General features: G+C 71.1%; 108 protein-coding genes, 3 tRNA genes and 2 pseudogenes (1 of these 113 only partly in view). 48 read left to right on the top strand and 65 right to left on the bottom strand.

The annotated features are described in order from the left end of the window. Window positions 1-34 precede the first annotated feature (34 nt). From ABD808_RS09065 to ABD808_RS09055, 3 genes are all read left to right on the top strand, one after another. On the top strand, window positions 35-841 hold the full coding sequence (locus tag ABD808_RS09065; RefSeq protein WP_344892732.1) for an IclR family transcriptional regulator domain-containing protein: 807 nt from the start codon (window positions 35-37) through the stop codon (window positions 839-841). A 75-nt stretch (window positions 842-916) separates the two neighbouring features. Further along, window positions 917-1,810 (top strand): intradiol ring-cleavage dioxygenase, encoded by an 894-nt coding sequence (locus tag ABD808_RS09060; protein ID WP_344892729.1) that lies wholly within the window; start codon window positions 917-919, stop codon window positions 1,808-1,810. 2 nt (window positions 1,811-1,812) lie between these two features. Then, window positions 1,813-2,919, top strand: a complete 1,107-nt coding sequence (locus tag ABD808_RS09055) for a maleylacetate reductase (protein WP_344892726.1) — start codon at window positions 1,813-1,815, stop codon at window positions 2,917-2,919. Between the two features lie 5 nt (window positions 2,920-2,924). Here ABD808_RS09055 and ABD808_RS09050 read toward each other — a convergent pair whose 3' ends face one another. From ABD808_RS09050 to ABD808_RS09005, 10 genes are read right to left on the bottom strand one after another with little or no spacing between them, the layout of a single operon-like run. After that, a complete protein-coding gene (locus ABD808_RS09050) occupies window positions 2,925-3,710 on the bottom strand; it encodes an enoyl-CoA hydratase-related protein (protein WP_344892723.1) in 786 nt (261 codons plus the stop codon). A 28-nt stretch (window positions 3,711-3,738) separates the two neighbouring features. Next, window positions 3,739-5,148 (bottom strand): amidase family protein, encoded by a 1,410-nt coding sequence (locus ABD808_RS09045; protein WP_344892720.1) that lies wholly within the window; start codon window positions 5,146-5,148, stop codon window positions 3,739-3,741. 11 nt (window positions 5,149-5,159) lie between these two features. After that, window positions 5,160-5,798, bottom strand: a complete 639-nt coding sequence (locus ABD808_RS09040) for an NADPH-dependent F420 reductase (RefSeq protein ID WP_344892717.1) — start codon at window positions 5,796-5,798, stop codon at window positions 5,160-5,162. Then, window positions 5,795-6,871: an ABC transporter substrate-binding protein gene (locus ABD808_RS09035; protein WP_344892714.1), complete on the bottom strand. Its 1,077-nt coding sequence runs from the start codon at window positions 6,869-6,871 to the stop codon at window positions 5,795-5,797. Before ABD808_RS09035 ends, ABD808_RS09040 begins: the two co-directional genes overlap by 4 nt. A 20-nt stretch (window positions 6,872-6,891) precedes the next feature. Then, entirely contained in the window at window positions 6,892-7,803 is a 912-nt protein-coding gene (locus tag ABD808_RS09030) for an ABC transporter permease (RefSeq protein ID WP_344892711.1), read from the bottom strand. A gap of 5 nt (window positions 7,804-7,808) precedes the next feature. Then, window positions 7,809-8,612 (bottom strand): ABC transporter ATP-binding protein, encoded by an 804-nt coding sequence (locus ABD808_RS09025; RefSeq protein WP_344892708.1) that lies wholly within the window; start codon window positions 8,610-8,612, stop codon window positions 7,809-7,811. Window positions 8,613-8,633: 21 nt separating this feature from the next. Beyond that, a complete protein-coding gene (paaK, locus tag ABD808_RS09020) occupies window positions 8,634-9,899 on the bottom strand; it encodes a phenylacetate--CoA ligase PaaK (RefSeq protein ID WP_344892705.1) in 1,266 nt (421 codons plus the stop codon). Between the two features lie 20 nt (window positions 9,900-9,919). After that, window positions 9,920-10,888: an aldo/keto reductase gene (locus ABD808_RS09015; protein WP_344892702.1), complete on the bottom strand. Its 969-nt coding sequence runs from the start codon at window positions 10,886-10,888 to the stop codon at window positions 9,920-9,922. A gap of 40 nt (window positions 10,889-10,928) precedes the next feature. Further along, entirely contained in the window at window positions 10,929-11,759 is an 831-nt protein-coding gene (locus tag ABD808_RS09010) for an inositol monophosphatase family protein (RefSeq protein ID WP_344892698.1), read from the bottom strand. Beyond that, window positions 11,740-13,203 carry an amidase gene (locus ABD808_RS09005; RefSeq protein WP_344892696.1) on the bottom strand — a complete coding sequence of 488 codons (1,464 nt, stop codon included), beginning with the start codon at window positions 13,201-13,203 and terminating at the stop codon, window positions 11,740-11,742. Before ABD808_RS09005 ends, ABD808_RS09010 begins: the two co-directional genes overlap by 20 nt. A gap of 93 nt (window positions 13,204-13,296) precedes the next feature. On the opposite strand from ABD808_RS09005, the gene ABD808_RS09000 reads away from it, so the two are divergent. Further along, entirely contained in the window at window positions 13,297-14,217 is a 921-nt protein-coding gene (locus ABD808_RS09000; RefSeq protein WP_344892694.1) for a LysR family transcriptional regulator, read from the top strand. Here the strand turns inward: ABD808_RS09000 and paaE are convergent. From paaE to paaZ, 6 genes are read right to left on the bottom strand one after another with little or no spacing between them, the layout of a single operon-like run. Beyond that, window positions 14,205-15,257, bottom strand: coding sequence for a 1,2-phenylacetyl-CoA epoxidase subunit PaaE (gene paaE, locus ABD808_RS08995; RefSeq protein WP_344892691.1), 1,053 nt, complete (start codon window positions 15,255-15,257; stop codon window positions 14,205-14,207). The two genes, ABD808_RS09000 and paaE, sit on opposite strands and share 13 nt — an antisense overlap. A 2-nt stretch (window positions 15,258-15,259) precedes the next feature. Continuing rightward, a complete protein-coding gene (paaD, locus tag ABD808_RS08990; RefSeq protein ID WP_344892688.1) occupies window positions 15,260-15,748 on the bottom strand; it encodes a 1,2-phenylacetyl-CoA epoxidase subunit PaaD in 489 nt (162 codons plus the stop codon). After that, a complete protein-coding gene (paaC, locus tag ABD808_RS08985) occupies window positions 15,742-16,689 on the bottom strand; it encodes a 1,2-phenylacetyl-CoA epoxidase subunit PaaC (protein ID WP_344892685.1) in 948 nt (315 codons plus the stop codon). The genes paaD and paaC overlap by 7 nt, the downstream gene beginning before the upstream one ends. 7 nt (window positions 16,690-16,696) lie before the next feature. Further along, window positions 16,697-16,990, bottom strand: a complete 294-nt coding sequence (gene paaB / locus ABD808_RS08980) for a 1,2-phenylacetyl-CoA epoxidase subunit PaaB (protein WP_344892682.1) — start codon at window positions 16,988-16,990, stop codon at window positions 16,697-16,699. Beyond that, a complete protein-coding gene (gene paaA / locus ABD808_RS08975) occupies window positions 16,990-17,943 on the bottom strand; it encodes a 1,2-phenylacetyl-CoA epoxidase subunit PaaA (RefSeq protein ID WP_344892679.1) in 954 nt (317 codons plus the stop codon). The genes paaB and paaA overlap by 1 nt, the downstream gene beginning before the upstream one ends. Before the next feature lies 1 nt (window position 17,944). Next, window positions 17,945-19,984, bottom strand: a complete 2,040-nt coding sequence (gene paaZ / locus ABD808_RS08970; RefSeq protein WP_344892676.1) for a phenylacetic acid degradation bifunctional protein PaaZ — start codon at window positions 19,982-19,984, stop codon at window positions 17,945-17,947. Window positions 19,985-20,372: 388 nt separating this feature from the next. Here paaZ and ABD808_RS08965 point away from each other — a divergent pair, with 388 nt between their 5' ends. Next, window positions 20,373-21,410, top strand: a complete 1,038-nt coding sequence (locus ABD808_RS08965; protein WP_344892673.1) for a hypothetical protein — start codon at window positions 20,373-20,375, stop codon at window positions 21,408-21,410. A 30-nt stretch (window positions 21,411-21,440) separates the two neighbouring features. Here ABD808_RS08965 and ABD808_RS08960 read toward each other — a convergent pair whose 3' ends face one another. Together ABD808_RS08960 and ABD808_RS08955 are read right to left on the bottom strand one after the other, a co-directional pair. Further along, window positions 21,441-22,442 carry a bile acid:sodium symporter family protein gene (locus ABD808_RS08960; protein ID WP_344892670.1) on the bottom strand — a complete coding sequence of 334 codons (1,002 nt, stop codon included), beginning with the start codon at window positions 22,440-22,442 and terminating at the stop codon, window positions 21,441-21,443. 49 nt (window positions 22,443-22,491) lie between these two features. After that, window positions 22,492-23,364 (bottom strand): isocitrate lyase/PEP mutase family protein, encoded by an 873-nt coding sequence (locus ABD808_RS08955; RefSeq protein WP_344892667.1) that lies wholly within the window; start codon window positions 23,362-23,364, stop codon window positions 22,492-22,494. A 296-nt stretch (window positions 23,365-23,660) separates the two neighbouring features. On the opposite strand from ABD808_RS08955, the gene ABD808_RS08950 reads away from it, so the two are divergent. The 13 genes and pseudogenes from ABD808_RS08950 (at window position 23,661) to ABD808_RS08895 (ending at window position 34,263) form a co-directional block, all read left to right on the top strand. After that, window positions 23,661-24,650, top strand: coding sequence for a zinc-binding dehydrogenase (locus ABD808_RS08950; protein WP_344892664.1), 990 nt, complete (start codon window positions 23,661-23,663; stop codon window positions 24,648-24,650). A gap of 135 nt (window positions 24,651-24,785) precedes the next feature. Continuing rightward, the gene (locus ABD808_RS08945; RefSeq protein WP_344892661.1) at window positions 24,786-24,914 is read left to right on the top strand and encodes a putative leader peptide; all 129 of its coding nucleotides are present in this window, start codon (window positions 24,786-24,788) and stop codon (window positions 24,912-24,914) included. Window positions 24,915-25,032: 118 nt separating this feature from the next. Next, a complete protein-coding gene (locus tag ABD808_RS08940; RefSeq protein ID WP_344892659.1) occupies window positions 25,033-26,115 on the top strand; it encodes an ABC transporter substrate-binding protein in 1,083 nt (360 codons plus the stop codon). Beyond that, window positions 26,112-26,939 (top strand): ABC transporter permease, encoded by an 828-nt coding sequence (locus ABD808_RS08935; RefSeq protein ID WP_344892656.1) that lies wholly within the window; start codon window positions 26,112-26,114, stop codon window positions 26,937-26,939. Before ABD808_RS08940 ends, ABD808_RS08935 begins: the two co-directional genes overlap by 4 nt. Further along, window positions 26,915-27,679: an ABC transporter ATP-binding protein gene (locus tag ABD808_RS08930; RefSeq protein ID WP_344892653.1), complete on the top strand. Its 765-nt coding sequence runs from the start codon at window positions 26,915-26,917 to the stop codon at window positions 27,677-27,679. Before ABD808_RS08935 ends, ABD808_RS08930 begins: the two co-directional genes overlap by 25 nt. Beyond that, a complete protein-coding gene (locus ABD808_RS08925; protein ID WP_344892650.1) occupies window positions 27,676-29,025 on the top strand; it encodes an LLM class flavin-dependent oxidoreductase in 1,350 nt (449 codons plus the stop codon). Before ABD808_RS08930 ends, ABD808_RS08925 begins: the two co-directional genes overlap by 4 nt. 14 nt (window positions 29,026-29,039) lie before the next feature. Continuing rightward, window positions 29,040-29,552, top strand: a complete 513-nt coding sequence (locus tag ABD808_RS08920; protein ID WP_344892647.1) for a flavin reductase family protein — start codon at window positions 29,040-29,042, stop codon at window positions 29,550-29,552. Window positions 29,553-29,561: 9 nt separating this feature from the next. Then, the gene (locus ABD808_RS08915) at window positions 29,562-30,074 is read left to right on the top strand and encodes an NADPH-dependent FMN reductase (RefSeq protein ID WP_344892643.1); all 513 of its coding nucleotides are present in this window, start codon (window positions 29,562-29,564) and stop codon (window positions 30,072-30,074) included. A 21-nt stretch (window positions 30,075-30,095) separates the two neighbouring features. Beyond that, window positions 30,096-31,424, top strand: a complete 1,329-nt coding sequence (locus ABD808_RS08910) for an NtaA/DmoA family FMN-dependent monooxygenase (protein WP_344892640.1) — start codon at window positions 30,096-30,098, stop codon at window positions 31,422-31,424. Then, window positions 31,421-32,518 (top strand): LLM class flavin-dependent oxidoreductase, encoded by a 1,098-nt coding sequence (locus ABD808_RS08905; protein WP_344892637.1) that lies wholly within the window; start codon window positions 31,421-31,423, stop codon window positions 32,516-32,518. Before ABD808_RS08910 ends, ABD808_RS08905 begins: the two co-directional genes overlap by 4 nt. Then, window positions 32,515-33,780 carry an LLM class flavin-dependent oxidoreductase gene (locus tag ABD808_RS08900; protein ID WP_344892634.1) on the top strand — a complete coding sequence of 422 codons (1,266 nt, stop codon included), beginning with the start codon at window positions 32,515-32,517 and terminating at the stop codon, window positions 33,778-33,780. Before ABD808_RS08905 ends, ABD808_RS08900 begins: the two co-directional genes overlap by 4 nt. A gap of 44 nt (window positions 33,781-33,824) precedes the next feature. Continuing rightward, window positions 33,825-34,064: pseudogene (locus ABD808_RS38480) on the top strand (amidohydrolase family protein); the annotation flags it as partial. 31 nt (window positions 34,065-34,095) lie between these two features. After that, window positions 34,096-34,263 (top strand): hypothetical protein, encoded by a 168-nt coding sequence (locus tag ABD808_RS08895; RefSeq protein ID WP_344892631.1) that lies wholly within the window; start codon window positions 34,096-34,098, stop codon window positions 34,261-34,263. A 1,227-nt stretch (window positions 34,264-35,490) separates the two neighbouring features. On the opposite strand, the gene ABD808_RS08890 is transcribed toward ABD808_RS08895, so the two are convergent. Together ABD808_RS08890 and sigK are read right to left on the bottom strand one after the other, a co-directional pair. Next, a complete protein-coding gene (locus ABD808_RS08890; RefSeq protein ID WP_344892628.1) occupies window positions 35,491-36,201 on the bottom strand; it encodes an anti-sigma factor in 711 nt (236 codons plus the stop codon). Continuing rightward, window positions 36,198-36,779 (bottom strand): ECF RNA polymerase sigma factor SigK, encoded by a 582-nt coding sequence (gene sigK / locus ABD808_RS08885; protein WP_344892623.1) that lies wholly within the window; start codon window positions 36,777-36,779, stop codon window positions 36,198-36,200. Before sigK ends, ABD808_RS08890 begins: the two co-directional genes overlap by 4 nt. Window positions 36,780-36,878: 99 nt before the next feature. Here sigK and ABD808_RS08880 point away from each other — a divergent pair, with 99 nt between their 5' ends. The 3 genes from ABD808_RS08880 (at window position 36,879) to ABD808_RS08870 (ending at window position 40,232) form a co-directional block, all read left to right on the top strand. Continuing rightward, the gene (locus ABD808_RS08880; RefSeq protein ID WP_344892620.1) at window positions 36,879-38,567 is read left to right on the top strand and encodes a molybdopterin-dependent oxidoreductase; all 1,689 of its coding nucleotides are present in this window, start codon (window positions 36,879-36,881) and stop codon (window positions 38,565-38,567) included. A gap of 51 nt (window positions 38,568-38,618) precedes the next feature. Next, window positions 38,619-39,248 carry a fasciclin domain-containing protein gene (locus tag ABD808_RS08875; RefSeq protein ID WP_344892617.1) on the top strand — a complete coding sequence of 210 codons (630 nt, stop codon included), beginning with the start codon at window positions 38,619-38,621 and terminating at the stop codon, window positions 39,246-39,248. Between the two features lie 288 nt (window positions 39,249-39,536). After that, entirely contained in the window at window positions 39,537-40,232 is a 696-nt protein-coding gene (locus tag ABD808_RS08870) for a hypothetical protein (RefSeq protein ID WP_344892614.1), read from the top strand. Window positions 40,233-40,605: 373 nt separating this feature from the next. On the opposite strand, the gene ABD808_RS08865 is transcribed toward ABD808_RS08870, so the two are convergent. The 4 genes from ABD808_RS08865 to ABD808_RS08850 form a co-directional block, all read right to left on the bottom strand. Next, window positions 40,606-41,394 (bottom strand): class F sortase, encoded by a 789-nt coding sequence (locus ABD808_RS08865; protein ID WP_344892611.1) that lies wholly within the window; start codon window positions 41,392-41,394, stop codon window positions 40,606-40,608. After that, a complete protein-coding gene (locus ABD808_RS08860) occupies window positions 41,391-42,950 on the bottom strand; it encodes a DUF4331 domain-containing protein (protein WP_344892608.1) in 1,560 nt (519 codons plus the stop codon). The genes ABD808_RS08865 and ABD808_RS08860 overlap by 4 nt, the downstream gene beginning before the upstream one ends. A gap of 300 nt (window positions 42,951-43,250) precedes the next feature. Beyond that, entirely contained in the window at window positions 43,251-44,885 is a 1,635-nt protein-coding gene (locus ABD808_RS08855; protein WP_344892604.1) for a HoxN/HupN/NixA family nickel/cobalt transporter, read from the bottom strand. Then, window positions 44,882-46,210 carry a tetratricopeptide repeat protein gene (locus tag ABD808_RS08850; RefSeq protein ID WP_344892601.1) on the bottom strand — a complete coding sequence of 443 codons (1,329 nt, stop codon included), beginning with the start codon at window positions 46,208-46,210 and terminating at the stop codon, window positions 44,882-44,884. The genes ABD808_RS08855 and ABD808_RS08850 overlap by 4 nt, the downstream gene beginning before the upstream one ends. 609 nt (window positions 46,211-46,819) lie before the next feature. On the opposite strand from ABD808_RS08850, the gene ABD808_RS08845 reads away from it, so the two are divergent. From ABD808_RS08845 to ABD808_RS08830, 4 genes are all read left to right on the top strand, one after another. Further along, window positions 46,820-47,566 (top strand): GAF and ANTAR domain-containing protein, encoded by a 747-nt coding sequence (locus ABD808_RS08845; RefSeq protein WP_344892598.1) that lies wholly within the window; start codon window positions 46,820-46,822, stop codon window positions 47,564-47,566. Window positions 47,567-47,642: 76 nt separating this feature from the next. After that, on the top strand, window positions 47,643-48,395 hold the full coding sequence (locus tag ABD808_RS08840; RefSeq protein ID WP_344892595.1) for an ANTAR domain-containing protein: 753 nt from the start codon (window positions 47,643-47,645) through the stop codon (window positions 48,393-48,395). A 288-nt stretch (window positions 48,396-48,683) separates the two neighbouring features. Beyond that, complete coding sequence (locus ABD808_RS08835; protein ID WP_344892592.1) at window positions 48,684-49,298, top strand: STAS domain-containing protein; 615 nt, start codon at window positions 48,684-48,686, stop codon at window positions 49,296-49,298. After that, the gene (locus ABD808_RS08830) at window positions 49,295-49,792 is read left to right on the top strand and encodes a sigma-70 family RNA polymerase sigma factor (RefSeq protein ID WP_344892589.1); all 498 of its coding nucleotides are present in this window, start codon (window positions 49,295-49,297) and stop codon (window positions 49,790-49,792) included. The genes ABD808_RS08835 and ABD808_RS08830 overlap by 4 nt, the downstream gene beginning before the upstream one ends. A gap of 99 nt (window positions 49,793-49,891) precedes the next feature. Here ABD808_RS08830 and ABD808_RS08825 read toward each other — a convergent pair whose 3' ends face one another. The 14 genes from ABD808_RS08825 to ABD808_RS08760 all read right to left on the bottom strand — a co-directional run bounded on the left by ABD808_RS08825 (window position 49,892) and on the right by ABD808_RS08760 (window position 65,161). After that, complete coding sequence (locus ABD808_RS08825; protein ID WP_344892586.1) at window positions 49,892-51,355, bottom strand: hypothetical protein; 1,464 nt, start codon at window positions 51,353-51,355, stop codon at window positions 49,892-49,894. Further along, window positions 51,316-51,978 carry a class I SAM-dependent methyltransferase gene (locus ABD808_RS08820; protein WP_344892583.1) on the bottom strand — a complete coding sequence of 221 codons (663 nt, stop codon included), beginning with the start codon at window positions 51,976-51,978 and terminating at the stop codon, window positions 51,316-51,318. Before ABD808_RS08820 ends, ABD808_RS08825 begins: the two co-directional genes overlap by 40 nt. Further along, entirely contained in the window at window positions 51,975-52,646 is a 672-nt protein-coding gene (locus ABD808_RS08815; protein WP_344892580.1) for a TIGR04282 family arsenosugar biosynthesis glycosyltransferase, read from the bottom strand. The genes ABD808_RS08820 and ABD808_RS08815 overlap by 4 nt, the downstream gene beginning before the upstream one ends. Beyond that, entirely contained in the window at window positions 52,643-53,353 is a 711-nt protein-coding gene (locus tag ABD808_RS08810) for a glycosyltransferase family 2 protein (protein WP_344892577.1), read from the bottom strand. Before ABD808_RS08810 ends, ABD808_RS08815 begins: the two co-directional genes overlap by 4 nt. A gap of 563 nt (window positions 53,354-53,916) precedes the next feature. Further along, the gene (locus tag ABD808_RS08805) at window positions 53,917-54,960 is read right to left on the bottom strand and encodes an NAD-dependent epimerase/dehydratase family protein (protein WP_344892574.1); all 1,044 of its coding nucleotides are present in this window, start codon (window positions 54,958-54,960) and stop codon (window positions 53,917-53,919) included. A 146-nt stretch (window positions 54,961-55,106) separates the two neighbouring features. Continuing rightward, window positions 55,107-55,799 carry a class F sortase gene (locus tag ABD808_RS08800; RefSeq protein ID WP_344892571.1) on the bottom strand — a complete coding sequence of 231 codons (693 nt, stop codon included), beginning with the start codon at window positions 55,797-55,799 and terminating at the stop codon, window positions 55,107-55,109. A 31-nt stretch (window positions 55,800-55,830) separates the two neighbouring features. Continuing rightward, window positions 55,831-56,643, bottom strand: a complete 813-nt coding sequence (locus ABD808_RS08795) for a hypothetical protein (RefSeq protein ID WP_344892568.1) — start codon at window positions 56,641-56,643, stop codon at window positions 55,831-55,833. 706 nt (window positions 56,644-57,349) lie between these two features. After that, complete coding sequence (locus tag ABD808_RS08790; RefSeq protein ID WP_344892565.1) at window positions 57,350-57,853, bottom strand: hypothetical protein; 504 nt, start codon at window positions 57,851-57,853, stop codon at window positions 57,350-57,352. Window position 57,854: 1 nt separating this feature from the next. After that, window positions 57,855-59,039, bottom strand: a complete 1,185-nt coding sequence (locus tag ABD808_RS08785; protein WP_344892562.1) for a molybdopterin-dependent oxidoreductase — start codon at window positions 59,037-59,039, stop codon at window positions 57,855-57,857. A 606-nt stretch (window positions 59,040-59,645) separates the two neighbouring features. After that, entirely contained in the window at window positions 59,646-60,497 is an 852-nt protein-coding gene (locus ABD808_RS08780; RefSeq protein WP_344892559.1) for a DUF1295 domain-containing protein, read from the bottom strand. Next, window positions 60,494-61,807, bottom strand: coding sequence for a class I SAM-dependent methyltransferase (locus ABD808_RS08775; protein WP_344892556.1), 1,314 nt, complete (start codon window positions 61,805-61,807; stop codon window positions 60,494-60,496). The genes ABD808_RS08780 and ABD808_RS08775 overlap by 4 nt, the downstream gene beginning before the upstream one ends. Continuing rightward, complete coding sequence (locus tag ABD808_RS08770) at window positions 61,804-63,090, bottom strand: class I SAM-dependent methyltransferase (RefSeq protein ID WP_344892553.1); 1,287 nt, start codon at window positions 63,088-63,090, stop codon at window positions 61,804-61,806. Before ABD808_RS08770 ends, ABD808_RS08775 begins: the two co-directional genes overlap by 4 nt. Then, entirely contained in the window at window positions 63,087-63,893 is an 807-nt protein-coding gene (locus ABD808_RS08765; protein ID WP_344892913.1) for a DUF1365 domain-containing protein, read from the bottom strand. The genes ABD808_RS08770 and ABD808_RS08765 overlap by 4 nt, the downstream gene beginning before the upstream one ends. 5 nt (window positions 63,894-63,898) lie before the next feature. Continuing rightward, window positions 63,899-65,161, bottom strand: coding sequence for an NAD(P)/FAD-dependent oxidoreductase (locus ABD808_RS08760; RefSeq protein ID WP_344892550.1), 1,263 nt, complete (start codon window positions 65,159-65,161; stop codon window positions 63,899-63,901). A gap of 245 nt (window positions 65,162-65,406) precedes the next feature. On the opposite strand from ABD808_RS08760, the gene ABD808_RS08755 reads away from it, so the two are divergent. Beyond that, window positions 65,407-65,697, top strand: a complete 291-nt coding sequence (locus ABD808_RS08755; protein ID WP_344892547.1) for a hypothetical protein — start codon at window positions 65,407-65,409, stop codon at window positions 65,695-65,697. Between the two features lie 96 nt (window positions 65,698-65,793). Further along, window positions 65,794-67,113 carry a cation:proton antiporter gene (locus tag ABD808_RS08750; RefSeq protein WP_344892545.1) on the top strand — a complete coding sequence of 440 codons (1,320 nt, stop codon included), beginning with the start codon at window positions 65,794-65,796 and terminating at the stop codon, window positions 67,111-67,113. Between the two features lie 77 nt (window positions 67,114-67,190). Here ABD808_RS08750 and ABD808_RS08745 read toward each other — a convergent pair. Together ABD808_RS08745 and ABD808_RS08740 are read right to left on the bottom strand one after the other, a co-directional pair. Next, window positions 67,191-67,367 (bottom strand): annotated as a pseudogene (locus ABD808_RS08745) (helix-turn-helix domain-containing protein); the annotation flags it as partial. 14 nt (window positions 67,368-67,381) lie between these two features. Continuing rightward, entirely contained in the window at window positions 67,382-67,750 is a 369-nt protein-coding gene (locus ABD808_RS08740; protein WP_344892542.1) for a hypothetical protein, read from the bottom strand. Between ABD808_RS08740 and ABD808_RS38475 the strand changes: the two genes are divergently transcribed. Then, a complete protein-coding gene (locus tag ABD808_RS38475; RefSeq protein WP_425548904.1) occupies window positions 67,695-68,138 on the top strand; it encodes a transposase in 444 nt (147 codons plus the stop codon). The two genes, ABD808_RS08740 and ABD808_RS38475, sit on opposite strands and share 56 nt — an antisense overlap. Here ABD808_RS38475 and ABD808_RS08735 read toward each other — a convergent pair. The 5 genes from ABD808_RS08735 to ABD808_RS08715 form a co-directional block, all read right to left on the bottom strand. Further along, window positions 68,089-68,163, bottom strand: a tRNA-Val gene (locus ABD808_RS08735). The genes ABD808_RS38475 and ABD808_RS08735 overlap by 50 nt on opposite strands. A gap of 5 nt (window positions 68,164-68,168) precedes the next feature. Next, a tRNA-Cys gene (locus ABD808_RS08730) sits at window positions 68,169-68,239 on the bottom strand. Window positions 68,240-68,271: 32 nt separating this feature from the next. After that, window positions 68,272-68,344, bottom strand: a tRNA-Gly gene (locus tag ABD808_RS08725). 16 nt (window positions 68,345-68,360) lie between these two features. Then, window positions 68,361-69,335 (bottom strand): CHAP domain-containing protein, encoded by a 975-nt coding sequence (locus ABD808_RS08720; protein WP_344892539.1) that lies wholly within the window; start codon window positions 69,333-69,335, stop codon window positions 68,361-68,363. Window positions 69,336-69,482: 147 nt separating this feature from the next. Then, window positions 69,483-70,295: a universal stress protein gene (locus tag ABD808_RS08715; RefSeq protein WP_344892536.1), complete on the bottom strand. Its 813-nt coding sequence runs from the start codon at window positions 70,293-70,295 to the stop codon at window positions 69,483-69,485. A 118-nt stretch (window positions 70,296-70,413) separates the two neighbouring features. Between ABD808_RS08715 and ABD808_RS08710 the strand changes: the two genes are divergently transcribed. The 7 genes from ABD808_RS08710 (at window position 70,414) to ABD808_RS08680 (ending at window position 77,345) form a co-directional block, all read left to right on the top strand. Further along, on the top strand, window positions 70,414-71,493 hold the full coding sequence (locus ABD808_RS08710) for an LLM class flavin-dependent oxidoreductase (RefSeq protein ID WP_344892532.1): 1,080 nt from the start codon (window positions 70,414-70,416) through the stop codon (window positions 71,491-71,493). Then, a complete protein-coding gene (locus ABD808_RS08705) occupies window positions 71,490-72,092 on the top strand; it encodes an FMN reductase (protein WP_344892529.1) in 603 nt (200 codons plus the stop codon). The genes ABD808_RS08710 and ABD808_RS08705 overlap by 4 nt, the downstream gene beginning before the upstream one ends. A 42-nt stretch (window positions 72,093-72,134) precedes the next feature. Next, window positions 72,135-72,500, top strand: coding sequence for an ArsR/SmtB family transcription factor (locus ABD808_RS08700; protein WP_344892526.1), 366 nt, complete (start codon window positions 72,135-72,137; stop codon window positions 72,498-72,500). Beyond that, a complete protein-coding gene (locus ABD808_RS08695; RefSeq protein WP_344892523.1) occupies window positions 72,497-73,126 on the top strand; it encodes an SRPBCC family protein in 630 nt (209 codons plus the stop codon). Before ABD808_RS08700 ends, ABD808_RS08695 begins: the two co-directional genes overlap by 4 nt. Before the next feature lie 54 nt (window positions 73,127-73,180). Continuing rightward, a complete protein-coding gene (hypF, locus tag ABD808_RS08690; RefSeq protein WP_344892520.1) occupies window positions 73,181-75,394 on the top strand; it encodes a carbamoyltransferase HypF in 2,214 nt (737 codons plus the stop codon). Window positions 75,395-75,434: 40 nt separating this feature from the next. Beyond that, entirely contained in the window at window positions 75,435-76,574 is a 1,140-nt protein-coding gene (locus tag ABD808_RS08685; RefSeq protein ID WP_344892517.1) for a hypothetical protein, read from the top strand. A 168-nt stretch (window positions 76,575-76,742) separates the two neighbouring features. Continuing rightward, complete coding sequence (locus ABD808_RS08680) at window positions 76,743-77,345, top strand: YbhB/YbcL family Raf kinase inhibitor-like protein (protein WP_344892514.1); 603 nt, start codon at window positions 76,743-76,745, stop codon at window positions 77,343-77,345. A gap of 38 nt (window positions 77,346-77,383) precedes the next feature. On the opposite strand, the gene ABD808_RS08675 is transcribed toward ABD808_RS08680, so the two are convergent. Then, on the bottom strand, window positions 77,384-78,511 hold the full coding sequence (locus ABD808_RS08675) for a DUF2637 domain-containing protein (protein WP_344892511.1): 1,128 nt from the start codon (window positions 78,509-78,511) through the stop codon (window positions 77,384-77,386). Between the two features lie 240 nt (window positions 78,512-78,751). Next, window positions 78,752-79,393: a dioxygenase family protein gene (locus ABD808_RS08670; protein WP_344892508.1), complete on the bottom strand. Its 642-nt coding sequence runs from the start codon at window positions 79,391-79,393 to the stop codon at window positions 78,752-78,754. A 258-nt stretch (window positions 79,394-79,651) separates the two neighbouring features. On the opposite strand from ABD808_RS08670, the gene ABD808_RS08665 reads away from it, so the two are divergent. The 4 genes from ABD808_RS08665 (at window position 79,652) to ABD808_RS08650 (ending at window position 83,003) form a co-directional block, all read left to right on the top strand. After that, a complete protein-coding gene (locus ABD808_RS08665) occupies window positions 79,652-80,626 on the top strand; it encodes an AraC-like ligand-binding domain-containing protein (protein ID WP_344892505.1) in 975 nt (324 codons plus the stop codon). Window positions 80,627-80,763: 137 nt separating this feature from the next. Continuing rightward, a complete protein-coding gene (locus ABD808_RS08660) occupies window positions 80,764-81,552 on the top strand; it encodes a DUF427 domain-containing protein (RefSeq protein WP_344892502.1) in 789 nt (262 codons plus the stop codon). A 117-nt stretch (window positions 81,553-81,669) separates the two neighbouring features. After that, complete coding sequence (locus tag ABD808_RS08655) at window positions 81,670-82,374, top strand: Crp/Fnr family transcriptional regulator (RefSeq protein ID WP_344892499.1); 705 nt, start codon at window positions 81,670-81,672, stop codon at window positions 82,372-82,374. Between the two features lie 68 nt (window positions 82,375-82,442). After that, on the top strand, window positions 82,443-83,003 hold the full coding sequence (locus ABD808_RS08650; RefSeq protein WP_344892496.1) for a TetR/AcrR family transcriptional regulator: 561 nt from the start codon (window positions 82,443-82,445) through the stop codon (window positions 83,001-83,003). Window positions 83,004-83,014: 11 nt separating this feature from the next. Here ABD808_RS08650 and qcrB read toward each other — a convergent pair whose 3' ends face one another. From qcrB to ABD808_RS08625, 5 genes are all read right to left on the bottom strand, one after another. Further along, window positions 83,015-84,694, bottom strand: coding sequence for a cytochrome bc1 complex cytochrome b subunit (qcrB, locus tag ABD808_RS08645; RefSeq protein ID WP_344892493.1), 1,680 nt, complete (start codon window positions 84,692-84,694; stop codon window positions 83,015-83,017). 158 nt (window positions 84,695-84,852) lie between these two features. Further along, window positions 84,853-85,491: a hypothetical protein gene (locus ABD808_RS08640; protein WP_344892490.1), complete on the bottom strand. Its 639-nt coding sequence runs from the start codon at window positions 85,489-85,491 to the stop codon at window positions 84,853-84,855. 146 nt (window positions 85,492-85,637) lie between these two features. Then, window positions 85,638-86,597 carry an NrfD/PsrC family molybdoenzyme membrane anchor subunit gene (nrfD, locus tag ABD808_RS08635; protein ID WP_344892487.1) on the bottom strand — a complete coding sequence of 320 codons (960 nt, stop codon included), beginning with the start codon at window positions 86,595-86,597 and terminating at the stop codon, window positions 85,638-85,640. After that, entirely contained in the window at window positions 86,594-87,385 is a 792-nt protein-coding gene (locus ABD808_RS08630; RefSeq protein ID WP_344892910.1) for a 4Fe-4S dicluster domain-containing protein, read from the bottom strand. The genes nrfD and ABD808_RS08630 overlap by 4 nt, the downstream gene beginning before the upstream one ends. 149 nt (window positions 87,386-87,534) lie before the next feature. Then, entirely contained in the window at window positions 87,535-88,671 is a 1,137-nt protein-coding gene (locus ABD808_RS08625; RefSeq protein WP_344892484.1) for an acyl-CoA dehydrogenase family protein, read from the bottom strand. A 71-nt stretch (window positions 88,672-88,742) separates the two neighbouring features. Here ABD808_RS08625 and ABD808_RS08620 point away from each other — a divergent pair, with 71 nt between their 5' ends. Then, the gene (locus tag ABD808_RS08620; RefSeq protein WP_344892481.1) at window positions 88,743-89,348 is read left to right on the top strand and encodes a TetR/AcrR family transcriptional regulator; all 606 of its coding nucleotides are present in this window, start codon (window positions 88,743-88,745) and stop codon (window positions 89,346-89,348) included. 6 nt (window positions 89,349-89,354) lie between these two features. Here ABD808_RS08620 and ABD808_RS08615 read toward each other — a convergent pair whose 3' ends face one another. The 4 genes from ABD808_RS08615 to ABD808_RS08600 all read right to left on the bottom strand — a co-directional run bounded on the left by ABD808_RS08615 (window position 89,355) and on the right by ABD808_RS08600 (window position 93,384). Next, a complete protein-coding gene (locus ABD808_RS08615) occupies window positions 89,355-89,924 on the bottom strand; it encodes a GTP-binding protein (RefSeq protein ID WP_344892907.1) in 570 nt (189 codons plus the stop codon). An 88-nt stretch (window positions 89,925-90,012) separates the two neighbouring features. Then, complete coding sequence (locus tag ABD808_RS08610; RefSeq protein ID WP_344892478.1) at window positions 90,013-90,384, bottom strand: DUF742 domain-containing protein; 372 nt, start codon at window positions 90,382-90,384, stop codon at window positions 90,013-90,015. 7 nt (window positions 90,385-90,391) lie between these two features. Beyond that, the gene (locus tag ABD808_RS08605; protein WP_344892476.1) at window positions 90,392-90,835 is read right to left on the bottom strand and encodes a roadblock/LC7 domain-containing protein; all 444 of its coding nucleotides are present in this window, start codon (window positions 90,833-90,835) and stop codon (window positions 90,392-90,394) included. Continuing rightward, entirely contained in the window at window positions 90,835-93,384 is a 2,550-nt protein-coding gene (locus ABD808_RS08600) for a sensor histidine kinase (protein WP_344892472.1), read from the bottom strand. The genes ABD808_RS08605 and ABD808_RS08600 overlap by 1 nt, the downstream gene beginning before the upstream one ends. A 256-nt stretch (window positions 93,385-93,640) precedes the next feature. Here ABD808_RS08600 and ABD808_RS08595 point away from each other — a divergent pair, with 256 nt between their 5' ends. Beyond that, the gene (locus tag ABD808_RS08595) at window positions 93,641-95,152 is read left to right on the top strand and encodes a M20/M25/M40 family metallo-hydrolase (RefSeq protein ID WP_344892469.1); all 1,512 of its coding nucleotides are present in this window, start codon (window positions 93,641-93,643) and stop codon (window positions 95,150-95,152) included. A gap of 78 nt (window positions 95,153-95,230) precedes the next feature. Here the strand turns inward: ABD808_RS08595 and ABD808_RS08590 are convergent, their stop codons facing one another. After that, window positions 95,231-95,617 carry an LLM class oxidoreductase gene (locus tag ABD808_RS08590; RefSeq protein WP_344892466.1) on the bottom strand — a complete coding sequence of 129 codons (387 nt, stop codon included), beginning with the start codon at window positions 95,615-95,617 and terminating at the stop codon, window positions 95,231-95,233. 55 nt (window positions 95,618-95,672) lie between these two features. Between ABD808_RS08590 and polA the strand changes: the two genes are divergently transcribed. Next, window positions 95,673-98,315, top strand: coding sequence for a DNA polymerase I (polA, locus tag ABD808_RS08585; RefSeq protein WP_425548898.1), 2,643 nt, complete (start codon window positions 95,673-95,675; stop codon window positions 98,313-98,315). Between the two features lie 44 nt (window positions 98,316-98,359). Then, window positions 98,360-98,842 (top strand): inorganic diphosphatase, encoded by a 483-nt coding sequence (locus ABD808_RS08580; RefSeq protein ID WP_344892460.1) that lies wholly within the window; start codon window positions 98,360-98,362, stop codon window positions 98,840-98,842. On the opposite strand, the gene ABD808_RS08575 is transcribed toward ABD808_RS08580, so the two are convergent. Genes ABD808_RS08575 through ABD808_RS08555 form a run of 5 tightly spaced genes read right to left on the bottom strand, consistent with a single transcriptional unit; the run spans window position 98,808 to window position 102,769 of the window. Continuing rightward, the gene (locus ABD808_RS08575; protein WP_344892457.1) at window positions 98,808-99,128 is read right to left on the bottom strand and encodes a hypothetical protein; all 321 of its coding nucleotides are present in this window, start codon (window positions 99,126-99,128) and stop codon (window positions 98,808-98,810) included. The two genes, ABD808_RS08580 and ABD808_RS08575, sit on opposite strands and share 35 nt — an antisense overlap. Next, window positions 99,125-100,429: a DUF58 domain-containing protein gene (locus tag ABD808_RS08570; protein ID WP_344892454.1), complete on the bottom strand. Its 1,305-nt coding sequence runs from the start codon at window positions 100,427-100,429 to the stop codon at window positions 99,125-99,127. Before ABD808_RS08570 ends, ABD808_RS08575 begins: the two co-directional genes overlap by 4 nt. Next, entirely contained in the window at window positions 100,426-101,415 is a 990-nt protein-coding gene (locus ABD808_RS08565) for an AAA family ATPase (protein WP_344892451.1), read from the bottom strand. Before ABD808_RS08565 ends, ABD808_RS08570 begins: the two co-directional genes overlap by 4 nt. Beyond that, window positions 101,400-101,912, bottom strand: a complete 513-nt coding sequence (locus ABD808_RS08560) for a hypothetical protein (protein WP_344892449.1) — start codon at window positions 101,910-101,912, stop codon at window positions 101,400-101,402. Before ABD808_RS08560 ends, ABD808_RS08565 begins: the two co-directional genes overlap by 16 nt. Beyond that, window positions 101,909-102,769, bottom strand: coding sequence for a DUF4129 domain-containing protein (locus ABD808_RS08555; RefSeq protein ID WP_344892446.1), 861 nt, complete (start codon window positions 102,767-102,769; stop codon window positions 101,909-101,911). The genes ABD808_RS08560 and ABD808_RS08555 overlap by 4 nt, the downstream gene beginning before the upstream one ends. A gap of 87 nt (window positions 102,770-102,856) precedes the next feature. Here ABD808_RS08555 and ABD808_RS08550 point away from each other — a divergent pair, with 87 nt between their 5' ends. After that, window positions 102,857-104,389: an FAD-dependent monooxygenase gene (locus ABD808_RS08550; RefSeq protein WP_344892443.1), complete on the top strand. Its 1,533-nt coding sequence runs from the start codon at window positions 102,857-102,859 to the stop codon at window positions 104,387-104,389. A 174-nt stretch (window positions 104,390-104,563) separates the two neighbouring features. Here the strand turns inward: ABD808_RS08550 and ABD808_RS08545 are convergent, their stop codons facing one another. Both ABD808_RS08545 and ABD808_RS08540 read right to left on the bottom strand, forming a co-directional pair. Beyond that, window positions 104,564-106,117 (bottom strand): ArnT family glycosyltransferase, encoded by a 1,554-nt coding sequence (locus ABD808_RS08545; RefSeq protein WP_344892440.1) that lies wholly within the window; start codon window positions 106,115-106,117, stop codon window positions 104,564-104,566. A 31-nt stretch (window positions 106,118-106,148) separates the two neighbouring features. Beyond that, complete coding sequence (locus ABD808_RS08540) at window positions 106,149-107,810, bottom strand: alkaline phosphatase family protein (protein ID WP_344892436.1); 1,662 nt, start codon at window positions 107,808-107,810, stop codon at window positions 106,149-106,151. 193 nt (window positions 107,811-108,003) lie between these two features. On the opposite strand from ABD808_RS08540, the gene ABD808_RS08535 reads away from it, so the two are divergent. The 3 genes from ABD808_RS08535 (at window position 108,004) to ABD808_RS08525 (ending at window position 110,756) form a co-directional block, all read left to right on the top strand. After that, on the top strand, window positions 108,004-108,624 hold the full coding sequence (locus ABD808_RS08535; RefSeq protein ID WP_344892433.1) for a dihydrofolate reductase family protein: 621 nt from the start codon (window positions 108,004-108,006) through the stop codon (window positions 108,622-108,624). A 74-nt stretch (window positions 108,625-108,698) separates the two neighbouring features. Then, entirely contained in the window at window positions 108,699-109,586 is an 888-nt protein-coding gene (locus ABD808_RS08530; protein ID WP_344892430.1) for a class I SAM-dependent methyltransferase, read from the top strand. Between the two features lie 9 nt (window positions 109,587-109,595). Then, on the top strand, window positions 109,596-110,756 hold the full coding sequence (locus ABD808_RS08525) for a CoA transferase (protein ID WP_344892427.1): 1,161 nt from the start codon (window positions 109,596-109,598) through the stop codon (window positions 110,754-110,756). A 96-nt stretch (window positions 110,757-110,852) separates the two neighbouring features. Here the strand turns inward: ABD808_RS08525 and ABD808_RS08520 are convergent, their stop codons facing one another. After that, a complete protein-coding gene (locus tag ABD808_RS08520; RefSeq protein WP_344892424.1) occupies window positions 110,853-111,761 on the bottom strand; it encodes a TauD/TfdA dioxygenase family protein in 909 nt (302 codons plus the stop codon). A 168-nt stretch (window positions 111,762-111,929) separates the two neighbouring features. Here ABD808_RS08520 and ABD808_RS38470 point away from each other — a divergent pair, with 168 nt between their 5' ends. Continuing rightward, window positions 111,930-112,012, top strand: partial view of a putative leader peptide gene (locus tag ABD808_RS38470; RefSeq protein WP_425548897.1) — the 5' portion only. It continues 10 nt past the right edge of the window; the window shows 83 of its 93 coding nt (coding positions 1-83); it begins with the start codon at window positions 111,930-111,932; its stop codon lies off the right edge, out of view.

Genomic DNA, 112,012 nt, shown 5'->3' with positions numbered 1-112,012 from the left:
TGCCGGGGAGAGGCGTCCGAGGAAAGGGAGCGACATGCCGCGCGAAGACACCGGCCCGGACTTCATCGAGGCCCTGGCCCGCGGTCTCGACGTGCTCAGATGCTTCGGCACGCATCCCGTGCCGATGTCCCTGACCGAGATCGCGACCGCGACCGGGCTGGCCCGGCCGACCGCCCGCCGCATCGTGCTCACGCTCGAACACCTCGGCTACGTACGGACGGGGCCGGACGGCGTCGTCCTCACCCCGCGCGTGCTGGAGCTGGGCGTGGCCTACACCTTGTCGACCGGCCTGTGGGACGTCGCGCTGCCCCACCTGCGCGACCTCGTCGAGAAGACCGGGCAGGCCGCGTCCGTCGCCGAGCTGGACGGCTCCGACATCATCTACGTCGCCCGCGTCGAGGTGCCCAAGGTGGTCGCGGTCAACGTCAAGGTCGGCATGCGGCTCCCGGCCGCGAGCACCGCGCTCGGCAAGGTCCTGCTGGCGTCCCTGGACGCCGAGGCCCTGCGCGCCGCGCTGGGGACGCCACCCCGGTCCCCAGTGAGGGCGCACCGGACCAAGCCGGACGGCGAGGTCGATGCCGAGCTGCGGGAGGTGCGCGCTCGCGGCTGGGCGTCCACCGAAGGGGAGGTCGCGCCCGGGATCCGCTCGGTCGCCGCGCCACTGCGCGACGGCGACGGCCGGACGCTCGCGGCGGTCAACGTCACCGCGATCGCCGCCGAGGTCGGCCGCGACGAGCTGATCGACGAGCTGCTGCCACTACTGCTCCAGACGACGGGCGCCATCGGCCGCGACTACGAACTGATCCACGCCGCCCCCCAGCGAGCCGTCCCCCACCCCTGACCACCGTCCTCCAGCCCCCGCCCACCACCGATCAATCGACGAGCTTCGCTCGACCCATTCCCACGGGAGATGATCATGACCGATGCCGCCGAGCTGTTCAGCGAGGAGCGGTCGGCCGAGGTGGTCGCGGCCAGTTTCGCCGCGACCCCGGACCCCCGGCTGCGCCGCGTCCTGACCTCCCTCGTCCGGCACCTGCACGACTTCGTCAAGGACGTCGAGCTGACGGAGGCGGAATGGGCGGCGGCGATCGACTTCCTCACCGCGACCGGGAAGATGTGCACCGACACCCGGCAGGAGTTCATCCTGCTGTCCGACGTCCTCGGCGCGTCGATGCTGGTCGAGACGATCAACAACCGGGCGGTCGGCGGGCTCACCGAGTCCACGGTGGAGGGGCCGTTCCACATGGTCGCGTCCCCGCCCCGCGACCTCGGCGCCGACATCGCCGAGGACGGCAAGGGCGCCCCGTGCCTGGTCACCGGCAGCGTGACCGGCTCGGACGGCGCGCCGGTGGCGAACGCGACGATCGACGTGTGGCAGGCCAACGACGAGGGCTACTACGACGTGCAGCAGCCCGGCGTTCAGCCCCCGCTGAACCTGCGCGGGCTGTTCACCGCCGACGCCGACGGGACGTTCTGGTTCCGCACCATCGTCCCCCGCTACTACCCGATCCCGCAGGACGGCCCGGTCGGACGGCTGCTGACCGCGACCGCCCGGCACCCGAACCGTCCCGCGCACATCCACTTCGAGGTGTCCGCCCCCGGGTACCGGACCGTGACCACCCACCTGTTCGTCGCCGGGACCCCGTACATCGACTCCGACGCCGTGTTCGGCGTCAAGCCCAGCCTCGTGCGCGAGTTCCCCGAGGTCGACGACCCGGGCCGCGCGGCGGAGGTCGGCCTGCCCAACCCGTTCCGCACGGTGAACTTCGACGTCGTCCTCCGTCCCGACACGGTCGACCGGGAAGCGTGACCATGACCCAGACCTCCTTCTCCTACGACGCCCTCCCGATGCGGGTGCGGTTCGGCGCCGGTTCGGTCGCCTCGCTGCCGGACGAGATCACCCGGCTCGGGGCGCGCCGCGCCCTGGTGCTCTGCTCGCCCGAGCAGCACGCGACCGGGGAGGCCGTGTCCGCCACGCTCGGCGAGCGGTCCGCCGGGGTGCTCGCCGAGGCGCGCATGCACGTCCCGGTCGAGGTGGCCCGGCGCGCCCGCGCCCGCGCCGCCGAGGTCGGCGCCGACTGCTGCGTGGCCGTCGGCGGGGGATCGGCCATCGGGCTGGGCAAGGCCATCGCGCTGGAGCACGGGCTGCCGGTCGTCGCCGTCCCAACCACCTACGCGGGCTCGGAGATGACCACCGTCTGGGGCCTCACCGAGAACGGCCGCAAACGCACCGGCAAGGACCCCCGGGTGCTGCCCGCGAGCGTCCTCTACGACCCGGACCTCACCCTGGGCCTCCCGGTCGCCATGTCCGTGACCAGCGGATTCAACGCCGTCGCGCACGCGGTCGAGGCGCTCTACGCGCCCGACCGCTCGCCGGTCATCTCGCTGATGGCCGAGGAGGGCGTCCGCGCGATGGCCGGGGCGCTCCCGGCCGTCGTCGCGGACGGCGGGGACCCCGACGCCCGCGCGCGGGCGCTGTACGGGTCGTGGCTGTGCGGCGCCTGCCTCGGCGCGACGACCATGTCCCTGCACCACAAGCTGTGCCACGCGCTCGGCGGGACGCTCGACCTCCCGCACGCCGCCACCCACACCGTCGTGCTGCCGCACGCGCTCGCGTTCAACCAGCCCGCCGCCCCCGAGGCGACCGAGGCCCTGACACGAGCGCTGAACACGGGGTCACGAGCGCTGAACACGGGGTCCCGCGTCCTGGACGCGGCCGACCCCGCCCGCCGCCTCTGGGACCTCGCGGGCACCCTGGACGCGCCACGCTCCCTACGCGACCTCGGCATGGCCGAAAGCGACATCGAGCCGATCGCCGACCAGGCGGTGAGCGCCCCGTACGCCAACCCCGCGCCCGTCACCCGCGACGGCGTGACGCGCCTGCTCCGCGCCGCCTGGAACGGCGAGCCGCCGGGCTGACCGTCTCACCGGCCCGTGTACACCGGCTCGCGCCCCTCCTTCTGCGCGGCGAGACGTTCCGCGAAGTCGGCCGTGCCCAGCAGCCAGTACAGCGTCGGAACCAGGTCGGCGAAGACCTGCTGGGCCTGGGCGTCCCGGGCGCGGCGGCCGAGGTCGAGTGTCGCGCGGACCGCGAGCGGCGGGTGCGCGGCGATGGCCTCCGCGAGCCGCACGGCCCGTGTCAACTGCTCCCCGTCCGGCACGACCTCCTGGACGAGCCCGAGCCGGAGGGCCTCGTCGGCGTCCCAGCTCTCGCCGGTGAGGAGCCAGCGCATCGCGTTGCCCCAGCCCGCCTCGGCCACCATCCGCTGCGCCCCGCCGCCCGCCGGGGTGCTGCCCCGGCTGACCTCACCCTGCCCGAACCGCGTGCCCGCCGCCGCGACCCGGATGTCGGCGGCGAGCATCAACTCGTGCGCCATGGCGCCCACAGTTCCCTGAACGGCGACGACGAGAGGTTTCGACAAGCGGGTGGTCGTCCCGAACGGGTTGATCCGGCCGGGCCCGTCCGTGCTGAACGTGTGGGCTTTCAGGACGGGCAGGAAACTCGCGGGGTCGAGTCCCACGGAGAAGTCGGGGCCCTCCGCGTACAGGACGACGGCGACGGCCTCCCCGTCGTTGTCGGCCCGGTGGTAGGCGGCGGCGAGCGCGTCCAGGGTGGGCGGGTCGATGGCGTTGGACGTCCCCGGCCGGTGCAGCCGGATCAGCGCCAGCTTCCCCTCGCGCTCGTAGAACACCGTTTCTTTCTCGTTCATCGTGCGGTCTCAGCTCCTGGTGGTGGGTTCAGAGGGACGGGCGCGGCAGCGGCGGCAGCGCGTCCTCGACGGCCTGCCCGATCGCCAGCAGCCGGGCGTCGCCGGAGTCGGGCCCGACCAGTTCGAGACCGATCGGCAGCCCGTCGCCGGACATCCCCGACGGGATCGACAGGCACGGAAGCCCGGCGGTGCTCGGGGCGTCGGTGTTGCGGATGTAGGTCGTGAAGCCGTCGACCGCGACGCCGTTCAGGTCGACGGTCCGGTCGACCCCGGGGGTCCGGTGCGGCCGTGCGGGCAGCGGCGTCGTCGGCACGACCACCGCGCTCACGTCATGGTCGGCGAAGTACCGCGCGTAGGCGGCGCGCAGCGCGGGCCGGTGGACGGTGAGCGCCTCCCGGTAGGCGGCGGCCGAGAACAGATCCTGATCCACGAGCGATTCGAGGGTCTCCCGAACCTGCGGAATCGCGACCTGACCCACCAGTTCGCGCAACGCCACCGGCGCGTCATGCTGATAGAGGTAGGCCGACAGTTCTCGTCCCGCCTCATAAAGGACGATGACGAAACTGGCCGCCTCATTGAGCCGCACCAGATCGGGAATGTCGCGTTCGATTAGCACGGCACCCCGCGCGGCCAACGCCGACAACGCCGTCTCCGTCGCGGTGGCGACGTTGGGGTCCAGGTCGTCGTAGAAGAACCCGCGCGGCACCCCCAGCCGCAACCCCGCCAGCTCAACGGAGGCGTCGGGGTCGGCCCCCGCAGGCGCGCACACGGCGTCGACGAACCGCACATCGGCCACCGACCGCGCCAGCGGGCCGGGCGTGTCCCGCGTACTGGAGATCGGAATGACCCCGCGCCCGTCATAACGCCCATGCGTCGGCCGGAACCCGACACACCCGCACAACGCCGCCGGGATACGGCACGACCCACCGGTGTCGGCACCGATGGCCACCGGCACCAGCCCGGCGGCGACACCGGCGGCGGTGCCCCCGCTGCTGCCACCCGGAATGTGGTCGGTGCCGTAGGGGTTGCGGACAGTTCCGAACGCGGGGTTGTTGCCGGTCATCCCGAACGACAACTCACCCAGGGCCTGCTTGCCCATCAGCGTGCCGCCCGCGTCCCGCAACGTCCGGGCGATCGGCGCGTCGTGTCCGGGCCGCCAGTGCCGCAGTGCCGGGGTGGCCGCCGTGGTGGGCAGGTCGGCGGTGTCGATGATGTCCTTCAACGCGAACGGCAACCCGTGCAGCGGCCCAGGACGGTCGCCGCCCCCGGCCAGCGACCGCCGGACGAGGTCGGGCTCGTGGCTGATGTAGGTGTTCAGCCGCGACAGCCGCTCCGTCCGTTCGATGAGCGCCTCGACGTACTCGTCGAGCTTGAGCGTCCCCTCGCGCAGCCGCCGCGCGGCCTCCACCGCCGACAGCCAGTGCAGTTCCTCGGCCATCGTGTCCGGCCTCAGCGGGCGACGGTCAGGGCGAACGGGATCATCCCGTGGTTGCGGAAGATCGACGGCACGATCAGCATGATCGCCTCCGGCGCCCGCGCGGTGGCGACGCCGCCGAGGTCCTCGACCTGGTCGGCGGGCCAGCCGAGGTCGCCCAGCAGTTCCCGGACCGTCGCCTTCGCGTCCGCGTCGTCGCCGGACAGGAACGCGGTCGGGGTCGACTTGAGGCTGTTCGGGTCGACCATGACGGTGAAGACCATGGTGTTGAGCGTCTTGACGACCCGGGTGTCCGGCAGGGCCTCCTGGAGGTGCTCGGCAAGGCTGCTTCCGGGGTAGACCAGGCCGCCCGGCATCCCGTCCGGCCCGTGTTCGGTGGCGTTGGCGACGTCCACGAGGATCTTCCCGGCCAGGGCGTCGCGCAGGGCACCGAGCCGGACGACGGAGCTGTCGCCGGGCGTCGCGTTCACGACGACCTGGGCGGACGCGATGGCGGCGGCGGGCTCCGCGACCGCGACCGGCTTGCCGTCCCAGGCGGCCGAGGCGGCGGCGACGTCCCTGCTGCCGAGGGTGACCGCGTGGCCGGCCGCGGCGAACGCGGCGGCCAGCGCGCCGCCGACACGTCCGGACCCGAGGATGGCGATGTTCGTCACGATGTGCTCCCTTGTTTGGTCAGCCATGCGTCGGCCTTGGCGAGTGCCGCCTGATGGTCGAAATCGTTGATCTTCTGGAGGAGGTCGGGGACGAGGAACTCGTCGAGGTTCACCGAGCCGTCGATCACCCCGGACTCGCGGAGGAGTTTCTGCGCGTTGTTCCAGCGTTCCGGCTTGATCTCGCCGAAGTTCCGTCCGTCGAACGGGGTGAGGGTCTTGGACAGGGCGGCGAGCAGTCCCCGGGACTGGTCGGCGTCCTCCCACTGTTCCGGCGCGACCTGCCGCGTGGCGGCCTCCGCCGCCTTCGGGCGTTGCAGGCCGACGTACGTGCCCATCGCGAGCGCCCGGAAGAACCTCACCAGCACGTCGTTCTTCTTCAGCGTGCCCGCCCGCACGACGTAACCGCCGACCGGGATGGCTTCGAGGCCCTTTGGCGTGATGTCCCTGACCGGCAGGCCCGCCTCGTCGAAGGCGAAGAAGTCGTTGAGCGTCCCGGCGTAGGCGACGATCCGGCCGGACTCCAGCGTCTGCGCGACCGACGCGCCGCCCGGCCCGACCATCGTCGTCTTGACGTCGTCGATGCTCAGGCCGGCCTTCTTCAGCGCGGCGGTGAGGTAGGCGCGGTCCTGGTCGGGTGAGGCCAGGCCGATGTTCTTGCCCTTGAGGTCGTTGACCGTGGTGATGGGGCTCTTCTCCGGGACGACGAGCCCGATGAGGAAGCCGTTGCCGCCGGTCCGCTCGTCGTAGGCCATGCGCAGGTCGTCCGACTTGAGCGCGGCCGAGATCGCGTCGGTGGCGGAGACGAGGCCGATGTCGGCCTTGCCGCCCTGCACCAGCCCGGCGATCGGGATGTTGTCGGTCACCGGCGCGAGCTTCACCGTGATGCCCTGGTCCTTGAAGAACCCGAGCTTGTCGGCGAGGACCTCGTTGAAGGTGAACAGCGAGTTGGGCGCCGGGGTGGCGAGCTTGAGCGTGCCGTCCGCGCCGTCCGACGTCTTGCCCGCGCTGCCGCACGCGGACGCCCCCATGGCCAGCAGCGGCGCCAGCAGCGCGGCCGCGACCAGTCGTGTCAAGGGTCTTGATGATCTTGTTCTCATGGCACCCGCTCCTCAGCGGCCGATGGGTTCGGGGACGGTGAGGCGGGGGTGTTCTCAGGGCGTTGGGTCTTGGCGAGGCGTCGTTGGACGCTCTTCTCGCGGCTCCTGGTCTTGGCCGCCAGGCGGGAGGCGTGCCGCCAGAAGACGACGGTGCGGTCCGCGAAGCCGATGGCGCCGTACAGGAGCAGGCCCATGGCGGTGAGGACGAGGACCACGGCGAAGGCGTCGTCCTGGTTCAGCTGGGAGCTGTACCGCTGGACGAGGAAGCCGAGCCCCTTCTGCGAGGACACGATCTCGGCGACGACCGCGCCCGCGAGCGCCAGCGTCAGCCCGATCCGCAGCCCAGCGAAGATCATCGGCGCGGCGGTGGGCAGCAGCAGGCTCAGGAACGTCCGCTTCTTGCCGACGCGCAGCGAGCGGAACAGCTCCTCGGTGTCGGGGTCGGGGGCGAGCAGGCCCGTCAGCGCGTTCACGAAGATCGGAAAGAACGCGATCATCCCGGCGATGACGATCTTCGAGGTGTAGCCGAAGCCGAACGCGGAGATCAGGATCGGCGCGATCGACAGCATCGGGAGCACCTGCAACGTCACCGCGTACGGGTAGATCATCTGCCGGACCGGCCGGGACGATCCGGCAGCGAGGGCCGCGCCGATCCCGAGCACCGCGGCGGCGGAGAAGCCCGCGAGCGTCTCGTAGAAGGTGGCGAGGAAGTGCTTCCAGACGATCCCGGTGGAGAACAGGTCGTAGGTCGCGACGACGACGTCCCAGGGGCGCGGCAGGATGAGGTCGCTGACCCAGCCCTGGGTGTTCGCCAGGTCCCAGACGACGATGATGACGGCGAACAGGGCCGCCGGGGCGACGATCCGGCCGCGTCCCGACGTCCGCGCGGTCTTCCGCTGACGGGTCACCGCGCTCATCTCCCCTCGGTCTGGAGGTGGAGCCCGTCGCGCACCTCGCGGGCGAGTTCCTGGAACCGCGTCGTATAGGCCATCTCGGGGGAGCGGGGCCGGGGCAGCGACACCGTCACCTCTGCCGCGACCGTGCCGGGCCGGGGCGCCATCACGACGATCCGGTCGGACAGCAGGACGGCCTCGGCGATGCTGTGCGTGATGAAGATCGTGGCCGACGCCGTCCGCTCGTGGATCTTCAGCAGTTCGAGGTTGAGGAGCTCCCTGGTCAGCTCGTCGACCGCGCCGAACGGCTCGTCCAGCAGCCGGACGCGGGCGCCCGTCATCATCAGCCGGGCCAGCGCGACCCGCTGCCGCATGCCGCCGGACAGCTGCTCGGGGAAGTGGTGCTCGAACCCTTCGAGGTTGAAGAGGGCGAGCAGCCGCATGGCCTCGCGCAGGTCGTCGTCGCTCACCCTGCGGTGCACGCGGACGGGCAGCAGGACGTTCTCCAGCGACGTCTTCCACGCCAGCAGCGCGGGCCGCTGGAACATCATGCCGACGTCCCGCCGGGGCGCCGTGACCGTCTTCCCGTGGACCTCGACCGAGCCGCCGGTGCACGGCGTCAACCCGGCGATGATGCGCAGCAGCGTCGACTTCCCGCAGCCGCTCGACCCGACGATCGACACGAACTCCTCGGGGCCCACGGAAAGGTCGAGGTCCTTGATCGCGTCGACGCCGCCGTCGAACCGCTTGCCGACGCCGCGCAGCCCGACGGCGACGCCGGTGTGGGGCCGTGCCGATCCGTTCCGGTCAGGTTTCGTGCTCACTGTCCCCTCCTCTCGCGAACCTCAGCGCCGTGGACGTTCGTCGACGACGCGCCGCACCTTCCCGGCGGAGCGCTCGATGCCGCCGGGCGCGACGATCTCGACGTCGACGCTGACCCCGATCGTGTTCTTGATCCGCGCCCTGACCTGGAGCGCCGCCTCGTCCGCCGCCGGGGCGGCGACGGTCTCGCGCCGTTCCACCCGGACCGTCAGGCCGTCGAGCGCGCCCCGCCGCGTCAGCACGCACTGGAAGTGCGGCGCCAGTTCCGCCGTGCCGAGCAGCAGTTCCTCGATCTGGGTGGGGAACAGGTTCACCCCGCGCAGAATGATCATGTCGTCGGTACGGCCGGAGATCCGCGCGATCCGCCGGGTCGGCCCGGCCGTCCCCGGCAGCAGCCGGGTCAGGTCGCGGGTGCGGTACCGCAGCACCGGTATCGCCTGCCTGGTCAGCGTCGTGAGGACCAGCTCGCCGTGCTCGCCGTCCGGCAGCACCTCGCCGGTCACCGGGTCGACGATCTCGGGGTAGAAATGGTCCTCCCACAGGTGCGGGCCGTCCTTGGTCTCGGCGTGCTCCTGCGCCACCCCCGGGCCGACGATCTCCGACAGGCCGTAGATGTCGACCGCGTCGATGGCGAGGCGTTCCTCGACCTCCCGCCGCAGCTCCTCCGTCCACGGCTCGGCTCCGCAGATCGCGACGCGCAGGGACGTCGAGCGCGGGTCGACGCCCTGCCGCTCCATCTCCTCGGCCAGCGCGAGCAGGTACGACGGCGTGACCGTGATGATGTCCGGCCGCAGATCCTGGATCAGCCTGACCTGCCGTTCGGTCATCCCGCCGGACGCCGGGATCACGGTGCAGCCGAGCCGTTCGGCACCCGCGTGCAGGCCGAGGCCGCCGGTGAACAGGCCGTAGCCGTAGGCGTTGTGCAGCCGGTCGCCGGGCCGTCCGCCCGCCGCGCGGATGCTGCGGGCGACGACGTCCGCCCACATGCCCAGGTCGTCGCGCGTGTACCCGACGATCGTGGGCCGCCCGGTGGTGCCCGAGGAGGCGTGGATGCGCGCCACCTGGTCGGACGGGACGGCGAACATGCCGTACGGGTAGTTCGCGCGCAGGTCGTCCTTCGTGGTGAACGGCAGCGCGGACAGGTCGGAGAGGTCCCGGATGTGGTCCGGGTGCGTCCCGGCGTCGTCCAGAGCCTTGCGGTAGTGGGGGACGTTCTCGTAGGCGTGCCGCACCGTCCAGCGCAGCCGGTCGAGCTGCACGGCGCGGAGCTCGTCCACGCTCCCCGTCATCGGAACCGCCGTCGGAACCGTCATTGGAAGATGTCCGAGACGCGGGCGTGGTCCTTGTCGTCCAGCCGGACCTTCAGGGCCTCCCGGACGGCGTCCCACTGCGCGGACGTGCGGGGCGCGACGATCGGCGCGGTGACCGCCGGATGGTCGCGCAGCCACGCGAGGGCCAGCCCGGACACCGACAGCGACAGCTCCCGCGCGATCTCGCGGAGCGCGGCGACCTTCTCCAGGTTCTCGGGGGAGTAGAACCCCTTGTAGTACAGGTCGCCCGCGACGGCGATGCGGCTGCCCGCCTCCGGCGGCGCCCCGTCCAGGTACCGCTCCGACAGCACGCCGCCCGCGAGCGGCGAGAACGGCGTGTACCCGAGCCGCTCGGCCCGCACGAGGGGGAGGAGCCCGGCCTCGTCGGTGCGGTCGAGGAGGTTCAGCCGGTTCTCTACGGCGATCGGCCGGTGCAGTCCCCGCTCGTCGGCCGTGCGGAGGATCGTCTCCAGCTGCGCCAGGTCGACGTTGCTGACGCCGTACGACCCGATCGACCCGGAGTCCTGCGCGGCGGAGAACGCCTCAAGCGTCTCCTCGATCGGGGTGTCCGGATCCTGGACGTGCGACAGGAACAGGTCGACATGCCCGAGCCGCTCGATGCTCCGCGCCAACCGCCGCTGGATGTGCCCGGCCGACAGGTCGCGGCCACGGGAGCCGTCCGGCCTGCTGATCAGGCCGACCTTGGTGGAGACGACCACGCCCTCGGGCCGCCGGTCGTGCAGCCACCGGCCCACGACCTTCTCGCTCTCGCCACCGCCGTAGGAGTCGGACGTGTCGATGACGTTGATGCCGAGTTCCCACGCCTCGTCGAGCCGCTCGAACCCCTGCGCGGCGTCCAGGCCGAACCCGCGGGTGCTCGTGGACGTGCCGATTCCGCCGATCGAACCGGCGCCGAAGACGAACTCGCTGATCTCGATGCCGGACGCACCGAGCGGGACCTTACGCATGGCCGGAGCCCTTTCGTAGTCGGGTTTCAAGCGCGGGTTTTCAAGCGATCGTCGAGAGTGTCTGGACGGCCGCCGCGTGCAGGTGCGGGGTGGCGGCGAGGAAGTCCTCGCTGTCCAGGCCCCACGGCCGACCGCGCGTGTCGGTGACGACGCCGCCCGCCTCCGCGACGAGCAGCGCGCCCGCGAGCAGGCCGGAGCGGACCTGGCTGAACTGCCAGAACACGTCCATCCGGCCCGCCGCGACCTGGATCAGCTGGAGGGTCGCGGGCACCGACACCCGGATCACCATCGCCGCGTTCAGCATCGCCGTGACCGACGCGCCGATCCGGATGAACGTCTCCACCGACTCGCCGGGCTTGGCCTGCCCGGTCCCGACGAGCGCGCCGTCGATCGCGGACTTGGGGGACGGGCGCAGCGGCGTCCCGTTGAGGAGCGCGCCACCCGACCGGACGGCCGTGTAGGTGTCGTCGGCGAGCGGCAGGTGCACGGCGGTGACGACGGGAATGTTGTCGCGGACCAGGGTCGCCGTGACGCCCCAGTCGGTCATGCCGTGAACGTGGTTGATGTTGCCCTCGACCGGGTCGGTCACCCACCATTCACCGTCGGGCAGGACGCCGCTCTCCAGCTCGTCGTCCACCCAGCCCGCGCCGGGGCGCAGCCGGGTCAGCGCCGGTTTCAGGATCTCCAGCGACGCGGCGTCGTTGGCGTAGATCCCGGCGACGACCTCGTCCCGTCCGGCCAGGCGCGGCATGGTGGCGAACCGTCGCGCCATGCGCGCCCCGGCCGCCCGCACCGCGGCGGCGACGCCCGCCACGAGCGCCTGGTCATCGGTCAGGGACGGGTTGGCGCGCTCATCCGAGTGCAAGGACATCGCTGCTCTTTCCGTGGGAGGACGGGTCGACGGGGGTGGTGATCCCGGAGCGGGCCTCGATCACCTCGGCGGCCGTGAACACGGCGTCCTCGGCGAAGGGCCGTCCGATCACCTGGACGCCGATCGGCGCCGCGCCCGGTTTCGCCGTCGCGGGCAGCCCGAGCGCCGGGAACCCGAGGACGGGCACGGACATCAGCGGCCACTGGCGTCCCATCAGCTCGGCGGTGCGCTCCACCGACTCGGCGTCGGCGCCCATCGCGAACGGCGCCTCGCCGGACACGGGCGTGAGGATCAGGGGGTAGCGGTCCGCGAACTCCGACAGCTGCCTGCGGAGCATGCCGCGCCGGGCCCATCCGGCGGCGAACCCGGTGAGGTCGACGTCGCCGAACTCGTCCCGGTACACGGCGAACATGAGGTCGAAGAACGTGCGGAAGCCCGGGTCGCCGACCCGTTCGACCTCCGCCGTCATGCCGAGCCCGAACTCGGTGAGGGCCAGCAGCCACCACAGCCGCGCGGCCTCGCCGAACAGCGGCTGCTCGACCTCCTCGACCTGGTATCCGGCGTCGGCCAGCCAGGACGCGGCCGTCCGCGTCGCCGCCACGGCCTCCGCCGTCGACGACCCCCGCAGACCGGGCCCGCCCGGGTCGGTGACGACGGCGACCCGTGCGCGTTCGGAGGACGCGGGGATCCGGCCGGTCAGCGCGACCGCGCGGGGGTCCCTGGCGTCGTAGGCCTCCATCGCCCGGAGCCCGAGCCGCACGTCGGCGACCGTCCGGGCGAGCGGCCCCTGCTCCACGAACGCCTGCACCGCCATCGGCGGGTCGTGGGACGGCGACCCCGCCCACGCCGGGACGCGGCCGGGCGTCGGCCGCAGACCGGCGACCCCGCAGCACGCCGCCGGATACCGGATCGAGCCGCCGATGTCGCTGCCCTGCGCGAGCGCGCCCATCCCGAGCGCCACGGCCGCTGCCGCCCCACCGCTGGACCCGCCCGGAGTCACCGCCGGGTCCCACGGGTTGACGGTCGCGCCGTAGAAGTCGCCCTCCGTGGTCCACCGGGTGGCGAACGGCGGGCAGTTCGTCCGGCCGACGAGGACCGCCCCGGCGGCCAGCCAGCTCGCCGCCTGCGGATCGGTCTCGGTCGCGACGCGCCCGACGTAGGCGGCGACGCCCTCGGTCGTCGGGAGGCCCGCCACGTTCGTGTTCACCTTGAAGGTCACCGGGACGCCGTGCAGCGGACCGGCGGGACGGCCGTGCCGCAGCCGCGCGTCCGCCTTCGCCGCCGCGTCGAGCGCCTCGTCCTCGCGCACCTCCACCAGCGCGTTCGCCGCCGGGTTGACGTCCCCGATCCGGTCGATCACCGCCCGGGTGACCTCGAACGACGAGACGGCCCTGGTGCGGATCAGACGCGCCACCTCGGCGGCGGACATTTCCCAGATCTCCATGCCTGGCTCCTTGTCGACGGCGGCTTGTCACCGACAGTAGGAGCGACCAGAAGCTATGGCCAGTGCATGTTTGATAGGGCTACATTTACTCTGGTGCACTTGGACCTGAACCTGCTGACCGCGCTCGACGCGCTGCTGGAGCACAACAGCGTGGCGGGCGCGGCCGAACGGCTGAACCTGTCGGCACCGGCCATGAGCCGCACCCTCGGCCGTATCCGCCGCGTCACCGGAGACCAGATCCTCGTCCGCGCGGGCCGCACCATGATCCCGACGCCGTACGCGCTGGAGATCCGCGGCGAGGTCCACGACCTGGTGCAGCGGGCGGGCGGGGTGCTGCGCCCAGCGCACGACCTCGACCTGGCGACGCTCGACCGCGCCTTCACGGTGCGGGGACACGACGCGGTCACCACCGCGATCGGGCCCGCGCTGCTCGCCACCGTCCGCGAGCAGGCGCCGGGCGTCGCGATCAGGCTGCTCGCCGAGGCGAGCAGCGACACCGGCGAGCTGCGGCACGGCCGCGTCGACCTGGAGATCGGCGCCACCGAACCGGACGTCCCGGAGATCAACCATGTGACGATCGGCCGTGACCGGCTGGTCGCCGCCGTCGGCCCGGACCATCCATGCGCAACCGCCGCCGACCTCACCGCCGACCGGTTCGCCGAGGCCGACCACCTCATCGTGTCGCGGCGGGGCAGGCTCACCGACCCGATCGACGTGTCCCTCGCCGAGCTGGGGCTGCGGCGGCGCGTCGTCGCGTCCGTCCCGACGAGCACGGCGGCGCTGTACCTGGTGGCCCAGAGCGAACTGATGGTCGCGGTGCCCGAGCACATGTGCCGCCCCACCCTCGTGAAGCTGGGGCTGCGCACGCTGCCGCTGCCGTTCGAGCTGCCGTCCGTCCCGATCGTCCTGGCCTGGCACCAGCGCTACGACAACGACCGACCGCACATGTGGCTGCGCGCCCGCATCCGCGAGGCCCTCGCCTTCTACGAGCAGGTCGCGGGTCAGGCGTCGTAGTCGATGGTCAGGTGGGGGGTCACCGGGAGCGACTGGCAGGTGAGGACGTATCCGGCGTCGAGTTCGGCGGGTTCGAGGGCGAAGTTGCGGCGCATGTCCACCTCGCCGTCGACGAGCTTCGCGCGGCACGTCCCGCACACGCCGCCCTTGCAGGCGAACGGCAGGTCCGGCCGGACGCGTTGGGCCGCCTCAAGGACCGTCGAGTCGCGTGACTGGGTCAGCGTGGTGGAACGGCCGTCCAGGACGATGGTGACGTCCGCGACCGCTCCCGTCGGCACGTCCCGCACACGTTTTGGTTCGGGGGGCACGTCGTCCACGTGGAACAGCTCCTGGTGGACGCGCTCGCGCGGCACGTCGAACCCCGCGAGCACGCGCCGGGCCGCCGTGACCATCCCGAAGGGGCCGCACAGCCACCAGTGGTCGACGTCGGTGACGGGCACCAGACGCGGCAGCAGCACGCGGAGCCGGTCGGCGTCCAGCCTGCCGCTGAACAGGTCGGCCTCCCGGGGCTCCTGGGACAGGACGTGCACCAGCTCGACGCGGTCGGGATGGGCGTCCTTCAGGTCGGCCAGCTCGTCGGCGAACATGACCGTCCCGCTGCTCCGGTTGCCGTACAGGATCGTGACCCGCGCCCCGGGCTCCGCGAGCGCGGACGCGGCGATCGACAGCACCGGCGTGATCCCCGACCCGGCGGCGATCAGCACGTGGTGCGCGTCCTTGATCGGGTCCAGGACGAACGTTCCCGACGGCGGCAGAACCTCGATGACGTCGCCCGGCCGCACCTCGTGGACCAGCCAGGACGAGAACAGTCCGTCCGGTATCTCCCGGACCCCGATGCGCGGCGCCGCACCGGCGGGCGCGCAGATCGAGTAGGACCGGCGCTCCTCCTGGCCGTCGACGAGGCGGCGCAGCGTGAGGAACTGGCCGGGACGGAAGTCGTAATCGTCGGCCAGTGGCGGCGGCACGTCGAAGGTGACCGCGGCGGCGTCGTCGCAAAGCGGCTCGACGTCGGCGACGCGCAGCGCGTGGAAACCGGGCACGGTCAGATCTCCTTGAAATGCTCGAACGGCTCGTGACAGGCGGCGCAGCGACGCAGCGACTTGCAGGCGGTGGCCCCGAACCGGGACACCTCCACCGTGTCGGTCGACCCGCAGCGCGGGCAGGGCACACCGCGCGTCGGCCCGAGCGTCAGCGGAATCGGGCCCGTCGCGCGGCCCGGCACCGTGCCCGGCGGCGCCACTCCGGCGGTGGAAAGCTTGCGGCGGCCCGCCCGGCTGATCCAGTCGCTGGTCCACGGCGGGTCGAGGACGGTGCGGATCCGCACGTCGGCGTACCCGGCCTCGACCAGGCGGGCCCGCAGGTCGTCGCGCATCGCGTCCAGGGCCGGGCACCCGGAGTAGGTGGGGGTGATGGTGACCTCCACGTGCCCCGCCGTCTCGCTGACGTCCCGCAGCACGCCGAGGTCGGCGAGGGTGAGCATGGGCAGCTCCGGATCGGTGACCGTCTCGGCGACCGCGCGCGCGCTCACCATGTCGCCCCCGGGTGGGCGCGGGCCACGCTCTGCATCTCGGTCAGCAGGTCGATGAGCGCGGGGGAGTGCGCCCCGTCCCGGCCGGTGGGACCCGACGTCCAGACGGTGGCGGGACGCCGCAGGGTCGCCTGCGCCAGGACCTCGTCCAGCACCATGTCGAACTCCACGCGAGCGGTGGACGGATCGACGCCCACCTCCGCCGCGGCCAACCCGTGTTCCACGCCGTGCACGACGAACAGTTCGCCCGTGTACGGCCAGAGCGAGTCGAGGGCACGCTGCGCGCGGTCGTGCGACTCGTCGGTGCCGTCGCCCAGCCTGATCGTCCACAGCGCGGCGTAGTCGCGGTGGTAGGTGACCTCCTTCACGCCCTTCGCGGCGATCGCGGCCAGCACCGGGTCGCGGGACGCGGTGAGCCGGTCCAGCAGCGCCAGCCGCCATGTCGCGAACACCAGCAGCCGCACCACACAGTGCGCGAAGTCGCCGTTCGCCGCCTCGACGAGCGTGACGTTGCGGAAGTCCGGCGCGTCCCGCAGGTAGGCCAGATGGTCTTCGTGGGCAGGGCCGCCTTCGTGGGCGGGGACGTCCTCGTGGGCAGGGCCGCCTTCGTGGGCGGGGTCGTCTTCGTGTGGCGGGTCGTGCTGGGCTGCACCGGCGCGCGACAGCAGCAGCCGCGCCTGGCCGAGCAGGTCGAGCGCGATGTTGGCGAGCGCGACCTCCTCCTCCAGCTCCGGCGCGCGCGTGCACCACTCCTGCAACCGATGCGACATGATCAGCGCGTCGTCGCCGAGCATCAGGCAGTAGGCGGCCAGGGCGTCGCGGTCGACGCCGTCAGGGATGGACGTGTCGATTCCGGAGAGCGGATCGTGGAACCCGGTGCCGAACGCCCAGCGGGCCTCGTCGTTGTCCTCGATGATCGCCCCGAGCGCGTTGTCGAACGGCATGCTGACCTCACATGTGCGGGACGTTGTCGGGAATGTCGTAGAACGTCGGGTGACGGTAGATCTTGTCGCCGCTGGGGGCGAAGAACGGGTCCTTCTCATCCGGGCTGGACGCGGTGATGTCCGCCGCCTTCACCACCCAGATGCTCACGCCCTCGTTCCGCCTCGTGTAGAGGTCGCGGGCATGGTGCAGGGCCATCGTGTCGTCGGCGGCGCGCACCGACCCGACATGCACATGGTTCAGACCGCGCTTGCCACGGACGAACACCTCGTACAGAGGCCAGTCCCTGTCGATCTCGTCCATCACGCCTCCCTCCCCGCCTGCCGCGCGGCGTGTTTCGCGGCGTACGCGACGGCGGCGTCGCGGACCCAGGCGCCCTCCTCGTGCGCGGCGCGCCGCGCCGCGACCCGTTCGGCGTTGCACGGCCCGTCCCCGCTGATCACCCGCTTCAGCTCCGACCAGTCGATCGCACCGAAGTCGTGGTGGTCGCGGTCGGCGTTCCACCGCAGGTCGGGGTCGGGCAACGTGACGCCCAGCGCGTCGGCCTGCGGGACGGTCATGTCGACGAACCGCTGCCGCAGCTCGTCGTTGGTGTGCCGCTTGATCTTCCAGGCCATGGACTGCGCGGTGTGCGTGGAGTCGGTGTCCGGCGGCCCGAACATCATCAGCGACGGCCACCACCAGCGGTCGACGGCGTCCTGCACCATCTCCCGCTGTCCTCGCGTGCCGCGCATCAGCGTCATCAGCAGTTCGTAGCCCTGCCGCTGATGAAACGACTCCTCCTTGCAGATCCGGATCATCGCCCGCGCGTAGGGCCCGTACGAGCTCCGGCACAGCGGCACCTGGTTGCAGATCGCGGCGCCGTCCACCAGCCAGCCGATCACCCCGACGTCGGCGTACGTCAGCGTCGGGTAGTTGAAGATGGACGAGTACTTCTGCCGTCCCGAGATCAGCTTGGCGGTCATGTCGCCCCGGTCGGCGCCGAGGGTCTCGGCCGCCGAGTACAGGTACAGGCCGTGGCCCGCCTCGTCCTGCACCTTGGCCAGCAGGATCGCCTTGCGCCGCAGCGACGGGGCCCGCGTGATCCACACGCCCTCCGGCTGCATCCCGATGATCTCCGAGTGGGCGTGCTGCGCGATCTGCCGCACCATCGTCGCCCGGTAGGCGTCCGGCATCCAGTCCCGGGGCTCGACGCGCTGATCGCGGTCGATCGTCCGCTCGAAATGCTGCTGTGTCTCGAAATGCTGGGGTGTCATTTCACTCCTTCTCCGCCCGCTTGGCGACGAGCGTCAGGACGTCGTACTTCGCCACCGTGACGCCCTCCTGGTTCGTGACCTCGGTGTCCCAGCGCACCTCGCCGTAGTCGGCGTCCTCGCGCGGCGTGATCTGCTTGGCGGTGAGCGCGACGGTGACGTCGTCACCGGGGAACAGGGGAGCCAGGAAACGTAGGTTCTCCAACCCATAGTTCGCCAGAACGGGGCCCGGCGTGGGCTCGACGAAAAGTCCGGCAGCGAATGACACGATCAGATACCCGTGCGCGACACGTCCGCCGAAGAACGGGTTGGCCTTGGCCGCGTCCTCGTCCATGTGCGCGTAGAACGTGTCACCGGTGAACTCCGCGAAATGCTCGATATCGGCGAGCGTCACGGTACGCGGCCCGGCGACGACCGTGTCACCCACCCGGATTTCTTCCAGGTGCTTGCGGAACGGGTGCACTTCGGTCTCGGTACGCGGTGCGCCAGACGTCCACTGTCCCGTGATGGCCGACAGCATCGACGGCCCGGCCTGCACGGCGGTGCGTTGCATGTGGTGCAGGACGCCTCGCATCCCGCCCATCTCCTCGCCGCCGCCCGCCCGTCCAGGGCCGCCGTGGACGAGCGCGGGCAACGGCGACCCGTGCCCGGTCGACTCCTTGGCGTCCTCGGAGTTCAGCACCAGCAGCCGCCCATGCCACGGCGCGACGCCCAGCACGACGTCCCGGGCGAACCCGGGGTCGGCGGTGACGACCGACCCGACCAGGCTGCCGCGTCCGCGAGCGGCGAGCGCCACGGCCTGGTCGGCGCCCTCGTACGGGATCAGGGTGCTGGCCGGCCCGAACGCCTCCACCTCATGCGGCTCGGCGCGCCCGGAATCGTCAACGCGAAGCAGGACCGGTGAGAGGAACGCGCCACGCTCGGCGTCCGCGCCGACGACGTCGACACGCTCGGGGTCGCCGAACACGATGCGTCCCGCGTCCATCAGCACCTTCAGCGAGCGGCGGACCTCCTCCCGCTGCCCGAGCCCGGCGAGCGCCCCCATCCGCACGTCCGGGTCGGCCGGGTTCCCGACCGTCACCCGCGCGAGCCGCTCCCGCGCGGCGTCGGCGACGTCGTCCATCAGGTCGGCGGGCACCAGCGCGCGCCGGATCGCCGTGCACTTCTGCCCGGCCTTCACCGTCATCTCCGCGACGAACTGCTTGACGAACAGGTCGAACTCTTGCGTGCCGGGTGTCGCGTCCGGGCCCAGGATCGAGCAGTTCAACGAATCGGCCTCGGCGTTGAACCGGACGGACCGGTCGACCACCACCGGATGGGCGCGCAGCAGCCGCGCGGTGGACGCCGACCCGGTGAACCCGACCAGGTCCTGCTCGGTGAGATGGTCGAACAGGTCGCCCACGCCACCGCAGACGAGCTGGAGCGTCCCCTCCGGCAGGATCCCGGACGCGATGATCAGCTCGACCAGCCGGGCCGTCAGGTAGGCGGTCTGCCCGGCGGGCTTGACCAGGGTCGGCACGCCCGCCAGGAACGCGGGGGCGAACTTCTCCAGCGGCCCCCACACCGGGAAGTTGAACGCGTTGATCTGCACGGCGACCCCGTGCAGCGGTGTGCACACGTGCTGCCCGACGAACGTGCCGCCCTTGCCGAGGGGCTCGACGGCGCCGTCCACGAGCACGGTGTCGTTCGGCAGTTCGCGCTTGGCCTTGCTCGCGTACGACAGTGCCGCGCCGATGCCGCCGTCCACGTCGAACTTGGAGTCGCCGAGGGTCGCGCCCGTGCGCGCCGACAGCGCGTACAGCTCCTCGCGCTGTTCGAGCAGGTGCAGGCCGAGCCGCTTCAGCAGGACGGCACGCTGGTGGAACGTCAGCTCTCGCAGCGCGGGCCCGCCCACCCGGCGGCCGTACGCCAGGGCCGCGCCCATGTCGACGCCCGCCGAGGAGATTCGCCCGATCTCCTCCCCTGTGACGGCGTCGACGAGCGGCGCCCCCTCGTCCGGCGGGACATGCCAGGACCCGGACACGTAGCTGGACAGCGGAGCCATCGGCCCTCCTCCGAATAACCGACCGTTCAGTCAGTATATTACCTCGCGAGCCTCCCCCCGAGAAGTCGCCGCCCCCCACCCAGGGCCCGGACCCTCCGGAGGACGCGGCTCCAGACACCGGGTTCGCCGGGTTCGGCCGAGGGATCGGCCCAGGCGGCGCGCGGTACTTCCCGGCGTGAGCGAAAAATCTGAAAAAGGGAGGTCCTCGGCGCAATTAAACGGTGCTGTCGAACACCTAAAGAATATGGTGCGATATTGGTCTATCATTGACTTTTTCAGCATCGCTCCTCTGGTGGGTTTCGTTACGATGCCGAGGTAGATCAAGGTGCGGGATAAACCCAAGGTTCGGCAATTCACGCCGCCTGCCCGTCGCCTTGAAGGGGGAGCGATGACTTTTCGTGCGTCAGTGGTCGGGATAGTGGCGGCGGGCATGGTCCTGCTCGGCAACACGGCGAATGCCGCGACGGCGCCCGGCGCGTCCTCTCCGCAAGAGCGCGCAGGCGGGAATGCAGCCAATGTGTACGTCACGGTGGTGAACGTCTACGGCAGCAACAACACCATCGCCACCGACCGCTCGGTGGTGGCGGTCGCTGACGGCACCCGCCTCAACGCCAATACCGGAGACGTCTCCTCAAGCGGAACCCTGGGGATCGACAACAAGGATTCAGCCTTCGAGTCCGGCGCGTCGACGAACCGTGTCGGGACGTCCCAGCCGCAGCCCGCCGCCAGAACCCGGAACGCCCCCTCAGACTCCCCGGGCCCCGGCGGCCACAGCCGGTTCCCGTTCCCTGTTTCGCGGGACGGCCAGAGCACGTCCATCTCGGGCTACGAGGACCACTCGGTGAAGGTCACCGGCGACGACCAGATCGCCGTCTACGACGACTCCAACCTGTTCGTCAACCGTAACGGACAGATCAACGCGAACACCGGTGACACCGATTCGAGCGGCCTGAACAGCGTCGACGTCTCGGGATCGAAGGTCAGGTCGGGCGACCACATCGAAGGCGACGAGGACGACGACGATGACGAGGGTGACGGCGCCGCAGACGACGGCGCCGAGGAGGCCGCCGTCCCGCCAGAGCACACACCCGCCGCGCAACCCGCGACACCGATCGGCGCGCAGGGCGGCTCGACCGGAGTGCGGGACGGGACGAACGCGCAGGGCCCCAGCGCCAGTACCAGCACCGTGTCCGACGAGGGCGAGTCGAACGCCACCGGCAAGAGCACGCTCACGATCGGAGCGGACGGATACGACGATCTCGGCACCGAACTCCATGGCAAGCGGAACATCGTGAACTACGACGACTCCAACGTCGTGCTCGGCGGCACCGGAAAGGCGAACGCCCAGATAGGCGACAGCGACACCAGCGGAACCGTCGTGATGGACATCGACAACTCGGACGTCCAGTCTGGAAACTCCACCTGAGCCGACCGATGATCCGGTTGGCGAAAGGTGTCAGGCGGTGGCCGGAGCGGGCTCGCCGACATGGGCCGCCGCGAAACGTTGTGCGAGCCACGTGCACACCAGCAGTTGGAACTGGTGGTAGAGCATCAGGGGGAGCACGATGGTGCTGACGCTCGCGCCCGCGAAAAGCACGGTCGCCATGGGCAGCCCACTCGCCAGACTTTTCTGTGAACCGCAGAAAAGCATCGTGACGCGGTCGGCGCGGGAGAAGCCGCCGATCCGTGACAGGAGCGCCGTGACCGTGAGCGAGACGGCCAGCAGGGCCGCGATGACCAGGGCCAGGAAGCAGAGTTCCGCCGGTGCGAACCCCGCCCAGACGTGGGTGACGACGCCATGACTGAAGGCGGTGTAGACCATCAGCAGGATGACCGAGCGGTCGTAGCGGGACAGGGCGCGGCGCCGGGCCCGGACGAAATCGCCGATCCACCGCTGCGCGCATTGCCCGAGCAGAAAGGGCAGCAGGAGCCGGAGGGCGATATCGCGGACGGAGTCGAGCGAGAAGCCGCCGTTCCCGACCGAGATCAGCGCCGTCGCCAGCAACGGGGTGAGCACGACGCCGAGCAGGTTGGACAGCGAGGCGCCGCAGATCGCGCCCGCCTCGTTCCCACCGGCGATCGACGTGAGCGTGATCGACGTCTGCACGGTGGACGGGAGCACGCCCAGGAAGAGGACGCCCTGGTAGAGGGGTTCGCTGAGGAGGCCGGGCACCAGCGGCGCGCAGCTGAGCGCCAGCGCCGGGAAGACGAGGAACGAGACCGACAGGATCGCCGCGTGCAGCCGCCAGTGCCCGAATCCGCGCAACGTCTCCGCGGTGCGCAGCCGGGCACCGTACAGGAAGAAGAGCAGGGTGATCGCGGCCGTTCCCGCATGGTCGAGAACAGTGGCGAAAACGCCGTCGGCAGGGAACATCGCGGCGATTCCCACGGTACAGAGAATCGCCGCGATGTACGGCTCGACGTGCACCCGCGTCAGGGTGGCGGAGATGATGCGCATTGCATTTCCCCGCTCCTTTCGACGGGCCGTGTCGCTAGCCGGCTGAATGTCAGGCGAGGGAATCGGCCAGTTCCTGTCCCGCCTTGGCGTGGTTGCGGCTGATGTTGCGTTCGAGCAGGGCGAGCGACTCCTTGACTCCGACGCTCGCCTCCGTGTGCTCGGGCAGCCGCCCGTCGTCGCGCTTGAGCCCGAGCACGGCCTCCTCCATGGCGGTCTGCGCGGCGAACAGGCACGGGGTGCTGTAGATCGCGACCTTCACGCCGAGTTCGGACAGCTCCGGCAGCGAGACGCGCGGCGACTTTCCGCCCGCGATCTGGTTGAAGAGCAGCGGCTTGTCCCCGATCACCTCGCGGACCTGGCGAATCCGGTCGATGCTGCGGACGCCGTCGACCAGGATCACGTCCGCGTCCGTCTCGGCCAGGGCCCGGGCGCGGGTGAGGACCTCGTCCTCCTCGCTCGCGTCGGTGCGCGCGACCACGACGAGGTCACGGCGCGTCCGCAGCACCATGTCGAGCTTGGTCAGGTACTCGTCCAGCGGCAGGATCCGCTTGCCGTCGACGTGTCCGCACCGGCGGGGCCGCTGCTGGTCCTCCAGGATCACGCCGGACGCGCCGATCATCTCCAGCTGTTCGACGACGTGGCAGGCGACCTCGGGGTCGACGTAACCGTCGTCGATGTCCACCAGCAGGTGCCGTCCGGGAAAGGCGAGGCGGAGCCGCTGGACGAACCCCACCATGTCGGGCCAGGCGATGAAGCCGATGTCGGGCAGGCCGTAGTACGACGCCGCGAACCCGAACCCGGATACGAAGAGTCCGTCGAAGTGCTTGGCGGCGACCGATGCGGAGAACATGTCGAAGACCCCGACCAGCGGGGTCGTCCCATCCGACAGGACCTCGCGCCGAAGCTCGTCTCCGTAGTTCACGAATTACTCCATCCTTTTCGTTGGGAGAGCAACCGTCGGCCGGGGTAGAGATGCCATCCCTGTGGCACGGGCACGCCAGTCGCTATTCCGTGTCATGAATAGTTATTCATAGAGGAGGTTGATCGTGGGCAAATTGGGGTCTCGATGAATGCAAAAAGAGAACGAAGTTGGTCGGATTTGTAGTCGATGTGCTGGTTCGCTTCCACGACCCCGCACGGAAGGCCGAGCCCGGAATGGGGATGACCCGCTCGCGGTTGACCATGGGCGGAACCCATCGGACGTCACCATGGAGCGAGATGAGCACGACAATGCGGGCGGCGGTCTGTGTCGGGGCGGGCGGCCCCGAGGCTCTGGAGATTCGCGAGCTGCCGGTGCCGGAGGTCCGGGAGGGCTGGAGCCTGGTGCGGGTGAAGGGGGCGGGCCTGAACCGCTCCGAGCTGAGGACGCGCCAGGGCCATTCCCCGAGCGTGACGTTCCCGCGCGTGCTCGGCATCGAATGCGTGGGAGTCGTGGCTGACTCGACCGACCCCGCGGTGCCGGACGGCACGACCGTCGCGGCGGTGATGGGGGAGATGGGCCGGGAGTTCGACGGCGGCTACGCGGAGTACGCGCTGCTGCCCAACGCGCTCCTGAAGCCGGTCATCACCAAGCTGCCGTGGGACGTCCTCGCCGCCCTACCCGAGACGTACCTCACCGCACAGGGCTCACTGGACGCGCTGGGCGTCGCCCCGGCCACCGGTGGACGCCTGCTGATCCGCGGCGGCACCTCGTCGGTCGGGATGGCGGCCGCGTCGATCGCGTCCGGCCACGGCATGGACATCGCGGCCACGACCCGGCGGCAGGCCAAGGCGGACACCCTGGCCGCCGCGGGCGTCGCCCACGTCCTCATCGACGACGGCGGCCCCCTGAAACCGGCGGTGGACGCGATCTGGCCCGAGGGCCCCGACTACGTCCTGGACCTCGTCGGCGCGGACACGGCGGTCGACTCGCTGCGCCTGGTCCGCCGCGGCGGGACGGTGTGCGTGTCGGGCTCGCTCAGCGGCTGGCTGATCCGTGACTTCGAGCCGATCGCGATGATCCCGCCCGGGACCAGGCTCACGTCCTTCCACAGCGACGCCTTCAACGGCAGCGCGGGCACCCCGGTGTTGCAGCGCGTCATCAACGAGGTCGAGACCGGCGTCTACCGTCCCAACATCGACCGCGTCTTCCCCCTGGACGACATCGTCGAAGCCCACCGCTACATGGAGAACGACCAGGCCACGGGAAAACTGGTCATCATCCCCTAGGGTCACCCGGCTTACCAGCCGTCCCCCAAGGTCTCCCGGCCCACCCGCCGGTCGAGATCGACTCTTGAGAAATACCTACTTAAACAGTAGGATTTATATGAAATTGCCTCGGGGGTCGCGGAGGAGGTCGTTGCCATGTCGGACGTGTCGATGACGAACGCGCGTGGCGGCCCGCGACTCACCGTGCGGCGGCATGTCGACCTGGTTCGGGTGGCGAGCGCGGTGTGTCGGGTGCGGCACTCCCTCGTCCGGCCACTCGCCTGATCCGGGCCGTCTCGGTGAGCCGAGACGGCCCCGCCCCGGCGGCCCGTCCGTAACCGGTCATCGCGTTCGCGGTGTCCGCGGGTCCCGCCGGGTGTCCGACTCCCCGCAGGAGACGACCATGCATCGACGACCCCCCGGCCGCGCGCCCCGATGGCTCGGCGCGGCCCTGACACTGCTGAGCACCATGATGATCGCCGCCGCCTGCGCCGGTTCCGGCGTGGACCACGCGGGAGAAGGCGGGCTCACGCTGAGCGCCGTCCTGCCGGAACAGGTCCCCGGCGGCACCAAGCTGGTGATCGGCGACCCGAAGACGCAGCGGGCGCTGGAACTGTCCGGCCAGATCGACGACCTGCCCTTCGAGTCCGAGTGGGCCAACTTCTCCGGCGGGCCCAAGACGTCCGAGGCGTTCCGCGCGGGCGCGCTCGACGTCGGGGCCGTCGCCGACATTCCCCCGCTGCACGCCCGCTGGACGGGCCTCAAGGTCCGCATCGTGGCCGCGGCGGGCCGCGAGGACCCGCTCAGGCACCCCATCTACGAGTTCGGCGTCGCGCCCGGCGTGAACATCAAGCAGTTGTCCGACCTGCGCGGCAAACGCGTCGCCTACAGCGTCGGCCAGGCGCAGGGTGCGCTCGTGCTGCGCGTCCTCGCCAAGGCGGGCCTGACGAAGAACGACGTGAAGCTCGTGGAGCTGGCCAGCACCGACGACGACTACGTCAACGCGCTGGCCAGCAAGCAGGTGGACGCGGCGCCCCTCGGCGGGGTGCTCATCAAGCGGTACCTCACCAAGTTCGGACGGGACGGCGCGACGACCATCCCGCACGGCATCCGCGACGACCCGTCCCACCTCTACGTGGCGGAGACGAGCCTCAGCAGTCCCGCCAAGGCCGCCGCGATCCGCGCGTACGTGCGGCTGTGGGCACGCGCCGCCCGCTGGATCAACGAGCACCCGAAGGAATGGGCCAAGGGCTACTACGTCGAGCACGAGGGGCTGAGCGCGGCCGACGCCGTCTACCTCGTCCAGCGTGACGGGAAGGCGACGGTCCCGGCCGCCTGGGGCGAGATCATCGCGCGCCACCAGGAGACCGCCGACCTCCTTGCCAATGAGCAGGGGAGGCCGACGCTGAACGTCCGGGCGGACCTCTACGACCTGCGGTTCGAGTCCGTCGGCGGGGCCGCGTTCACGGCGGGGGAGAAGGGATGAGCGTCGCGACCGGCGCCGCCCGGCTCCGCACGCGCGGCGCCCGGCTCGGCCCTCGGCTCGGCCCTGGAGACAGGATCCCGTTCGGCCTTGCGATCGGCCCGGTCCTCCTCCTGCTGGTGTGGGTCGTCGGCTCGGCACTCAGGTGGATCGATCCACGCACGCTGTCGGCCCCCTGGACGGTGGTCGCCACCACCGGGGACCTGATCGCCGACGGGCAACTCCAGGACCATCTGGCCACGTCCGCGACCCGGGCCCTGCTCGGCCTGGCGCTCGGGGTGGGCGTCGGCCTGGTGCTGGCGGTGGTGGCGGGCCTGAACCGCGTCGGCGAGGGCCTGATCGACGGGCCGATGCAGATCAACCGGGCCGTGCCCAACCTCGCGCTGCTCCCGCTGCTGATCCTCTGGTTCGGCATCGGGGAGCGGATGAAGGTCATCACGATCGCGCTCGCGGTGGTCGTGCCCATCTACATGCACACCCACAACGGCCTGCGCGCGATCGACAAGCGCTACGTCGAACTGGCCGAGACGCTGCGCTCCGGACGCGCGGAGTTCCTGCTCCGCGTCGTGCTGCCGGGCGTGCTCCCGGGGTTCCTGCTGGGCCTGCGCTTCGCGGTCATGTCGGCCTGGCTGTCCCTGGTCGTCGTGGAGCAGGTGAACGCCACCAGCGGCATCGGCTACATGATGACCCGCGCCGGGACCTACGGGCAGACCGACGTGATCATCGTCGGCCTGGTCGTCTACGCGGCGCTCGGCCTTTTTCTGGACGGAACGGTTCGGCTGGTACAGAGGAGGGCGCTGTCATGGCGACGGACACTGGACGACTGACGCTCGACCCGCCGCGCACCGGTCCCGCGGTCGAGGTCTCCGGCCTCACCCGGCGCTTCGGCGACCACACGGTGCTGGACGGCGTCGACCTCACCATCACCGGGGGCGAGTTCGCCGCCCTCCTCGGCCGCAGCGGCTCCGGCAAGAGCACGCTGCTCCGCGCGCTCGCCGGGCTCGACCACGGCGTCGCGGGCGCGGGCACGCTCACCAAGCCGGACCGGATCTCGATGGTCTTCCAGGACTCCCGGCTCCTGCCCTGGCAGCGGCTGCTCGCCAACGTCACGTTCGGCCTGCGCGCCCGCGACCGCCGCCGGCGGGGCTCGGACGCCCTGCGGGAGGTCGGACTCGGCGGACGGGAGGACGCCTGGCCGCACGAACTGTCCGGCGGCGAACAGCAGCGCGCCTCCCTGGCGCGTTCCCTGGCCGGTGAACCGGAACTGCTCCTCGCCGACGAGCCGTTCGGCGCCCTGGACGCCCTCACCCGCATCCGGATGCACGCGCTGCTCCGGCGGCTGTGCGAACGGCACCGTCCGGCGGTCCTGCTCGTGACCCACGACGTGGACGAGGCCATCACCCTCGCCGACCGGGTCCTCGTCCTGCACGACGGCGCGATCCGCACCGACCTCACCGCCGACGTGCCGCGGCCCCGACGGGTGACCGACCCCGAGTTCGCCCGGATCAGGACCGCGCTCCTGACCGACCTTGGCATCACCGACCCCGAAGGAGCGCAAGCCGAATGACCACGCGAAAGCTGCACCTCAACGCCTTCCTGATGAGCAACGGGCACCACGAGGCGGCGTGGCGGCTGCCGGAGTCCGACCCCTTCGTCAACCACGACGCGGCGTACTTCACGCGGCTGGCGCAGACCGCCGAACGCGGCCTGCTGGACTCGGTGTTCTTCGCCGACAGCCCCGCGCTCATGGGGAACGTGGGCCGCCGACCGGCGAGCGTCCTGGAACCGACCGTCCTGCTGGCCGCGATGGCGACGGCGACCTCGCGGATCGGGCTCATCGCGACGGCGTCCACCACCTACAACGACCCGTACAACCTGGCCCGCCGGTTCGCCTCGCTCGACCACATCAGCCGGGGCAGGGCGGGCTGGAACATCGTCACCACCGCGACGCTGGACGCCGCCCGCAACTTCGGCCTCGACGACCTGCCCGCGCACCGCGAACGCTACGAACGCGCGGCGGAGTTCGTCGACGTCGCCCGCCGCCTGTGGGACAGCTGGCAGGACGACGCGATCGTCGGCGACAAGTCCGTCGGCACATGGGCGGTCGCCGACCGGGTCAAGGCGATCGACCATTCCGGGCGCCACCACCGCGTGCGCGGCCCGCTGAACACCGCGCGCTCACCGCAGGGGCACCCGCTGCTCGTCCAGGCGGGCTCCTCGGAGAACGGCAAGGAGTTCGCCGCCCGCCACGCCGAGGCGATCTTCACCGCGCAACAGACCCTGGCCGACGCGCAGGCGTTCTACCGCGACGTCAGGACCCGCGCCGCCGGTGCGGGACGCGACCCCGACCAGCTGAAGATCCTGCCGGGGATCGTCCCGGTGATCGGAAGCACCGAACGGGAGGCGCGGGAACTCGACGCGGAACTCGACCGGCTCATCGTCCCCGAGTACGCGCGGGCCCAGCTCGCCAGGACGCTACGGCTGCCCCCCGAACGCCTGCCGCTGGACGCCCCGCTGCCCCCCGACCTGCCCGCCGAGGACGAGATCGAGGGCGCCAAGAGCCGCTACACGCTGATCGTCGAGCTGGCCCGGTCGGAGAACCTCACGGTCCGCCAGCTCATCGGCAGGCTCGGCGGCGGCCGCGGGCACCGCACGTTCGCGGGCACACCGGAGCAGATCGCCGACACCATCGAGCACTGGTTCCACTCCGGCGCCGCCGACGGCTTCAACGTCATGCCCGCCGTGCTGCCGTCCGGGCTGGACGCGTTCGTGGACCACGTCGTCCCGCTGCTCCAGGCCAGGGGCCTGTTCCGGACGGAGTACACCGGCCGCACCCTCCGCGACCACTACGGCCTGCCCCGGCCCGCCGACCGCGGCCCCGCCCCCGTCCTGGCGAACGGCAAGGCGGGCTAGACAAGGAGAACGTCATGACCGTCGACCACGTCAACGACCGTGTCAACGACCTCGGAACCGACCAGTTCAGAGCGGCGCTGGGCCGTCACGCCTCCGGCGTGGTCGCCATCACCGCGACGGTCGGCGGCCCCGTCGGCCTCACCGCCACCTCGTTCACCAGCGTCAGCCTCACCCCGCCGCTGGTCTCCTTCTACATCGCGGACTCGTCCACCACCTGGCCGAAGCTCCGCCAGGCCGCCGTCTTCGGCGTCCACCTCCTCGCCGAGGAACAGGCGGGGCTCGCGGCCCGCTTCGCCGCCCGCGGCGCCGACAGGTTCGCCCCGCCCACCGTCTGGCGGTCCAGCGAGGAGGACGTCCCGCTGATCGACGACGCCGTCGCCCACCTCATCTGCGACCGGCACGAGACCCGTCCGATCGGCGACCACTGGCTGGTCGTCGGGCAGGTCAGGCGGGCGCTGCTCAACAACCAGAAGTCACCGCTGCTCTACCACGAGGGCGCCTTCGGCGGCTTCGCCCGCCACCTCTGAAGGACGACCATGACCGTCACCGCCCTCGTCGGCAACCCGCGTCCCGACTCCCGCACCTCACTGGCCGCGACCAGCGCCGCCCGCGCCGCGTCCCACGTCATCGGCGACGTCTCCGAACCGGACGTCATAGAACTGTCCGCCCTGGCCCCCCACCTCTTCGAACGGCACGCCCCGACCGTCGCCCAGGCAGTCCACCAAGTCACCAAAACGGATCTCCTAATAGTGGCGAGCCCGACCTACAAGGCGACGTACACGGGCCTACTGAAGGCATTCCTAGACCGCATAGACACAGGAGCCCTATCAGAAACCGTTGCCCTACCCCTAATGGTCGTGGGTTCCCCAAGACACGGCTTGGCCGTGGAGGTACACCTGCGCCCACTACTGGTGGAACTGGGCGCCACCGTCGTCACCCCCGCCCTGGCAATAGAAGAGAGCGACCTCTTCCGCGCGGACGAGATCACAGCAGCCTGGGCCCAAAAACTTGAACCACAACTGCGCCCGAAGAACGGCTCCCCAATCTAGCCACATTGGAGGGACCCTTCGATGCCCGCCAAACCCATCCACCTAGCGGCGCATTTCCCCGGCGTGAACAACACCACCGTCTGGTCGGACCCCGCCTCGGGAAGCCAGATCGACTTCGCCTCGTTCGTCCACCTCGCGCGGACGGCCGAGCGAGGCAAGTTCGACTTCTTCTTCCTGGCCGAGGGGCTGCGGCTGCGCGAACTGAAGGGCCGCATCCACGACCTGGACGTCGCCGGACGCCCCGAGTCGCTGACGGTCCTGGCCGCGCTGTCCTCCGTCACCACGCACCTGGGCCTGGCCGCCACGGTCAACTCCACCTTCAACGAGCCCTACGAAGTGGCGGGAAGGCTCGCCACGCTCGACCACCTCAGCGGAGGCCGCGCCGCCTGGAACGTCGTGACGAGTTGGGACGCGTTCACCGGCGAGAACTTCCGGCGCGGCGGCTACCTGGCCGAGGCCGACCGTTACAACCGCGCCACGGAGTTTCTGCACACGGCCCGCGAACTATGGGACTCATGGGCCCCCGGCGACCTGGTCGCCGATCCGGTGACGGGGGAGTTCGCCCGCCCGGGAAGCGGCGCGTTCGCGCACCACGGCCAGCAGTTCGACATCACCGGCCACTTCGACGTGCCACGCGGCCCGCAGGGCCACCCCGTGATCATCCAGGCGGGCGACTCACCGCAGGGCCGCGACTTCGCCGCCGCCGACGCCGACGTGATCTTCAGCAGGCACGGCGCGCTGGAGGACGCCCGCGCCTTCTACAAGGACGTCAAGAGCCGCCTCGCCCGCCACGGCCGCCGCCCCGACGAACTGAAGATCATGCCTGCGGTCACCTACGTCCTGGGTGACACCGAGGAGGACGCGGCCGAACGCGCCGCCGACATCCGCCGCCGACAGGTAGGCCCCCAAACGGCCATCGCCTATCTGGAGGGCTATTGGGGCCGCGACCTCTCCGCCTACGACCCGGACGGCCCCCTTCCCGACATCGAACCCGACCTAGGCGAGGGCGTCTCCCAGGGCCGGGCCCAATTCCGCGGCGACCGCGCTGAAACAGTCCACACCTGGCAGGCCTTGGCGGCCGAACGCGGCCTCACCATCCGCGAACTGGTCATCGAGGCCACCGGAAGGCAGGCATTCATCGGCACGCCCCAATCGGTGGCCGACCAAATAGACACCTTCGTGCAAACCGACGCCGCCGACGGTTTCGTGTTCGTCCCGCACCTCACCCCGGGCGGCCTGGACGACCTGGTCGAACACGTCGTGCCACTCCTCCAGGAAAAGGGCGTCTTCCGCGCCGACTACACCGGCCCCACGTTGCGCGACCATCTCGGCCTAGGAAAGGCGTCATGACCGATCTGTCCCTGTCCGTCGCCCTGAAAGACCTCGGCTGGCACCCCGCCGCCTGGCGCGACCCGTCCGCCCGCCCGTCCGCCCTGTTCACCGCCGGATACTGGACGGACCTTGCCATCGAAGCCGAACGCGGCCTCCTCGACCTCATCACCATCGAGGACTCCCTGGGCGTCCAGGAGCCAGCCCCCACCCACGTCAACGGGCGACTCGACGCCGTCCTGGTCGCCGCCATGCTCGCCCCCGCGACCACCCGGATCGGGCTCGTCCCAACAACGATCACCACCCACATCGAGCCCTTCCACGCCTCCATCGGCATCGCCTCACTCGACTACGCGAGCCGAGGCCGCGCGGGCTGGCTCCCTCGAACCACCGAAGCCGCCCTGACCGAGGCCGACGACTTCGTCGAGGTGGTGCGCCGCCTGTGGGACAGCTGGGGGGACGACGCGGAAATCCGCGACGTCCCCACCGGCCGTTTCCTGGACCGCGAAAAACTGCACTACATCGACTTCGAGGGCGCCCACTTCAGCGTCCGCGGACCCTCGATCACCCCAAGACCCCCGCAGGGCCAACCCCTCGTCGCCGCCCTCGCACACGACGTCCGCCCCTACGAGTTCGCGGCACGCGGCGCCGACGTCGTCTTCATCACGCCCCGCTCACGCCCCGACGCCGTCACCATCATCGCCCAGGTCCGCGAGGCGGAACGAACCGTCCGTCGGACGGGCGACCCCCTCCGGATCTTCGCCGACCTCCTGGTCTTCCTGGACGAGACACCAGGCGCGGCGACGTCCCGCAAAACCCGCCTCGATGTCTTGAACGGCGCCCCACCAACCTCAGACGCCCAGGTCTTCGCAGGCACCCCCACCGAACTGGCCGACCTCCTCCTCGACTGGCGCGACGCAGGACTGGACGGCTTCCGCCTACGCCCCGGCGTCCTCCCCTCCGACCTCACCGAGATCACCCAGAACCTCGTCCCCCAACTCCAGAAACGAGACGCGTTCAGAACCAACTACGAGACCACAACGCTCCGAGCCCACCTCGGCCTGGCACGCCCCGCCAACCGCTACGCGACGTCAACCGCCCGGAGGCGTCCGTGATCCCCCTCTCCGTTCTCGACCTCGCACCCATCCCAACCGGCAGGACGGCCCACGACGCCCTACACAACACCCTGGACCTGGCCCAACGGACAGAATCCGCCGGTTACCACCGCTACTGGCTGGCCGAGCACCATCTCGCCCCAGGCGTGGCCAGCTCCGCCCCACAAATCCTCATCGCCGCGGTCGCCGCCGCAACCTCCAGAATCCGCGTCGGGTCAGGAGCGGTACAAACCGGCAACTGGACCCCACTGACCATCGTGGAACAGTTCGGCACCCTGGACGCCCTACACCCCGGCCGCATAGACCTGGGCCTAGGCCGCTCCGGCCAACGCCACACCGAACACAAAGCCGCCGAAGACGTGGACGGCCTACTAATCCCGGCCCCCTTCGACCCCTCCAGCCTCGCGAAATCCCCAAAATTCGCCGTACAGAACACCCTGCTCCAACAACAGAACCGCGACTTCGCCGACATAGTCACCGACATCACCGCCCTCCTCGACGGCACCTACACCACCGACGGACACGAGGCCCACGCGAACCCAGGCGAGAACACCGAACTGGAACTGTGGATCCTAGGCAGCAGCGGTGGCCAAAGCGCCCACGTAGCAGGCGAGCGCGGCCTACCATTCGCCGCGAACTACCACGTGAGCCCGTCCAACGTCCTGGAAGCCGTCAGAACATATCGCCAGTCATTCCGCCCCTCGGCGACCCTGGACGAGCCCTACGTCATAGTGTCCGCGGACGTGGTAGTCGCGCCCACCGACGAAGAGGCCCGCGAACTAGCGTCGCCGTACGCCCTCTGGGTGCACAGCATCCGTTCGGGCCTCCCCGCGATCCCATTCCCAACCCCCGCCCAGGCCGCCGCCCACCAATGGCACCCAGGCGACCTGGACCTGGTAGCCGACCGCGTCCACACCCAGTTCACCGGCTCCCCAGAAACCGTCGTCACAGGCCTCGAAATCCTCCGCCGCGTCACCGCCGCCAACGAACTACTCATCACAACAATCACCCACGACCACACCGACCGAGTCCGCTCCTACGACCTCCTAGCCACCGCCTGGAACCAAACCCACCCCAGACCCCCCCACCAACCACCGAAAAGACCTGTCACCCAAGACATAAAGCCTGGAAAGCAACCAGCAGGTAGCACCGATCGGTTGGCCACCGGAGCATCCTGGATCAGGGCCGGTTGGCGGCAAGAGTCGCGCAGGGGGCGGCAGTCAGTTCAACCGGTCGCGCTGCTGGGGCGGAAGCTTCTGTAGGACGGGGACGGAAGGAGAAGGGACGGAATGGTGTTCTGGTCTCGATGCGGAGGGGAAAGGCTCAACCAGCTCGTCCTGGACAACGGAGTCCCCGGCCCGCCCGACAACTGGCCCGCCCCCCCAAGGGCACCCCGGACCTTCTCACCGTCCGCGATGTCCTGCGATTCGGAACGACAAACGGCGCCCAACACCTGGGCCTGGGTGACAAGACCGGCACCCTCACCCCCGGCAAACAGGCCGACATCGTCCTACTAGACGCCACCGCACTCAACGTCGCCCCCCCTCAACAACGTCCCAGGCGCCATCGTGTCCCTGATGGACCGCACCAACGTCGAGACCGTGATAGTCGCAGGCAAGATCCGCAAATGGCGAGGCCGCCTCCTGAACGCGAACCTGGACCAAATCCGCCGCGACCTAGAAGCATCCCGCGATTACCTCTTCAAGGCCGCAGGCGTACGCCAGGACCTGTTCGCCAACAGCTAGGCCACCCCAACCACCGGAAGACCTCGACGTCGGCACAAGTGCAGAATCAACCAGCCCCCTGGCGGGCACACATGCCGGACACGACCCCAACCGTCGACGCCACCCACAGAAGAGCCGTGCACCCTCCGAACAACTCGACGACGTTGACAAGGACATCTAGGTGTCCGGCACGGCGAAGACCAGCGACGGGGGCCCGTCGCGCCCGCTCAGCGAACACCCCGGCGGCTCGTGCGGGGATGGGCCCAAGCGGTGAGGTCGACAAAAAGCCGACAAGCCTGCGCACTTCGATGTCGGCCGCCAGGCCGACGAGCAATCCTGAACCCCAACTGAAGCGAGCCAGACGAACAACAGCGGACCCCAGCCACAGGGGGGCGTGGGGGGCGGAGCCCCCCACATCGGGGGTCTGGGGGTCGCCCCCCAGACAAACACCGGGGAACCGGCCCACGCTTTCCGTGGGCATGCCTCCCTACGTGGGCGATACTGGGATTGAACCAGTGGCCTCTACCGTGTCAAGGTCGTCCGCGATCACGCCTGACCTGCAGCTTTCGAGGCGCCGCAGGTCAGCGGCGGTTGTTGGTGGTCGTTGACATCCGTTGAGGGCCGTTCGGTAACCATGCGTGCTCCAGTCGTCCCCGGCTCCGGGCGGGAGCAACGGGAGCACATCTGGGGGAGTGGTATGTGGCTCTCGATGGTGGTCGGTGCGACACGGTTAGCTCTGCGGGTGGTGTTGTGAGATTGGGGCCTTGGGGGAGGCCTGCTGGAATCGGTGGATGCGCGTGATCCCAGGCGCGGCGGCGTGTGTAAGGCCTGGGCAGGCGACCGGCAAGGGCGTGTCGATTGGTTGCCTAACGGGTGCCCATGGCAGGAGTTCACCGGCTGTCGCGGGAAGCTGGTGTACTTCATGCTTTGCGACCTGCGGGTTCCTTGACTTGCTGGTCGGCGGGAGCATGCTATCTGCAGGTCCGAGCCCGCGGACTTTAGCCGCGACATTCCGGCGTTATATGCCCAATGCCACGGCAGAGCCTGTTTGTCGTGCATCATCCAGACCTGCTCTTCGGTGTACTCATGGATAATGCGCCAGATCCACACGTCGCGGAGTGTCTTGTTTGAGGCGCGCCGGTCGTGGGCGTAGGCAGATTGCTGGCGGAGAGCAATATTCGTTGAGGTCGAATGATCCGCCCATGGTGACGCATAGTGAACTGCGGGCGAGACCGCGAGTTCGCGTCGTCAGCCAAGGCCGAGGGTGAGGATGGGGGCGCTGGTGGGCTGGGGGGAGCCGCCGGCGGGTTCGATGGTGACGCCGAAGCGCTGTGCGGCGCCGAGGCCCGCCGTGACGACCGGACGCGTCTTCCCCGACAGGTCCAGCGTGCCGGCGGAGCGTGGGGCGACCGGTCCGAGCCACCACATCTGGTACGTCTTGGCCGGGGGCAGGGGCCGTAGTCGGGACGTGGTGACGACGGCCTTGCCGAGTGAGCGCGATGACACGACGGTGACGGTGGCGGTGCCCTGCGCGCCGGTGGTGGAGGTGTGCGCGTCCGGCGCCGTCATCACCGCGGTGACCTGCCGGTTGAGGGCTTGGGCGTGGTCGGCGGACCGGTGGTAGTGCCATGCCGCGCCGCCGCTGGCCAGGGCCAGGACCAGGCAGGCCGCGGCGGCGAGCCAGCTCAGACCGCCCGTGCGGGGGGACGGCAGGCGACGGTTGAGGGGCGGGGGTGTCTGCCGGGTCCGGGCGACCTCGGCCATGACCCGTCCGCGCAGGTCGTCCGGGGGACGCCGGGACGCGGCCAGCGCCAGTCGGGTGGTGGTCTCGCGGAGTCCGGCCGCCTCGTCGGCGCAGGCGGCGCAGCCGGACAGGTGGCGTTCGAAACGGCGCCGCTCGGTGTCGGTGAGGGCGTCCAGCGCGTACGGGCCGGCGAGGTCGTGCGGGTCGTGGGTCATGCCTGCACTCCCAAGCAGTCACGCAGCCGGATGAGTCCGTCGCGCATCCGGGTCTTGACGGCGGCGAGGCCGACGCCGAGCAGTTCGGAGACCTCACGGTAGGTGTAGCCGCCGTAGTAGGCGAGGGTGATCGATTCGCGTTGCGTCTCGGTCAGGCCGCGCATGCAGCGGCGGACCTGTTGATGTTCCAGCCGGGTCCCGGCCTCCTCGGCGACCTCGTCGTACTCGGGTCCGGGGGCGGCGGTGCGCTCCTCGCGATCCCGGTCGGCCTGGCTGGACCGCACCCGGTCGACGGCGCGGCGGTGCGCCACCGTCAGCGCCCATGACGTGGGGCTGCCCCGTTCTGAACGGTAGTGCGACGCCTTGCGCCAGAGTTCGACGAGCACGTCCTGCGCGATCTCCTCGGCCTGGGCCGGGTCGCGGACAACCCGTAGCGCCAGCCCGTAGACGGGCCCGGACAGCCGCTCGTACACCTGGCCGAACGCTTCCTGGTCGCCGCGCGCGACGCGGCCGAGCAGCTCGGCCAGGTCGGGTGGGCCTTCCCCTACCAGCCGCGGCCCTTTCGCCGGTTCGTTCATCTCCACACCGATAGTTCGGAGCGGGTGGTTCCGAGGATGGGTTGGTGACTCGATGGAAGTTCGACCCATCCACGGGCCGTCCGGCCCCGAACACCGGGTGTGACAGGCAAACCAGCAACCAGGCCGCTGCGGTGGATCACCGCCGCGCTGCGCGGGCTGCTGGCCGCCGCGGCCGCGATGGGAGTCGCGGAGCTGGCGGCCGGTGTGCTCGGCCGGGCGTCGTCCTCGCCGCTGCTGGCAGTGGGGGCAGGGTTCATCGACCTCACCCCGGTGTGGCTCAAGGACTTCGCGATCCGGCATTTCGGCAGCAACGACAAGACGGTCCTGCTGATCGGGCTCGGCGCGGGGATCCTCGTCGCGGCGCTGGTCATCGGGCTGCTGAGCCGAAGCCGGCTGGCCTTTGGCCTGATCGGGCTCGCCGTCTTCGGAATCGTCGGGGTCGTCGCGGCGCTGACCCGGCCGGTCGCCGAGCCCGTCGACGCGGTGCCGTCCGCCATCGGGGCGCTCGCCAGCATGGCCGCATTGACCCTGCTGGCACGCAGCGCGCGCCCGACGGTCAACCCGTCACGCATCCGCCCTCCCGAGTCGCCTCCCGCGGGCCAAGCCGCCCACGGCACCGTTACCCCGGCAGGCGGTGAGGCAACCGGCCCCCCGGAGGAGTGGAAGAACGGACCGGAACGACGGCCCAAGGACACCGAGCCCGCCTCTGGGGCCGGTGCCGGGATCGATCGGCGGCGGGTGCTGCTGACCGGTGCCGGGGTGGTGGGCGTCGCCGCGGCCGGCGGGATCGCCGGGCGGGTGCTGCTGCGTCGCGGCGACGTCTCCTCCATTCGGGCGAAGCTGAGGCTGCCACCTCCGGCGAACCCGGCGCGGCCGGTGCCGGCGGGCGCGCAGGTGCGGGTGCCGGGGATGACGTCGTTCCGCACGTCCAACAGGGACTTCTACCGGGTCGACACCGCGCTCGTCCTACCGCAGGTCGACCCGCGCGACTGGACGCTGCGCATCCACGGCATGGTCGCCCACCCCGTCGAGATGTCGTTCGACGACCTGCTGCGCCGGACGCTGGTCGAACGCGACATCACGCTGTCGTGCGTGTCCAACCAGGTCGGCGGCGACCTCGCGGGCAACGCCCGCTGGCTGGGCGTCCCGCTGGCGCCGCTGCTGCGCGAGGCGGGGATCCACGGCGGCGCCGACCAGATCCTGTCCCGGTCGTTCGACGGCATGACGTTGTCCACCCCGATCGAGACGATCCTGGACGGACGGGACGCCATGCTCGCCGTCGGCATGAACGGAGAGCCGCTGCCGATCGCCCACGGCTTCCCCGCGCGGATGGTCGTCCCCGGCCTGTACGGCTACGTCTCGGCCACCAAATGGGTCACCGACCTCAAGGTCACCCGTTTCGCGACCGACCAGGCGTACTGGACGAAACGCGGCTACGCCGAACGCGCCCCGATCAAGACGTTCTCCCGCATCGACGTCCCCAGGCCGTTCGCGGAAGTGAAGGCGGGACGGATAACCCTCGCCGGAACCGCGTGGGCCCAACACCGGGGCGTCGACGCCGTCGAATGGCAGGTCGACAACGGCCCCTGGCGGCAGGCGCGGCTCGCGCCCGTCCCCGGCCTGGACACCTGGCGGCAGTGGGTCGCCGAGTGGGACGCCGCGCCCGGCTCCCACACGCTGCGCTGCCGGGCCACCGACGGCACCGGCCACACGCAGCCCGAACACCGCGAGCCGCCCTTCCCGGACGGTGCGACGGGCTGGCATTCGGTGGTGGTCACCGTCACCTGAAATCACCCCCACAGCACCAGACACATCGGAAACCCGAGCAAGGAGTTCACCATGTACCGCACCCGCATCGCCGCCGGCGTCCTCGCCGCAGCCGCCGTCGCCACCGCAGCGGCCGCCTGCTCCAGCGGTGACGACTCCGACGGCAAGACCGCCGCCGCCCCGGCAAGTTCGGCCCCGACCATGGCGAGCAGCTCACCGTCCGCCGACCAGCCGTTCGGGCCCGGCTGCTCGGCCGTCCCCGCGTCCGGCAAGGGCAGCTTCAGCGGCATGTCAACCGACCCCGTAGCGACCGCCGCGTCCAACAACCCGGTGCTGTCCACCCTGGTCACCGCGGTGAAGAAGGCCGGCCTCGTCGACACCCTCAACTCGGCCAAGAACATCACCGTGTTCGCGCCCACCAACGACGCCTTCAACAAGATCCCGAAGGCGACCCTCGACAAGGTCCTGTCCGACAAGAAGACGCTGACCAGCATCCTGACCTACCACGTCGTGGGCCAGCCGATCACGCCCGGCGGGCTGGCGTCCGGCGAGTTCAAGACCCTCAACGGCGCCATGCTGAAGACCAGCGGCTCCGGCGAGTCCTTCACGATCGGCGAGGGCGCGCCCGTGGTCTGCGGCAACGTCCACACCGCCAACGCCACCGTCTACATCATCGACAGCGTCCTGATGCCGCCCAAGTGACCCTTCTCCAATCGGCCGGACCCTCCATCACCCGGGGAGCCCGGCCGATCACCTACCTCGGGCGTGACCGGGAACTGCGTGCGACTGCGATCCGCCCCTTCCCGCGGTTGTGGGGAGGGGCGGACGGCGCCCTGGCACGGCGTCCGGGGTCACGGTGCTCAGTGCCGGCGGCGGGACTCATTCGGCGTGACGCAGCCTTTGCACGGCTGGGCAGGTTGTACAGCGGCGCCCCGGGTAGGGCTCGACTAGACATATTGGGATAATTCGACCTGGTCAGGGAGGGCTCCTATGGCGGGGATGATGACCACCCCCCGCGCTCGCGGGTCCGGGATGCTGAGAACCCCCCGCAGCCGCGGCATGCTCAACGGCCTGCTGCTGATGCTGTTGGCGCTGTGGGGCGGGTTCATACCTTTCGTCGGCCCCTACTTCAACTTCGGGTTCGGGTCGGGCAGCGCATGGGTGTATAACTCCGACCGCCTGGTGCTGTCCATCCTTCCGGCGATCGCGGTATTGGTGGGCGGACTGTTGTTGCTGGCCAGCGCCAACCGCCCGGTCGCGGTGTTCGGCTCCTGGCTGGCAGCCCTCGGCGGCCTGTGGTTCGTCGTGGGCACCACGATCGCTCCCCTGTGGGACACCGCCCTGGGGGCGCCGCTCGGCGGCCAGACGCGCCAGATCGCCGAACGGCTGTCGTTCTTCCAAGGCCTCGGCGCCATCATCATCATGCTGGCAGCGGTGGCCTTGGGACGCTTCCTGGTGATCGGCGTGCGAGAGGCCCGGCGAGCCGAGGCAGGACGAGCGGAAACAGCACGCGCCGCCGCGGAGGAAGACCGCGGCCACGGCTCCACTGCCGCTCCTCAATGGGACAACCAGGCACGGCCGCGCCACGACGGTCGACAGCCCGCAGGACACGGCGAGCGCACCTGGCCGGGCACCCAGCTCCGCCGCCGCGTCGGTGGCGCAAGGCGCACCCGCGGTCATGACTAGGGAGGACATCTCCCGTGCGGCGCCTCCTCAGCCGGGGCGCCGCGCCGCACGTCAGACCCTGACCGGAGGACTGTCGGCTTCTTGGTGACATTGGCGTCATTGCCCGGGCGCAGGGGCTGCCATGGCGTCGCCCCTGGCATCGTTCCTGGAGGGAAGGCTCAAGTATTCGTCGCGGGTGTGGCGTCGGCGTAGGGACGCATCTGGGGTCCGCGTCGATCGTTGCCGCAGCGAGCTTTGCCTTGCGGGGCGCGCACGGACGGCGCAGTGTCCTTCGGCCGCTCCGACGGCTATTGGTCCTTGGCGCACCCGATCCAGCGCGGCCGCGGGTAGAGCTGGTCCCGCAGAGCAGGGACAGGTGGCTGGTCCGCGGCGGTCACCGCGCTCTCAGGAGTCCCGGCGCCTGCGACGGGATGGGTGTTCCGTGGGGCGTGGTGAGGGTGGCGAAGACGACGGTGTTGTCGGTGTAGTGCTGGGTGCGGGTGTCGAAGTGGCCGCCGCAGGTGATCAGCCGGAGTGACGGGGTGTCGGTGTCGCGGAAGACGGTGTCGGTGGGGAAGGCGGATTTGCGGTAGCGCTTGACGGTGTCGACACGGTAGATCGCATTGTGGTGGTCGGTACGGGTGATGGTGACCAGGTCGCCGGGACGTGTGGCTCCGAGCCGGTAGAAGACCGAGGGGCCGTTGCGGGCGGAGTCGAGGTGTCCTTCGATGACGGTGGTTCCGGGTTGGCCGGGTGCGGCTGAGCCGGTGTACCAGGCGGCTTTGTCGTAGTCGGGGCCGGGCCGGGGGACCTGGAGGGTGCCGTCATCGTTGAGCCCGAGCGTGATGATCGCCGCGCTCACTTTGATCGCGGGGAGCTCGATCCGAGTCGGGACAGCGTAGGGCAGCGGGGAAGCGGAAGGTTCTGGGGTGCGGCTGAGGGGCGCTGCGCCGGCTTGTGCTCGCAGGGGCCGGCCGGCGGCGAGTGGCGGCTGCGGCGCGTGCTGCTGGGAGGCGAGGGTGAAGGCGATGACGCCGGCGCCGGCGGTGGCCAGTGCCGCCGCGGCCGCCGGGACAGCGTGGTCCCGGCGGCCGGTCGCAGCCCCCACAGCGGACCGCAGCACGGCCTGCTGCACAGCGGTCTGCGCGGTGCGCAGGTGCGCTGCGGCGGTGCGGAGGATCATTCAGCGGCGGTGATGGTGTGCCGGCGCCGGTGGATCACCAGGGCTCCGGCGGCTGCGGCCAGCAGCGCGGCTCCAAGGCCGAGCAGGCCGGTGTGCTGCAGGCCGGAGGTGGATCCGCCTCCGGTGGCGGCTCCGCCGTTGGGCATGGCCTTGCCCGATCCGCTGTTGTGCGGCAGGGCGAGGTAGGGGAAGGAGTGGCCGAACTGCTTGTCGTTGTGGTCGACGCGGTCACCCTTGGCCAGGGCGGGGACGAGCTTGCCGGTCTGCGCGGCGCCTTCGAGCGCTTGCAATTCGATGTCGACGACGTCGTCGGTGAGCCGGCGTCCGTTGGGGAAGCCCTGCAGGTCACCGGCCAGGATCCCGAGCCGGTTGGGTTTGGCGGTCTGGGGGACGGCCATGTTCAGCCGCAGCTCCTCGGCCGGTGTGAACCGCTTGGGGTCGACGTCCTTGTTCAGCAGCTGGGAGTTGAGGTCGGCCTTGATCGGGCCGCCGGAGTTCTTGGAGATGCCGGTCAGGAAGATCTCCGACAGGTCCTTGCGCGGCGTGGCCGGTGCTTTGATCTTGTAGATCTTCTGGATCAGCTGCGGTACCTCGGGGTCCAGGACGCGGTTCACCAGCGGTTTGACGGTGTGGTCCTGGGAGGGATCGAGCCGGTTGAAGGCGTCCTTCAGCCCGGCCGGGGAGATCACCTCGTTGACCAGCGGGTTCCCCAGCCGGGATACCTGCTGGTAGGTGTCCGCCGGCGCCTTGTCGATGTCGACGCCCGGCCCCTTGCGGTCGGTGGTGGCCCACACACCGAGCACGGGGTTGCGGACGGGATTCCCCTTGAGCGCCAGGTCGGACTTGGGGACCTGCAGCGTGATGTTGTTGACGTTGTATCCCTTGAGGGTGTCGGTGCCGGTCTCGCTGAGGTCGCCGCCGTACAGCAGGTCGAAGATCCGCAGGTCCAGGAAGAACGGGTCGTCGGCCTGCCCGACATAGGTCCTGCCGCCGCCCGACACCGGGGTGATGGCCTGCTGCCGGAGCGCGGCGTAGTTGGGCATCGAGGCCCTGCCGACGAACGACGGCGCGGCGATCGCGTCCTTGACCAGGGTACGTGTCCGGCCCTTGGTGATTTCGGTCAGCGAGTAGTGCTGCCGGAACAACAGCGTCGAATCGCGCAGCGACTTCACCGGCCCGTTGTTGTACAGGAATGTGTTGTTGTCTCTGCGGTCCTCGTTGCGGAATGTCCACCGGTAGGTGATATCGGCGTACCCGTCGCCGTCATTGTCGATCTTGATGTTGTAATGGGTGTTGGTGGCGAACGGGTAGAAGTTCGGGCCGCCGTTGGGTTCTTCGAACGGGATCCAGTTCGCGGCGATCGAGACGGTGTCCGGGGAGTCGGGACTGGTGAAGGCGTACACGTCGGTGTTGTCGGCTTGGGGGTCGTTGGCGATGAGCGGTGCCTCACGGTGGCTCGACGCCGTGCTCGTTCCCGGCCCCAGTGTGGCCAGCATGCTGGCCACACCGAGCGTCCCCGCGGCCGCGGCCGCGACTAGGGCGCGCTTTTCGCGCACCCGCTCACACAATTGACGCATTCCGCCTGTCTCCTTTGCTCGGGCGCGGACATGGACACTGACGCCCCTTTCCGCAGTTGATCATTGGATCCCCTCATACCCAGGCAGGCGCCGAAACGCGCGGCCGGGAAAACTCCGGAATCTCGCTTGATCAGCATTTGAAGGAACATCGGCAGACGGACCGATCATGATCGACCGCCCCTGCTCGGCCTGGCCGGGGCCTTGCACCGTCGAAGACGGAAGGCGGTCCGCCGGGTAGGGCGCGGTGTCCCTGCTGGGCGGCGCCCCTCGGACAAGGGTTCAGACCGAGCCGGTGAGGCTGCGCAGGGCCAGCCCTGCGCCCACGATGATCACCAGTCCGGCGGTCGTGATCCGGGTGTACCCGGCCAGGTTCCACGCGCGTTGCCGGAGCGGCACCCGGCGCAGCAGGTGGCTGAGGCGGGCTAGCAGCAGCCCGGTGGCGGTGAGCGTGGCGGCCATGCCCGCGCCGTACGCCAGGACCAGCGCCACCCCGAACCCGGTGCGGCCGAGCGCGATCGCGCCGAGCAGCACCACCAGTGCCGAAGGACTGGGCACCAGGCCCCCGGCGACCCCCAGCCCGAGCAACCAACTACGGCGCGACCGTCCATCCCGCCGTTGCGCCTGCCCGTGGCCGTGCCCGTGCCCGTGCCCGTGCCCGTGCCCGTGGCCGTGGCCGTGGCCGTGGCTATGGCTGTATTCGGGGAGGGAGGTGGAGGGGTGGACGGCCATCGCTGCGACCGGTATAGCGGTGTCCTGGGCAACGTCGATGGTGGGGCTGGGGGTTCGGCGGGCTCGCCATGCGCTGCGCAGCAGCCCGATTCCGATTGCGGTGACCATGAGTCCGCTGACGACGCCGAGGATCTTGAGCAGGGATTCCCCTGCCAGGGCTGCTGAGCCGCTGACCAGGAGCCCGAGGACCAGGACGCCTGCGGTGTGGGTGAGGGTGACGGTGGCGGCGACGATGACGGCGTCGCGCAGGCCACCGCGGCGGCCCACGAGGTAGGCGGCCATGACGGTCTTGCCGTGGCCGGGGATCGCGGCATGGGACGCGCCAAGGACCAGCGCCAAGCACAGCGCGAGAAGACCGACGGGAAGGGTCAGTTCACGAGAGGCGACGAGCGCATCGAAGCGGCTGTTCATCTGGTTGACGGCCCGGGCGAGCGGACCTGCTGAGGGCAGGTGCGGCAGCGCTCCCACCGAGGACGCGGACCCGTCTCCGATCCGCAGCGTCACTGAGCGGACGTCCAGGGGCGAGGTGAGAAGATCCCCGGGGTAGTGCCGTAGCTGCCGGCTGACGCTGCGGCGCGGAACCGGCGGGTGGTCGAGATGGACTCCGTCGCCGGCCGCGGTGATCTCGCGCCAGCCGATGCGGTCGCTGCGGAAGCCGTCGGTGAAGGCCATTTGCGACCCCGGCCTGAGGGACGTCGCGGAGGTCAGGGCGCAGGTGGTGCGGCTGGTCTGCAAGCCCGCCGCGCCCGGGGTGTAGGCGAAGGACGATGACCGGATCCGCCAGTCCAGGGGCCTTCCCTGCACCGTCGCCGATAGGGCGCGGCTCAGCCGGGCGCACTGATCGCGTGCGTAGCGGTCCGATTCGGTGGAGGTGACGGTGCCGTCGTGGTCGGCGTCGACGGTGTCTCGTTCCTGCAGGGTGGGGATCTCCGCGGAGTCCACGATCGCCAGGTCTTCCACGCGGTCGCTGCGCAGGGTCAGCCCGTTGTAGTGGTTGATGGTGAAGTTGCCCACCGGATGCGCCGGTGCGGCCAAGACCGGTCCACCGCCGAACACCAGCAGGATCGCCGCAAGCAGGATCAGCGCGGGCACCACCGCGAGCACGGTCCAGGCGGGTGCGGTGCCTGCCGATGCGATGCCCACCGGCGCGGGAAGCGGCTGCAGGCGACGCGGTGAGTCCTTCACCTGACTCTTCCCAGCGCGGGGACCTTCTCGTCTAGGTGCGGGTTGGCGCGCAGGGCCCTGGCACGGTCACGGCGAGCGGCCTGGTGGTCGCCGAGCGCCCTTTCGATGGCCGCCTTGTGCTGGTAGAACTGGGCGTTCCGCCAGCCGAGCCGGGTCGCCTTCGCCGCGAAGCCCAGCGCCTGCCGGTCCTTGCCGTTCAGGTGCAGGGCCCAGGCCAGGGCGTCGGCGACGATCACGCTGTGGCGGCGGCGCCACTCGGCGCGGGCTTGCTCCAGGGCCCGCCGGGCGTCACCGGTGTCGGCGGCGTACTCGGCGGCCGACAGGTTGTCGGCCACACCGTTCGCGGCGAGCAGCCGTTGGGTGCTGTCCAGCAGCCGGCCCTGCTGAGCGGCCTGGTCCTTGCGTCCCAGAGCGTTCAGCAATTCGAGGTACTCCATGATGTACTGCGGCAGCGGCATCCGGCTTACGACCGCCTGATATGCCTTGACCGCGGAATCGTGATCACCGCGACGCACCGCTGTTTTCGCGATCCCCTCAAGCGCCGGGGTATACGACTTGTCGGAGTTATAGGCAAGACGGTACTGGTGGGCGGCTTGGGGAAAATCGCCTGCGTGAAAGGCGAGTTCGCCGAGATAGTACCGGCAGTAGGCGATGTCGGACGGAACGTATGCGGCCTCCAGCGCCTGAAGCAGGAGTGTACGGGCGCCGTCCCGGTTACCGTGCATTTCAAGCTCGTAGGAGGCTCGGGTGAACGACGACACACCGGGAGCCAACCTCGTCATGCGGCCGACCGCCGCGGTGGCGGCAGCGTAGTCCCCGAGCTGGGTGTAGGCGTCGGTCAGCACACCGAACACCCCTGGGCTGGATGCATTGATCTTCTTGGCCTCCTCGCCCCAGCGCGCCGCCGCGCGAAAGTCGTGCCGCGCATTGGCCAACGCCCCCATCCCGACCATCGCCGCGTAGTTGCCGCTCGGCTGCAGGGCGAGGGAGCGGCGCAGTGTCCCTTCGGCCTTGGGGTAATAGCTCGGGTCCGCGCTGATCCGCGCCTGCTCGACATAGGCCCCGCCCAGGGCCGCCCACGTCTGATAATCGCCGGGGACTTGGCGCAACCGCTGCTGGTAACGGGCGATGGCATCGCCGCCCCCTCGTCCCGCTGGAGCCGCCACGGTGTCCGAACCGGTGGAGGACGGCCCTTTGCGGACGATCCCGACGACGACCATCGCGGCCACCGCGCCGGCGATCACAAGCAGTACCAGCCCGGCCAGGCGCAGTCGCCCGGACGAGCCGGCGGCGCGGCCGCCGCGCCGACTGGCAACAATGCCCACAGTCCCCTCGCCCTCCTTCACCTGACGGCCACAGGAGGGATATCCGCACTGACAGCACAACCCCGCCCGCGCTACGTTTCGGCATTCCCCGCCATTAACTCCGCTGAAAATGTGAGAGCTAGTATTTTTGTCCGGTTTTCCACTTTGTCGAATGTCGGGAATGCTTGTCAATGTCCGCCTTGGACGTCAACCCTCCTTGGAGTTTGCAGCGTACCCTTTGAGATGAACGGTATTCGCCGACCGTGGTCATCAGGCCTTGGTTTGGTGATTTCTTGCAGAAGTATCGAAATCACCCCACAGTAATTTGCGGGTCCCGGCGACCGGCATCAGCGGCCGGACACACATGTTCCCGGCCACGGCCGAGCGGTGTGACAAGCCGGAGCGCAAGGCCTCGTTGAAGGTCATCGATCCCGGCGGAGACGCTGCAGGGTTCCTGGCCAGATCACGACCGGCCGCGACCAGAGGACTGTTCGCCGCACAGCTCGTCGGCGCTGTGGAACGGTGGGGGTTGCCGGGCCGGATACGCTTTTCCCAGCAGGGATGGGCAGGGAGGGCGGGGGTAGATAGCCGGGGCCCGTGGCGTTTGGGCGGGGAGGCGGTGGTCACCGGATGGTGATCAAGGACGAGGGCAGGGCTGCGCGGGTGTGGGCCCTGATCGCCGGGTTCGCCGGTGCTGAGGCGGTGTCGGTGGGGCACGTGTGCCGGGCCGCCGTCCCTGTGACGGGTACGGACGGGGCGGCGTTGTCGCTGGTCACCGCGCCGGACCGGCGGACGTTGCTGCACGCCACCGATGGGGCGGCTCGGCGGTTGGACGATTTGCAGTTCGGTCTGGGTGAGGGGCCGTGCGTGGACGCCTGGAGGCAGGGTGGTCCGGTGCTGGTCGCCGATCTGGGTTCGGTTGAGGCCATGGCGCGGTGGCCCTGGTTCGCGGCGTCGGCGGTCGAGGCGGGGGCGGGAGCGTTGTTCGCGTTTCCGTTGCAGGCGGGCGCGATCCGGCCGGGCGTTCTGGTCCTCTACCGGGCCCAGCCTGGGCTCTTGTCGGATGAGCAGCTGGCCGACGCGCTGGTGTTCGCGCGCGCTGCGTTGACCGTGACCTTGGACACCGTGGGATCGGACGGCGTGGAAGGCCGATCGACACCGGTCGCGTCCGGCTGGCTGGGCCAGGATCGCGCGGAGGTCTATCAAGCCACGGGGATGGTCGCGGTCCAGCTGGACGCCGGTTTGGACGAGGCGTTGGCCCGGTTGCGGGCGCACGCGTTCACCACCGATGCGAGTTTGGCCGAGATCGCACAGCAGGTGCTGGACCGCGTCTTGCGGTTCACGCCTGATGGCACCGGAGGCTCCGATGCCGAGTGAGTTCGGCCGATGGTGAGGCCACCGCCTGTCGGCCGATGCGAGACACTGACCGGAAGGGAAGGGAAGGGAACGCGACATGGCGCGTGAGCAGTTGTTGACACGGGTGTTCGTGGAGTTGGCGGACACGCTGGTAGCCGATTTCGACGTGATCGAGTTCCTGCATCTACTCACCGAGAGGTGCGTGCAGCTGCTGGAAGTCGATCAGGCGGGCCTGGTGCTGGCCGATCAGACCGGCCGGCTGCGGTTGGTCGCCGCTTCCTCCGAGCAGACTCGGCTGCTGGAGGTGTTCCAGCTCGAACGCGACGAGGGCCCGTGCCTGGAGTGCTATTCCACCGGCCGTCCGGTGGTGGCCGCAGACCTGGCCGCCGCTCGCGACCGCTGGCCGGCGTTCACCGAGGTGGCGTTGCGCCGGGGTTTCGCCGCCGTCCACTCGCTGCCGATGCGGCTGCGCGACCAGGTCATCGGTGCCCTCAACCTCTTCCAGGCCGAACCTGGCGCCCTGGACACCGACAGTGCCGCCCTGGGCCAGGGGTTCGCCGACATCGCCACCATCGGGCTGATCGGCGAACGCGCGGCACGCGAGCAGGCGCTGCTGTCCCAGCAGCTGCAGACCGCGCTGAACACCCGCGTCCTGATCGAACAGGCCAAGGGGATGATCGCCGAGCGCGCCCAGATCTCGGTCGACCAGGCATTCACGGCGATGCGTACGCACGCCCGCAACAACAACCATAAACTCACCGACGTCGCCGCCGCCGTCACTCGCGGCGACCTCGTCTTGGACCAGGTCACCCCGGGCGGGAGACGAAACACCGACGGGCAGAGGAAGTGACTAGGAGCCGCGGCCTCGCCTCCTTGGCCGGCTTCCATACTGGTTCGGCGTCACACGGACGCCGCACCTGATCACCAATGCCGCATGCGACGGCGTGCCCTGGCCTGCTATGGGCGGAACGGTCGTGCGCAACTGAGCGCGGATGCCTTTTACTTTGAGCCGATGCGTGCTTGCAGGGGAGCTTCGCCCCGCCTACAGTCGACGTGAACGGTCATGCCCCGTCAGGGGATGTCCGCTCGCAAAAACGAAGATCGGCTTTTCGCCACTCCAGTCCCTGGTGGCAACTCCATGACGCACCAGGGAAAGGGCACCATCATGGTCACGCCGCACAGCCGGGGCTCGTTGGGCGAAGGCGCCGCAGGGGCGCGTGAGGCTCGCCCCGCCGCCGGGGGGTTCGCCGGGACGCCGAGGGGCGAAGCCCTCGCGATCCACAGCGGGTCGGCTTTGACGTTCCAGACCACCGATGTGATCGGTGGCGAGCTGCTGGTGATGCTGGCCGGTGAGATCGATGCCTCCAACAGCGGCTGGCTGTCCGGCCGCCTGACGGCCGTGGTCACCGGCCGTGCCGTGGCCTCCGGGGTCGTGGTGGATCTGAGCAAGGTCGGCTTCTGCGACGCGAGCGGCATCAGCGTACTGGTCAACGCTTTGAAACGGTGCCGCAGCCACCAGATCGCGCTGGAACTGGCAGGCGCGCACGGCAGGGTCGCCCGTGTCCTGCGCCTCACCGGCGTCGACCAGGCCCTGCCCCTCTACACCGACCTGGCCGGCGCCCTCCAGGCCATCGCCCGGCACCGGTCGGCGCCTGTACAAGTGCCGCCTCGCCAATCGATGACGAGACGGAAGTCCGAAAGCGGCGGCGGTGATGGCGGTGGGGGAGCCGACGCTGTCGCCCAGCAGTGGTGAACTCCCTGGCCGCCGAGGGGGCCCTGGGACGGGCCGCCCGCGATGTGACGCGCGGCGATCCCGTGGCCATGGGCGCGCTGTACGACCTGCTGTCGACGGACGCCTATCGGCTGGCGCTGATCGCTTGCGACCGGCCCGAATTGGCCGCGCGGGTCGTCGAAGAAGCCTTCGTGCATCTGGAGCACCTGCTGCGAGCGGAGGACGACCGGCGGGGGGCGGCGGACCTGATGGCGTTGACGCACCGCACGGTGCTGACCCGCCTACTGGGAGGCCCGCCCCGCAAGCACGAATCACAAGCCGCTGATCCATTTCGCGGGGGCAGCGTGGATCTTGGCGTGTGGTCCGGTCGGCCTGGCCTCTCGGCGCTTCAGTCCTGCTGTGTCGCGCTCGGCTGCCTACGGCTCTACACCACCGGCCAGATCGCCGAGATGCTCGGCACCGACGACGGTGCCGTCAAGGACGCCATGACCGAGGGGCTGCGCGCACTGGCCTGATTGCTGTCCGACATCCCGGGTAGGCGCTCCACGTTCACGCTGCCACGTCCACGCTGCCGATCGGCGGCCGGGTACGCCGGGGCCATGGTGGGGCGGTGGTCACCACGGGGAGAGGACGAGGGCCTGGAGGGCCAGTGCGGTCAGCGCCTGGGCGGCCAGCCAGCCGCGTGCCGGGGGGCGGTGCAGGGCGGCTGCGGGGATGATCCAGACGGCGTAGGGGATCCAGATCCGCTCGACTTCGCCCTTGGTCACCCCCGACAGGTCCAGCGCGAGGGTGCCGAGCAGCGCCGCCCCGACCAGCAACGCGACCGGGAGGATCGGACGTTCGGCCGGCCCATCGGTCATCGATCCCGGGATTGGGTCCGGAGCCCGGATGCCTGATATCAGGGCGCGGGGGCTTCGCCAGATCGTGTGCAGCGTCGCCGGGAGCGCGTGCGCGACGGCGGGGCCGGTGAGCAGACCGAGGACGGCGAAGTCGGCGAAGGCGTAGTAGGCGAAGGAGCGCCGGGCCGATCCGCGGCTGATCAGGTAGGTCGCATGGGTTGCGCGGACGCCGTCCAACCACCAGAATCCGCCGACGGTGAGCAGGGCCGGGACGACCACCAGGCCGCACGCCAGCGCGGCAAGGACCCGGAGACGCGGGCGGCTGAGCACGACCACGGCCAGCGGCACGGCGTACAGCGGCAGCAGCCCATAGCTGAGGTAGGGAAGCGCGCCGAGCAGGATCCCGCCGAGCACAGCGGCAGGGACGCCCCCCAGCCGCGACTTCCGGGACGCCGCCATCGCCAGCAGCGCGGTTCCCCACGCCCCGGCCGCGAGGAAGAAGGCATCCATCGTGGTGGCGACCCACAGCGCCGGCGGCGCCAGCGCCAGGAACGGCAGGGTGGTGCGGGCGACCCGTTCACCGGCCAGGCGCCGCACGGTGACGGCGATCGCGATGACCGCCGAGCTCCCGGAACCGATGAGGAGTACCGCGGCCCAGCCCGCCCCGCCGAGTCCGGCCTGCTGCAGGAGCCATAGGACCAGCATGGGCAGGGGTGGGTGGCCGCGCACCTGCGTGGTGTAGCCGCCGAGTCTGTCGCTGAAGGTCGCCAGCCAACTCAGCGGGTCCGGGCTGAGTTGTGGCAGGCCGGCGAGGTATTCGGTCGGTGCCTTCAGCGGCCGGGTGAGCGCGTCCAGCCCGTCGCTGGCGGCCAGTGTGACCGCCCACAGTGCCGCGGTCGCCCAGGTCACCAGTAGCGTCGCCCGCCAGGCGAACCGCCGCGTCAGCGTCGGCAGGGCCGCGACGGAGAACGCGGCGACGCCTGCGGCGGGCAGCACCTGCCAGCTCAGAAACCTCGCGTGGGCGAACAGCGGCGGCAGCGGGTCCTCGGTCGCCAGCCCCGCCTGCCGCCGCCACCATCCGACGGCGAACGCCGCGGCGACCCCGGCGGCCCACACCGCCACTGCGATCCAGCCCACCCGCTTTGCGGCCGGTCTGGACGGGCCGGTTCCGGTGCGGTCGGGCCGGGGCTCGGCGACGGTCACGACGGCCTTGCCGGACAAGGCCCTTTTGCCGGACAAGACGTCAAGGAACGCAGGGTGACGAACCACCGATCTGCCTCCTGCCAGGTTCCGGTGATGGTCGCGGCGCAACCGGCGGCGATGCCATGGATCGCCTCGACCGACACCTGAGCCCACTCGAACCACTCGCCGACCCTCCCGGGGGCGCGTAGCCGCAGCGGCTCGATCTGGGAGCCCGACCCCGGTGGCCCGACCTCGACCAGGACGCGTCCGCCCGGTGCGAGCAGGCCGAGGACGCGCCGCACGAGCATCTGCGGGTCGCCGCCAATGCCGATGTTGCCGTCGGCCAGAAGCGCGGTGCGCCAGAGTCCGGTGCCAGGTACCAGCCCGAACACATCGCGGCACAGTGCGGGCCCTCCCGCCTGGACCGTGAGCGCTACCGCGTAGGGGACGACGTCGATGCCCAGCACCGGGACGCCGCGCCGGGCCAGCGCAACCGTCAGCCGTCCCGGTCCTGAGCCGACGTCCAGTGTCGTGCCGGAGCACCGTGCCAGCAACCCGCCGTCGCCGGGCCGCAGCGCCAGCCAGTCCTGGATCGGCAGCGGGCGCCGCTGGCCGTCGGCATGCTCGATCTCCACCGGCGCATGGCCCTGCAGCGCTTCCTCGTACAGTTCACCGATCACGCCGGGATGCTCCTGACTCCGAGCGCCCGCACCCTAGCCGCGAACCGGCCACCCTGGGCGGCGATGGCCGCGGCGACGGTGGCGGCGTCGGTGGGGGTGTCGACGTCGGTCAGTTCCGGCAACAGCCTCACCTCCAGCCCGGCCGCTTTCAGCCGGGCGAGCTGCCGGGCGCCGGTGTCGGGCCGCGACATCGGGACACCGCGCAGCAGCCGCTCGTCGGGGCGGCGCAGGCCCAGCAGCCAGAACCCGCCGTCGCGCGCCGGCCCGAACACCGCGTCGCTCTCTTGCAGGGTCCGGCCGGCACGGCCCAGCAGCGCGGGCGTGACCTGCGGGGTGTCCATCCCGATCAGCACCAGCGGGCGGCCGTCGTAGGCGTCGGCGAAGGCGTGCGCGAGCCGCTCGTCCAGGCCGCCGCCCCGCTGCGCGAGCACGGTGAACCCGCCGGGCAGCCACGGGCCGGGCCTGCCGGAGAGCGCGAGGACGCGGCGGCCGGCCGGTGTGGCTGCGACTGCGGTGAGGGTGTCGGCTAGCGATGCCTCGGCCAGCGCAGCGGCCTCGGCGGTGGTGTAGGCGGGCGTCAGGCGCGTCTTCACCCGCCCCGCGGCAGGCTCCTTGGCGATGACGATCAGGTCCGCGGCCGCTGCGGCGCTCACGGTTCCGCCGGTCACGGAGCGACCTCCGCCAGGACGCGGCGCATGTCGCGGACTGCGCGAACCGTTCCGCCGAAGGTCCCGGTCACCTTCGAGGTGCCGGTGCGGGGACGGTAGGCGACATCAACTTCAGCGATTCGCCACCCGGCGCGGGCAGCGCGCAGCACCATCTCCAATGGGTAGCCGAACCGGCGGTCGGCCAAGTCCAGCGCCAGCAGGTCGGCGCGGCGGGCGGCGCGCATCGGGCCGAGGTCGTGCAGCCGGGTGCCGGCGTGCCGGTTCAGCGACCGGGCCAGGACAGCGTTGCCGAGCCGGGCGTGTGGCGGCCACGCCCTGCGGCCCACCGGATGGCGGCGCCCCAGCACCAGCCCGGGCATGACCCGTTCCTCGGGCTCACTTGTAGCTTGGAGGCCGTCGAGCGCGGTGACCAGCCGGGGTAGTTCAGCCGGGTCGAGCGAGGCGTCGGCGTCCATCACGCACACGACCTCGCTGCCGGCGGCTACAAGCCCGGCGTGGCAGGCGGCGCCGAACCCGCGCGTCGGTGCCGCGACCACCTGCGCACCATGGTCGGCGGCCACGCGCGCCGACCGGTCGGTGGAGGCGTTGTCGACCACCAGGGGCCGGAAGCCCGCGGGTATCCGCGACAGCACCCACGGCAGGGCCTCCGCCTCGTTGAGGCACGGGAGAACCACGTCGATCACATGCCTGTCGCTACTTTCGGTCATGAGCTCACCCCCATTTACGAGCTGATTGCATGCCCGCGGAGCAATCGATCAATCGCTAAAGGTGTTGGTGACTCCCTCATGCCGCCCCGCGAACCGCCCCGGTTCGAATCCGAAACCACCGGTAGGCGGCATAACCGCCCCGCGTGCCTGATGGGCATCGGGCGCCGCGGCGGCGACCTCCCTGTTGGCGTCGGGAGAAGGGGTCATCGCGATCAGCGGCGACACCGTGAGTAGTTCCGTGCAGTGGTCGCAGTGCCAAGAACTCCTCAGGCATCCCGGCCCAGATCACCGCGATCGCCCGTCGCCCGCTCTTCTCCGGCATCGTCAGGACCCTCCCGGGCCGGGAGCCGTCCCGGCCCTCCACTGAGTTCGGAGCCAGAGGAAGCACGGCTTGGTCAAAAGGCACAAATGTGACTCAAGTCATACGATTCTTCCGCTTTGGGTCCGCTGTGACGTGGGTGCTCCGCCGCCCGTGCAAGCGTGGCGGCGGCAGCGGTTAAGCCGCGGCCATGTGCGGAAGCGTCGATGGCGGTGTCAGTGGCCAGCGCGACACCACGTGGCTACTACTGATCAATCACGGTGGCGCTCGCGAACTCCGCCATGCCGTCGGTGAACGGCACGGATGCAGAGAAGCCCAGCTCACTGCGGGCGCGGTCGGGCCGGGCGACGATATGGCGGACGTCCCCGAGCCGATACTCCCCGGTGACCTGGGGGTCGGGCCCGCCGAACGCCGTCGCGAGAGCGCCGGCCACCTCGCCGATGGTGCGGGGCTGGCCGCTGGCGATGTTGTAAGCCCGCAGTCCCTGACGCTGCTGTGGCGAGACCGCGACCTGTTCCAGGGCTAGCACGTTGGCGCGGGCGACGTCGCGGACGTGCACGAAGTCGCGGCGCTGCGCGCCGTCCTCGAACACCAGCGGCGCCTCGCCGTTCATCAGCCGCGACCGGAAGATGGCCGCGACACCGGCGTACGGGGTGTCGCGCGGCATCCGCGGCCCGTACACGTTGTGGTAGCGCAGCGCCGCGACGCAGCCGCCGGTCGCGCGCGCCCACGACGCCGCCAGGTGCTCCTGCGCCAGCTTGGTGTCGGCGTAGACGTTGCGGGGGTCGGGCATCGCGTCCTCGGCGACGATGCCGGGCGCGAGAGGGCTCCCGCATTGCGGGCAGTCCGGTTCGAACCGTCCCGCCCGCAGCGCCTCCTGCGGGCGCGGCGCCGGACGCACCGGGCCGTGCGCCCGGCAGGCGTAGGCGCCCTCCCCGTAGACGACCATCGAGGACGCCAGGACCAGCGCGCCGACCCCGGCGCGGGCCATCTCCGCCAGCAGCACCGCGGTGCCGTGCACGTTCACCGACGCATAATCCGGCAAGTCCGAGATGTCCACGCCGAGGCCGACCTTGGCGGCCTGGTGGCAGACGGCGTCCACGCCCTCCAGCCGCCGCGCCACCGCGGCCGCGTCCCGGACGTCGCCACTGCCGGCCGGTGCGCCGGGCCGCGGATGTAGGCCGTCGGGCCGCAGGTCCAGGCCGCGGACCCGGTGGCCCGCGGCAATGAGCGCCTCGGCGATGTGCGAACCGATGAAACCGGCAGACCCGGTAAGCAGTACGTCCATCCCAACGAACCTAGGCCACCCGGCGCCCCGCGCCTTGAGGAAGCGAACCCGAACTGCCGCAGATGACCACGCCAGGAGGATCCGGCGGGGGCCCCGGTTTGAGGTGATGGCCGGCGTGCTGCCAGGGCGGCGACCAGGTGTGGATTTCAGTGACGGCCGGAGGCGGTGAGGCGGGCGAAGACCACGGTGTTGTCGCGGTAGTGGCCGGTGGAGTGGTCGAAGGTGCCGCCGCAGGTGATCAGGCGCAGCGAGGGGCCGGGGGTGTTGGCGTAGACGGCGGCGGTGGGGAAGCGGGTTTTGGGGTAGCGGCCGATGGCGTCGATGGTGAAGGTGGCGGTGGTGTGGTCGGCGCGGTCCACCTGGATTTGCTGGCCGGGTGTGAGTGCGCCGAGCCGGTAGAAGACCGAGGGCCCGGAGGCGTCGGAGTCCAGGTGGCCTTCGATGACGGCAGTTCCGGGTTGGCCGGGGGTGACCGAGCCGGTGTACCAGGCGGCCCGGTCCTGGTTCGGCGGACGGGGCACCTGTAGGGTGCCGTCGCCGGCCAGCCCGAGTTTCAGCAACGCCGAATGGACTTTGATCGCCGGGATGGTGATCGCGGTCGGTGTCGATGCGGGGAGCCGGAGCTGCGGCGCGTGCCACCGTGGTCGGGCTGGGGGCGGGAGCGTGGGGGCGCCGGTGGCCATGGCCGGTTCCGGCGGATGCCGCTGGAGGTCGCCGCCGGCGGCGGTGAACGCGAGGATGGCGGTGCCGGCGCAGCCGCAGCAGGCCGCGGTCGCCAGGGCCGCGATGCGGATCCGGTGACCGTCATCGCGGCCCTGCTGTGTCGTCCTCGGCGCCATGTGTTCTCGGTTCCCTGTCGACGTGCCGGTATCAGGGCTTGTGGGCGTTGGTGCGCCGGGCCAGTGCGCCGGCCGCGCCTGCGGCGATCACGAGGCCGCCGCCGAGGCCGAGCAGCCAGCCACCGGTCGCGTCGCTCGCCGCGGCGGCGGTGGAGCCGCTGCCGGTGGCGACGCCGCCACCGGCCATGGCCTTGAGCGGCCCGCACAGGGCGGGTGAGGTGGCTGCGAGCGGCAGTGAGGGCACCAGTTCGCTTTTCTCCTTCTGCGCACGGGCGGGCAGCTTGGTGGGGTCGTCGCCGTGCACCACGATCACGCCGATGCCCGACCGCACCGACTTCAGCGTGGCTGCGTCCAGCGTGATGGTGCGCTGGTAGTCGGCGCTGGCCCCGCTGGGGGCGATCGTGAGGTTGGTACCGGCCTTGGGGGAGGTGTCGCCCCTGACCGACAGGGTGGTCTGGATCGGCCCGTACGTCGTCTGTCCCTCGGCGGTGTTGATCACGCCGTCGCCGTTTTTGTCGTTGGCCTGGGTCGGGCAGACGCCGTCGGCGCCACCGTGGATGTGCTGGACGTGCGGGAACGGGCCGCCGTTGAAGGTGGCGGCCAGGCCGGAGAAGTGCTCGGTGATGACCGCCTGGTCACCGGTGAGTCTGAGGGTGAGGCTGCCCGACCCGCTCTGGTTGTTCAGCGGGTCCAGCATCGCCTGATACGTCGTGGTCGACTCCGCCCTGGCCGACTGCGTCGTGGTGGCCGATGCCGCCGTCGCGGCCGCCGCCAGCGCCGTGCCGGTCATGCCTGCCGCCGCCAGCGCGGCCGCACCCAACACCCGATATCGGTTTTGTCCCATTTCTCCCCCTTTGGAGCATTGCGTGGTGGTGAATCGTCTCCTTCGACTGGAATCGGATCCGCGCCTGAGGTGCACTTCCCGTCATTGAATATGGGAATTGGAATGAAATGGAATTTGTAAGGTAAATGCACGCGCAGTGCCCGGCACTCCGTGCGGTAACGGCGGGCTGCCGGGTGTCGGAGCCGACGGCCACAAGACAGCGGCGATCCCCTGCCGAGTGGCGCAGGCGGCGCGGTCCGTGGCCAGGCCAGGGCGGGCGTGAGCGGGCGGCGGCAGCGTTGCGGCCGTATAGTCCCGAACCTGGTGTCCTTCTCCGAGAGACTGGCCGCCCTGTTCACCTCCGTGGGCTTCCCGAGCCGAGCGCGCGATCGGCGCCGTCCTGCCCTGCGTCATCGGCGTGAGTACCGCAAAGGGTGGCCTGGCTCACTGCGGTCACCCGCTCCGGCGAGACCGGGGCCGCCGTCGATGTCAACGAGTCTGGGGTGTTCGCGGCACGAGCCCCGTCTGGTGCGAACATCTCGTATCAGATGCGATGACGGAGCGTGTCGATGTCTATGTTGGGCCGCCAGGTTCGGCTCGATTGCAGCTGGCGGCAGGGGGTGCCGCTGCTGCGGCCGGAGGCGCAGGTGTTCGAGGTGGGGCTCGTTGAAGGGTGACTCACTGTCAGGGAGGCTCGCGGAGCCGGCATCATCACATCAACTCTGGATCATTTCCTTGGGGCATGGCGGCGATGTTGTGCGTGGCCGAGTCGCAGGGCGTAGATGATGGCGCTGAGGGCGAACATGGCGGCGGTGACCAGGAGCCAGTGGCCGAGGTAGTCGTGCTGGGTGCGTCCGCTGGCCGCCAGGTAGGTCTGCCGGCCCTGTTGGATGATCATGGGGAAGAACAGCAGGAGCAGCAGGCCGGCTCCCAGCGCTGGCAGCCGGATGTGGTTCACCGCCGACACGAGCGGGGGCGTGGCGGCCCGGGAGGGGCGCAGTGCCCGCAGGGCCCGGGCCAGGGAACGGTCGGCCAGAGCGTACAGCGGGAACACCGCGAGGTCGTGGCCGAGGACGGCGCCGGCGAACCAGATGAGGATCCAGGGCCAGTGCGGGGCTGAGAGGGTCTGCACGGCCGCGTATCCGGCCAGCGCGAAGCACGCCGCCAGGGCGAGCAGGTGCAGCGGGGCGGCGCCGTAGAAGTTCTTGATCGCCGTCAGCTTGTGCCGCATGTCAGGTGTCCCGGAAGTCGATGGAACGCACCCATTTGGTGTTGTGGACGCCCGGCAGCGCGGGCACGATGACGCGGGCGGGGTAGCCGTGGTCGAGGGACAGGTCGGTGCCGTTGACCTTCAAGGCCAGCAGTGCGTCGGAGTCGAAGACCTGGTTGAACTGCAGGGTGGCCTGGTTGAAGGCTCCGCTACGTTGCAGCGATTGGACGTGCGCTGAGGCCGGGTGGGCGGCGCCGACGAGGGCGGCGAGGTCGCGTAGCCGTACACCGGTCCAGGTCTGCAGGGTGGACCAGCCTTCGACGCAGGCGATGGGCAGCGCGGCAGTGTGCTGAGCCATTGCGAGCAGCTGAGCCCGGTCCAGCTGAACGACCTGGCCGCCGTGGGCCAGGGTCAATCGCCAGCCCGCGCCGACGTCGGTGGCAGTGATCGCGGCCGCGGTCGCCGTGTGGTTGATCGGGAAGTCGCCGGGTGTGTCGCGGTAGCCGCCCCGGGGGGCCAACAGCGCCACCCGGCGGGCGGCGCCGCCGATGCTCTGCCCCGCGGTCATGACGGCGATCAGGGCGCTGCCGCCGCCCACCAGGGCCAGCGCGCCGCGGCGGCTGAGCGTCGCCGGGGCCGGGTCCGCCGCCACCAGCCCGTCAGGATCGGCGAGTTCAGGCCGGGTCTGCGCACGGGAGGTCCGCAGTTCCCGGCGGAGCGAGCGGGAGCGCAATGCGCTGATGAGGCGCGGCAGTTTGATGGTCACGTGGGCGACGAACGCGCCGATGAACACCCATGCGCCGTAGTAGTGGGCGGTGTAGAAGTCGAACGGGAACGCATACCAGTACTGGATGTCCAGGACACCGGTGACGATCTCGAACAGGATGCCGCCGACCAGCAGCAGGAGGGAGAGCCGTTCGAGGACCTGGGCGATGGAGCGGGCCGGTGGCCAGGTGAACAGTTTCGGCACCACCGACCACAGCTTGGCCAGCACGACCGGCACCAACACCAGTCCGAGGCCGACGTGCACACCCTGGTTCAGCCGATACAGCCACACCGGCCGGGTCGGCCAGGTGAAGTACGGCAAGTGCAGCCAGCCGACATGAGCGGGGAACGCCTGCCCGAACCACGGCGCGTACGCCACGAACGACACCAGCCCCGTGATGATCACCACGGGAAGCGTCACCAGCAACACCGCGCCGAACATCGACGTCAGCCAAGGCCCCCGCAGCGGACTGCGCCACGCCCGGGTCCGCCCGAACCCGGGCGGGCGCGCTCGCTCCAGAGCGCGCCAGAGCCTCACCGGAAAGCCGGGCGCGGCGGTTTCCGCGCTGGGACGCGGGTCATCGGGAGCGGCCATGCCCGCCGATCACACTGCCCACGAGGCCGGCGGTGACACCTTCACCCGACGACGCCCGGCGCTACGGTCGATGTCGCCCACGGCAAGCCTCCCTTTCGCCACCACGGAGTCTTTTGGGTGCCCGCAGACACCCTGCTCTAACGTCCTACGGGTCTTGGGTGGCGGCCGTCCAGCGGCGCTGTGCCCGGGTCTTTGAGGTTGAGCCGCGGAGTGCACCGGTCGATGAGACCGTCAAGGACGCCACGGTGGCCCTCTCCTGCGGCGTCGATCAGGCGAACAGCCACGGGCCGCACAAGTGAAGCAAGCTCGGAGCCCCGGCCCGGCTCGGCGTGAGCGTTGGGGTCTTTGCGGTCAGAGACGACCGCGCCTATGGTCCGTCGCCCTGCGCTCAGGACGAAAACGGTCCGGATCGGAGCCGTCAACCCGGTGGCCTGGCGCGGTGTTGCGGGGTGTTCAACGGTCATGTCGCGGCGCGCGGCGCCCTGGTGGGAGTGACTTTGTTCCATGGGCTGTCGACTGGCGTGTGCGGGGTGGTAGAGGAACAAAGCCGCTGGTTCGGGCAGTGTAGTCAAAATAGCCTCCGCGTGTGCGGGTCATGCGCTTCTCCAGAAGCGGCTTGCCGGTGCCCTTGACGAGCAGCGCCGTCATCAGCACCGGCGACAGGACGGTGAGCGGACCGGTCCAGTGGTCGCAGGTGGCCAGAAACAGGCCCCACCAGACGAGCGAGTCGCCGAAGTAGTTGGGGTGGCGGGTGTAGCGCCACAGGCCCCGGTCCATGACTTTGCCCTTGTTGGCGGGGTCGGCGGTGAACCGGGACAGCTGGAGGTCGCCGATCGCCTCGAAGGCCAGCCCGATCGTCCAGACGAGCACACCGGCGTACAGCGCGATGCCGGGTCGGCCGTCCTGGTACATGGCCAACTGGACGGGAAGGGACACAAACCACAGCACGAGGCCCTGAGGTAGGTACACCTTCCGCAGGGCGTAGCGGTTCCGGCCTCCGGGGGCCTTGGACAGCAGGTCCTCATACCGCGGGTCTTCGTCTGCGCCTCGGGCGCGCCGGGCGATGTGGGCGGCCAGCCGCAGCCCCCACAGCAGGGTCATCGTCAGGACGGTCCAGCGGCGCGCAGGGTCCCCGTGCCCGGTCGAGGCGGCGGCGCTGACCGCCGCGACGGCGCAGAAGCCGAGGCCCCAGGCGACGTCGATGACGCTGTGCCGGCCGAGCCGCAACGCGACCGCGAACGTGACCGCGAGTACCACGGCGACGGCCCCTGCGGCGTAGGTGAGGTTCCACCAGAAGAAGATCACAGGCGGCCCGCAGGGTCCGCGGCGATAGAGCCGAGGTCGGCGCGGGCGGACGGCAGGCCGCTGCGGCCGCCGGCATCCGGGCGGACCGTGAGAATCTGGTCGACGCCCATCCGGCCCTGCTCGAACGCCAGGCCGCCACCCGCCAGGTACAGTCGCCACACCCGGGCCGTCTCTTCGCCGACGAGCGCGACGATCTCCTCCAGCCGCGCCTCGAACGTCTTCTGCCATTCCCGGACGGTCCGGACGTAGTGCTCGCGCAACCCGTGCACGTCGGCGACCTCCAGCCCGGCGTCCTCCAGGATTGCGACCGTGTCGCCGACCGGGCGCATGTGCATGTCGGGCGCGATGTAGCGCTCGATGAACGCGCCGCCGCCGGGAGCGCGGGCGCCGCGCGACATCTGCTGGACCAGCACCCGGCCGCGCGGGCGCACCAGCCGGTGCAGCGCGGCGGCGAAGGCGGGGTAGTTGCGCCGGCCGACGTGCTCGCCCATCTCGATCGAGGCGGCCGCGTCGAAGTCGCCGTCACCGATGTCGCGATAGTGCTGGAGGCGGATCTCGATGGGCAGCCCGGCGGCGCGTTCGCGCGCGAGGTCGGCCTGTTGGCGTGACAGCGTGATGCCCGTGACGTGGGCGCCGTACTCGCGGGCCGCGTGGACGGCGAGGGCGCCCCAGCCGCAGCCGAGGTCCAGCAGCCGCATGCCGGGCCGGAGCCCGAGTTTGTGGCACACCAGGTCGAGCTTGGCGCGCTGCGCCTGCTCCAGGTCCATGTCCGGGCGCTCCCAGTAGGCGCACGAGTAGACCATCCGCGGGTCCAGGACGAGCGCGTAGAAGTCGTTGGACAGGTCGTAGTGGTGGGCGATGGCGGCGCGGTCGCGCGCCCGCGTGTGCAGCCGCCCGGTGAGGCGGACCTCGGTAGGCGGGGCGGGCGGCGGCGAGCCGGCGGCGCCCAGCACCAGCAGGGCACGGGCCGCCGCGAGCAGCGTCGCCGGCGACCGGCGTCCACCTCGACGGCCCGGCGCCCAGACCCTTCGGAGCGCGTCGGTAAGGTCGCCTTCCACGTCCAGTTCACCGGTGACGTAGGCGCGGGCCAGGCCGAGTTCGCCGGGGCGGTGCAGCAGCCGGCGCAGCGCGTCCGGTGAGCGCAGCACGATCGCGGGCGCGCCCGCCGGTCCGGTCTGGCTGCCGTCCCAGGCGCGCAGCCGGATCGGCGGGGCACCGCCGAACATCCCGTCCAGGACGGGGCGCAGCAATCGGGCCGCACCACCGCCGCCGATGGCGGGACGGGGGCGCGAGCCGGTCCGGGTCGTCATCGCTGGTCCTCCGGGGTCGTCGGGCGGGCGAGCAGGAACTGCTGGACGTCGAGGTAGCCGGAGGCAAACCCGGCCTGGGAGTAGGCGAGGTAGAACTCCCACATGCGGCGGAAGACGGGGTCGAAGCCGAGAGCGGCGACCTGTGGTGCGCACGCCGCCAACCGTTCCCGCCAGCGGCGTAGCGTCTCGGCGTAGTGCGACCCGAACGACAGCCGCCCGTCCGGGCCGGGCGCGGCGGGCCGCAGTCCCGCGGCGGAGGCGTGCTCGATGATGGCCTCGGTGGAGGGCAGCATGCCGCCGGGGAAGATGTACTTCTCGATCCAGGTATGAGTGCCGCGTGAGGCCAGCATCCGGTCGTGCGGCATCGTGATGGCCTGCAACCCGACGCGTCCGCCGGGCGCCAGCAGCCGATACAGCACCGCGAAGTACTCGCGCCAGTGCCGCGCCCCAACCGCCTCGATCATCTCCACGCTGAGCACCGCATCGTGCACGCCGGCGGCGTCGCGGTAGTCCCGCAACTCCACCTGGACGCGGTCGGCGAGACCGGCGCGGGCGATCCGGGCGGCCGCCAGGTCGCGCTGCTCGGCCGACAGCGTCAGCGACCGCACCCGGGCGCCGCGCCGCCCGGCGCACAGGGCCAGCTCGCCCCACCCGGTGCCGATCTCCATCACGCGGGCGCCGGGCCCGACCCCGGCGAGGTCGAGGAGCCGGTCGATCTTGCGGCGCTGCGCGGCGGCGAAGTCGCCCGCCAGCGTCCCGTCCGGCCCCTCCTCGAACAGCGCCGAGGAGTAGCTCATCGTCTCGTCCAGGAACAGCGCGAACAGATCGTTCGACAGGTCGTAGTGGTGCGCGACGTTGCGCCGGGCACCGTCGGCGCCGCCGTCGTCGGCGTCGGCGTCCGGCCGGCTCCGCACCGCCAGCCGCCGCAGCCGCTGCAGCGCCGGAGGAACGAGCGTGGGCAGGTGCGCGGCGAACGCGGTGAGCAGCCCCGGCAAATCATCGGAATCCCAGTCCCCCGCCATATAGGACTCGCCGAAGCCGATCAGCCCGCAGTCGCCGACCCGGGCGAAGAACGCCGCCGGCCGGACGATCCGCATCACCGGCCGGCCATACGGCACGGTCACCTCCGGCGCCGGGCCGTGGACGACGGTGATCGGCAGCCGGGACACCGCACGGGCGAACAGGCGACGCGCCACCGCGGCGCGGACCCCGTACCGGGGCACCGCGGCCACCCCGGGCCAGGACGCCCGGGCCGCGGCGTCGGCGAGTGCACTGGTGGTCATGGTCGGACCTTCCCCTCCCGGGTCTCGTCGGGGGATACGGCACCGGGCGCGCCGGGTTCGTGGACCGGCGGCGCGCCCGGTGGCTCGTGCCCGTGCGGCCGGGGGTACGGCCGAAGCCCCCGCAGGTACAGCCGGACCCCTTGGACACGGATGCGGAGCGCCCCGGCCAGCGGTGCGCACGGGTGCCGCACGAACGCCTTCAGCAGCCCGGACGCGCCGGCGGGCAGCCGTGTGCCCCGCAGCGTGGCGACGAAGGGGGGACCGGAACCGTGATGCAACGTGATGGTGAGCGCCAGTTTCCGGTCGGGGACCGGCAGGCTCATCCGGTACGTGCCGTCGACCGGGTAGAACGGCGACACGTAGAACTCCTTGGGCGTCTCCGCGCGGCCGTCGGCGTCGGTGTGGAGCAGGTAGCGGTGACGCCGCCCGTAGGTGTTGTGGACCTCGGCCACAACACAACGCAGGTCGCCGGTGGGACTGAAACACCAGAACACCGTCAGCGGATTGAACACATATCCCAGCACCCGGGCGTGGGTGAGCATCAATATGCTGCCGCCGCTCAGTCGGACGCCGTGCTCGGTGAGGAAGGCGTCGAGGTTGGCGCGGATCGAACGGCCCGGGTCCCCGACATGGTCGCGGGCCCGGAAACCCGCCAGGACGCGCAGCGGCCACGACGGGGACGCCAGCGCGTCCAGATCGACCAGCCACAGGTAGGTCCCATACCGGAAGGCGTTGCGCACCGGGTCGGGTCGCACATGGGTGAGCGTGCACTCATACAGCGCCGGTACCGTCACCGCTGGCATCTCGGTCACCACACCGCCCCCAGGGACCTGGCCGCTTCGACTCCTGAACGGCAGCCGTCCTCGTGGAAACCCCACCCGTGATAGGCGCCCGCGTAGGCGAGGACGCCGTCGTTCAAAGCGGGAAGCCCGTGCTGCGCCGCCACCGACTCCGGCGTGTAGATCGGGTGCTCGTACTCCATCCGTGCCAGGACGTGTTCGTCGGCGATGTCGCCGTTCAGGGTCACGATGTGCGGCCGGTCACGGGGCAGCCCTTGGAGCAGGTTCATGTCGTAATGGACGCGGACGTGCCGGGGCCGCGCGGCACACGAGTCCATGCGGTAGTTCCACGAAGCGCGGGCACGGCTCGCACGAGGTAGGACGCCGGCGTCGGTGTGCAGCACCGTGGGATTCCGGGAATAGCCGAACGCGCCGAGCACCTGGCGTTCGTCGCGGCTCGCGTCCACGCGCAAGGCCAGCGCCTGCCCGGCATGCGTCGCGATGACGGCTCCGTCGAACACGGTCACGCCGCCTGAGTCGTCTCCGATCTCCACACCTGCGGTGACGCGGCGGACAGCGCGCACCGGCGTGGCCGTGCGCACCGCGGTGAGGGGCTTGGCGATCTGCTCGACATAGGTCCGCGATCCGCCGACCACGGTCTTCCACTGGTGCGAGCCGTTCACCGACAGCATCCCGTGATGTGCCAGGAAGGCGAACAAGTAGCGGGCCGGATACTGGTCGGCCAGGGCCGGAGGGCTCGACCAGACCGCCGCGACCAGCGGCGTCATGAAATGCGCGCGGAAGTAGGAGGAGAACCCGCCCGCTGCCAGGAACTCCGCCAGCGTCCGCTCATCGCGATCGTCGCCCAGGACCGCGCGGGCGGCGCGATGGAAGCGCGGCACCTCCGCCAGCATCCGCAGGTACCGGCCGCGCAACACCGAACGCGGCCGCGCGAACAATCCGGCCGCCCCGCGCGCCCCCGCGTACTCCAGCCCACAACCGGCGCAGCTCACCGACATGCTCATCTCGGCGTCCCGCGTCGTCACGCCGAGCTCGGCCAACAGCCGCGTCAAGCGCGGATAGGTGCGGTCGTTGTGCACGATGAAGCCGCTGTCGACCGCGAGCGTCGACCCGCCGGCCGCCACGTCATGGGTGTGGGCGTGCCCGCCGAGCCGGTCATCGGCCTCATAGAGGGTGACGTCGCATGTCCGCTGCAGAACGTGCGCAGCCGTCAGCCCGGAAATCCCGGACCCGATCACCGCGATCGCCCGTCGCCCGTTCGCCACCGGCATACCAACCCTTCCCTGTCGGGGCTCTCCCCCCGCCTCACTCCTGGTTCGGAGCGGACCGCACAGCAGATGGGTCTGAACATCCATGCCGCGGAACACACCGCGAACGGCGAGCCCACCAGCAGAGCCGCCCCTCCAGATCGGGGAACGCGGCCGCGCGGCTGCGGTGGACGATCGGGGGACCTGCCCGCCGGCGGGTCCCGAAATGCGGCCGTGGCGGTTCGTGGTGGGCGTTCGGCGCCGTCAGCATGCTCATTGACTTCGTGTACGAGGACGCTCGCTCGATCACCAGGTCGTTGCTGGCATCGTTCGGAGCGTCCGCCACGGCCATCGGCGTCATGATCGGCGTGGGCGTGGCCGCCCAGCGCCGCCGCGCCTTCGGCTACGGCTTGTTGGACACCGGCATGAGCGCCGATCCTGGCAGTGGGCGCTCGCATCATGGCCCTTGCTGGAGGCGTTTCGCGCGGCCGATGTCCCGGCCTACGCGGCGACCGATCAAGGCCGTGCAACATCATGTCGGGGAACGCCGCACTTGGTGATGTGTGTTTCGCTGTCGAAATCCAGTTAGGGTCGGTGACCGGTGTGCCGGGAAGTCTGGTCGGCGTTGTGTCCGTCGACCCTGAAAGACCCCGGTGATGATGAACCTGCTGCTGGCGTTCGCCGCCCTGTTGCTCCTTGCGGTGCTGGTGTCGAGCCTGGCGCACCGCACGGTACTGTCCACGGCCGCGTTGTTCCTGGTCGGCGGGTTCCTGCTGGGGGACGGCGTCACCGGCGCGGTCATGTTGAAGCCCGGCGACCCGATCGTGTCGGGGCTGGCGGAGTTGGCGCTGTTCGCGGTGCTGTTCACCGACGGCATGCACGCCGGGTGGCAGGACCTGCGCAGCGCCTGGCGTCTGCCGGGGCGCGCCCTGGGGTGGGGACTGCCGCTGACACTGTTGCTCACGGCGGTGTTCGCGCACTTCATCGTGGGTTTGGGCTGGGTGGAGTCGCTGCTGATCGCGGCGGTCCTCACTCCCACCGACCCGGTGTTCGCCGCGGCACTGGTCGGCAACGACCGCGTGCCGCCGCGGCTGCGGCACCTGCTGAATGTCGAGTCCGGCGTCAACGACGGGCTTGTCCTGCCGTTCGTGGTGCTGTTCCTGGCGATCGCCAAGGGGTCGGGCGACCTGCACCTGGGCGAGCTCGCCGCCGAACTGGCCGGCGGGGTGGCCATCGGCGTCGCGGTGCCGTGGGCGGCGATCATGCTGGTGCGCACCCGGCTGTTCGCGATCTCACCCAGGTACGAGCCGCTGAACGCCGTCGCGATCGGCCTGCTGGTCCTCGCGCTGGCGCAGGTCACGCACGGCAACCTGTTCCTGGCCGCGTTCGCCGCCGGTGTGACCGTGGCCACCGTCGGTGAACGGCACCGCGCCGCGTTCGAAGAGTTCGGCGAGCTGGTCGCTGAACTGCTGAAGCTCGCCGCGCTGCTGGTGTTCGGGGCCCTTCTGTCCCCGGCGTTCCTCGGCGACGTCGGCCCGGCGGGCTGGGCGTTCGCGGCCCTCGCACTGGTGGTCGCCCGCCCTGTGGCGGTCTGGGTGTCGTTCCTGCGGTCGGGGCTGACCACCCGCGAACAGGCCGCGGTGATGTGGTTCGGGCCCAAAGGCTTCGCGTCGGTGGTCTACGGGCTGCTGGTGCTGGATGCGGGGCTCACGGCCGGTGAGCACATCTTCCACCTGGTCGGCGTCACGATCGCGCTGTCGATCCTGGCGCATTCCTCCACCGACATCGTCGTCGCCCGCAGCTTCGACGACGAACACGAGGTCCCTGCCTGGTTCGGCCGGGCCCGAAGCCTCGTCCGACGGCCGGGCGCCACCACGTCGTCGCGGGAGTCACGGGGCCGAGCCGATCCACCGGCGGACGCCGACGACCCGTCCACGGGAATCCACAGTGACCTGGAGCCGCCTTGCCAGCCGTAGCCGCCATCACCATCTTTCTGATCGCCGACTGCCCGCGAATGCGTTGCGGCCACGGCGACCTGTTCGGGGATCACCAGGTCGTCTACCGTGCAGTTCAACGCGGCGCAGATCTTGTCGAGGTCATCCAGCCGGACGGTGACCGGGGTTCCCGACCACAGCGCGGCGACCTTGCTGAGCGACGGCGTGAAGCCGACGGTCTCGAAGACGGCCAGCAGGTCGGTCGGCCGCCAGATGTCGCGTTGGGCCGCGACCATCCGCAGGTTCCACTTCACCGGAGGTTCCCCTTGTCCATCACGAGCCGCTGCGCGGCGCGGTTGCTGCTTGTGGTGCCGAAGGCGTGCCTGAGCGGATATGGCACCGTCGGATGTTCAAAGTGTCTGAATGCCTTGGGGCGTTGATCGCTGGCTGACGTCTGGGCGTAGCTGGTCCAGTCGGCGGCGGAGATCTGTTGCCAGTGGACGGCGGAGCTGACGCTGATGCCGAGGGTGCGGGCGAGGATCGCTGCGGGGATCTGGGTGGCGAGTTGGAACAGTGCGGTGCTGCGAGCTTGGTTTGATGTTGCCCCCGTTTGACGGGCACGAGTGTTGAGAGAGATAGGGTTCGGCGATCTTCTGAAGGAGATCGTTCTGGTGCCCAAGCCTTACCCGCCGGAGTTTCGTCGGCGTGCCCTGGATCTGCTGGAGTCGGGACGATCGGTGCGGGAGGTGGCCGCCTCATTGGGCATCGCGGAGTCGTGCCTGCACCGCTGGAGACGGCGGGACCTGATCGACCGGGGTCTGAAGTCGCTCAGCCCCACACAGGCCGAGTCCGTTGCCTTGGCCCAGGCCCGAGCACGGATCGCTGAACTGGAGAACCAGGTCAAGATCTGGCGTAAGGCCGCCGCGGCGGTCGAGCAGGTGGTGCCCCAAAAGTCCGCTTCGCCCTGGTGGCCGAGCTGGCCGTTCGCCAGTGCTTGCGGTCTGACCTGGGTCTTTGTGGTGGGCGATACTGGGATTGAACCAGTGGCCTCTACCGTGTCAAGGTAGCGCTCTCCCACTGAGCTAATCGCCCTTGCGAGGTGGAGACGGGATTTGAACCCGTGTAGACGGCTTTGCAGGCCGTTGCCTCGCCTCTCGGCCACTCCACCAGAGCGAGGCCTGAATCCGGAGGCCTCTTCAGAGCGGACGACGGGATTCGAACCCGCGACCCTCACCTTGGCAAGGTGATGCTCTACCAACTGAGCCACGTCCGCGTGTGCAGGGTCAACTCTAGCGGAATCCGGGGGTGGTTGCGTACTGGGACTCGGCGAGATCGGCGTGCAGGGTGTTCCAGAACGTGAGTTCGGAGTCCTCTTCGAGGTGGGCGATGCGGCCCCAGAATTCGCGGTCCTCGGCTTCGTGGGCGGCGGCGAGGGAGAGGACGGGCATGGCGGCGGTGGTGGCCTCGGCGGAGTCGAGGACGGCGGGGGTGAGGTCGGCGGGGAGGGCGACGGGGGTGGCCGGACGGTGGTGGCGGCCGCGTTTGCGGACGCGGATGGGGGAGTTGGCGGGGGCCTTGGCGGCGGCGACGCGGCCGGCGGTGAGGGCGAGGGTGCCGCAGAGGACGAAGGCGAGGATGCCGCCGAGGACGGCGTCCTGGGTGGGGAGCTTCTCGTGGGTGCCGTGCGGCTGCTGCTCGTGGGCCTGCTGCTGTTCGTGGGTCTGGCCGGTGACGGGGGCGCCGACCTGGTCGACGGTGGGAGCGGGGGCGGCGTGCTTGGGGGTGTAGGTCGCGGCGACCTTGATCTTGGACGGGTAGCCGAAGCCGACGACGGTGTCCATGTCGCGGGTCTTGCGCATGAGCTTGTAGCCGTCGGCGTTGCCCTCGATGGTGTGCAGGGTCTTGCCGTCGACCTTCTCGACGATGCCGACGTGGTCGATCTGGCCGATGTCGTTGGACCCGTTCCAGTCGTAGAAGACGACGGCGCCGGGTTCGGGGTCGTGGCCCCAGGCGTTGTTCTTCTTGAACCATTCGGCGTGCTCGACGGTGCCGGCGAACTGGCCGGTCTGTTCGGTGACGCCCGCCTTGTCGGCGGCCCAGGCGAGGAACATGTCGCACCAGGGGGCGGTGGAGTAGTACTCGTCGTGGTCGTCGTCGACGTGCTTGCGGTACCACTCGCCGAACTTGGTGTAGCCGTCGCCCTTCTCGGTGTAGCCGAGTTCCTTCTTGGCGATGTCGAGCAGCTTCTTGCCGATCGGGTCCATCTCGCTCCCTGCCACCTGACTCGTTCGGGCAGGGTGCCGCCCGACCGGGGGTCGGATCGTGCCGCGTTCCAAGGTCACGTTCCGGTCTCGACGGAATGTAGCGAAGGTAAACGGTGACCGGCAACCTGTTCGGGAGAACGGGCCGTCTCAGAAGTAGCCCCGGGGGAGGACGGCGACGGGGCACGGCGCGGCGCGCAGGACCTTGAGCGCGACCTCGCCGAGGAAGACGCGGTGGGCCGCGGCGTCCTCGCTGGACGCGCAGACGAGGAGTTCGCCGGTGGGCCAGTCCGTGTCGTGGAGGGCGGCGGCGACGTCGTCGCCCTCGGCGAGTTCGGCGGAGACGTCCTCGGGGGTCAGGTCGGCGGATTCGGCGGCGAGGCGGAGGGCGAGGGCGAGGTCGTCGCGGAGCCGCTCGGTCTCGCCGTCCCCGATGTCGCCGACGGCGAGGGTGACGAGGCGGAGCGGGACGTCGAGGCGGTCGGCGGCCTGGGCGGCGCGGATGACGGCGTCGTCGCACTGGGGACGCCGGACGTACATGACCGTGATCCGGGTGAACTCGTCGGGCGGAGTGTAGCCGGACGGGGCGAGCATGACGGCCTCGGTGGCCGAGTGCAGCAGGTGGTCGGCGGCGGCGCCGACGCCGATGCGGCCGCGGGCGCCGCCTTCGGGGGAGCCGACGACGATCACGTCGGCGCCGATGCGGCTGGCGAGCACGCCGAGCCCCCGGCCGACGCCGCGTCCCTCCTGGACGTGCAGGTCGGCGGGCCGGTCGTCGAGCAGGTCGGCGGCCTGGTCGAGCAGCGCGCGGGCCTCGCCCGCGGCGGCGGGCAGGCCGGGCGGGTGGACGGTCGCGACGCTGAGCCGCCCGCCGGTCAGCCCGGCGATGGCGTCCGCCAGGCCGAGGGCTTCGCGGCCGCCCGCGTCGTTGACGTATCCGGCGAGGACGTGTTCCCCGATCATGGGTCAAGCATTCCCCGGAGGACGCGGGTCAGACCAGGGCCCCCTCACCGCCGGAATAGGGCCGGGGGGTGCGTGGTTCGGTAGGATGATTGAACGTTCTACTATCTGGAGGCCGGTCATGCAGTTCGGGATCTTCACGGTCGGCGACGTCACGGCCGACCCCACCACCGGGCGCGTCCCGACCGAGGCGGAGCGGATCAAGGCCATGGTCGCGATCGCGGAGAAGGCCGAGGAGGTGGGGCTGGACGTCTTCGCCACCGGCGAGCACCACAACCCGCCGTTCGTGCCGTCCTCCCCGACGACCATGCTCGGCTATGTCGCGGCCCGCACCGAGCGACTGGTCTTGTCCACCGCGACCACGCTGATCACCACCAACGACCCGGTGAAGATCGCCGAGGACTTCGCGATGCTCCAGCACCTCGCGGACGGCCGGGTGGACCTGATGATGGGACGCGGCAACACCGCCCCCGTCTACCCGTGGTTCGGCAAGGACATCCGCGACGGCATCGACCTCGCCATCGAGAACTACCACCTCCTGCACCGGCTCTGGCGCGAGGACGTCGTCGACTGGGAGGGCCGGTTCCGCACGCCGTTGCAGTCGTTCACCGTGACGCCGCGACCGCTGGACGGCGTCCCGCCGTTCGTGTGGCACGGGTCGATCCGCAGCCCGGAGATCGCCGAGCAGGCCGCCTACTACGGCGACGGATTCTTCGCCAACCACATCTTCTGGCCGAAGGAGCACTTCCAGAAGCTCATCGGCCTGTACCGGCGGCGTTACGAGCACTACGGGCACGGCACCGCCGACCAGGCGATCGTCGGTCTCGGCGGGCAGGTGTTCATGCGGAAGAACTCCCAGGACGCGATCCGCGAGTTCCGGCCCTACTTCGACAACGCCCCGGTGTACGGGCACGGCCCGTCGCTGGAGGAGTTCACCGCCGAGACGCCGCTCACGGTGGGCAGCCCGCAGCAGGTCATCGACAAGACCCTGACGTTCCGCGACTACTTCGGCGACTACCAGCGCCAGCTGTTCCTGATGGACCACGCGGGGCTGCCGCTGACGACCGTCCTGGAGCAGATCGAGCTGCTGGGCGAGGAGGTCGTCCCGGTGCTGCGTCGGGAGTTCGAGTCACTGCGTCCGGCGCACGTTCCCGCGAACCCGCCGTCCCACGCGTCCCGCATCACCGAGGAGGTCCGATGACCACGCTGGCAGTGGTGTCCGCCGGGCTGGGGCAGCCGTCGTCCACGCGGCTGCTCGCCGACCGGCTCTCGGCGGCGACCGTCGAGGCGCTCGGGGGTGACGTGGCGGTCGAGACGATCGAGCTGCGCGACCACGCGCACGCCATGGTCGACGCCGCCCTCACCGGGTTCCCGTCGGGGGCGTTCCGCGCCGCCGTCGAAACGGTGACGGACGCCGACGGCCTCATCGCCGTGACGCCGATCTTCAACGCCTCGTACAGCGGCCTGTTCAAGACGTTCTTCGACGTCGCCGGGCGCGACGCCCTGGACGGCACGCCGGTGCTGCTCGGCGCGACCGGCGGCACCGAGCGGCACTCGCTGGCGATCGACTACGCCATGCGGCCGCTGTTCGCGTATCTGCGGGCGTCCGCCGTCCCGACCGGCGTCTACGCGGCGGCCGAGGACTGGGGCGGCGGCGAGGGTCGCCTCGCCGAGCGGGTGTCGCGGGCCGCCGCCGAGCTGGCCGCGTCGATCGACGGTCGTCCGGCGGAGGCGAAGGCCGACCCGTACGACGAGCCCGTCCCGTTCGAGAACCTGCTGGCCCAGGGGACGCGCCTTTAGTTAAGGCTCGACTTATATAAGTGAAGGCTGTACCTTGGCGTCGTGCATGCGTTCGATGTGCTGGGTGATCCGGTGCGGCGCCGGATCCTGGAGCTGCTGGCCGACGGCGAGCGGACGTCCGGGCAGGTGTCGGCGATCATCCGGGAGGAGTTCGGGATCTCGCAGCCCGCCGTGTCGCAGCATCTACGGGTGCTGCGCGACAGCGGGTTCGCGGTGGTGCGGGCGGAGGGGACGCGGCGGCTGTACGCCGTCGGCCCCGATCCGCTGCGGGAGATCGACGCCTGGCTCGACCGGTTCCGCCGGTACTGGACGCCGCATCTGGACGCCCTGGCGACGGAGATCGCGCGCGGAAGGCGCGCCCGCCGCCGCGACGACCGCGACGACAGCGACGCAGGGAGCGAGCCATGATCGAAGTGACGGGTCAGATCAACGCGGTGACACGGCGGGTCGGCGAACGGGTGCTGGAGGCCGGGACGGCCCGGACCGTGACCCTCGCCCAGACCTATGACACCGATGTCGACGACCTCTGGGACGCCGTCACCAGCCCCGACCGGATCCGCCGCTGGTTCCTGCCCGTCAGCGGCGACCTGCGCCTCGGCGGCCGGTACGCGCTGGAGGGCAACGCGAGCGGGACGATCGAACGCTGCGACCCGCCCAAGAGCTTCTTCGCGACCTGGGAGTTCGCCGGTCAGACAAGCTGGATCGACGTGCGGCTGACACCCGAGGGCGACGGCCGGGCCCGGCTGGAACTGGAGCACATCGCGCACGTCAGCGACCACTGGGAGGAGTTCGGTCCCGGCGCGGTCGGCATCGGCTGGGACCTGGGACTTGTCGGCCTCGCGCTGCACCTGCCGTCCGGCGACGACGTCACGGACCTCGGCAAGGAGTGGATCGCCACCGAGGAGGCCAGGGAGTTCATGCGGCAGAGCGGCGAGAGCTGGTTCGCCGCCCATGTCGCCGCGGGCGACGACGAGGCCGACTGCCGCGCCGCCGCCGACCGGACCCTCGCCGCCTACACCGGCGGCCCGCAGTAACGCACCGGACCTGACCGGCCCGTTTGGCGGGGGAGCGCCGGGAACAATGGCGGCGTGGACGTCAGGGTGGACGTCCGCGTCGAGGGCATCGTGCAGGGCGTCGGGTTCCGCCCGTTCGTGCACGGGCTCGCGACGGGCCTCGGGCTGTCCGGGCTGGTCGGCAACGACGCGGGCGGCGTGTTCATCGAGGTCGAGGGCGCGCCCGACACGGTCGGGCTCTTCCTGGACGGCCTGCGCGCGCGCCCGCCCCGGCTGGCCGTCGTCAACCGCGTCACGACCCGCGAGATCGACCCTCGGGGGCACCCTGGATTCACGATCGTGGGCAGCGACCCGTCGGGGGAGCGCCGCGCCCTCGTCTCCTGGGACTCGGCGACCTGCGACGACTGCCTGCGCGAACTCCGCGATCCCGCCGACCGGCGGTACCGGTACCCGTTCGTCAACTGCACCGGCTGCGGGCCGCGCCTCACGATCGTGACGGACGTGCCCTACGACCGTCCCAACACGACCATGGCCGGGTTCGCGATGTGCGGGCCGTGCGCCGCCGAGTACCACGACCCCGCCGACCGGCGGTTCCACGCGCAGCCCGTGTGCTGCCCGTCCTGCGGGCCGTCCCTCGACCTGCGGCCCGGCGGCGCCGCCGATCCGCTGACCGCCGCGCTGGAGCTGCTCGCGGACGGCGCCGTCCTCGCGGTCAAGGGGCTGGGCGGCTACCACCTGGCGGCCCGCGCGAGCGACGAGAGCGCGGTCGCGGCGCTGCGGGCGCGCAAGCACCGCGAGGACAAGCCGTTCGCCGTCATGGTCCCCGACCTGGCGGCGGCCCGCGCGCTCTGCCATCTCGACGGCACCGAGGAGGCGCTGCTCAGCGGCGCCCGGCGGCCGATCGTGCTGGCCCGCCGCCGTCCGGGCGCGTCCCTCGCCGGGGCCGTCGCGCCGGGCAACGGGTCGGTCGGCCTCATGCTGCCCTACACGCCGCTGCACCATCTGCTCGTCACCGAGCCGCTCGTGCTGACCAGTGGGAACGTGTCCGACGAGCCGATCGCCCACCGGGACGCCGACGCCCTGGAACGGCTCGGCGGCATCGCGGACGGGTTTCTTCAGCATGACCGTCCCATCCACACCCGGACCGACGACTCGGTGGTGCGTGCCTTCCGTGGCCGGACGCTTCCGCTGCGCCGGTCGCGCGGGTACGCCCCGGAGCCTTTGCCCATAGGGCGGGGACGTTCCGTGCTGGCCTGTGGCGCGGAGCTGAAGAACACGTTCTGCCTGACCCGCGACGGCCGGGCGTTCCTCTCCCCGCATATCGGCGACCTGGAGAACTACGAAACGTTCCGCGCTTTCGAGGACGGCATCGACCATTTCCGCAGGCTCTTCGGCATCACACCCGAATTGGTCGCGTACGACCCGCACCCCGAATATCTCTCTAGCAAGTACGCGCTCGGTCAGGAATTGCCTGCCGTCGCCGTCCAGCACCACCATGCGCACATCGCGTCGTGCCTCGCCGACAATGGCGTGGACGGCCCGGTGATCGGCGTGGCGTTCGACGGCACCGGCTACGGCACGGACGGCACACTCTGGGGCGGCGAGTTCCTCGTCGCCGACCTGCGCGGCTTCGAACGCGCCGGGCATCTGGAGCCGGTGCCGATGCCGGGCGGTGCCGCCGCGATCCGCGAACCGTGGCGGATGGCCGCCGCGTACGGGGTGCCGGGCGACCTTCCGGTGGCCAGGCGATCCGGCTGGTCGGCCGTCGCCACCATGGCGGGACGCCGCGTCAACGCGCCGCTCACGTCCAGCATGGGCCGCCTGTTCGACGCCGTCGCCGCCGTTCTTGGCGTCCGCGACCGCGTCACCTACGAGGGGCAGGCCGCCGTCGAACTCGAACAGCGCGCCGACCCCGCCGAGACCGCCGCCTACCCGGCATCCATCAATGGATCCGAACCATTCACCGTGGCAGGAGGCGACCTTGTTGAAGCAGTCGTGGCCGATCTGCGCGCGGGTGTGCCCGTGCCGTCGATCTCGGCGCGGTTCCACAACGGCGTCGCCGCGCTGATCGTGGATGCCGCGACCCTTGTTCGGGACGCCACCGGGCTCGGCGTGGTCGCGCTCTCCGGCGGCGTCTTCCAGAACATGCTCCTGCTCGACCGCGCCGTCTCCGGCCTCACCGACGAGGGCTTCGACGTGCTGACCCACCACCGCGTCCCGCCGAACGACGGCGGCATCAGCCTCGGGCAGGCCGCCGTCGCGACGGTCGTGTCGTCCGGATCGTCCTGAACACGCCCACGGACGCCCCCCACCACGGCATGATCATCGGATGGTGCCCGAACAGGAAGTGATCCCGGACCGCGAACCGGCCTCCTGGCGGATCCGGCGCTGGGCGGCCCCCCTCGCGCTGGCGGTGTCGGTCGCGGCGTCCATCGTCGCGGTGCAGGTGCTGGCGGACGACGCCCCCCTCACGTCCGGCGCGTCCACCGGTGAGTTCCGGATGCCGCGCTTCTCGCTGACAGTGGGCCGGCTCGGCGCGAGCTCGGGGTCTGCCGAGCCCGAGGCCTGGTTCCGGGTCGAGCGGTACCGGAAGGGGAGGTCACCCCTACCGGTCGAGGCGGTGCGGCCGCCGTCACCGTCCGTGGGAGAGGCGCGGGCGATCCTCGCCGGACCCGGCGACACGTTTCTGGTCGCCTCCACCCGGAACGAACCGTGCGAATCGCGCCTCTACCGCTTCCAGCTCACCCGCGACGGCCACGTCCGGCAGCTCAGGCGACTGACCGACGCCGTCGTCCCGGGTCGCGTCGGCGGCCTGGCGATGAGCCAGGACGGCGACAGGCTCGCCTACACGACCACCCCCTGCCCGGACGGCGTGCCCGCCACGGAGACATTGCTCCCGGCGCGCGCCGAGGTGACCGTCCTCGACGTGGACTCCGGCGACCGCCGCGTCTGGAGCACCGGCGGGCCCGCGCTGGCCAGCGAGATCGTCTGGGCCCGTGACGGCCGGACGCTCGGCTACGTCCTCAGCGACGTCCGGCAGGGCGCCGAACCCGTGATCGGGGACGCCGTCGTCCACGCTCTCGACACCGAGGCGGACGGCGCCGACCTGCGCGCGGGCCGGATCCTGTTCCGTCCGGCCCCCGCCGCGACCCTCACCACCGCCGTGATGAACCCGGACGGCCGCACCGGCTACGGCGTGCTGCGCAGGGGCGACCCGCCGACCACCGTCCTGTTCGACTTCGCCGAGGGCGAGCCGATCCGCGTCACCAGGACCTTCGAACCCGAACCCAGACCCGAACTCACCCGCGGAACCGGAACCGAAGCCATGACCAGCGTCGGTCAGGTCATCGTGCTCTCGGTGAGCGATCCGCCCCGGTACGCCTGCCTCGGCGGCGTCGCCACGCCCGAGAGCCTCCTCGGCGGCCAGTTCCTCGACCTGATCCAGTGTGGGACGGCTGCCGCCTACTGACAGACGCCGCGCGAATGTCGTCCACATCTGGCAGGGAAGGACAAGAAGCGTCCCGCGTCCGGCACCGCAGGCCATGGTGGACGGCGGCCGATGACCGTACGCTGCGGCCAACGCTCACTGAGTGAGGGGCGGGGGAGTCAGGCTCACCACTGTCGCAAGGAGCCCTCCGTGATCATCAAGCGAGTCGTGCTGTCGACCCTGCTCGTCCTGTCCGCGGGCGGCGCCACCGCCGTGGCCGTCGCCGGACTGCCCGCCGCCGCCGAACCACCGGCCGAACCCGGCGCCGCCTTCACGGTGACGAGCAGCGCCTTCGCCGAGGGCGGACGGATCCCGACGGTCCACGAATGCACCAGCAGCGGGGACAACGATCCGAGCAAGAAGAACGAGTCGCCGCCGCTGGCCTGGAAGGGCGCGCCGGACGGCGTCCAGAGCTACGCGCTCATCATGCGCGACCTCGACAACAACAGCCTGCTCCACTGGATCATCTACGACATTCCCACGACGGTGGCCGAGCTGCCGCAGAACGTGGAGCACGTCTACAAGCCCACGGTGCCCGCGGGTTCCCGGCAGATCTACTACCGGGGGAGCGCCTCCCTGTTCGGTTACCAGGGTCCCTGTTCGCCGTCGTCGGTGAACACCTACTCGTTCACCATCTACGCGCTCAACCGGGCGTCGCTGACGGAACTGAACGAGAACTCCACCATCCGGACCGCGGCCGATGCCATCACCAAGGCGTCGCTGGGCTCGGCGGTCGTGTCCGGGGAGTCGTAGGAACCCCAAGGCCCGCGCGCGCGGACCTGGCGGCGGGGTCAGACGCGCCAGGACCGGACGAGCGCGTCCAGCGTCGCCTGGTCGTAGGAGATGCCCTGCGACCTGAGTTCCTCCGCGACCAGCGCGCCGTCACCGGCGTGCTTGGCCAGCAGCCGGTACACCGCGTACGGGAACCAGTGGTTGTCGCTGATCCGCTGGATGGTGGCCTCGTCGCAGACGTGGCCCTCGGCCTGGACCTCGGCGAGGGTCCCGGCGACGTCGCCGTGACGGCGTTCGAGGACCTCGATGACCAGGGAACGCAGGGTCTCCGGGTCGGGGGCGGCGTGCTTCGCGACGTGCTCGTCGGCGGCCGTGTCGTAGGCGGGGCTCGTGTCGTAGGCGGGGCTCGTGTCGTAGGAGCCGCGGCCGTTGAGGCCGCCGCGCGCGGCGGCGCTGACGACGGCCAGTTCCGACTCGGGCTCAGGGGCGGGCTCCGGCTCGGGAGCGGGCGTGGCGCTCTCGGCGGCGGCTCGCGCGGGTGCGGCCTTGCCGTTCGTGGCGGCCTTGCCGTCCCCGGACGGCTCGCCCGGCTCGATCGCCTTCCCGGCGTGGCCGGGAACCTGGATCTGCGGGAACGGGCCGGTGTTCCGCAGCGGCATCAGCGTGATCTGGTTCAGCGTGACGGGTCCGGCGATGGCGCGCGTCTGCGTCGCGGGCTGCTCCGGCTCGGGGCTCTCGCTGTCGCGCGCCACATACCGGTGCAGGGTCCGCAGCAGCACGAACAGGCCGAGCATCGACACGATCGGCGGGACGGCGGCCGTCGCCTGGTAGGAGAACGTCTTGTGGCCGACATGGCCGACGTTGAAGACCAGGCTGGCCGTCCACCCGGCGAGGGCGATGGTCAGCGGCAGGAAGAAGTCGAGCCAGCTCAGCAGGGCGCGGCGGCGCAGCACGAAGGCGTCGACCGCCAGCAGGAACAACCCGAGCTCGCCCACGATGATGAACAGGTCGACCATCAGGGGAAACGACTCGGCCTTCCAGCCTCGCAGGCCGTGCTCCAGGGCCCAGTGGTAGAGGCCCGCGTACGACTGGGCGAACCCGCCCGCGGTGGCGGTCAGGACCGCGGCCGCCATGAAGGCGATGGCCCCCCAACGTGTGACGACCTGTGCCCTGTTGCCAGCGCTCATGCGGCGTGTGCTCCCAAGAATCCCTTACACAACCAAGTGTGATCGGGGGGAGACTATCCATTCCCTTGACGGTCCGTGGGGGATTCGGATCACGTCGTGGTTGCGGTTGGCACGTCGGGAGCACGGCGGTTGGCGCGTCGGGAGCACGTCCTGATGGGCGGACGTCCCCGCCGGGGCGCGCCGGTGCCCAGGCGGGGACTGGATTCCGCGGGAGCTACGGATCCTTGTCGGCGGGACCGGTCAGCTGATCACGAAGTCGATCGTGGCGGTCTTGCCGTTCTGGTCGGTGCCCATCGTCATCAGCAACCGCGGGTCGAAAATGGTGTCGGTCTGGTTACGCGGCTCGTTCGGGAAGTACGTCTGCGTCGTGAGGATCCGCCCGTTCGGCCGCTGGAGCTTCACGTGGATGTGCCGCGTGCGCCCCGGGTAGAGGCCGGGCACGATCGTCGTCAGCTTGTACCGTCCCTGGTCGTCAGTGAACTGGTGGCCGCGGAACACGTAGCCGACGTTGTCGTAGTTGCCGCCGTTGTCGGCCTGCCAGAAGTCGAGCAGGGCGTGGGCGACCGGCTTGCAGTCCTGGGTGTAGACGATCCCGCTCATGGTCAGGTACGTGCCGGGCTTGCCGGACCTGATGTCAGAGCGCTCCGGCGAACCCGGGCTGAAGTAGGGGCCCTCCGTCTGCGGCGGGGTGGGCTCGTCATCGCCGTCGGTGCACTTCGGGGTCAGTTCGAGCCTGCCCGTCGGGGCGCTGCGGGTCTCGGCCTGCGCCGAGGTCGCGACGGACACGGCGGTGGGGACCGCCAGCGCGCCGATGCCCGCGGCGACGATGAAGTTCTTGCGGCTGATGCCGGATTGCAGCTGTTCCTGCTCGTCCTCTGGCATGGGGGGGATTCCTCTCGAGATGTTCCGGCGGCACGGGATCTTCCGGCCCCCGGCTGGCGGGGCTCCCAGGGAGTGCGTCGCGACATGTATAAGCCGGTCACGAGGGGTTGGTCTTGGGTTTCCGTGCCGGACATTTGGCGTCGAGTGACAAAGCCTGCGGCGAGCCTCGTGCCGACTCGCTCATTGACCTTCATGACGCCCCGTAGAAACCTGGCGGGTGGCGTCCGAGACCCCCCGCCCGCCCACCAGAGGAGCGTCATGCCTACGCTCGTTGACACCTCGGACCATCCTGCCCAAGATCAGGCCGATTACTGGCGTCACCTGATCACCTCGGCTTTCGGTCCTTTCCATATCCAACCCCGCCTGGCCGGGCCGTTCGCGGCCCGGCTGTCAGCCCGAACCTTCGGCCCCGTGGAGGCCGGAGACGTGTACGCCCCGCCGCACGTGGTGCGGCGCAGCTCCCGCCAGATCGCCCACGACACCAGGGAGTGCTATAAAGTCGGTCTCGTTCTGCGCGGCTCCTGCGTACTGCGCCAGAACGGCCGTCACACTCGCGTCGGTGTCGGTGACGTAGTGTTCTACGACCTCACCCGCCCGGTCGAGATCTGTTTCGACGCGCACCACATCTTCACCGTCGTGATCCCGCACCGGGCCGTCCCGCTGCCGCCGGAACGTCTCGCGGCCTTCGGCGGCATCCTGCTCGCCGAACAGTCACGGCACGGCCGGCTCGTCTCCTCCCTCCTCGGCGCCCTCGCCGAGGACGGCGACGCCGACGGCGCCGCGGGGGACGAGCCCTACGCCCACCATCTCGGCGGCGCCATCGTCGAGCTGGTGACCGGGGCGGCCAGCGAATGGCTCGGAGCGCCCCCCTCCCCGTCCCCGGAAGGGGCGGAGATGCTCCGCGCCATCAAGGAATGGATCGAGGCACGACTGCACGATCCCGCGCTGTCGCCCGCCACGATCGCCGACGCACACCACATCTCCGTCAGGCAGCTGTACCGGGTGTTCCAACCCGCGGGCACGACCGTCGCCCGCTACGTCCGCACCCGTAGGCTCGAACACTGCCGCCGTGAGCTGGGCGACCCGTTCCTCGGGACGCAGCGCATCGGCGCCATCGCGAACCGCTGGGGGCTGCCCGACGCCGCCGCCTTCAGCCGGGCCTTCCGCGCCGCCTACGGCGTGACCCCGACCGCCTACCGTGCCGCCACCACCGGCATCCTGCGGGACGGCTGATCCCTTTCGCGCGCTCCGGACCGGCCGGTCCGACCGGCCGGTCCGGAGTGAGCGGAGAACGTTCCCGTTTCCCGTGCGCGGGGCATGCGAGACGATGCCCCGGGAATGGGAGACACAGGAGCGTTGGGAGATCTGACATGTCGCTGACCATGCGGCCGGGCCCGCTCGCGGGCTCGCCGGGAGACGAGGTCAACTTCACCATCGACGGGCCGAAGCATCGGCTGTTCATGCACGACTTCCCCCGCCGCGTCCGTGCGCGGTTCGCGGGGGAGACCGTGCTGGACACCGTGCGCGGCCAGCTGTTGCACGAGACAGGTTTGCTGCCCGTGTTGTACGTCCCCGAGGAGGACGTGCGAACCGATCTGTTGGAACGGACTAACAAGACGACGCACTGCCCGTTCAAGGGCGACGCCGCCTACTGGACGATCCGTGTCGGCGACCGGGCCGCCGAGAACGCGGTGTGGGCGTATCCGGAGCCGAAGCCCGAGTCGGCGTGGCTGCGCGGTCGCATGGCGTTCTACTGGGATCCGATGGACGCCTGGTACGACGAGGACGAGGAGGTCCGTGGCCATCTGCGCGACCCGTTCCACCGCGTCGACGCGCGGGCGTCGTCGCGACGCGTCCGGGTGCTGCGGGACGGCCAGGTCATCGCCGAGACCGACCGGCCGACGCTGGTGTCGGAGACGGGCCTGCCGAACCGGTTCTACATCCCGGCCGAGGACGTCCGCCGCGACCTGCTCCGTGAGAGCGCCACGCGGACGGTGTGCCCCTACAAGGGCGAGGCGACGTACTGGTCGCTGGACGACGCCCCCGACGCCGCCTGGTCGTACGAGGAGCCGCTCACCGACGCCGCCAAGATCGGCGGTCTGCTGTCCTTCGACCACGAGGCCCTGACGATCGAGGCCGACCCGCCCCGGGAGGGCTGACGGTTCCGCCGCGTCGTGTCCAGCCCCGGCCTGGCGCGGGCCCGCGCGTCCCGTGCCCGGGTGACGACTTCGGGTTACTGTTCTGGTAGGCCCTCAGGCAGGTAAGGGAGGCGGTTGGTGGCACCGTACGCGGCGTCCTCCCCGCGTCCGGGATTCTGGGCCGCGCTGGACCCGGCGCAGCGGTCGGCGCTGCGCGCGTCCGGACGCCCCCGGCAGTACCCGGTGAAGACGCCCCTGGTGTACCAGGGGGACGAGTCCGACCACGTGATCATCATCGAGCGCGGCTGGGCGAAGGTGACCTCGTCCACCGAGGACGGCCATGACGTGGTGCTGGCCGTCCGGGGGCCCGGCGACCTGATCGCCGAGAGCGCCGTGCTCGGCGGCCGGACGCGGTCGGCCACGGTGACCGCGCTGTCGCCCGTGCGCGGGCTGGTGGTGCCCGCCGCGCGCTTCACCGGCTTCCTGGACGAGCACCCCGACGTGTGGATGCTCGTCACCGGCACCTTCGTCCAGCGCCTGGACGACTCGGACCGGCGGCTGACGGCCCACATGAGCAGCCGCGGCCCGCAGCGGCTCGCGGCGCTGCTGACCGATCTGGCGGAGCTGTCGTCGCAGCACGCCCCGCCCGCGCCGGACGGGTCGATCGAGATCGGCCCGCCGCTGTCCCAGGAGGAGCTCGGGAGCTGGATGGACGCCTCCCGGGAGACGGTCGCCCGCGCGCTCAACGGGCTGCGCCGCAAGAACCTGATCCGGACGGGCTGGCGCCGGATCACCGTGGTCGACCTGTCGGGCCTGCGCGAGTTCGCGAAGGAGACGGACTGACGGTCACTTCCCGGCGAGGCGGCGTGGCGCGCGAGCGAAACTTGTCAATGGCAAGATAGGATCGGGGCATGACCGAGCGGCCGAGCTATCACCATGGTGATCTGCGCCGGGCCATCGTCGCGGCGGCGGTCGAGGCGATCACCGAGCGCGGCCCGGCCGACTGGAGCCTGCGCGAGCTGGCCCGCCGCGCCGGGGTCTCGCACGCGGCGCCCGCGCACCACTTCGGCGACAAGGCGGGCGTGCTGACGGCCGTCGCCGCCGAAGGCTACACCCGGTTCGCGGACGCGCTCGAAGCCGCCGGGGACGACCTGCACGAGACCGGCCTCGCCTACATCCGCTTCGCCGTCGGCCACCGGGCGTACTTCGAGGTGATGTTCACGCCCGCGCTGTACCGACCCGACGACCCGGACCTGACCGCCGCCCGCTCCCGCGCCGACCGCGTCCTCGCGCGGGGCGTGCACGGCGTCTCACCCGGTGACCCTGGTGCCGAGCGGAACGCCGGGCTCGCCGCCTGGTCGATCGTTCACGGCTTCGCGCACCTGTGGCTGAGCGGCGCCATCGCCGACGAGCTGGGCGACGACCCGGTGGCCGTCGCCCGTCCCGTCATCGGCCGCCTGTTCGAGCGCTGACCCCGGCCGGGCTAACCCTGGTCCGAGCTGGAACCGGTGATCGCGTGCTGGTCGCTGTCGCCGTTCCCGTTGCCATTGCCGTGCCGTTCGGGGACGGCGACCAGGTCAGCCCTGAACCGGCGGTTGAGCGCGGCGCGCACCCGTTTCACCCCGCTTCGGGCGCGGGGGCTCTGCACGCCCTCGACATCCGGCGGCACGTCCAGCGGGACCGCCGCCGCCGGACGCGGGTCGGTGATCGCGGCGATCTCCTTGTCCGGCATGGGCCGCTCGACCTCGCTGAAGCGGCCGTCCGGCGACATGCGGATGATTCCTGTCTCCAGCCCGTGCTCGGCGATGCCGAGGTCGCGGCGTTGCAGGCCGACGCAGATGCGGTAGGCGATGATGTAGCCGAGGACCGGTCCAAGGAACACCAGGACGCGGAAGATCCAGGTCGTCCAGTACAGCGAGATGTGGAACTTGTCGGCGATGACGTCGTTGCCGCCCGCGAGCCACAGCACCCCGTAGAACACGACGCCCGCGATGCCGAGGCCGGTGCGCGCCGGGACGTCGCGGGGTCGGTCCAGCAGATGGTGGATCTCGTGGTCGCCGGTCACCCAGCGTTCCAGGAACGGGTACGCGGCGAGCCCGCCGATCAGCACGCCGAGCACCACCAGCCCGGGGATGGCGACGCTGAGCGAGATCGTGTGGCCCCACAGGCCGATCTCCCAGGGCGGCATGATCCGCAGCCCGCCCTCCAGCCAGCCCATGTACCAGTCGGGCTGCGACCCGGAGCTGATCGCGCCCGGGTCGTAGGGGCCGTACAGCCAGACGGGGTTGATCTGGACGAACGCGGCCAGCAGCGCCGCCGCCCCGAGCACCCACAGGAAGAACGCGGTGGTCTTGGCGATGAAGACGGGGAAGAACGGGTAGCCGCGGACGGTCCTGTTCGAGCTGCCCTTGCCCGGGAACTGGGTGTGCGTCTGCCGCCATGTCAGCACGATCGCGTGCAGCGGGATCAGCGCGGCGAGCAGCGCCGGGATCAGCAGCACGTGGATCACGTACAGGCGGGGGATGACGTCCGAGCCCGGGAACTCGCCGCCGAACAGGAACATCACCGCATAGGTGCCGACGAGCGGGATGGACAGCGTGATGCCCTCAAGGACGCGCAGCCCGGTGCCGGACAGCAGGTCGTCCGGCAGCGAGTAGCCGAACAGCCCGTTGAACATGACGAGGACGAGCATCACGAGGCCGATCAGCCAGTTCAGCTCGCGCGGCTTGCGGAACGCGCCGGTGAAGAAGTTGCGCAGCAGGTGGATGAGGATCGCCGCCATGAAGATCAGCGTCGCCCAGTGGTGCAGCTGCCGGACGAACAGTCCGCCCCGCACGTCGAAGCTGATCTTGAGCGTGGAGGCGTACGCCTCGCTCATCTCCACGCCCTTGAGCTTGGTGTACGAGCCGTTGTAGATGACCTCGTGCATGCTCGGCTTGAAGAACAGCGTGAGGAACACCCCGGTCAACAGGATGATCACGAACGAGTACATCGCGATCTCGCCGAGCAGGAAGCTCCAGTGGTCGGGGAACGCCTTGCGCATGGACTTGCGGAGGAAACCGGTCGAGCCGAACCGTTCGTCGAGCGCTCGCGCGGTGCCGTCCACGGACCGGGGCGGCCTGCGCCCGCCCGTGTCGCCGACGACCCGTGAGTTGCCCGCCATCGCCACGTCACACTCCTCGCCGTGTGGGACTCTGCGCCTCTAGGCATGAAGACCAATTACGGCGACAGAATGTGACATGCCGAAGATGTGCGGCCCGTCACACGTGGGCCGGGCCCGTCACCTTGGGACGGACGCCCATCAACTGGGACGGACGGCGCTCAGCAGGCGGGCACGGCGAGGCGGCTGCGACGCTCGTAGCGGGGCCGCCAGCGCGTCCGGTAGACGAGCCGGATCGGCGGCGGCAGCAACCCGAGCACCGCGCGATGGGTGGGCTCGGGCACGCCGTCGAGCAGCCACGGCAGGAACACGCGCAGGCCGCGGAGGCCGAGTTCGCGGCGGAACTCGACGTCGAACGTGCCCCACTCGTACGGCGTCAGCGCGTGCGGGATCAGCGGCAGGACGTCCGACTCCTTGAAGTCCAGCAGCGTGCCCACCGCCACGCGCAGCTCCCGCGCGTACAGGGCGAACATCAGCCGGTCGCGCCGCTTCAGCGCCGCGTCCACGGCGTCCATCAGCGGCAGGACGCGCAGCGCCTGCAACTCCATGGCGTCGAAGACCGCCGGGCCGTGCACCGGTTCGAGGTCCACGGCGGCCATCACCGCCCAGAGGGTGCGTTTCTCCGCGACGTCCTGGACGCGCCAGTGACGGGTGAACAGCGCCCAGCTGTTCGCGACCGCAGTACCGGTGAGCGCTCCGTCCGCCATCGCGGCGGCCTCCATGCGGGCCGTGTCGCGGCGGAACGCGGCGTACGCGGCGCGCAGCATCGTGAGGTCGAACCGGCGTGGCTCGCAGCCCATGCCGCCTCCCAAGCTTTCCCGACCGGGTGCCCCGTGGGAGTGGGCACCCCTAAGAGAAGATGGATCCGGCGCACGGTTTGTGACGTGATCCAGAGTTCGACTCCTGTGATCTGCCCCACCGTCGCGGGAGTATTCGGGCGGCGGGCCTATCCGGCGGCGACCCGTTCGCGTTGCGGGACGACGGTGTACTTCGGGTCCCGTGCCGACTGCATTCCGGCGTAGAACACCCCGAAACGGGTGCAGGCCGAGCCCGCCAGGAGCGCCGCCCCGCTGAGCGCCGCCGCGCCGCGTTTACGCCCGCCGAGCAGGGCGCCCCCGGCGGCGCCCGCGACCGACAGGATCTCGCCCGCGCGCACGAACCGGCCGGCCTTACCCGTCTTGTACGGCTCGGCGGCCATTCCGGCTCGACGCTCCAGCGACTTCGCCGCCGCCAGTTCCACCGCCGCGCCGAGAACCGCCACGGTGCGCATCGGTCCCGTCTCGCGGACGGGGGCCGCGACCAGCGCCATCCCGGCCGCGGCCCCCGCGGCCGACCCCACGAACACGAACGGCAGCTCGCGGTGCCCCTCATGCCAGGCGGGCACCGCCGTGTCGGCGACCAGCACGGCCGTGTAGGTGGCGACCGCCGGGCCCAACGCCGCGGCGCTCGCGGTGGCCGTTCCGCCGAGGCGCGAGAAGAGGCCGGTGACGTCCAGGACGGCGGCGGCCCCGGCGGCGGGACCGTAGGCGGCCAGCAGCCACGAACCCACGCTCATCGGCGAGGTCGGCTTCATGACGCGCAGCATGTTGGCGAACCGCGCGGGGCGCCCGAGGTCGTGGATCAGCGCGGCCGTCGACCCGCCGATCGCGGCCAGCGAGGACAGCTTCAGCGCTCGCGCCGCCACCGGCCGCCCGGTGAGCTGCGCGCCCGCCGCCAGCAGCGAACCGGCCCCGGCGAGGCCGCCGAGGAACAGGTACATGGCGACGTCGGACGCCTTCCACACCGGCGGGTTCAGGATCGGCTTGCCGTAGTAGGAGGTGAACTCGGCGTCCGGGACCATGGCCTTCTCGCCGCGTCCGCCCTTCTTACGGCGCCTGCCCTTTCCGTCGTGACGCCCGGCGCTCATCGTCCGCCTCCCGCGCGGCCGTGGACGGCGAAGGCCGCGACGACCCCGCCGAGCAGCCCGGCGGCGGCGAGTCCCGCGTGCCGCCACATGGACGGCAGGTCGCGGGTGGTGACGACGGGATCCGGGGGCAGCCCGTACACCTCCGGCTCGTCCAGCAGCAGGAAGAACGCGCCGTCGCCGCCGACGCCGTCGTCCGGGTCGTGGCCGTACAGGCGCGCGTCGTCCACGCCCTGGTCGTGCAGCTGGTCGACGCGCAGCGCGGCACGCTCGCGCAGCTCGTCGAGCGGGCCGTACTGGATGGACTCGGTGGGGCACGCCTTCGCGCACGCCGGTTCCATGCCCACACCGATCCGGTCGTAGCACATCGTGCACTTCCACGCCCGGCCGTCGCCCTCGCGCCGGTCGATGACGCCGTACGGGCACGCGGGCACGCAGTAGCCGCAGCCGTTGCAGATGTCCTCCTGGACGACGACCGTGCCGAACTCGGTCCGGAACAGCGAACCGGTCGGGCAGACGTCCAGGCAGGCGGCGTGCGTGCAGTGCTTGCACACGTCGGACGCCATCAGCCAGCGAAGGTCACCGGCGGCGCCGGTCTCCGCGCGGCCCATCGGCTTGTCCTGCTCGATGAACGCGACGTGCCGCCAGGTGTCGGCGTCGAGGCCCTGCGTGTTGTCGTAGGACATGCCGGTGAACTCCAGGCCGTCCTCGGGGACGCCGTTCCACTCCTTGCACGCCACCTCGCACGCCTTGCACCCGATGCACACGGACGTGTCGGTGAAGAACCCCATCCTGGGTGGCGCGTCGGGGGGCGGCGCGATATCGGGCGCGGCTCCGGCTAGCAGGTTCCGTCCGACCAGACTGCCCATCCCGCAACCCTTCCATCCGCGGCCCCGGACCCTGTCCGACTTCCCACGGACGCCCCGGCTACACCTCGCGGTCAAAGGCGCCTGGAGATGACCAGGCGCTGGATCTGGTTGGTGCCCTCGAAGATCTGCATGACCTTCGCCTCCCGCATGTAGCGCTCGACGGGGAAGTCGCGCGTGTATCCGGCGCCGCCGAACACCTGGACGGCGTCGGTGGTCACCTTCATCGCGTTGTCGGTCGCGACCAGTTTGGCGATGGCCGCCTCCCGGCCGTAGGGGCGGCCCGCGTCCTTGAGCCGCGCCGCCGCCAGGTACGTCGCGCGGGACGACTCGACCGCCGCCGCCATGTCGGCGAGCACGAACGCGAGCCCCTGGTGCTCGATGATCGCCCGGCCGAACGCCTCGCGTTCCCTGGCGTAGGCGACGGACGCGTCCAGCGCGCACTGGGCGAGGCCGGTGGCGACGGCGGCGATGCCGAGGCGCCCGGCGTCGAGCCCGGCCAGCGCGATCGACAGACCCTGCCCCTCGGCGCCGATCAGGTGGTCCGCCGGGACGCGGGCGTCGACGAGCCGGACGGTCGCGGTCGTCGACCCGGTCAGGCCCATCTTCTCCTCGGGCCGGTCGAACTCCAGGCCCGGTGTGCCCGCGGGGACGTGGAAGCAGGAGATGCCGCGCCCGCCGTCGTCGGACGTGCGCGCCATGACCGTGTAGAAGTCGGCCTCGCCGCCGTGGGTCGTCCACGCCTTGGCGCCGTTCAGGACGTAGGAGTCGCCGTCCCGGACGGCCCGCGCCCGCATCGCCGCCGGGTCGGAGCCCGCGTGTGCCTCCGACAGGCAGTACGCGCCGAGCCGCTCGCCCGACAGCAGGTCGGGGAGCCACCGGGCGCGCTGCTCGTCCGTCCCGTAGGAGAACAGCGGGAAGCAGGACAGTGAGTGGACGCTCACGCCGACGCCCACGCTCGCCCACGCCGTGCCGATCTCCTCCAGGGCCTGCAAGTAGATATCGTACGGCTGAGCGCCGCCGCCGAACTCCTCCGGGTACGGCAGGGTCAACAGCCCGGCGCGGCCCAGCGTCGTGAACACCTCGCGGGGGAACGTCGCGGTGCGCTCGGCGTCCGCAGCCCGTGGCGTCAGCTCCTTCGCGGCGATCTCGCGGGTGAGCGCGAGGAGGTCCTCGGCCTCGGGGGTGGGCAGATGCCGGGTGGCGGGCATGGCGGCTCCTTTCGCGGACTCCAACGGTACCAACTTCAGTACTGGAGAACCGCTTTTGGTACCGTCCGGTCATGACCTCCGTGGACGACCGGCTGCGGGCCCGCGCCACCCGGGCCGCGCAGCGGCGCGAGGCGCTGATCGACCGCCTCATGGACGTCTTCCTCGACCGGGGGTTCGCCGGGGTCGGCGTCGCCGAACTCGCCGCGACCCTGCGCTGCTCGAAGAGCACCCTGTACTCCGTCGCGGCCAGCCGGGAGCAGATCGTCGTGACCGTCGTCCGCGCGTTCTTCCGCCGCGCGACCGGGCGCGTGGAGGCCGCGCTGGAGGCGACCGCCGCCCCCGACGCCGATCCGCGCGAGCGGGTCGGCGCGTACCTGCGCGCGATCTCGGCCGAGCTGGCGCCCGCCTCGCCCGCGTTCTTCGCCGACCTGGACGCGTTCCCGCCCGCCCGCGAGATCTACAAGCGGAACACGCTGTGGGCCGTCCAGCGTGTGCACGGGCTCGTTCGGGAAGCGTCGCCCGACGGGGACAGCCTGTTCGTCGGCGCCGTCGCGGGCCAGGTGATGGAGGCGATCCACCGGGGCGAGATCAGGGCGCAGACGGGACTGGACGACTCCGCCGCCTACACCGAGCTGGCGTCCCTCATCGTCGCCCGGATGGGCGCCCTTCCCGCCTGAGCCGTGTCACCGCCGGGACGACTGGAGGGCGTGCTCGACGAGCGTGACGAGGATGCTCTTCGCCGAGTCCCGGTGCCGGACGTCGCACAGCAGGATCGGGACGTCCGGGTCGACGTCCAGCGCGTCCTGGATCTGGTCGACGCGGTAGCGGCGGGCGCCGTCGAACACGTTGGCGGCGATGACGAACGGGATCCGGCGCCGCTCGAAGAAGTCGATGGACGCGAAGCTCGTGCTGAGCCGCCGCGTGTCGACCAGCACGATCGCGCCGACCGCGCCGTAGGAGATCTGGTCCCACATGAACCAGAACCGTTCCTGTCCTGGCGTCCCGAACAAGTACAGCCGGACGCCGCCGGAGAACGTCAGGCGCCCGAAGTCCATGGCGACGGTCGTGGTCGTCTTGCTCGCCAGGCCGTCGAGGTCGTCCACCCCGACGGAGGCGTCGGTCAGGGTCTCCTCGGTGCGCAGCGGGCGGATCTCGCTGACCGAGCCGACCAGCGTCGTCTTGCCGACGCCGAAGCCGCCCGCGACCAGGATCTTCAGGGTGTGCAGCGGGACGTCGGCGTCCGGCGCGTACATCCCGGTCGACGGGGCCGCGACCGGTGGCGGGGGAACCGGTGTGCGCCGCGGCGCCGACGGCGCGGTGGACGCTTCGCCAGAGGCGGGATTAAAGGCGGCGGAGTTCATCGAGCACCCTCATCAGGATTCGTGGGTCGGGGCGATCGGGTTGCTCGGCCGGTGCCGTCTCCTCGATCAGCCCGTACTGGAACAGGTCCTCCAGGAGGATCTGCACGACCCGGAACGGCAGGTCGATCTCCGAGGCGAGGTCGGCCGGGGTGGACGGCCGTCGGCACAGCTCAAGCAGCCGCCGCTGCTCGCGAGACAATGAGAACTGTTCGGCGGGGCGACCGGTCGCGACGAGGATGGTCACCAGGTCGATGACGATCCCACGGGGGCGGGTCCGCCCCCGTGTCACCGCGTACGGTCGAACGACCGGGCCCGCGTCCTGCCCGATCCAGCGCTCTCTGGGAGTCTCCACGGCGGGTTCAGCCCGATGTGCCCGAGCGCAACGGCGGATCCTGCGAGTCGGCCGTGCCGCGCGGCGACGCCGCCAGCTGCCGCCGCACCCGCTTGATCAGCATCGTGGTCTCGTAGGCGACGAGGCCGGCGTTGCCGCCCGCGTCGCTGAGCACGGCCAGGCAGCTCCCGTTGCCCGCGGGCATGACGAAGAACAGCAGGCCGTCCAGCTCGACGACCGTCTGCCGCACCTGCTTGGCCTGGAAGTGCTCGCGGGCGCCGTTGGCGAGGCTGTGGAACCCCGACGACAGAGCCGCGAGGAACTCGGCGTCCTGGCGGGTGACGCCGCCTGAGGCGCCCATGACGAGGCCGTCCCTGGACAGCAGGACGGCCTGCTGCACTTCGCCGACCCGCCGGACCAGATCTTCGAGGAGCCAGTCGAACTCGCCGGTGGCGTGACCGTTTGGCGTCATCATTCCCCCCATTCATCGAGTGGGTCCGGGTCGTCCGACTCGTCGTCGACGACCCGGCCGCGCAACCATCCGGACTGTAGTGAGGACATCAGATCGCGGCTGAGCTCCGGGCTCGGCTCCTCGAAGTCGTCGTCCGGCGCGGCGGGCACGGCGGGCACGGCGGCGGGAGCGGCGCGCTCGGGCGCGGAGCCCTTGCGCAACTGCGGGGCGATGCTGCTCTGCCGCACCCGCTTCGGGAGCCGGCCGGTGATCTCGCTGGACTCCACCTCGGCCTCCTCCGGCTCGTCGGCGGGCGGGCGCGCCGCGCCGCCGTTGGGCCCGGCCCGGTCGAACACCTGCTCGGGCGGGTCGTACATCGACCCGGACGACTCGCCGACCGGTTCGGACGACTCGTACACCGGCCCCGGCTCGTCGTAGGACGGGGCGGGCGTCGGGACGACCCTCGGCAACCCCTCCGGCGCCGTCTCCAGCATCGGGTCGGGCGGCAGGTCGCGCGGGTCGGTCTTCGGCGAGCTGACGACCGCGCCGGGGAGCGCCGGACGGGCCGGGCGGCCGAGCCGCTGCTGCGTGTCGCCCGAGGCAAGCGCGGTCACCATCGTGCGGGCCGTGCCGGGCGGCGCGCCGCGCGACAGGTCGTCGTCCAGCGTGACCAGCGCGTGCGGGATGAGCACGACCGCGGTCGTCCCGCCGTACGCCGACGGCATCAGCGACACCTTGACGCCGTGCCGGGCGGCGAGCCGCGCGACGACGAACAGGCCGAGCCGCTCGGTGTCGACGAGGTCGAACTCGCCGTCGCCCGCGAGGCGCAGGTTGAGCTGGTCCAGCTCGTCGGGGTGCAGGCCGATCCCGCGGTCGATGACCTCGACGGCCAGGCCGTTGGCGACGGTCTCGACCTTGACGGTGACCTCGGTGGTCGGCGGGGAGAACACCGCCGCGTTCTCGATCAGCTCGGCGAGCAGGTGGATGATGTCGGCGACGACGTCACCGGTCACCGCCACGGTCGAGCTGCCGCTGATCTCGACGCGGGTGTAGTCCTCGATCTCGGCGATCGCGGCGCGCGCCACGTCCTCGGCGGCGACCGGATGGTCCCAGGCCCGGACGGTCGGCGACCCGGCGAGGATGACCAGGCCCTCGGCGTGGCGGCGCATGCGGGTGGTGAGGTGGTCGAGCCGGAACAGGTCGTCGAGCTCCTCGGGCCCGGCGGCGCGGCGTTCCATCTGGTCGAGCAGCCTGAGCTGGCGGTGCAGCAGCGACTGGCTCCGCCAGGACAGGTTGATGAACACCCGGTTGATGCTCGCGCGCAGGTCCGACTCGGCGACGGCGGTGGCGACGGCGGTCCGCTGGACGGTGCCGAACGCCTCGCCGACCAGCGCGATCTCCTTCGTTCTCCCCGTTGTCGGTGGTGGCGACTCGGCCTCCACGTCGACCTGTTCACCGCGCCGCAGCCTGCCGACGACCCGGGGGAGCCGTTCGTGGGCGAGGCGCTGCGCCGACTCCTGGAGTTCGCGCAGCTCGGCGGTGAGCCGCCGCGCGAACATCAGCGACAGGACGACCGAGGCGACCACGCCGAGCAGGCCGACGACGCCGATCAGGTAGAAGCCGAGCATGACGCGGCGTCCGGCGGGCTTGACGTCCTCGTTGTTCACGACCGTCTCCGCCTTCGCGGCGGCGCTCAACCACACCGGTGACAGGGCCTCGATGGAGGCCCGCCATTCCCGCAGGTCGGGGACGAGGCCGTTGTTCACGACGTTGTTCTCCAGCGTCGTATATGACGTGAACTCGGACGAGTTCGCCAGATCGTACATGATCCGTTCGATCTCGCCGTCGGCCTCGGCGCGGCCCAGTTCGAAGTACTGGCCGCGGCTCTCCGCCCACGCCGCGAAGGCCGCGCGGTCGGGCGCGCTCATCGGCCCGGTCTCCTGCGTGGTCAGCAGCGCGTCCTCGCGGAGCATGAACTCGCGGGCCCAGTAGTTGTGCAGCAGGGCGGTGGTGTGCTGGTAGACGGTGATGTCGTCGACGCTCACCAGCGTGGTCAGCAGCCGGGTCGTGATGTCGGCGACCTTGCTGTACCCGTCGATGGCGCCGAGCGGCGTGGTGGCGCCGATCCCGACCCGCTCCCGCAGCGTCACCAGCTCGTTGTAGGTGTCGCTGAGCTTGCGCACGCGGACGGTCATGGTGTCGTCCATCGCGTCCCTGGTGCCCGAGGACAGGGCCCGTTTGCGGAACGCGGCCACCGCCGCGTCGGTCTTGGCGACCTGCGCGCCGAACCGCTGCCGGTCCGCGATCTTGAACCGGTGCAGCAGCTGGACGGCGGCGGCCCGCTCCTCCTGGAGCGCCTCGGTCACGGTCGTGCCGGGCACGGCGACGTTGTTGTACACGGTGGAGAAGTCGAAACGCTGGAACGCGTTGGACACCGTGACGGCGGCCGGGATGCCCCACTGCACGAGCAGGGCCGTCAACGGCACGGCGAGGAGCAGCGCGATCCTGCGCCAGATCGGATGCGTGCGCGGCCGCCCGTGCGTCCCGCCGGGCATCTCCGACTTCGACACTGGTCACTCCCATGCGTTGATCGGCCATCACCGAAGTTCACGGAGCCTATAGACGCTGACGTGCGAAAAGCCAGAGGGGAAACCGATTTAGGACAACTCTGTATTTTTCAGAACGCGGACCGCGACGCGCCGCTTACCGTCCGATTCCGGAAGAGGCCGATGTCGGCCGTCTTGATCGACAGATGATCCTTGTTGCGGCAAATGTCGCGTGGCAAGCTTCGGATGCTTCGTCCCCCCACCCATCGGAGACCGAGTCATGCGCAGAGCCGCGCTAGCAACGGTCCTCGGGCTGTCCCTCGCCGCCACCACCCTGGCGGCGGTCCCGGCCCAGGCCGCGCCGACACACTCGAAGTTGGCCACGCTCGTCAAGCTCAAGAACGTCCGCCATCACCAAAAGAACCTGGAGCTGATCGCGGACGCCAACGGCGGCAACCGGGCCGCCGGACTGCCCGGCAACGTGATCACTCTTAAGTACATCGAAGACCAGCTGAAACGGGCCGGGTACCACCCGACTGTCCAGAAGTTCTCGTTCGACTTCTGGCAGGAGAAGTCGGCTCCCACCTTTGCCGAGACCGCTCCCGGCCAGAAGACCTACGAGCCGAACACCGACTTCCAGACCCTCCAGTACTCCGGGTCCGGCGACGTCACCGCCGCCGCGACACCCGTCGACACGGCCGCGAGCGGCCTGGGCAGTGGATGCGAGCCCGAGGACTTCGCCGGCTTCCCCAAGGGCCACATCGCCTTGGTCCAGCGGGGCGGCTGCTTCTTCTCGGTGAAGACCGACAACGCCATCGCGGCGGGCGCCGCCGCCGTCGTCATCTACCAGCTCCCCGACCAGCCGGGTCCCGTCGCGGGCACGCTGACCACGCCGTACACCATTCCCGTCGTCGGCCCCACCAACGCGGTCGGCAAGGCCCTCGTCGAGCAGGCGCAGAATGGCGGCGTGACGCTGCGCGTCAAGACCGACACGTCCAACGAGAAGCGCGAGACCGCCAACATCGTCGCCGACACCGACCGCGGTAGGGGCGACAACGTCGTGGTCATCGGGGCGCACAACGACAGCGTCGCCGAGGGTCCCGGCATCAACGACGACGGGTCGGGCACCGCCGCGCTGCTGGAAATGGCCAAGCAGATCCGCAAGCTCCCTGCCAGGCAGCTTCACAACAAGGTGCGGTTCGCGTTCTGGGGCGCTGAGGAAGAAGGGCTGCTCGGCTCGCAGTACTACGTCGACAACCTCCCGCAAGCGGAACGCGACAAGGTCGCGCTGATGCTGGACTTCGACATGCTCGCCTCGCCGAACTACGTGCGGTTCGTCTACGACGGCGACAACAGCACGGGCGGCAGCACCGTCCCGCCGCCCGCCGGGTCCGGCGCCATCGAGAAGGCGTTCACCGACTACTACGCCAACCGGAAGCTCGCCACCGCCCCGACGGCCTTCGACGGACGGTCCGACTACAACGCCTTCATCAGCGTCGGCATCCCGGCCGGTGGCCTGTTCACCGGCGCGGAGGGCATCAAGACCGCCGAGCAAGCCAAGATCTACGGCGGGACCGCCGGTGTGGCGTACGACAAGTGCTACCACTCGGCCTGTGACCGTTACGACAACGTGAACCTGAAGGGCTACGACGAGATGCTCGACGGCACCGCCGCGGTGACCGAGCTCTTCGCGCACAGCACGTTGACGGTCAACGGCAACGAGTTCGCCCGCAGGCGCGCGCCCGCCAAGCTCGCGCCGCCCACCGTGATCGGCAGCTACAAGACCCTCTAGTCCCAACCGACTCCGCCTGGGGGACGCGTCCGCGTGCGGGCGCGTCCCCCGGCGATTGTCCGGCGGCGATTGTCGGGGTCAGCGGGACGGGAGCGCCTCGACGATCGCGCGCAGCGCGGGACGCGGGTCCCCGCCGGGCTCGGTCAGCGGGTGCGCCGCCACATGATCGGCGCCCGCGTCGAGATGTTCGGTGAGCCGCGCGGCCACCGCCGCCGGGTCACCGTGCGCGATCGTCGCGTCGACGACCTCGTCGGCACGCGAGGCCCACATGTTCACGATGCCGGTCGCGATCACTATCCGGTCGGTCGCCGCGAGCAGCCGCTCGGCGGTCTTCAGATCGCCGCTCGGTGAGCTGCCGATCCAGATCGTGCCATAACCGAGATCCTCGATGTCCTTGGCCAGTGCGGGGTCGAGCTCGTCCCCTCGGCGCCAGACGCCGAGCCGCCCCGAATCGATCTTCGTCATGTTCGCCCCCGACACCCCGTCCACCCATTTCATGCCCCCGTTCCCGGGTGCCAGGATGGGACACGTGACGGACCGGCCCTGCCTGCTGCTCCTGGACGGCCATTCCCTGGCCTACCGGGCGTATTACGCGTTGCCGGTGGAGAACTTCAGCACCACGGCCGGGCAGCCCACCAACGTCGTGTACGGGTTCGCGAACATGATGGCCAACGTGCTGCGCGACGAGCGGCCGTCGCACGCGGCCGTCGCGTTCGACGTGTCGCGGCGGACGTTCCGCACCGAGGCGTTCCCCGAGTACAAGGCGGGCCGGGCGCGGTCGCCCGACGGCTTCGGCAGCCAGATGGAGATCCTCGACCGGTTTCTCGCCACGATGAGCGTCCCGGTGCTGCGGGCCCCCGGCTACGAGGCCGACGACATCATCGCGACGCTCGCGACGGAGGCGGTGGCGGACGGCATGAGCGTGCTGATCGTCACCGGTGACCGGGACGTGCTCCAGCTCGTCAGCGACGACGTCACCGTCCTCTACTTCTACCGGACGGCCTCCGAGATGATCCGGTACACACCGGAGGCGGTGGCGGAGAAGTACGGGCTGACCCCGGCGCAGTACCCCGACTTCGCGGCGTTGCGCGGCGACCCGTCCGACAACCTGCCGGGCATTCCCGGCATCGGCGAGAAGACCGCCGCGAAGTGGATCCGCGAGTTCGGGTCGCTCGCCGCGCTGCTCGACCGCGCGGACGAGGTGAAGGGCAAGGCGGGCGAGCGGCTGCGCGCCGCGCTCGACGGCGTCCGGCTGAACCGGCGGCTGACCGAGCTGGTCCGTGATCTCGACCTCCCGGTCGTGCCGGACGACCTGCGGCGACGGCCGTACGACCTGTCCGCGTTCACGTCCCTGCTGGACGAGCTGGAGTTCCGCAACGCCAGCATCCGGCAGCGGCTCTTCGCCGCCGACCCGGGCGGCGGCCGTCCACCAGAAGCGGCCGGTCCCGAGCCGATCCGGGGACGGGAACTGGAGCCGGGGGAGCTGGCGGGCTGGCTGCGGGCCCGCGCGACCGGGCTGACCGGCCTGGCCGCCGAGTACACGTGGGCGCGCGGCGAGGGCGATCTCACCCGGATCGCCCTCGCGACCGGTGACGGTCACGCCGCCTCGTTCGAGCCTTCCGAGCTGACGGAGGGCGACGAGCGCGCGTTCGCGGACTGGCTCGCCGACCCCGCCCGCCCCAAGGCGCTGCACGACGTGAAGTCGCTGCTGCGCGTGACCGGCGAGCGAGGCTGGCGGCTCGACGGCGTCGCGGCCGACACCGCGATGGCCGCCTACCTGCTCCTGCCCGGCCTCGCCGCCTACGGGATCGCCGACCTCGCCGGGCGGCACCTCGGGCGGCGGCCGTCCGACGAGGGCGCGGCCGGGCTGATGCAGAACGCGCGGGCCGTCCTCGACCTGGCCGGGACGTTCGCCGCCGATCTCGCCTCTACCGGCATGGACGAGCTGTGGCGCGACGTGGAGCTGCCGCTGTCCGACCTGCTCGCCCGCGCCGAACGCGCGGGTGTCCACGTCGACGCCGCGCTGCTCGCCGAGTTGGAGGTCCAATTCGCCGCCGCGATGGAACGTGCCGCCGACGACGCCGCCGACATCGCCGGGCGCCGCTTCAACCCGGGATCGACGAAACAGCTCCAGGAGGTGCTGTTCGGCGAGCTGGGGCTGCCCAAGACCAAGAAGATCAAGTCGGGGTACTCCACCGACCTGGACGCGCTGACCTGGCTCGCCACCCGGACCGACAACGGCCTCCCGCAGGTCCTGCTGCACTATCGCGACCAGGCGCGGCTGCGCGCCACGGTCGCCGGGCTGATCAGGGAGATCGGCGCGGACGGCCGCGTCCACACCACGTTCCAGCAGACCGTCGCCGCCACCGGCCGCCTCACCTCGACCGAGCCGAACCTCCAGGTCATCCCCGTCCGGACGGAGGAGGGCCGCCGCATCCGCCGCGCGTTCCGGCCCGGCGCGGGGTTCGAGTCGCTGCTGACCGCCGACTACGGGCAGCTCGAACTGCGCGTCATGGCGCACCTGTCGCAGGACCCGACGCTGCTGGCCGCGTTCGAGTCCGGCGAGGACCTGCACACCACGATGGCCGCGCGGGTGTTCGGCGTCGCCCCGGACGCCGTCACCCCGGACCTGCGCCGCAAGATCAAGGCGATGTCGTACGGGCTGGCCTACGGCCTGTCGGCGTTCGGGCTGGCCCGGCAGCTCGGCATCGCGATGGCGGAGGCGCGGCCGCTGATGGACGCCTACTTCGAGCGGCTCGGCGGCGTCCGCGACTATCTCGACCACGTCGTCGCCGAGGCCCGCGTCACCGGCTACACCCGCACGCTCCTCGGCCGCCGCCGGTACCTGCCGCACCTGAACAGCGACAACCGGCAGCGCCGCGAGACCGCCGAGCGGATGGCGCTGAACGCGCCCGTGCAGGGCTCCGCCGCCGACATCGTCAAGATCGCGATGCTGCGGGTGGACGCGGCGCTGACCGCCGCCGGGCTGCGCAGCCGCCTGCTGCTCCAGGTGCACGACGAGATCGTCCTTGAGGTCGCGCCGGGGGAGCGGGCCGCCGTGGCGGAGATCGTCCGCACCGGGATGACCGGCGCCTACCCGCTGTCGGTCGGCCTGGACGTCGCCGTCGGCACCGGCGCGGACTGGGACGCCGCCGCCCACTGACGATCAGCCCGCCCCTGGGTAGGGGCCCTACCGGGAGGAAACCAATGGAGATCGAGATGGTCGTCGAGATCCCGAAGGGATCGCGCAACAAATACGAGATGGACCACAAGCTGGGCCGCATCCGGCTCGACCGGATGCTGTTCACCTCCACGCAGTACCCGGCCGACTACGGCTACATCCCCGGCACCCTCGCCGAGGACGGCGAGCCGCTGGACGTGATGGTGCTGCTGGAGGAGCCGACGTTCCCGGGCTGCGAGATCGCCGTCCGCAGCATCGGAGTGTTCTGGATGCTCGACGAGGGCGGCCCGGACGCGAAGATCCTCGCCGTCCCGGCCAGGGACGTCCGCTACACCGACCTCCAGGACCTGCCGGACGTGCACGAGTACGTCCTCGACGAGATCGGCCACTTCTTCGACATCTACAAGAGCCTGGAGCCCGGGAAGGGCGGCGACGTGCGCGGCTGGCAGGACCGGGAGGTCGCCGACCGGACGATCACCGAGGCCGTCGAGCGGAGTACGTCAGCCTGAACGCCACGACGAGCGCGGCCAGCCCGGCGACCACGACGAGCGCGCCGGACGCGACCGGCGGCACGAGCGCCACGACGGCCAGCACCGTGCAGGAGCCACCGGCGATCAGCGCGGGGACATGACGTCCCACGCCGCCGCGCGAGTCGAAGGAGTCGATCAGGAGCAGGGCCGCCGTCAGCAGCACCCCGGCGACGGCGGCCGCCGGGACGCCCAGGTCCCAGTAGGCGCAGAGCAGGACGACGACCACCGCGAGGGTCGTCGTGGCACCGGCCCGGAAGCGGGTCACGAGTGCCTCCCCGAGACGCGGTGCCCGAACGCGCCGACGACCGCGTCCAGCGATTCGGTGGGCGCCCAGGTCAGCACCGGGACGCCGAGGTCGGCGAACCCGGCCCGCAACGCCCGGCGGTCCAGCCGCCACAGCCGCAGCGACAGCTCCAGATACTCCTTGCCTCCGCCGCCCGGCGGTTCCCGGTCCAGCGTGTCGATGACGACGACGGGCGTGCCGCGTCGCCGCAGGTCCTGCACGGCGCGGACGGCCCGGTCGTCCAGCAGCGGCGAGAACACGACCACCAGCGCGCCGGGCGGCAGCGCCGACCTCGGTACCCGGGCGAAGTCGGGAGCGGTCTCGACGAGGCCGTCGCGCGGGCCTCGGGCGTCCAGCACGGCCTCGGCGAGCCGGTGGAAGTGGTGCCCGCCCTGACCGGGCGCGAGCCAGCGCAGCGCGCCGCCGAACGCGATGATCCCGACCCGGTCGCCGCCGCGCAGGTAGGCCGTGGCGAGCGCCGCCGCGCCGCGCATGCCGCGGTCGAGCAGTGTCTCACCGGGGTCGCCGAGGTCGGTGTAGGCGTCCAGGGCGACGACGAGCTGGGCCTGCCGCTGGTCGGCGCGGGTCGTGACGTGCAGCCGTCCGCGCAGCCCGCTGGCCTTCCAGTTGATGTCCCGCGCCCGGTCGCCCGGCAGGTAGGGGCGGATGCCCGCGAACTCCATCCCGGACCCGGCGGCGCGGGCGACGTGGTCGCCGAGCCGTCGCGGCAGGTCCAGCGGCACGAGCCGGGGACGGACGGGCGGCCCGGCCGGGTAGACGGCGATCTCGCCGAGCCGCAGCACCGCGCGGGACTGCCCGACGCGGTACCGGCTCCGGCAGTCGATGACGAGCCGGGGCAACGTGTGGCGGCCCCAGCGCCGGGGCCGCACCGCGAACGTGACCCGCGCCGTCCCGGCCGCGTGGTCCTCGGCGTACGCCGTGATCTCGACGTCGAACGTCCGCGCCGCTTCCAGCCGGAGCGCCAGTTCGTCGACGGGGCCGCCGGTGTCGGCGGTGACGGTGATCTCGACAGGCTCGCCCTCGAAGCACCGGCCGGGCCGGTCGGCGACCCGGACGGCGAGGGTGTCCGGGCGCCGCGCGACGAGCCCGGCGGCCAGGATGCCGACGGCCGGCGCGGCCAGCAGCAGCAGGTTCGGGCGGGACAGCAGCAGCGCCGCGAGGCCCGCCAGCACCGCGACCGTGGCGAGGCCGTGCGCGAGGGGCGCGGGCCGCCAGACCAGCGCGGACGGTCCCGGCGGAGTGGATGGCGCGGGCTCGCTCATGCCGTCCGCATCGAACTCACGGCGCGCGGCACGGGCACCCGGCCGAGGACCTCGGCGACCATGTCCTCACCGCTGATCCGCCGGACCCACATCTCCGGCCGCAGCACGAGCCGGTGCGCGAGGGCCGGGGCGGCGACGGCCTTCACGTCCTCGGGCAGCACATGGTCGCGGTCGTCGAGCAGCGCCCGGGCCCGCGCGAGCTGGACGACGCCGAGCGTCGCCCGCGGGCTCGCCCCGACCGTCAGCTTGGTGTGCTCGCGGGTGGCGGCCGAGATCGCGACCGCGTACCGGACGACCGCGTCGTCGACGTGCACCCGTTCGACGCATTCGCGCATCGCGAGCACGTCGTCCGGCCCGGCGAGGGCCCGCAGCCGGGGCGGCGCCGCGCCCCGGGAGAGCCGCCGGGTGATCATCTCGCCCTCCTGGTCGGCGGTGAGGTAGCCGAGCCTGATCCGCAGCGCGAACCGGTCGAGCTGCGCCTCCGGCAGGGGATAGGTGCCCTCGTACTCGATGGGGTTGTCGGTGGCCAGCACGATGAACGGCCGTGGCAGGGGGCGGCTCTCGCCGTCCGCGCTGACCTGCTGCTCCTCCATCGCCTCCAGCAGGGCGGACTGCGTCTTCGGCGGCGTCCGGTTGATCTCGTCGGCGAGCAGCAGCTGCGTGAACACCGGGCCGGGGCGGAACACCACGTCCGAGGTCCGGGGGTCGTAGACGGCGGCGCCGGTCAGGTCGGCGGGCAGCATGTCGGGTGTGAACTGGACGCGCGTGAAGTCCAGCCCGAGGACGGTAGCGAACGTCCTCGCCAGCAGCGTCTTGCCGAGGCCCGGCAGGTCCTCGATCAGCACATGGCCGGACGCGAGGATGCCCGTCAGCACCAGCTCGATCGCGGCGCGCTTGCCGACGACGGCCCGTTCGACCTCGTCCATGACCTCCCGGCAGCGCGCCGCCGCCTCGGCGGGCGTCCCGATGCTCAGTCGTTCGGCCACAGTTCCTCCAGTCTGTTCACGACGGCTCGCAGGGCCGCCGGGTCCACCCCGGCGGCGAAGGTGTCGGTGGAGCCGGGACGGTCCGGGTCGACGAACGGCCACACGTCCTCGCCGACCAGTTCCCTGGCCCGCGCGGGTTCGCGGTGGACGTCGACGCCGTGCCGCTCGGCCAGCGCGGCGGCCAGCAGCCGCACGAGCACCGGCCGGGTCACCGAGTCGTAGTGGCGCGCGGACACCGCCGACCACGACACCGCCTCGCGGACCCGCCGGTACGAGGGGAACTCCCGCAGGTCGTCCGGGTCGTCCGGCGCGCGGACCACCGGGCGCACCGGCGGCGGGGCGGGGAACCGGGCGCGGGCGGCGAGTAACCCGATGACCGCCAGCCCGGTGGCGAGGACGGTCAGCGCCGACGCCCCGCCGACGAGATACCCGGCCGTGAGGGTGCACGCGGCGGCGCCCGCCAACGCGGCGGCCCGCAAGCCCTGCTCCCGGTTCATACCGTGCTCCCGGCGCGTAGCGACTCCAGCGCGGCCAGCGCCCGCGCCCGGTGCAGTTCGGTCACCGGGTGGGCGCTGAAGCGGGCCTCCCGGAACAGGTCGGTCAGCGTGGTCGCCGCGTCCAGCCCCGCCACCCCCGAGCCCGCCGCGCGGGCCAGCACCTCGGCGGGGGTGTCGCTGTCGCGCGGGTCGGCGCCCGCCTCGGCGAGGACGCCCACCATCGCGAGATAGCAGGCGATCACGGCGGCCCGCGCCTCGTCGGTGGACCGCAGCGCCCTGCTCCCGGCCGCCGCCGCCTCCTCGAACCGGTCGGAGGACGGCGGCACGGAGAAGTCAGCCTCGGGGCCGGGGGCGGTGCGCCGGGCCCGACGCCGACGCCGGACGACCAGAAAGGCGATCACCGCCAGCGCGACGACCGCCAGGACGGCCAGGAGGATCGTCAGAACGAGCGCCCACAGGTTCGAGTTCTCCTCGGCCGGGATCAGCTTCCGCTTCCGCGGCTCCTCCGCCCTGGGGAAGACCCTCACGTCCCCGACCTCGTTGTCGCGCGCCGCCAGGAGCAGCAGCATGATCGGCGGGCCCAGCACGACAAGGGCGTAACCGGCGGCCAGCAGCGCCGACCGGCGTCCGACACCCGGCGCTTCACGGCGCCCGCGCAGCGCCGCGACCAGCAGTGTCGCCGCCACGGCCTCCAGCACCAGGACCGCGATCAACGACGCCGTGGAGGGCCGGTGCACGCTCAGCGCCGCCCACTGGTCGGTGAGGCCCCGCGCCCCGTACACGCCCACGGCGAACAGGACGGCGACCGTTCCCGCGCGGACGAGTTCGCGCCGGGTGGGCCTGCGAACCGGAGGCATAGGCCCCAGTCTGCGCCTCCCATTGTCTCGACTTGATCAAGCGTGACCGCTCTGGCCAGAATCCGCCACACCGGGCACCATGCAGATGTGGGCTCGCTGAGTGACGACGAACCGGTCGTGATCGTCGGCGCCGGGCCGGTCGGCCTGGTCACCGCGCTGCTGCTGGCGGGGCACGGGGTGCCGAGCGTGGTGCTGGAGGCGGCCGCGCGCCGCGACCCGTCCGGGTCCAAGGCCATCTGCTTCCAGCGCGACGTGCTCGACGTCTTCGACCGGGTCGGCTGCGCCGAGCGGATGATCTCCCGGGGCGTGACCTGGACGACCGGCCGCACCTACTACCGGGGCGACGAGCTGTTCGCCGTCACGTTCCCCGACACCGGGCCCGGCGCCGTGCCGCCCTGGATCAACATCTCCCAGGCGGAGGTCGAGGCGCACCTGCGGGACCTCGCCGACGCCGAGCCGCTCGCCGACGTCCGGTACGGGCATCCCGTCGCCGGGTTCCGCCAGGACGAGCGCGGCGTCGAGGTGGACGCGGGCGACACCGTCCGGGGCAGCCATGTCGTCGGCGCGGACGGCGCGCACAGCGCGGTCCGGCGGTTCCTCGGCATCCCCTTCCCGGGCCGCACGTTCGCCGACAAGTTCCTGATCTGCGACATCCGGGCCGAGTTGCCGTTCCCGAACGAGCGGCGCTTCTACTTCGACCCCGAGTGGAACCCGGGGCGGCAGGTGCTCGTCCACCAGTGCCCGGACGGGACGTGGCGCATCGACTGGCAGGTCCCCGCCGACCACGACCTGGACGCCGAGCGCGCCTCCGGGGCCCTGGACGCCCGCATCCGGAAGATCATCGGGGATGTGCCGTACGAGATCGCCTGGACGAGCGTGTACCGGTTCCACGAGCGGCGCGCGGCGGCGTTCGCGTCCGGGCGCGCGTTCCTCGCCGGGGACGCCGCCCACCTGTACGCCCCGTTCGGCGCCCGTGGGCTGAACTCCGGCGTCCAGGACGCGGAGAACCTGGCGTGGAAGCTCGCCTACGTCCGGCGCGGCTGGGCGTCCGGCGGCCTGCTGGCCAGCTACGCGGTCGAGCGGCGTGCGGCGGCGGGGGAGAACCTGCGCGTGACGACCCGGACGATGGAGTTCCTCGTCCCGCACACCTCCGCGCAGCGCGCCCACCGCCTCGCCGCGCTGGAGGAGGCGCGGACGCACCCCGCCCCCCACACGATCATCGACTCCGGCAAGCTCGCCGAGCCGTTCCGCTACTCGGACTCGCCGCTGACCACGCCGTCCGACGAGAGCGACGCCCCCGCACCCGCACCGGGCGTGATCTGCCCGGACGCCCCGTGCTCGGTCTCCGGCGAGCCGACCCGGTTGCGCCGCCTGTTCGGCACTGCCTTCATCGTCCTGACCGCGAGGCGTCACCAGGTGGGGGCCGTGACGGACGTCCCGTACCGCGTCCATGCGCTCGAAGACATCGACACCGAGGGCGTCCTGCGCACGGCCTTGGACGCCGGGCCGGACACCGTCCACGTGGTCCGCCCGGACGGCCACCTCGCCGCCGTCCTCCCGTCCTACGATCCGGGGACCCTGACCGCCGCCCTCCACCGCGCCTGCGCCCACGCGGGCTGAACCGCCGAAACCCGTTAGGCCCGGGCCGCCGACGCGAGGATCATGGTGCGCATGAAGATCAGGCTCGCGGGCGGTGTGGTGGCCTCGCCGAACGGGTTGCGCGTGCCCGCGTCCTGGCTTCCGTCCGGCGGCTGGACGGCGCTTTGGGCCCGCGCCCACAACCGCCACTGAGCTTCAGGTCCGCCGGAAGATCGTGATGGTGTGACCGACCTCGTCAACCTTCTTGCTGGTCGCGATCAGCGGGACCAGTCGCGGATCCGACTTGGCGATCCAACTGTCCGACACGACCAACAACCCCCGCACACGCTCCGGCGGCACGGCAAGTGGATCAGACGCACGAATCCCGTAATAGGACGGGACGCCACTGCCCTTGTAGGCAAGCCACACCCGCTCACCCGGATACCGGTCCCGGAGACGGTCGGCGAGCCGTTCGAGATCCTGCCCCCAGTCGGCGTTGGAGTCGTGCAGCCGGAGATGGGTCTTGGACGGCCCACCGAACGCCTCATTCGAATAGGGCAGGTAGTACGGAAAGGCCCGCACCGAACTGACCGCGACGAACAGCACCAGGACGCCCGCCACGGCCGGAACCCACTGCCACCGCAGCATCGTCACCCCTGCCGCCGCCACCGCCAGCAGCATCGGCAGGAAGATGACATACCGAACGCCAAGGTCGCGGCCCCCGGTCATCGCCACCGCGAGCAGCACTGCGGCAGGTGCAAGAACATAGGGCGCGGCGGGACGAAGCCGAGGCACGGCCAGCAGCGAACCGATTCCCGCCGCCCACAACACCAACATCCCCAGCGGGGTCTTCACCACGAGCGCGGCCGGAAGGTAGTACCAGCGCGAGCCTCGATAGACGTGTCCGAACAGGAAACCCGTCCAGCGCATGTCCTCGAAGCCGAACTGGATGCGCATGCCGTCCCGAAACGGCTTGGGGAACGGCAGCAGGCTCGTCAGAAAGCCGCGCACCCCGCCGATGTCCGGCACGGCGGCGGACGTGGCCCAACGCAGTCGCGGGTCCACGACCAGGTAGGACGCCCACACCACCGCGACGACCATGACCGCGACCCCGGCCGCCCACGCCGCACCGACCACCACACGACGTCCACCGCGCGCGAACGAGACCACCACCAGCACCAACAGCACAGGAACGGCGGCCAGCGCGCTCATCTTCGTCGCGACCGCCGCGCCGAGCGCCAACCCCGCCAGCGGAAGGTACAGCCGGGGCCGCTCCCGGGCCCGCCACAGCAGCCACACCGACGTCAGCAGGAACCCGGCGGCGGGGACGTCCAGCGTGGCCAGCGACCCGTGGGCGATGACGTCGGGGGAGAAGGCGTACAGGGCGAGCGCCACGAGCCCGCCCACACGGCCCGTGAGGTCACAGGCGAAACCGAACACGACCAGCCCGAACAGCAGCGTCAGGACGATGACCGGCAGCCGCGCCGCCAGCAGTACCCGCCCCGCGTCGTTGCCCGACTCGTACAGCAGATGCCGCCCGACGTCCTGGTCGGTGCCGGTGAACGCGGCGTCGAGACGCGCACCCGAGAGCGCCGCCCCGGCACCGATGACCAGCTTCCCGAGCGGCGGATGCTCCGCGTTGTACCGGAGGTCGTGCTCCTTCAGATAGGTCGCGCCGGTCGCGACGTACACCGGTTCGTCGATCGTCGGGGACTGCCGCACGGCCGTCGTGACCATCGCGGCGGCCATCTGCGCCAGCAGCGCCGCCACGGCGAGGACGACCGGCCAGCTCCGAATCGGCTCAGCCCCCGAACGCGGTCAGGAAACGGTTGCGGAACGCGTCCATCGGCCAGACCGGGGAGTTCTTCGCCGGACGCAGACCGTCCTGCCAGCCCCACCCGGAGACCCTGTCCAGGACGGCCTTGTCCTTCGCGACGATCGTGATCGGCACGTCGTGTCCCGCGTCCGGCCCGGTGATGAGCGGCGCGGGCTGGTGGTCGCCGAGGAACACGAGCACGAGATCGTCGTCGCCGTAGGTCTCCACATACGACACGAGCGTGTTCAGCGTGTACTCGATGGACTTGCGGTACTCGCCCCGAATCCGCCCGCCGGACGGCCACGGCGCGTTGTAGCCCTTGCCCATGCCGTCGAACACCGAGCCGTCCCCGACCTGGTTCCACGGGATGAGCCGGGGGATCGACGCCCACGGCGCGTGGCTCGACACGAGCGCCGTCTCCGCCATCACCGGCCCACGGTCCTTGCCGCGTTCGGTCCGCTCCAGCACCGACAGCGTGTACTGGTCCGGCATGGTCGCGAAGCTGAAACGCGGCCCCCGATACCCCAGGTCGCGGTCGTCGTAGACCTTGTCGAACCCGTAGAACGACCCTTCCGGCCAGGCGCGGGTGATGGCGGGCATGAGCGCGACCGTCCGGGACCCGGCGCGGTGGAACGCCCCGTTGAGCGTCAGCCGGTCGCTGTGCACGAGGGTGCTGTACCGCTGCGGATTGTCGACCCGCAGCCCGGACAGCAGCGTCGCCTGCGCGAGCCAGCTCCCGCCGCCCGCCGTCGGGGACGTGAGCCACCCGCTGCGCGCGGAGTACCCGGCGGCTCGCAACCGTCGCGTGCCGTCGTCCAAGACCGCGCCGACGTGCGGCGCGTACTGGGATCCCTCCACGGCGGACCGGCCGTAGCTCTCCACGAAAGCCAGCACGACGTCCTTGCCACGCAGACCCGTCAGCAGCTTTCCGCTCGGCACGTTGCGGAAGGCGTCCACGGCGGCGGCCTTCGCGAACTCCTCCCGGTCGTTCAGGCTCGCGCGCACCTGCCGCGCGTGGTCATAGGCCAGGACGGCGTCGGTCCTGGACGCCACCGGCACCCCGTCCACGACCCGGACTCCGAACGCCGCGCACACCACCCACGACACGCCGAGGACGACGACCGTCCACGCCGCGCCCCTGCCGTGCCGGACGGCGACGCCGCTGAGCCGCAGCGCCGACACCGCCATGAGCGCGACCACGGCGATGACCAGCACCACCACCAGCACGACCGCCGCGATCGCCCCGGCCCGCCCGGTGGACCCGTCGACGAACTCCACGGCGGGACGCAGCAGCGGCCAGTCCAGCACCAGGTCGAACGGCCGGACCAGCACCGCGTCGAACCCGACGTCCAGCACCTTCACGACGGTGACGACGCCGAGCAGGCCGCCCGCCGCCAGCGCCACGTACCGCCGCGCCCGCTCCGGCGTCACGAGGACCAGTCCCACGCCCACGATCCCCTCCACCGGGACGCGCACGAACGCGGCCGGTGTCAGCCGGGCGAACTCGTCCGGCATGACGAGCGCCGCCAGGACGAAAAGGAACGCCGACACGGTCACGACGCGCGCCACGACCCGCCGCCATCGCCGGGTCTCGTCGGCGCTCTCGCTCGCGGGCTCCCGTTCGGTCTCGTTCTCGGTGGTCAGCACGTCCCTCCCCGGGTCGGTTCCAGGCCGCTCACGCGACAACCACAGCACGTCCGTCCGGAGCCCGCGGGTTCAACACGCTTCCACGATTCCCCGGGACGCCGCCATCACCCTGGGAAGGATGTCGTGAACGCGGGCACGGTTCCGACTACCCGATGAGAGGTGCCCGACCGGGCGCCGACAGAAGGAGACTGACATGAGCAAGGTCACCTGCGACATCGCGATCTCAGTGGACGGTTTCACCGCGGGCCCGAACCAGCGCCTGGACGCGCCGCTCGGCGACGGCGGCGAGCGACTGCACCGGTGGATGTTCGAGGAGGGCGAGGCCGAGGCCAACGCCGAGGTCATCGACGCGATCGTCGCCGCCGGGGCGTTCGTCATGGGCCGCAACATGTTCAGCCCCGGGCGCGGCGAGTGGGACCTCGGATGGCACGGCTGGTGGGGCGAGGAGCCGCCCTACCACGCGCCGGTGTTCGTCCTCACCCACCATCCGCGCGCGACGGTGACGATGAAGGGCGGCACCACGTTCGCGTTCGTCACCGACGGCGTCGAGGCGGCCCTCGCCCGCGCACGGGAGGCCGCGGGCGACGCGGACGTCTCGATCTGCGGGGGAGCGCAGACGGTCAACCAGTACCTGGCGGCGGGACTGCTCGACGAGCTGCGCCTGCACATCGCGCCGGTCGTCCTCGGCGCGGGCGAGCGTCTGTTCGAGGGGGTCGGCGACATCGGGCTCGACCTTGTCAGGGCGTCGCGCACCCGCCTCGTCACGCACGTCACGTACCGCGTGACCCCGCCGTCCCGGGCGTCCCGGCCCTGACGGGCAGTGCGCTTGCGTTCACGCTCAGCTGCCCTATCATGGCGAACTCCCGCGATGACGTTGGAGCCCCCCACATGATCAGTCAAGAGACCGTCCCCGCCTCCCTGGACGACGTCAAGGGATGGTTCCCCAAGATCGACCAACTGCTGTTCACCTGGTTCCTGGAGCGCCAGGAACGCCTCGGCCAGCGGGGCGACCTGGTGGAACTGGGCTCCTACCTGGGCAAGAGCGCGATCCTCATCGGGCGGCACCGGCGCGCGGACGAGACCTTCACCGTCTGCGACCTGTTCGACTCCGACGCGCCGGACGACTCCAACCAGATGGAGATGGACGGGTCGTACTCCAGCCTCACCCGCACGGCGTTCGAGCGGAACTACCGCGCCTTCCACGGCGGCCTGCCCGAGATCGTCCAAAGGCCGACGGCGGAGATCCTCGACCATGTCGAACCGGACGCCTGCCGGTTCGTGCACGTCGACGCCTCGCACCTGTACGAGCACGTCACCGGCGACATCGAGGCCGCGCGCGTCATGCTGCCCGCCGAGGGCGTCGTCGTCTGCGACGACTACCGGTCCGAGCACACGCCCGGTGTCGCCGCCGCCGTCTGGGAGTCGGTGGCCGTGAAGGGGCTGCGCCCCATCTGCGTCACCACCCAGAAGCTCTACGGCACCTGGAACGACGCCGAGCCGGTGCAGGACGACCTGCTGGCCTGGCTGGGGGAGCGCGACGACATCTGGCACGAGGTCCAGCGGGTCGGCGGGCGGCGCCTGATCCGCGTCAAGGGCAGGTGGACGACGAAGTCGGAGGTCCAGAAGCTGAAGGACCGCCTCGCCCACACGGAGGACCGCCTGGCCGGGGCGCGCAGGGAGTTGGACGACGTCCGCAGGTCGGTGAGCTTCCGGGTCGGCCGCTCGTTCACCGCGCTCCCGAGGGCCCTGCGCGGCCGGGACGACGACACCCCGTAGCCTCGTCGTGTGATCGACGAGGCGACCGCCCACGCCTGGACGGCTCTGGGCGGGCGAGCCCACCTGGCCGAGTCCGTCGCGTACGAGACGGCGGGCCCCGTCCTTCCCGCCCGCCTGCCGGTGCGGGAGCTGGCGCGGGCGACGGTGGGCGCCTGTTCGCTGGCGGCCGCCGAACTGCTGGCGCTGCGCCGCGCCGAGCCGATGCGCCCGATCCTGGTGCACGAAGGAGCGGTGGCGACGGCGTTCGTCAGCGAACGACACCTGCGCGTCGACGGCCGGTCCCATCCGCTCTTCGCGCCGCTGTCCGGCTTCTGGCGTGCGTCGGACGGCTGGGTGCGGACGCACGCGAACTACCCGCACCACCGAGCCCGCCTGCTGGCCGCCCTCGAAATACCTGACACGGGCGACGACGCCACGCTGGCCGAGACGTTGCGGGAGGAACTGGCGACCCGTCCCGCCGAGTCCGTCCAAGAGACCGTGTACGAGGCGGGTGGCCTGGCTGTGGCGGTGGCATCGGCCCCATCAGAACTCCGGCTCCCACTCGTCGAGACCCGGCGGACCGGCGACGCCGAGCCACGGCCCCTCCCGGCTTCGACGCTCCCGGCCGCCGGAGTGCGCGTCCTCGACCTGACCAGGGTCATCGCCGGGCCCGTGGCCAGCCGCACCCTCGCGCTCCTCGGCGCCGACGTCCTGCGGGTGGACTCGCCCCGGCTCCCCGAGGACGCCATGTCCCACGCCGACACCGGTATGGGCAAGCGGTCGGCCCTGCTCGACCTGTCGCGTCCCGACGACCGCGCCGTCTTCGACGACCTCCTCGGCACGGCCGACGTCGTCCTCACCGGCTACCGGCCCGGCGCCCTCGACCGCCTCGGTTTGTCGCCGGACGCGCTGTCGGCACGGCGCCCGGACCTCATCGTCGCCCGGTTGAGCGCCTGGGGTTGGGCGGGTCCGTCGTGGGGGGACGGCCCCGGCTACCTCCTCGCCGCCGCCGTCCTGCGCGCCCTGAGCGACCGGCACACCGACGGCGGCGGGCGCCACCTGAGCTTCTCGCTGAGAGGCACCGCGTCATGGCTGATCCGCGAGACGAGAAGAGAGCCGCCCGGGCGCGTCACGCCGGTCCCGGAGCTGCGGTTCCGGGAGCGCGGCGCCGCCCCGCGCCCGGGCGGCTGACCGGGCGGGACGATCCGTCCCATCACGGTGGTGTCCCACCCGGTGAATCGAGGCCGGGCCCAATGCCAGCCCCATCGGGCCCGGCAGGCTTTCGGGTCAGGCCGCCGCCGCGGCCGGGGTGTAGTGGGAGGCGTCGTCGCCCTGGACGAGGTAGCTGCGCCGCCCGTCGACCCCCGCCGGCGCGTCGCCCGCGACGGTCACGCGGTGCAGCAGCCGGGGCAGGTCGCCGTAGTCGTCGGGCGCGTAGTGCTGGGTGATGCGGTTGTCGAACACGATGAGGTCGCCCGGCGCCCAGACCCAGCGCAGGATGTTCTCCGGCCGCGTGACGTAGGCCTGGAGGATGTCGAGGATCGCGCGTCCCTCCCGCTGCGTCGACAACCCGACGATGCTCTGCGCGAACCCGCCGATGAACAGGTTGCGCTCGGCCGACTCGGGGTGGACGCGCACGACAGGGTGCGCGGTCTTCCACTTGCGGGACAGGAACGCCCTGCGGTGCTCGGCAGCCTTGGCGGGGTCGGCGCCGCTGGGCCCCGTCTTCACGTAGTCGTAGTCGTTGGTGTGGACGGCCCAGAGCCGGTCGGCCAGCTCGCGCAACTCGGTCGGCAGGTCACGGTAGGCGGCGCCGGTGTTGGTGATCAACGTGTTGCCGCCGTAGGGCGGGATGACCAGGCCGCGCAGTGTGCTGATCTTGGGCGGGGTCCGGACGAAGGTGACGTCGGTGTGCCACTGGTTCGCCCGCCCCGACTCGCTGTCGACGGGCAGGACCTCGGGGTGCGCGTCGGTGGCGGGCACCGTCGGGTGGGCGCCGGTGAGCGCGCCGAACCGGGACGCGAAGGCGATCTGGTCCTCGTCGGTCAGCTCCTGGCCGCGAAAGGCCAGGACCTTGTGCTCCAACAGGGCGCCGTTGATCTCCGCGAAGATCTCGTCGGACAGGTCGCGGACATCGACGCCGGCGACCTCGGCGCCGATCCGCCCGCCGATCCTGCGGATGTCGAAGTCGGCCATGGTGCTACCTCATCTCACGGTGACGTTCAGGAGGAATCGGGAGGATCGTTGTGGCTTCGAGAGAAGCACAGCCGTCCGCCTGTAGTCAACTATTCCGATCAGATAGATAGGAAATATTTCCTACCAAACATGTTGACTTAGTGATGAAGGCGACCCCATAGTCGCCGTGTGCCTTCCCTCCACCCCCTCGTCCCCCTCGTCGCGCGCCTGCACGTCGATCTCCGGCGGCAGGCCAGCGCCCTGTGTCTCGC

The sequence above is a fragment of the Actinomadura meridiana genome, assembly GCF_039537545.1.
Lineage (GTDB): Bacteria > Actinomycetota > Actinomycetes > Streptosporangiales > Streptosporangiaceae > Spirillospora > Spirillospora meridiana.
This window is presented reverse-complemented; position numbering and strand designations above follow the sequence as displayed.

What these genes read in the sequence shown, in the direction of transcription:
- ABD808_RS08555 (WP_344892446.1), bottom strand. Translation starts at nt 102,769, where the DNA reads ATGCCTCCGGTTCGCAGGCCCACCCGGCGCGAACTCGTCCGCGCGGGA.
- ABD808_RS08705 (WP_344892529.1), top strand. Translation starts at nt 71,490, where the DNA reads ATGACCACGCTGGCAGTGGTGTCCGCCGGGCTGGGGCAGCCGTCGTCC.
- ABD808_RS08590 (WP_344892466.1), bottom strand. Translation starts at nt 95,617, where the DNA reads ATGACGAAGATCGATTCGGGGCGGCTCGGCGTCTGGCGCCGAGGGGAC.
- ABD808_RS08595 (WP_344892469.1), top strand. Translation starts at nt 93,641, where the DNA reads ATGCGCAGAGCCGCGCTAGCAACGGTCCTCGGGCTGTCCCTCGCCGCC.
- ABD808_RS08605 (WP_344892476.1), bottom strand. Translation starts at nt 90,835, where the DNA reads ATGACGCCAAACGGTCACGCCACCGGCGAGTTCGACTGGCTCCTCGAA.
- ABD808_RS08950 (WP_344892664.1), top strand. Translation starts at nt 23,661, where the DNA reads ATGAGCACGACAATGCGGGCGGCGGTCTGTGTCGGGGCGGGCGGCCCC.
- ABD808_RS08790 (WP_344892565.1), bottom strand. Translation starts at nt 57,853, where the DNA reads ATGCGGCACAAGCTGACGGCGATCAAGAACTTCTACGGCGCCGCCCCG.
- ABD808_RS08935 (WP_344892656.1), top strand. Translation starts at nt 26,112, where the DNA reads ATGAGCGTCGCGACCGGCGCCGCCCGGCTCCGCACGCGCGGCGCCCGG.
- ABD808_RS08930 (WP_344892653.1), top strand. Translation starts at nt 26,915, where the DNA reads ATGGCGACGGACACTGGACGACTGACGCTCGACCCGCCGCGCACCGGT.
- ABD808_RS08660 (WP_344892502.1), top strand. Translation starts at nt 80,764, where the DNA reads ATGTCGCTGACCATGCGGCCGGGCCCGCTCGCGGGCTCGCCGGGAGAC.
- paaD (WP_344892688.1), bottom strand. Translation starts at nt 15,748, where the DNA reads ATGGTGAGCGCGCGCGCGGTCGCCGAGACGGTCACCGATCCGGAGCTG.
- ABD808_RS08925 (WP_344892650.1), top strand. Translation starts at nt 27,676, where the DNA reads ATGACCACGCGAAAGCTGCACCTCAACGCCTTCCTGATGAGCAACGGG.
- qcrB (WP_344892493.1), bottom strand. Translation starts at nt 84,694, where the DNA reads ATGGCGGGCAACTCACGGGTCGTCGGCGACACGGGCGGGCGCAGGCCG.
- ABD808_RS08890 (WP_344892628.1), bottom strand. Translation starts at nt 36,201, where the DNA reads ATGACCCACGACCCGCACGACCTCGCCGGCCCGTACGCGCTGGACGCC.
- ABD808_RS08920 (WP_344892647.1), top strand. Translation starts at nt 29,040, where the DNA reads ATGACCGTCGACCACGTCAACGACCGTGTCAACGACCTCGGAACCGAC.
- ABD808_RS08800 (WP_344892571.1), bottom strand. Translation starts at nt 55,799, where the DNA reads ATGGCGCCGAGGACGACACAGCAGGGCCGCGATGACGGTCACCGGATC.
- ABD808_RS08845 (WP_344892598.1), top strand. Translation starts at nt 46,820, where the DNA reads ATGGTGATCAAGGACGAGGGCAGGGCTGCGCGGGTGTGGGCCCTGATC.
- ABD808_RS08765 (WP_344892913.1), bottom strand. Translation starts at nt 63,893, where the DNA reads ATGCCAGCGGTGACGGTACCGGCGCTGTATGAGTGCACGCTCACCCAT.
- ABD808_RS08910 (WP_344892640.1), top strand. Translation starts at nt 30,096, where the DNA reads ATGCCCGCCAAACCCATCCACCTAGCGGCGCATTTCCCCGGCGTGAAC.
- paaA (WP_344892679.1), bottom strand. Translation starts at nt 17,943, where the DNA reads ATGACACCCCAGCATTTCGAGACACAGCAGCATTTCGAGCGGACGATC.
- ABD808_RS08805 (WP_344892574.1), bottom strand. Translation starts at nt 54,960, where the DNA reads ATGGACGTACTGCTTACCGGGTCTGCCGGTTTCATCGGTTCGCACATC.
- ABD808_RS08670 (WP_344892508.1), bottom strand. Translation starts at nt 79,393, where the DNA reads ATGCCAGAGGACGAGCAGGAACAGCTGCAATCCGGCATCAGCCGCAAG.
- ABD808_RS08840 (WP_344892595.1), top strand. Translation starts at nt 47,643, where the DNA reads ATGGCGCGTGAGCAGTTGTTGACACGGGTGTTCGTGGAGTTGGCGGAC.
- ABD808_RS08965 (WP_344892673.1), top strand. Translation starts at nt 20,373, where the DNA reads ATGACTTTTCGTGCGTCAGTGGTCGGGATAGTGGCGGCGGGCATGGTC.
- ABD808_RS08870 (WP_344892614.1), top strand. Translation starts at nt 39,537, where the DNA reads ATGGCGGGGATGATGACCACCCCCCGCGCTCGCGGGTCCGGGATGCTG.
- ABD808_RS08905 (WP_344892637.1), top strand. Translation starts at nt 31,421, where the DNA reads ATGACCGATCTGTCCCTGTCCGTCGCCCTGAAAGACCTCGGCTGGCAC.
- paaB (WP_344892682.1), bottom strand. Translation starts at nt 16,990, where the DNA reads ATGGACGAGATCGACAGGGACTGGCCTCTGTACGAGGTGTTCGTCCGT.
- ABD808_RS08625 (WP_344892484.1), bottom strand. Translation starts at nt 88,671, where the DNA reads ATGCCCGCCACCCGGCATCTGCCCACCCCCGAGGCCGAGGACCTCCTC.
- ABD808_RS08580 (WP_344892460.1), top strand. Translation starts at nt 98,360, where the DNA reads ATGGAGATCGAGATGGTCGTCGAGATCCCGAAGGGATCGCGCAACAAA.
- ABD808_RS08650 (WP_344892496.1), top strand. Translation starts at nt 82,443, where the DNA reads ATGACCGAGCGGCCGAGCTATCACCATGGTGATCTGCGCCGGGCCATC.
- ABD808_RS08945 (WP_344892661.1), top strand. Translation starts at nt 24,786, where the DNA reads ATGTCGGACGTGTCGATGACGAACGCGCGTGGCGGCCCGCGACTCACC.
- ABD808_RS08835 (WP_344892592.1), top strand. Translation starts at nt 48,684, where the DNA reads ATGACGCACCAGGGAAAGGGCACCATCATGGTCACGCCGCACAGCCGG.
- ABD808_RS08560 (WP_344892449.1), bottom strand. Translation starts at nt 101,912, where the DNA reads ATGAACCGGGAGCAGGGCTTGCGGGCCGCCGCGTTGGCGGGCGCCGCC.
- ABD808_RS08940 (WP_344892659.1), top strand. Translation starts at nt 25,033, where the DNA reads ATGCATCGACGACCCCCCGGCCGCGCGCCCCGATGGCTCGGCGCGGCC.
- ABD808_RS08960 (WP_344892670.1), bottom strand. Translation starts at nt 22,442, where the DNA reads ATGCGCATCATCTCCGCCACCCTGACGCGGGTGCACGTCGAGCCGTAC.
- ABD808_RS08785 (WP_344892562.1), bottom strand. Translation starts at nt 59,039, where the DNA reads ATGTTCGGCGCGGTGTTGCTGGTGACGCTTCCCGTGGTGATCATCACG.
- ABD808_RS08675 (WP_344892511.1), bottom strand. Translation starts at nt 78,511, where the DNA reads ATGAGCGCTGGCAACAGGGCACAGGTCGTCACACGTTGGGGGGCCATC.
- polA (WP_425548898.1), top strand. Translation starts at nt 95,673, where the DNA reads ATGGGACACGTGACGGACCGGCCCTGCCTGCTGCTCCTGGACGGCCAT.
- ABD808_RS09050 (WP_344892723.1), bottom strand. Translation starts at nt 3,710, where the DNA reads ATGAACGAGAAAGAAACGGTGTTCTACGAGCGCGAGGGGAAGCTGGCG.
- ABD808_RS08895 (WP_344892631.1), top strand. Translation starts at nt 34,096, where the DNA reads ATGGACCGCACCAACGTCGAGACCGTGATAGTCGCAGGCAAGATCCGC.
- ABD808_RS08720 (WP_344892539.1), bottom strand. Translation starts at nt 69,335, where the DNA reads ATGGACCCGATCGGCAAGAAGCTGCTCGACATCGCCAAGAAGGAACTC.
- sigK (WP_344892623.1), bottom strand. Translation starts at nt 36,779, where the DNA reads ATGAACGAACCGGCGAAAGGGCCGCGGCTGGTAGGGGAAGGCCCACCC.
- ABD808_RS09015 (WP_344892702.1), bottom strand. Translation starts at nt 10,888, where the DNA reads ATGCGTAAGGTCCCGCTCGGTGCGTCCGGCATCGAGATCAGCGAGTTC.
- ABD808_RS08570 (WP_344892454.1), bottom strand. Translation starts at nt 100,429, where the DNA reads ATGAGCGAGCCCGCGCCATCCACTCCGCCGGGACCGTCCGCGCTGGTC.
- paaZ (WP_344892676.1), bottom strand. Translation starts at nt 19,984, where the DNA reads ATGGCTCCGCTGTCCAGCTACGTGTCCGGGTCCTGGCATGTCCCGCCG.
- ABD808_RS08915 (WP_344892643.1), top strand. Translation starts at nt 29,562, where the DNA reads ATGACCGTCACCGCCCTCGTCGGCAACCCGCGTCCCGACTCCCGCACC.
- ABD808_RS08630 (WP_344892910.1), bottom strand. Translation starts at nt 87,385, where the DNA reads ATGGGGTTCTTCACCGACACGTCCGTGTGCATCGGGTGCAAGGCGTGC.
- ABD808_RS08685 (WP_344892517.1), top strand. Translation starts at nt 75,435, where the DNA reads ATGGTGCCCGAACAGGAAGTGATCCCGGACCGCGAACCGGCCTCCTGG.
- ABD808_RS08615 (WP_344892907.1), bottom strand. Translation starts at nt 89,924, where the DNA reads ATGTACGCGCCGGACGCCGACGTCCCGCTGCACACCCTGAAGATCCTG.
- nrfD (WP_344892487.1), bottom strand. Translation starts at nt 86,597, where the DNA reads ATGAGCGCCGGGCGTCACGACGGAAAGGGCAGGCGCCGTAAGAAGGGC.
- ABD808_RS08795 (WP_344892568.1), bottom strand. Translation starts at nt 56,643, where the DNA reads ATGGGACAAAACCGATATCGGGTGTTGGGTGCGGCCGCGCTGGCGGCG.
- ABD808_RS08810 (WP_344892577.1), bottom strand. Translation starts at nt 53,353, where the DNA reads ATGACCGAAAGTAGCGACAGGCATGTGATCGACGTGGTTCTCCCGTGC.
- ABD808_RS08760 (WP_344892550.1), bottom strand. Translation starts at nt 65,161, where the DNA reads ATGCCGGTGGCGAACGGGCGACGGGCGATCGCGGTGATCGGGTCCGGG.
- ABD808_RS08775 (WP_344892556.1), bottom strand. Translation starts at nt 61,807, where the DNA reads ATGACGACCCGGACCGGCTCGCGCCCCCGTCCCGCCATCGGCGGCGGT.
- ABD808_RS09005 (WP_344892696.1), bottom strand. Translation starts at nt 13,203, where the DNA reads ATGGAGATCTGGGAAATGTCCGCCGCCGAGGTGGCGCGTCTGATCCGC.
- ABD808_RS08665 (WP_344892505.1), top strand. Translation starts at nt 79,652, where the DNA reads ATGCCTACGCTCGTTGACACCTCGGACCATCCTGCCCAAGATCAGGCC.
- ABD808_RS08520 (WP_344892424.1), bottom strand. Translation starts at nt 111,761, where the DNA reads ATGGCCGACTTCGACATCCGCAGGATCGGCGGGCGGATCGGCGCCGAG.
- ABD808_RS08710 (WP_344892532.1), top strand. Translation starts at nt 70,414, where the DNA reads ATGCAGTTCGGGATCTTCACGGTCGGCGACGTCACGGCCGACCCCACC.
- ABD808_RS09060 (WP_344892729.1), top strand. Translation starts at nt 917, where the DNA reads ATGACCGATGCCGCCGAGCTGTTCAGCGAGGAGCGGTCGGCCGAGGTG.
- ABD808_RS08620 (WP_344892481.1), top strand. Translation starts at nt 88,743, where the DNA reads ATGACCTCCGTGGACGACCGGCTGCGGGCCCGCGCCACCCGGGCCGCG.
- ABD808_RS08865 (WP_344892611.1), bottom strand. Translation starts at nt 41,394, where the DNA reads ATGATCCTCCGCACCGCCGCAGCGCACCTGCGCACCGCGCAGACCGCT.
- ABD808_RS08530 (WP_344892430.1), top strand. Translation starts at nt 108,699, where the DNA reads ATGATCAGTCAAGAGACCGTCCCCGCCTCCCTGGACGACGTCAAGGGA.
- ABD808_RS09065 (WP_344892732.1), top strand. Translation starts at nt 35, where the DNA reads ATGCCGCGCGAAGACACCGGCCCGGACTTCATCGAGGCCCTGGCCCGC.
- ABD808_RS08755 (WP_344892547.1), top strand. Translation starts at nt 65,407, where the DNA reads ATGCTCATTGACTTCGTGTACGAGGACGCTCGCTCGATCACCAGGTCG.
- paaC (WP_344892685.1), bottom strand. Translation starts at nt 16,689, where the DNA reads ATGCCGTTCGACAACGCGCTCGGGGCGATCATCGAGGACAACGACGAG.
- ABD808_RS08535 (WP_344892433.1), top strand. Translation starts at nt 108,004, where the DNA reads ATGAGCAAGGTCACCTGCGACATCGCGATCTCAGTGGACGGTTTCACC.
- ABD808_RS08715 (WP_344892536.1), bottom strand. Translation starts at nt 70,295, where the DNA reads ATGATCGGGGAACACGTCCTCGCCGGATACGTCAACGACGCGGGCGGC.
- ABD808_RS09045 (WP_344892720.1), bottom strand. Translation starts at nt 5,148, where the DNA reads ATGGCCGAGGAACTGCACTGGCTGTCGGCGGTGGAGGCCGCGCGGCGG.
- ABD808_RS09055 (WP_344892726.1), top strand. Translation starts at nt 1,813, where the DNA reads ATGACCCAGACCTCCTTCTCCTACGACGCCCTCCCGATGCGGGTGCGG.
- ABD808_RS08750 (WP_344892545.1), top strand. Translation starts at nt 65,794, where the DNA reads ATGATGAACCTGCTGCTGGCGTTCGCCGCCCTGTTGCTCCTTGCGGTG.
- ABD808_RS08695 (WP_344892523.1), top strand. Translation starts at nt 72,497, where the DNA reads ATGATCGAAGTGACGGGTCAGATCAACGCGGTGACACGGCGGGTCGGC.
- paaK (WP_344892705.1), bottom strand. Translation starts at nt 9,899, where the DNA reads ATGACGGGGAGCGTGGACGAGCTCCGCGCCGTGCAGCTCGACCGGCTG.
- ABD808_RS08640 (WP_344892490.1), bottom strand. Translation starts at nt 85,491, where the DNA reads ATGGGCTGCGAGCCACGCCGGTTCGACCTCACGATGCTGCGCGCCGCG.
- ABD808_RS09010 (WP_344892698.1), bottom strand. Translation starts at nt 11,759, where the DNA reads ATGTCCTTGCACTCGGATGAGCGCGCCAACCCGTCCCTGACCGATGAC.
- ABD808_RS08875 (WP_344892617.1), top strand. Translation starts at nt 38,619, where the DNA reads ATGTACCGCACCCGCATCGCCGCCGGCGTCCTCGCCGCAGCCGCCGTC.
- ABD808_RS08770 (WP_344892553.1), bottom strand. Translation starts at nt 63,090, where the DNA reads ATGACCACCAGTGCACTCGCCGACGCCGCGGCCCGGGCGTCCTGGCCC.